At 62.3% G+C, this 113,308-nt stretch carries 104 protein-coding genes and 1 tRNA gene (1 of these 105 cut by a window edge); 44 read left to right on the top strand and 61 right to left on the bottom strand.

All coding sequences use genetic code 11. The features are described 5' to 3' along the window. Together JQ609_RS00525 and JQ609_RS00520 are read right to left on the bottom strand one after the other, a co-directional pair. On the bottom strand, window positions 1-560 hold the 5' portion of the coding sequence (locus JQ609_RS00525) for an ABC transporter permease (protein ID WP_212271645.1). Its footprint begins 358 nt before the window's first position; only the first 560 of its 918 coding nucleotides appear in the window; it begins with the start codon at window positions 558-560; its stop codon lies off the left edge, out of view. Between the two features lie 233 nt (window positions 561-793). Next, entirely contained in the window at window positions 794-1,681 is an 888-nt protein-coding gene (locus JQ609_RS00520; RefSeq protein ID WP_212271644.1) for a dihydrodipicolinate synthase family protein, read from the bottom strand. A 145-nt stretch (window positions 1,682-1,826) separates the two neighbouring features. On the opposite strand from JQ609_RS00520, the gene JQ609_RS00515 reads away from it, so the two are divergent. Further along, window positions 1,827-3,239, top strand: a complete 1,413-nt coding sequence (locus JQ609_RS00515; protein ID WP_212271643.1) for an FAD-binding oxidoreductase — start codon at window positions 1,827-1,829, stop codon at window positions 3,237-3,239. Between the two features lie 22 nt (window positions 3,240-3,261). After that, window positions 3,262-3,927, top strand: a complete 666-nt coding sequence (locus JQ609_RS00510) for a GntR family transcriptional regulator (protein ID WP_212271642.1) — start codon at window positions 3,262-3,264, stop codon at window positions 3,925-3,927. Between the two features lie 19 nt (window positions 3,928-3,946). Here the strand turns inward: JQ609_RS00510 and JQ609_RS00505 are convergent, their stop codons facing one another. Together JQ609_RS00505 and JQ609_RS00500 are read right to left on the bottom strand one after the other, a co-directional pair. After that, complete coding sequence (locus JQ609_RS00505) at window positions 3,947-5,359, bottom strand: amidase (RefSeq protein WP_212271641.1); 1,413 nt, start codon at window positions 5,357-5,359, stop codon at window positions 3,947-3,949. Window positions 5,360-5,362: 3 nt separating this feature from the next. After that, window positions 5,363-7,705, bottom strand: a complete 2,343-nt coding sequence (locus JQ609_RS00500) for a molybdopterin guanine dinucleotide-containing S/N-oxide reductase (RefSeq protein WP_212271640.1) — start codon at window positions 7,703-7,705, stop codon at window positions 5,363-5,365. Between the two features lie 312 nt (window positions 7,706-8,017). Between JQ609_RS00500 and JQ609_RS00495 the strand changes: the two genes are divergently transcribed. Further along, on the top strand, window positions 8,018-8,647 hold the full coding sequence (locus JQ609_RS00495) for a hypothetical protein (protein ID WP_212271639.1): 630 nt from the start codon (window positions 8,018-8,020) through the stop codon (window positions 8,645-8,647). 255 nt (window positions 8,648-8,902) lie between these two features. Here the strand turns inward: JQ609_RS00495 and JQ609_RS00490 are convergent, their stop codons facing one another. From JQ609_RS00490 to JQ609_RS00465, 6 genes are read right to left on the bottom strand one after another with little or no spacing between them, the layout of a single operon-like run. Then, on the bottom strand, window positions 8,903-9,781 hold the full coding sequence (locus tag JQ609_RS00490) for an amidohydrolase (RefSeq protein WP_212271638.1): 879 nt from the start codon (window positions 9,779-9,781) through the stop codon (window positions 8,903-8,905). Window positions 9,782-9,804: 23 nt separating this feature from the next. Next, window positions 9,805-10,185, bottom strand: coding sequence for a RidA family protein (locus tag JQ609_RS00485; RefSeq protein ID WP_212207779.1), 381 nt, complete (start codon window positions 10,183-10,185; stop codon window positions 9,805-9,807). 29 nt (window positions 10,186-10,214) lie between these two features. Beyond that, complete coding sequence (hpaH, locus tag JQ609_RS00480) at window positions 10,215-11,018, bottom strand: 2-oxo-hept-4-ene-1,7-dioate hydratase (RefSeq protein ID WP_212271637.1); 804 nt, start codon at window positions 11,016-11,018, stop codon at window positions 10,215-10,217. A 3-nt stretch (window positions 11,019-11,021) separates the two neighbouring features. Next, complete coding sequence (locus tag JQ609_RS00475) at window positions 11,022-11,882, bottom strand: fumarylacetoacetate hydrolase family protein (protein WP_212271636.1); 861 nt, start codon at window positions 11,880-11,882, stop codon at window positions 11,022-11,024. A gap of 10 nt (window positions 11,883-11,892) precedes the next feature. After that, window positions 11,893-12,510 (bottom strand): flavin reductase family protein, encoded by a 618-nt coding sequence (locus JQ609_RS00470; protein ID WP_212271635.1) that lies wholly within the window; start codon window positions 12,508-12,510, stop codon window positions 11,893-11,895. 24 nt (window positions 12,511-12,534) lie between these two features. Next, entirely contained in the window at window positions 12,535-13,512 is a 978-nt protein-coding gene (locus tag JQ609_RS00465; protein WP_212271634.1) for a tripartite tricarboxylate transporter substrate binding protein, read from the bottom strand. A gap of 166 nt (window positions 13,513-13,678) precedes the next feature. On the opposite strand from JQ609_RS00465, the gene JQ609_RS00460 reads away from it, so the two are divergent. Next, complete coding sequence (locus tag JQ609_RS00460) at window positions 13,679-14,479, top strand: IclR family transcriptional regulator (protein ID WP_212271633.1); 801 nt, start codon at window positions 13,679-13,681, stop codon at window positions 14,477-14,479. A 47-nt stretch (window positions 14,480-14,526) separates the two neighbouring features. On the opposite strand, the gene cbbX is transcribed toward JQ609_RS00460, so the two are convergent. The 7 genes from cbbX to JQ609_RS00425 all read right to left on the bottom strand — a co-directional run bounded on the left by cbbX (window position 14,527) and on the right by JQ609_RS00425 (window position 22,564). Continuing rightward, entirely contained in the window at window positions 14,527-15,405 is an 879-nt protein-coding gene (gene cbbX / locus JQ609_RS00455) for a CbbX protein (protein ID WP_212271632.1), read from the bottom strand. A 138-nt stretch (window positions 15,406-15,543) separates the two neighbouring features. Beyond that, on the bottom strand, window positions 15,544-15,963 hold the full coding sequence (locus JQ609_RS00450) for a ribulose bisphosphate carboxylase small subunit (protein WP_212271631.1): 420 nt from the start codon (window positions 15,961-15,963) through the stop codon (window positions 15,544-15,546). Window positions 15,964-15,974: 11 nt separating this feature from the next. Beyond that, complete coding sequence (locus tag JQ609_RS00445; protein WP_212271630.1) at window positions 15,975-17,435, bottom strand: form I ribulose bisphosphate carboxylase large subunit; 1,461 nt, start codon at window positions 17,433-17,435, stop codon at window positions 15,975-15,977. A gap of 55 nt (window positions 17,436-17,490) precedes the next feature. Then, entirely contained in the window at window positions 17,491-18,573 is a 1,083-nt protein-coding gene (gene fba, locus JQ609_RS00440) for a class II fructose-bisphosphate aldolase (RefSeq protein WP_212271629.1), read from the bottom strand. 34 nt (window positions 18,574-18,607) lie between these two features. Further along, window positions 18,608-20,638 carry a transketolase gene (tkt, locus tag JQ609_RS00435; RefSeq protein WP_212271628.1) on the bottom strand — a complete coding sequence of 677 codons (2,031 nt, stop codon included), beginning with the start codon at window positions 20,636-20,638 and terminating at the stop codon, window positions 18,608-18,610. Beyond that, window positions 20,635-21,510, bottom strand: a complete 876-nt coding sequence (locus JQ609_RS00430) for a phosphoribulokinase (protein ID WP_212263409.1) — start codon at window positions 21,508-21,510, stop codon at window positions 20,635-20,637. The genes tkt and JQ609_RS00430 overlap by 4 nt, the downstream gene beginning before the upstream one ends. Before the next feature lie 13 nt (window positions 21,511-21,523). Continuing rightward, window positions 21,524-22,564 carry a class 1 fructose-bisphosphatase gene (locus tag JQ609_RS00425; RefSeq protein WP_212271627.1) on the bottom strand — a complete coding sequence of 347 codons (1,041 nt, stop codon included), beginning with the start codon at window positions 22,562-22,564 and terminating at the stop codon, window positions 21,524-21,526. A gap of 148 nt (window positions 22,565-22,712) precedes the next feature. On the opposite strand from JQ609_RS00425, the gene JQ609_RS00420 reads away from it, so the two are divergent. Beyond that, a complete protein-coding gene (locus JQ609_RS00420) occupies window positions 22,713-23,684 on the top strand; it encodes a LysR substrate-binding domain-containing protein (RefSeq protein ID WP_212271626.1) in 972 nt (323 codons plus the stop codon). 64 nt (window positions 23,685-23,748) lie between these two features. After that, window positions 23,749-24,144: a YkvA family protein gene (locus JQ609_RS00415; RefSeq protein ID WP_212271625.1), complete on the top strand. Its 396-nt coding sequence runs from the start codon at window positions 23,749-23,751 to the stop codon at window positions 24,142-24,144. Between the two features lie 9 nt (window positions 24,145-24,153). On the opposite strand, the gene JQ609_RS00410 is transcribed toward JQ609_RS00415, so the two are convergent. Together JQ609_RS00410 and JQ609_RS00405 are read right to left on the bottom strand one after the other, a co-directional pair. Then, complete coding sequence (locus tag JQ609_RS00410) at window positions 24,154-26,592, bottom strand: TonB-dependent receptor (RefSeq protein WP_212271624.1); 2,439 nt, start codon at window positions 26,590-26,592, stop codon at window positions 24,154-24,156. Window positions 26,593-26,783: 191 nt separating this feature from the next. Beyond that, window positions 26,784-28,157 carry a histidine kinase gene (locus JQ609_RS00405; RefSeq protein WP_212271623.1) on the bottom strand — a complete coding sequence of 458 codons (1,374 nt, stop codon included), beginning with the start codon at window positions 28,155-28,157 and terminating at the stop codon, window positions 26,784-26,786. 205 nt (window positions 28,158-28,362) lie between these two features. Here JQ609_RS00405 and JQ609_RS00400 point away from each other — a divergent pair, with 205 nt between their 5' ends. Beyond that, on the top strand, window positions 28,363-28,983 hold the full coding sequence (locus JQ609_RS00400; protein WP_212207763.1) for a response regulator transcription factor: 621 nt from the start codon (window positions 28,363-28,365) through the stop codon (window positions 28,981-28,983). Window positions 28,984-29,017: 34 nt separating this feature from the next. After that, on the top strand, window positions 29,018-29,863 hold the full coding sequence (fghA, locus tag JQ609_RS00395; protein ID WP_212207762.1) for an S-formylglutathione hydrolase: 846 nt from the start codon (window positions 29,018-29,020) through the stop codon (window positions 29,861-29,863). Window positions 29,864-29,879: 16 nt separating this feature from the next. Here fghA and JQ609_RS00390 read toward each other — a convergent pair whose 3' ends face one another. Further along, window positions 29,880-30,392: a DUF3280 domain-containing protein gene (locus JQ609_RS00390; RefSeq protein ID WP_212271622.1), complete on the bottom strand. Its 513-nt coding sequence runs from the start codon at window positions 30,390-30,392 to the stop codon at window positions 29,880-29,882. A 150-nt stretch (window positions 30,393-30,542) separates the two neighbouring features. On the opposite strand from JQ609_RS00390, the gene JQ609_RS00385 reads away from it, so the two are divergent. From JQ609_RS00385 to JQ609_RS00365, 5 genes are read left to right on the top strand one after another with little or no spacing between them, the layout of a single operon-like run. Next, window positions 30,543-31,724, top strand: a complete 1,182-nt coding sequence (locus JQ609_RS00385) for an ABC transporter substrate-binding protein (RefSeq protein ID WP_212271621.1) — start codon at window positions 30,543-30,545, stop codon at window positions 31,722-31,724. A gap of 17 nt (window positions 31,725-31,741) precedes the next feature. Further along, on the top strand, window positions 31,742-32,713 hold the full coding sequence (locus tag JQ609_RS00380; protein WP_409411150.1) for a YVTN family beta-propeller repeat protein: 972 nt from the start codon (window positions 31,742-31,744) through the stop codon (window positions 32,711-32,713). Continuing rightward, window positions 32,710-33,531 (top strand): ABC transporter ATP-binding protein, encoded by an 822-nt coding sequence (locus JQ609_RS00375; RefSeq protein WP_212271619.1) that lies wholly within the window; start codon window positions 32,710-32,712, stop codon window positions 33,529-33,531. Before JQ609_RS00380 ends, JQ609_RS00375 begins: the two co-directional genes overlap by 4 nt. Continuing rightward, window positions 33,528-34,376 carry an ABC transporter permease gene (locus JQ609_RS00370; protein ID WP_212271618.1) on the top strand — a complete coding sequence of 283 codons (849 nt, stop codon included), beginning with the start codon at window positions 33,528-33,530 and terminating at the stop codon, window positions 34,374-34,376. The genes JQ609_RS00375 and JQ609_RS00370 overlap by 4 nt, the downstream gene beginning before the upstream one ends. Continuing rightward, window positions 34,373-34,987: a hypothetical protein gene (locus JQ609_RS00365; RefSeq protein WP_212271617.1), complete on the top strand. Its 615-nt coding sequence runs from the start codon at window positions 34,373-34,375 to the stop codon at window positions 34,985-34,987. Before JQ609_RS00370 ends, JQ609_RS00365 begins: the two co-directional genes overlap by 4 nt. A gap of 60 nt (window positions 34,988-35,047) precedes the next feature. Here JQ609_RS00365 and JQ609_RS00360 read toward each other — a convergent pair whose 3' ends face one another. Both JQ609_RS00360 and JQ609_RS00355 read right to left on the bottom strand, forming a co-directional pair. Beyond that, on the bottom strand, window positions 35,048-35,617 hold the full coding sequence (locus tag JQ609_RS00360; RefSeq protein WP_212271616.1) for a PQQ-dependent catabolism-associated CXXCW motif protein: 570 nt from the start codon (window positions 35,615-35,617) through the stop codon (window positions 35,048-35,050). Continuing rightward, window positions 35,614-36,498 carry a substrate-binding domain-containing protein gene (locus JQ609_RS00355; RefSeq protein ID WP_212271816.1) on the bottom strand — a complete coding sequence of 295 codons (885 nt, stop codon included), beginning with the start codon at window positions 36,496-36,498 and terminating at the stop codon, window positions 35,614-35,616. The genes JQ609_RS00360 and JQ609_RS00355 overlap by 4 nt, the downstream gene beginning before the upstream one ends. A 171-nt stretch (window positions 36,499-36,669) precedes the next feature. On the opposite strand from JQ609_RS00355, the gene JQ609_RS00350 reads away from it, so the two are divergent. Further along, the gene (locus JQ609_RS00350; protein WP_212271615.1) at window positions 36,670-37,596 is read left to right on the top strand and encodes a quinoprotein relay system zinc metallohydrolase 2; all 927 of its coding nucleotides are present in this window, start codon (window positions 36,670-36,672) and stop codon (window positions 37,594-37,596) included. Between the two features lie 58 nt (window positions 37,597-37,654). After that, a complete protein-coding gene (locus tag JQ609_RS00345) occupies window positions 37,655-38,503 on the top strand; it encodes a quinoprotein dehydrogenase-associated SoxYZ-like carrier (protein WP_212271614.1) in 849 nt (282 codons plus the stop codon). A gap of 38 nt (window positions 38,504-38,541) precedes the next feature. Here JQ609_RS00345 and JQ609_RS00340 read toward each other — a convergent pair whose 3' ends face one another. Continuing rightward, window positions 38,542-38,901, bottom strand: a complete 360-nt coding sequence (locus JQ609_RS00340) for a hypothetical protein (protein WP_212271613.1) — start codon at window positions 38,899-38,901, stop codon at window positions 38,542-38,544. 96 nt (window positions 38,902-38,997) lie between these two features. Here JQ609_RS00340 and JQ609_RS00335 point away from each other — a divergent pair, with 96 nt between their 5' ends. The 4 genes from JQ609_RS00335 to JQ609_RS00320 all read left to right on the top strand — a co-directional run bounded on the left by JQ609_RS00335 (window position 38,998) and on the right by JQ609_RS00320 (window position 41,884). Then, the gene (locus JQ609_RS00335) at window positions 38,998-39,960 is read left to right on the top strand and encodes an ABC transporter substrate-binding protein (RefSeq protein WP_409411155.1); all 963 of its coding nucleotides are present in this window, start codon (window positions 38,998-39,000) and stop codon (window positions 39,958-39,960) included. Between the two features lies 1 nt (window position 39,961). Further along, on the top strand, window positions 39,962-40,699 hold the full coding sequence (locus tag JQ609_RS00330; protein ID WP_212207822.1) for an ABC transporter permease subunit: 738 nt from the start codon (window positions 39,962-39,964) through the stop codon (window positions 40,697-40,699). Beyond that, on the top strand, window positions 40,689-41,417 hold the full coding sequence (locus tag JQ609_RS00325; protein WP_212271611.1) for an ABC transporter ATP-binding protein: 729 nt from the start codon (window positions 40,689-40,691) through the stop codon (window positions 41,415-41,417). Before JQ609_RS00330 ends, JQ609_RS00325 begins: the two co-directional genes overlap by 11 nt. Window positions 41,418-41,533: 116 nt before the next feature. After that, window positions 41,534-41,884 carry a hypothetical protein gene (locus JQ609_RS00320; protein WP_212207749.1) on the top strand — a complete coding sequence of 117 codons (351 nt, stop codon included), beginning with the start codon at window positions 41,534-41,536 and terminating at the stop codon, window positions 41,882-41,884. Between the two features lie 24 nt (window positions 41,885-41,908). Here JQ609_RS00320 and JQ609_RS00315 read toward each other — a convergent pair whose 3' ends face one another. The 3 genes from JQ609_RS00315 to pqqA form a co-directional block, all read right to left on the bottom strand. Beyond that, the gene (locus JQ609_RS00315; RefSeq protein ID WP_192736678.1) at window positions 41,909-42,145 is read right to left on the bottom strand and encodes a hypothetical protein; all 237 of its coding nucleotides are present in this window, start codon (window positions 42,143-42,145) and stop codon (window positions 41,909-41,911) included. 122 nt (window positions 42,146-42,267) lie between these two features. Continuing rightward, complete coding sequence (locus JQ609_RS00310; RefSeq protein WP_212271610.1) at window positions 42,268-43,134, bottom strand: hypothetical protein; 867 nt, start codon at window positions 43,132-43,134, stop codon at window positions 42,268-42,270. A 381-nt stretch (window positions 43,135-43,515) separates the two neighbouring features. Beyond that, window positions 43,516-43,596, bottom strand: coding sequence for a pyrroloquinoline quinone precursor peptide PqqA (pqqA, locus tag JQ609_RS00305; protein ID WP_192736930.1), 81 nt, complete (start codon window positions 43,594-43,596; stop codon window positions 43,516-43,518). A gap of 347 nt (window positions 43,597-43,943) precedes the next feature. Between pqqA and JQ609_RS00300 the strand changes: the two genes are divergently transcribed. Genes JQ609_RS00300 through JQ609_RS00290 form a run of 3 tightly spaced genes read left to right on the top strand, consistent with a single transcriptional unit; the run spans window position 43,944 to window position 45,957 of the window. Beyond that, window positions 43,944-44,714, top strand: coding sequence for a MotA/TolQ/ExbB proton channel family protein (locus JQ609_RS00300; protein WP_212271609.1), 771 nt, complete (start codon window positions 43,944-43,946; stop codon window positions 44,712-44,714). Then, window positions 44,711-45,343 (top strand): hypothetical protein, encoded by a 633-nt coding sequence (locus tag JQ609_RS00295; RefSeq protein ID WP_212271608.1) that lies wholly within the window; start codon window positions 44,711-44,713, stop codon window positions 45,341-45,343. The genes JQ609_RS00300 and JQ609_RS00295 overlap by 4 nt, the downstream gene beginning before the upstream one ends. Before the next feature lie 2 nt (window positions 45,344-45,345). Next, the gene (locus tag JQ609_RS00290) at window positions 45,346-45,957 is read left to right on the top strand and encodes a hypothetical protein (protein ID WP_212271607.1); all 612 of its coding nucleotides are present in this window, start codon (window positions 45,346-45,348) and stop codon (window positions 45,955-45,957) included. 40 nt (window positions 45,958-45,997) lie between these two features. Here JQ609_RS00290 and JQ609_RS00285 read toward each other — a convergent pair whose 3' ends face one another. Further along, window positions 45,998-46,330: a hypothetical protein gene (locus tag JQ609_RS00285; RefSeq protein WP_212271606.1), complete on the bottom strand. Its 333-nt coding sequence runs from the start codon at window positions 46,328-46,330 to the stop codon at window positions 45,998-46,000. 483 nt (window positions 46,331-46,813) lie between these two features. Beyond that, window positions 46,814-47,782, bottom strand: a complete 969-nt coding sequence (locus JQ609_RS00280) for a helix-turn-helix domain-containing protein (RefSeq protein ID WP_212207743.1) — start codon at window positions 47,780-47,782, stop codon at window positions 46,814-46,816. A 410-nt stretch (window positions 47,783-48,192) separates the two neighbouring features. Here JQ609_RS00280 and xoxF5 point away from each other — a divergent pair, with 410 nt between their 5' ends. From xoxF5 to JQ609_RS00255, 5 genes are all read left to right on the top strand, one after another. Continuing rightward, window positions 48,193-49,998 (top strand): lanthanide-dependent methanol dehydrogenase XoxF5, encoded by a 1,806-nt coding sequence (gene xoxF5, locus JQ609_RS00275; RefSeq protein ID WP_212207742.1) that lies wholly within the window; start codon window positions 48,193-48,195, stop codon window positions 49,996-49,998. Window positions 49,999-50,106: 108 nt separating this feature from the next. Beyond that, window positions 50,107-50,595, top strand: coding sequence for a c-type cytochrome, methanol metabolism-related (locus tag JQ609_RS00270; RefSeq protein ID WP_212207821.1), 489 nt, complete (start codon window positions 50,107-50,109; stop codon window positions 50,593-50,595). A 67-nt stretch (window positions 50,596-50,662) separates the two neighbouring features. Further along, window positions 50,663-51,772, top strand: a complete 1,110-nt coding sequence (locus JQ609_RS00265) for an S-(hydroxymethyl)glutathione dehydrogenase/class III alcohol dehydrogenase (RefSeq protein WP_212271605.1) — start codon at window positions 50,663-50,665, stop codon at window positions 51,770-51,772. Window positions 51,773-51,807: 35 nt separating this feature from the next. Further along, window positions 51,808-52,377 carry an S-(hydroxymethyl)glutathione synthase gene (gene gfa, locus JQ609_RS00260; RefSeq protein WP_212271604.1) on the top strand — a complete coding sequence of 190 codons (570 nt, stop codon included), beginning with the start codon at window positions 51,808-51,810 and terminating at the stop codon, window positions 52,375-52,377. Between the two features lie 375 nt (window positions 52,378-52,752). Continuing rightward, entirely contained in the window at window positions 52,753-57,588 is a 4,836-nt protein-coding gene (locus tag JQ609_RS00255) for an NAD-glutamate dehydrogenase (RefSeq protein ID WP_212271603.1), read from the top strand. Window positions 57,589-57,621: 33 nt separating this feature from the next. Here the strand turns inward: JQ609_RS00255 and JQ609_RS00250 are convergent, their stop codons facing one another. The 6 genes from JQ609_RS00250 to JQ609_RS00225 form a co-directional block, all read right to left on the bottom strand. Further along, the gene (locus JQ609_RS00250) at window positions 57,622-59,508 is read right to left on the bottom strand and encodes an ABC transporter ATP-binding protein (protein WP_212207738.1); all 1,887 of its coding nucleotides are present in this window, start codon (window positions 59,506-59,508) and stop codon (window positions 57,622-57,624) included. Between the two features lie 23 nt (window positions 59,509-59,531). Next, window positions 59,532-60,458 (bottom strand): glyoxylate/hydroxypyruvate reductase A, encoded by a 927-nt coding sequence (locus tag JQ609_RS00245; protein WP_212271602.1) that lies wholly within the window; start codon window positions 60,456-60,458, stop codon window positions 59,532-59,534. A 25-nt stretch (window positions 60,459-60,483) separates the two neighbouring features. Next, window positions 60,484-61,812: an FAD-binding oxidoreductase gene (locus JQ609_RS00240; protein ID WP_212271601.1), complete on the bottom strand. Its 1,329-nt coding sequence runs from the start codon at window positions 61,810-61,812 to the stop codon at window positions 60,484-60,486. A 145-nt stretch (window positions 61,813-61,957) separates the two neighbouring features. Then, window positions 61,958-62,833 carry an ABC transporter permease gene (locus JQ609_RS00235; RefSeq protein ID WP_212032686.1) on the bottom strand — a complete coding sequence of 292 codons (876 nt, stop codon included), beginning with the start codon at window positions 62,831-62,833 and terminating at the stop codon, window positions 61,958-61,960. A 3-nt stretch (window positions 62,834-62,836) separates the two neighbouring features. Next, window positions 62,837-63,787, bottom strand: a complete 951-nt coding sequence (locus tag JQ609_RS00230) for an ABC transporter permease (RefSeq protein ID WP_212207734.1) — start codon at window positions 63,785-63,787, stop codon at window positions 62,837-62,839. Window positions 63,788-63,813: 26 nt separating this feature from the next. Next, the gene (locus JQ609_RS00225) at window positions 63,814-65,511 is read right to left on the bottom strand and encodes a peptide ABC transporter substrate-binding protein (protein WP_212271600.1); all 1,698 of its coding nucleotides are present in this window, start codon (window positions 65,509-65,511) and stop codon (window positions 63,814-63,816) included. Window positions 65,512-65,749: 238 nt separating this feature from the next. On the opposite strand from JQ609_RS00225, the gene JQ609_RS00220 reads away from it, so the two are divergent. Further along, a complete protein-coding gene (locus tag JQ609_RS00220) occupies window positions 65,750-66,385 on the top strand; it encodes a helix-turn-helix domain-containing protein (protein ID WP_212271599.1) in 636 nt (211 codons plus the stop codon). 112 nt (window positions 66,386-66,497) lie between these two features. Here the strand turns inward: JQ609_RS00220 and JQ609_RS00215 are convergent, their stop codons facing one another. The 4 genes from JQ609_RS00215 to JQ609_RS00200 form a co-directional block, all read right to left on the bottom strand. After that, complete coding sequence (locus JQ609_RS00215; RefSeq protein WP_212207731.1) at window positions 66,498-67,922, bottom strand: TRAP transporter large permease subunit; 1,425 nt, start codon at window positions 67,920-67,922, stop codon at window positions 66,498-66,500. Beyond that, window positions 67,919-68,482: a TRAP transporter small permease subunit gene (locus tag JQ609_RS00210; protein WP_212271598.1), complete on the bottom strand. Its 564-nt coding sequence runs from the start codon at window positions 68,480-68,482 to the stop codon at window positions 67,919-67,921. Before JQ609_RS00210 ends, JQ609_RS00215 begins: the two co-directional genes overlap by 4 nt. Before the next feature lie 79 nt (window positions 68,483-68,561). Continuing rightward, window positions 68,562-69,668, bottom strand: coding sequence for a TRAP transporter substrate-binding protein (locus JQ609_RS00205; RefSeq protein ID WP_212207729.1), 1,107 nt, complete (start codon window positions 69,666-69,668; stop codon window positions 68,562-68,564). A gap of 415 nt (window positions 69,669-70,083) precedes the next feature. Beyond that, window positions 70,084-70,638 carry a hypothetical protein gene (locus tag JQ609_RS00200; RefSeq protein ID WP_212207728.1) on the bottom strand — a complete coding sequence of 185 codons (555 nt, stop codon included), beginning with the start codon at window positions 70,636-70,638 and terminating at the stop codon, window positions 70,084-70,086. Window positions 70,639-70,935: 297 nt separating this feature from the next. Between JQ609_RS00200 and JQ609_RS00195 the strand changes: the two genes are divergently transcribed. Together JQ609_RS00195 and JQ609_RS00190 are read left to right on the top strand one after the other, a co-directional pair. After that, window positions 70,936-73,704: a transglycosylase domain-containing protein gene (locus JQ609_RS00195; RefSeq protein ID WP_312014781.1), complete on the top strand. Its 2,769-nt coding sequence runs from the start codon at window positions 70,936-70,938 to the stop codon at window positions 73,702-73,704. Continuing rightward, a complete protein-coding gene (locus JQ609_RS00190; RefSeq protein WP_249127501.1) occupies window positions 73,701-74,726 on the top strand; it encodes a hypothetical protein in 1,026 nt (341 codons plus the stop codon). Before JQ609_RS00195 ends, JQ609_RS00190 begins: the two co-directional genes overlap by 4 nt. Before the next feature lie 197 nt (window positions 74,727-74,923). Here the strand turns inward: JQ609_RS00190 and JQ609_RS00185 are convergent. Then, window positions 74,924-74,998, bottom strand: a tRNA-Glu gene (locus JQ609_RS00185). A 460-nt stretch (window positions 74,999-75,458) separates the two neighbouring features. Here JQ609_RS00185 and JQ609_RS00180 point away from each other — a divergent pair. Genes JQ609_RS00180 through JQ609_RS00170 form a run of 3 tightly spaced genes read left to right on the top strand, consistent with a single transcriptional unit; the run spans window position 75,459 to window position 78,572 of the window. After that, complete coding sequence (locus JQ609_RS00180) at window positions 75,459-75,911, top strand: (2Fe-2S)-binding protein (protein ID WP_212207725.1); 453 nt, start codon at window positions 75,459-75,461, stop codon at window positions 75,909-75,911. A gap of 2 nt (window positions 75,912-75,913) precedes the next feature. After that, window positions 75,914-78,232: a molybdopterin cofactor-binding domain-containing protein gene (locus JQ609_RS00175; protein ID WP_212207724.1), complete on the top strand. Its 2,319-nt coding sequence runs from the start codon at window positions 75,914-75,916 to the stop codon at window positions 78,230-78,232. Between the two features lie 55 nt (window positions 78,233-78,287). Continuing rightward, entirely contained in the window at window positions 78,288-78,572 is a 285-nt protein-coding gene (locus JQ609_RS00170; RefSeq protein ID WP_249127498.1) for a hypothetical protein, read from the top strand. Between the two features lie 68 nt (window positions 78,573-78,640). Here the strand turns inward: JQ609_RS00170 and JQ609_RS00165 are convergent, their stop codons facing one another. The 3 genes from JQ609_RS00165 to JQ609_RS00155 all read right to left on the bottom strand — a co-directional run bounded on the left by JQ609_RS00165 (window position 78,641) and on the right by JQ609_RS00155 (window position 81,548). Continuing rightward, window positions 78,641-80,371 carry a methanol/ethanol family PQQ-dependent dehydrogenase gene (locus JQ609_RS00165; protein WP_212271596.1) on the bottom strand — a complete coding sequence of 577 codons (1,731 nt, stop codon included), beginning with the start codon at window positions 80,369-80,371 and terminating at the stop codon, window positions 78,641-78,643. 78 nt (window positions 80,372-80,449) lie between these two features. Continuing rightward, window positions 80,450-81,085 (bottom strand): ubiquinol-cytochrome c reductase iron-sulfur subunit, encoded by a 636-nt coding sequence (locus JQ609_RS00160; protein WP_212271595.1) that lies wholly within the window; start codon window positions 81,083-81,085, stop codon window positions 80,450-80,452. A gap of 127 nt (window positions 81,086-81,212) precedes the next feature. Continuing rightward, window positions 81,213-81,548, bottom strand: a complete 336-nt coding sequence (locus JQ609_RS00155) for a hypothetical protein (RefSeq protein ID WP_212271594.1) — start codon at window positions 81,546-81,548, stop codon at window positions 81,213-81,215. Window positions 81,549-81,562: 14 nt separating this feature from the next. On the opposite strand from JQ609_RS00155, the gene JQ609_RS00150 reads away from it, so the two are divergent. Both JQ609_RS00150 and rpoH read left to right on the top strand, forming a co-directional pair. After that, entirely contained in the window at window positions 81,563-82,579 is a 1,017-nt protein-coding gene (locus JQ609_RS00150) for an RluA family pseudouridine synthase (protein WP_249127496.1), read from the top strand. 214 nt (window positions 82,580-82,793) lie between these two features. Then, window positions 82,794-83,693, top strand: coding sequence for an RNA polymerase sigma factor RpoH (gene rpoH / locus JQ609_RS00145; RefSeq protein WP_212207720.1), 900 nt, complete (start codon window positions 82,794-82,796; stop codon window positions 83,691-83,693). A 386-nt stretch (window positions 83,694-84,079) separates the two neighbouring features. Here the strand turns inward: rpoH and JQ609_RS00140 are convergent, their stop codons facing one another. The 6 genes from JQ609_RS00140 to JQ609_RS00115 all read right to left on the bottom strand — a co-directional run bounded on the left by JQ609_RS00140 (window position 84,080) and on the right by JQ609_RS00115 (window position 88,495). Then, entirely contained in the window at window positions 84,080-84,340 is a 261-nt protein-coding gene (locus JQ609_RS00140; RefSeq protein ID WP_212271593.1) for a type II toxin-antitoxin system RelE/ParE family toxin, read from the bottom strand. Further along, window positions 84,337-84,606 carry a hypothetical protein gene (locus tag JQ609_RS00135; protein ID WP_212207718.1) on the bottom strand — a complete coding sequence of 90 codons (270 nt, stop codon included), beginning with the start codon at window positions 84,604-84,606 and terminating at the stop codon, window positions 84,337-84,339. Before JQ609_RS00135 ends, JQ609_RS00140 begins: the two co-directional genes overlap by 4 nt. A 59-nt stretch (window positions 84,607-84,665) precedes the next feature. Continuing rightward, a complete protein-coding gene (locus JQ609_RS00130) occupies window positions 84,666-85,289 on the bottom strand; it encodes a peptidoglycan recognition family protein (protein ID WP_212271592.1) in 624 nt (207 codons plus the stop codon). A gap of 39 nt (window positions 85,290-85,328) precedes the next feature. Then, a complete protein-coding gene (locus JQ609_RS00125; RefSeq protein ID WP_212271591.1) occupies window positions 85,329-86,546 on the bottom strand; it encodes a GGDEF domain-containing protein in 1,218 nt (405 codons plus the stop codon). An 803-nt stretch (window positions 86,547-87,349) separates the two neighbouring features. Beyond that, window positions 87,350-87,964 carry a LysE family translocator gene (locus JQ609_RS00120; protein ID WP_192736709.1) on the bottom strand — a complete coding sequence of 205 codons (615 nt, stop codon included), beginning with the start codon at window positions 87,962-87,964 and terminating at the stop codon, window positions 87,350-87,352. 135 nt (window positions 87,965-88,099) lie between these two features. Then, the gene (locus JQ609_RS00115) at window positions 88,100-88,495 is read right to left on the bottom strand and encodes a response regulator (RefSeq protein WP_212207715.1); all 396 of its coding nucleotides are present in this window, start codon (window positions 88,493-88,495) and stop codon (window positions 88,100-88,102) included. Window positions 88,496-88,642: 147 nt separating this feature from the next. Here JQ609_RS00115 and JQ609_RS00110 point away from each other — a divergent pair, with 147 nt between their 5' ends. Continuing rightward, entirely contained in the window at window positions 88,643-89,521 is an 879-nt protein-coding gene (locus JQ609_RS00110; RefSeq protein WP_212271590.1) for an SDR family oxidoreductase, read from the top strand. An 817-nt stretch (window positions 89,522-90,338) separates the two neighbouring features. On the opposite strand, the gene JQ609_RS00105 is transcribed toward JQ609_RS00110, so the two are convergent. Beyond that, a complete protein-coding gene (locus JQ609_RS00105; RefSeq protein WP_212271589.1) occupies window positions 90,339-91,145 on the bottom strand; it encodes a lytic transglycosylase domain-containing protein in 807 nt (268 codons plus the stop codon). A 222-nt stretch (window positions 91,146-91,367) separates the two neighbouring features. Further along, complete coding sequence (locus JQ609_RS00100) at window positions 91,368-92,183, bottom strand: lytic transglycosylase domain-containing protein (RefSeq protein WP_212207712.1); 816 nt, start codon at window positions 92,181-92,183, stop codon at window positions 91,368-91,370. A gap of 127 nt (window positions 92,184-92,310) precedes the next feature. On the opposite strand from JQ609_RS00100, the gene JQ609_RS00095 reads away from it, so the two are divergent. Together JQ609_RS00095 and JQ609_RS00090 are read left to right on the top strand one after the other, a co-directional pair. Beyond that, the gene (locus tag JQ609_RS00095) at window positions 92,311-93,252 is read left to right on the top strand and encodes an OmpA family protein (RefSeq protein WP_212271588.1); all 942 of its coding nucleotides are present in this window, start codon (window positions 92,311-92,313) and stop codon (window positions 93,250-93,252) included. A 151-nt stretch (window positions 93,253-93,403) separates the two neighbouring features. Next, window positions 93,404-96,013 carry an ATP-binding protein gene (locus JQ609_RS00090; RefSeq protein WP_212271587.1) on the top strand — a complete coding sequence of 870 codons (2,610 nt, stop codon included), beginning with the start codon at window positions 93,404-93,406 and terminating at the stop codon, window positions 96,011-96,013. Window positions 96,014-96,056: 43 nt separating this feature from the next. Here the strand turns inward: JQ609_RS00090 and JQ609_RS00085 are convergent, their stop codons facing one another. Further along, entirely contained in the window at window positions 96,057-96,347 is a 291-nt protein-coding gene (locus JQ609_RS00085; RefSeq protein WP_212271586.1) for a hypothetical protein, read from the bottom strand. A gap of 107 nt (window positions 96,348-96,454) precedes the next feature. Here JQ609_RS00085 and JQ609_RS00080 point away from each other — a divergent pair, with 107 nt between their 5' ends. Then, the gene (locus JQ609_RS00080; protein WP_212271585.1) at window positions 96,455-96,691 is read left to right on the top strand and encodes a hypothetical protein; all 237 of its coding nucleotides are present in this window, start codon (window positions 96,455-96,457) and stop codon (window positions 96,689-96,691) included. A gap of 320 nt (window positions 96,692-97,011) precedes the next feature. Here the strand turns inward: JQ609_RS00080 and rpoD are convergent, their stop codons facing one another. Next, on the bottom strand, window positions 97,012-99,141 hold the full coding sequence (gene rpoD, locus JQ609_RS00075; protein WP_212271584.1) for an RNA polymerase sigma factor RpoD: 2,130 nt from the start codon (window positions 99,139-99,141) through the stop codon (window positions 97,012-97,014). Window positions 99,142-99,392: 251 nt separating this feature from the next. Beyond that, window positions 99,393-101,423 carry a DNA primase gene (gene dnaG / locus JQ609_RS00070; RefSeq protein WP_212271583.1) on the bottom strand — a complete coding sequence of 677 codons (2,031 nt, stop codon included), beginning with the start codon at window positions 101,421-101,423 and terminating at the stop codon, window positions 99,393-99,395. 185 nt (window positions 101,424-101,608) lie between these two features. On the opposite strand from dnaG, the gene JQ609_RS00065 reads away from it, so the two are divergent. Continuing rightward, window positions 101,609-102,175 (top strand): chlorite dismutase family protein, encoded by a 567-nt coding sequence (locus JQ609_RS00065; RefSeq protein WP_212271582.1) that lies wholly within the window; start codon window positions 101,609-101,611, stop codon window positions 102,173-102,175. Window positions 102,176-102,333: 158 nt separating this feature from the next. Here JQ609_RS00065 and JQ609_RS00060 read toward each other — a convergent pair whose 3' ends face one another. The 3 genes from JQ609_RS00060 to JQ609_RS00050 form a co-directional block, all read right to left on the bottom strand. Next, window positions 102,334-102,744, bottom strand: a complete 411-nt coding sequence (locus JQ609_RS00060) for a gamma-glutamylcyclotransferase (RefSeq protein ID WP_212271581.1) — start codon at window positions 102,742-102,744, stop codon at window positions 102,334-102,336. Window positions 102,745-102,856: 112 nt separating this feature from the next. After that, window positions 102,857-103,669, bottom strand: coding sequence for a transglutaminase family protein (locus JQ609_RS00055; RefSeq protein ID WP_192736720.1), 813 nt, complete (start codon window positions 103,667-103,669; stop codon window positions 102,857-102,859). A 2-nt stretch (window positions 103,670-103,671) separates the two neighbouring features. After that, window positions 103,672-104,571: a transglutaminase family protein gene (locus JQ609_RS00050; RefSeq protein WP_212271580.1), complete on the bottom strand. Its 900-nt coding sequence runs from the start codon at window positions 104,569-104,571 to the stop codon at window positions 103,672-103,674. A 99-nt stretch (window positions 104,572-104,670) separates the two neighbouring features. On the opposite strand from JQ609_RS00050, the gene JQ609_RS00045 reads away from it, so the two are divergent. Next, a complete protein-coding gene (locus JQ609_RS00045) occupies window positions 104,671-105,474 on the top strand; it encodes an N-formylglutamate amidohydrolase (protein WP_212271579.1) in 804 nt (267 codons plus the stop codon). A gap of 422 nt (window positions 105,475-105,896) precedes the next feature. Here the strand turns inward: JQ609_RS00045 and JQ609_RS00040 are convergent, their stop codons facing one another. After that, on the bottom strand, window positions 105,897-106,514 hold the full coding sequence (locus tag JQ609_RS00040; protein WP_212207701.1) for a LysE family translocator: 618 nt from the start codon (window positions 106,512-106,514) through the stop codon (window positions 105,897-105,899). Window positions 106,515-106,703: 189 nt separating this feature from the next. On the opposite strand from JQ609_RS00040, the gene JQ609_RS00035 reads away from it, so the two are divergent. The 3 genes from JQ609_RS00035 (at window position 106,704) to JQ609_RS00025 (ending at window position 110,167) form a co-directional block, all read left to right on the top strand. After that, window positions 106,704-107,018: a helix-turn-helix transcriptional regulator gene (locus JQ609_RS00035; RefSeq protein WP_192736724.1), complete on the top strand. Its 315-nt coding sequence runs from the start codon at window positions 106,704-106,706 to the stop codon at window positions 107,016-107,018. 39 nt (window positions 107,019-107,057) lie between these two features. Beyond that, window positions 107,058-107,570, top strand: coding sequence for an SRPBCC family protein (locus tag JQ609_RS00030; protein ID WP_212271578.1), 513 nt, complete (start codon window positions 107,058-107,060; stop codon window positions 107,568-107,570). Between the two features lie 371 nt (window positions 107,571-107,941). After that, complete coding sequence (locus JQ609_RS00025) at window positions 107,942-110,167, top strand: ATP-binding protein (RefSeq protein ID WP_212271577.1); 2,226 nt, start codon at window positions 107,942-107,944, stop codon at window positions 110,165-110,167. A gap of 4 nt (window positions 110,168-110,171) precedes the next feature. On the opposite strand, the gene JQ609_RS00020 is transcribed toward JQ609_RS00025, so the two are convergent. The 4 genes from JQ609_RS00020 to JQ609_RS00005 form a co-directional block, all read right to left on the bottom strand. Further along, window positions 110,172-110,609, bottom strand: coding sequence for a hypothetical protein (locus tag JQ609_RS00020; RefSeq protein WP_212207697.1), 438 nt, complete (start codon window positions 110,607-110,609; stop codon window positions 110,172-110,174). 19 nt (window positions 110,610-110,628) lie between these two features. Continuing rightward, complete coding sequence (locus tag JQ609_RS00015; RefSeq protein WP_212271813.1) at window positions 110,629-110,982, bottom strand: nuclear transport factor 2 family protein; 354 nt, start codon at window positions 110,980-110,982, stop codon at window positions 110,629-110,631. 94 nt (window positions 110,983-111,076) lie between these two features. Continuing rightward, complete coding sequence (locus JQ609_RS00010; RefSeq protein WP_212207696.1) at window positions 111,077-111,547, bottom strand: MarR family winged helix-turn-helix transcriptional regulator; 471 nt, start codon at window positions 111,545-111,547, stop codon at window positions 111,077-111,079. Window positions 111,548-111,579: 32 nt separating this feature from the next. Then, the gene (locus tag JQ609_RS00005) at window positions 111,580-113,190 is read right to left on the bottom strand and encodes an acyl-CoA synthetase (RefSeq protein ID WP_212271576.1); all 1,611 of its coding nucleotides are present in this window, start codon (window positions 113,188-113,190) and stop codon (window positions 111,580-111,582) included. Window positions 113,191-113,308: the final 118 nt, after the last annotated feature.

Here is a 113,308-nt window from a genome sequence, read left to right as displayed (position 1 = left end):
AGGGCGGGGATTGCCGTAAAAGCGAGCACGATGCCCGGCATCACGAAGTGCTGCCAGGTTCCGGTGCCTGAGATCGGCAGGATGCCGAGATTGAGACCGAGCACGATCATCAGGATCAGTGCGAGCCAGAAGCTCGGGATCGCCTGCCCCACCATCGTGAACATGGTGACGCCGCGATCGAGCCAGGTATTCTCGCGGACCGCCGCCAGGATGCCGAGCGGGATCGAGATGATCAGAGCCAGGCTAAGGCCCACCAGGCCGAGCGTGAGCGTGATGGGCAGGCGCTTCGCGATCAGGTTGGAGACGCTGTCCTTGAAGAAATAGCTCTGGCCGAAATCGCCGACCATGGCGCGGCCGACCCAGGAGAAGAACTGGACGTAGAGCGGACGATCGAGACCGTAAGCCTTACGAATGATTTCGACGTCGGCCTGCGTCGCGGACGGGCCGGCGATTGAAATGGCAAGGTCACCGGACAGCCGCGTCAGCATGAATGCAAGCGTCATCACCGTGAGCGCGACCAGGAGGCCGAGACCGAGACGCCGGGCAATCAGAAACAGCATCGAGACGTCCAATACCGAAACGCAACGAGAGTGTTCAGGTCGGTGTCCCCTACCCGAAGCGACCGCACGGTGTCATCAAACAGACCCTCCATGCAAGAGCACGACTTGCCACATGCAAGAGCCGCGCCGCGGCCACGAGCAAGAGCCGCGCCGCGCGCAGGTTTCAGGGTGCGGCCTTGCCCGAGGCAGCTTAGGGCGTTGCGTACGTCACGTGAAACTTCGGCTTGAGACCTTCAGGCGACCTCCGGGCTCATCAGTGTCTCCAGCTTCGCCTTGAAAGCCGCGCCGTCAGCGCACTGGCGCAGCGGTGGACGCACCCGCAGCCAGCCGGCATCGCCGCTTTGCGCGGCGAGAATTGCCTTCAACGTCGAGGGGAACGACGGCCCGCTCGCCACGACGTCAATGGCGGCCTGCATGCGCGCTTCCGCCCCCGCGCCGTTGATCATGGCCTGAACCAGCCCAGGCACGACATTGCCCATCCCACAAATCGTTCCGGCACCGCCTTCTGCGATGGCGCGGGCGATATCGGCCTCGTTGCCGACCGTAATCGCAAGCTCGGGCGCGGCGGCACGAAACGCCTGGAATTGCCTGAAGTCGCCGCTTGAGTCCTTGAGACCGGCGACGATAACGCCGTAGCGCTTGCGCAGACTGGCCGCCACCGCGGCCGGCACGGCGACGCCGGACACTTGCGGGATGTGATAGAGCGTGGCGCGAAGGCGGTCGTCAGCCACGGCATCGAAAATCGCGGCGAACGAATCCTCGATTCCCTCCGGCGTGACGGCACGGTCGAAATAGGGCGGCAGGATCAGCACATGGTTCAATCCCAGGCCCAGCGCCGAACGCGCCAGTGCAATGCTGTCGGTGATGGCGGGAAAGCCGCCGCCAAGCCCGATGCGGGACGACGCCACGCCGGCCTTGAGCAACGCCTCGACGGTCGCGATCCGTTCAGCCACACCGAATGAGGTGCCCTCACCGGTGGTGCCGAACAGCACGACGCCATCGACGCCCTTTTTGAAAAGGTTGAGGGCGTGTCCCGCGAGCTTCGCATGATCCACGGCCCCACTGGCGGCCGTCAGCGGTGTGGGCGCAGCCGCCCAGAACCCGCGAATTGCTGCTGTCATGACCTCTCCCATGGCATTTGGACGCCCCAAATGGGCCTTCTTGACTTCTGTTGTACCTTACATACAAGAACACCTCAACTCAGTATTGAGCAGGCCGCGCTGCCAAAAACGCATGGACGCGCGACGGACCAACAAAGGCTCCGCCATGGATACGATGACGCGACCGGAAAGACCGCTGGAGCTGCTCGGCGCCTTGCAGCTCAAACTCGGCCCGCAGGCGGTGCTGACCGGCGCCGAAATTCCCGCCCGAAATTGCAACGACTGGAGCGCGAGCCTGCCGCAAACACCGATCGCGGTGGTTCGGCCGCTGGACGCGGCCGGCGTATCTGAAACCATCGCGACATGCCGCAAGGCGCAGCTGCCGTTCGTGCCGCAAGGCGGATTGACCGGCCTTTGCGGCGGTGCCGCACCGGAGCCAGGCTGGGTCGCCATTTCGATGGAGCGAATGGTCGGCATCGAAGAGATCGATCGCGCCAGCGCGACCATGACGGTGAAGGCCGGCACGCCGCTGGAGACGATTCAGAAAGCCGCAGATGAAGCCGGCTTGTTCTTTCCGCTGGATTTGGGATCACGCGGCTCCTGCGCGATCGGCGGCAATCTTTCCACCAATGCCGGCGGCAATCGCGTCATCCGTTACGGCATGACGCGCGAACTGGTGCTTGGCCTCGAAGTCGTGCTGCCGGACGGCACCATCGTCACCAACCTCAACAAGCTGCTGAAGAACAATGCCGGCTACGATCTGAAGCACCTCTTCATCGGCTCGGAAGGCACGCTCGGCATCATCACCCGCGTCGTATTGCGGCTGTTTCCGAAACCGCGCTCGACCATGGCGGCACTCTGCGCAGTTGCTGACTATGCTGCGGTGCTTGATCTGCTCGACGCGGCGCGTGGCGGGCTCGGCCCGCTTTTGTCCGCGTTCGAAGTGATGTGGCCGGACTATTGGGAGGTGATTACGGCACGGGCCGGCGTACGCTCGCCGGTCGGCACCGGTCATGGCCTCTATGTGCTGGTGGAGGCGCAAGGCACCGATGAGAGCATCGACGCGCCGCAGTTCGAAGCCTGGCTCGAAGGCCTGATGGCGCGCGAACTGCTGCTGGACGCCGCCGTCTCGCAATCGGTGGCGCAGACCAAGGCGTTCTGGGCGGTGCGCGACATCTGTTCGGAATTCGGCCAAGTGCTCGGCCCGCACATCTCCTACGATATCGGGCTTGCGGTGGCGCGGATGGATGAGTTCGTCGGCCGCTGCAAGATCGCGCTGGCCACCGGCATCGCCGGATGCGAAAGCGTCTATTACGGCCATATCGGCGACGGCAATTTGCATCTGGTGTCCTGGGTCGCAGGGCTGCCGGTCGAGCGCCTGCCAAAGGAGGCGATGGACGCGATCATCTACGGCCTGGTGCGCGACATGGGTGGCAGCGTCTCCGCCGAACACGGCATCGGCACGATGAAGAAAAAATGGCTCGGCCATGCGCGCAGCGAAGCGGAGATCGCGCTGATGCGCACGCTGAAGGCGGCGCTCGATCCCGATCATTTGCTTAATCCCGGAAAGGTGATCTGATCGGGCCGGAGGCACGAGGACCATGAAATCACTCAAGCTCGATGCACCGAAGTCGCTGTCGCAGCGGGTCATGCTGCGGCTGCGTCAGGCCATCATCGATGGTGAATTCGGACTGGGCGCGGTCATTTCCGAAGAGATGATCGCGCAATCGTTCGGCGTCAGTCGAACGCCGGTCCGCGAAGCGATGGGTCTGTTGCAATCGCAAGGGCTCGTGGTGATAAGGCCGCAGGTCGGCAGCTTTGTCTTTACCCCGAGCGCTGCCGACATCTCGGCGCTTTGCGCGTTCAGGATCATCATCGAGCCCAAGGCCGCCGAACTCGCCTATCGTCATGATCGTGCCGGCGCGGTCGCGGCGATGCGGACCGCGATCTCGGAGATGGAGCAGGCGCTGGTCGCCAAGGACAACGTCGCCTATGGGCGAGCCGATACCGCAATGCATGAGGCCTTCTTCGCGCATTGCGGCAATCGCTATCTTGTCGAGTCCTATCAACTGGTATCGGGACGCGTGGCTGCGCTGCGCACCAATTTGAGCGCGCCCGTCGACGTCCAGACACCGGCCTCCTTCGACGAGCACCGCAAGCTGCTCCACCTGTTCGAGCGCGGCGAGTTCGCGGCGTTCGAGGCGCTGATGACGTCGCACATCGCCAATTCAGGGTTGACCTACGCGCGGGCGCTGGAAGTCGCGTAGGCGCACCCGCCAGAGATTTTCAAGCGATCGGCGGACGCGCTGAAGCCCATGGACGCGCGGCCTCGAACGCCGCGGACATTTGCAGCACTCCGAGATCGTCGCAGCGCCGGCCGACGATCTGCAAGCCCACCGGCAGGCCTGATGCGGTGAACCCGCAGGGAAGCGACGCGGCCGGATTCTGCGCCAGGTTGAACGGATAGGAAAACTCCGCCCACGACATCCAGTCCCACTTATGTTGAGGCCAGTGGTCGGGCTGCAGCTGCGTGGCGGGGAATGCCGCAACGGATACCGCCGGTGTCAGGAGGAAATCCCAATCCTCGAAGAAATGGTGGATCTCCGCACAATAGGCGAGCTTTGCGACTTTCATTTTCAGATAGTCCGGCAGCGTGATGTGCTGTCCGGCCTCAAAGCATGCGACAAAGCCCGGATCCAGCTGGTCGCGGGATTCGGCGATGCGATCGGCGTAACGGCTGTAATGCGCCGGCCAGAAGAAGCGCGCGAGCTCCGGGCCTTTCGGTCCCCACGGCGTCTTGACCTGTTCGACGCGCCAGCCGAGCTCGGTTTCGAACACCTCCGCGGCCTTGCGCACCAGGTCAGCCACGTCAGGATCAACGCGGGCATGGCCGAGATCCGGACTGAATGCGATACGCGGCGCGCGCGGCCGGCTCGCGAGCTGTGCGGGATAGTCGGCCGGCGGCCCTTCAAGGCTCGACTGGTCGTCGGGATGGCGGCCGGCCATCACTTTCAGCATCAGCGCGGCGTCAGCGACCGTGCGCGTCAAAGGACCGAGATGCACGGTGTTGTCGCTCGGCGTCATCGGCGATTGCGGCACGCGCCCGTAGGTCGGCTTGATTCCGTAGACGCCGCAAAAATGCGCGGGCATGCGGATCGAGCCCGCGCCGTCGCTGCCTTGATGGAGCGGACCATAACCGGCGGCGGCACCAACACCCGCGCCGGAAGACGACGCGCCGGCGTTCAGGCCGAGCCTCCACGGATTATGGGTAACCCCAGTCAGCGGGCTGTGGCTGACGCCCTTCCAGCCGAATTCAGGCGTGGTGGTCTTGCCGAGGATGATGGCGCCCGCCTTGCGGAGGCGCGCGACCGCGACGTTATCGGCAGGCGCGACCTCGCCGCGAAACAAATAGGTCCCGCGTTCGAACGGCATGCCGCGCACCGGTTCGAGGTCCTTGATGGTGACGGGAATGCCGTGCAGCGGCCCAAGCGAATCTCCCTTGGCGAGCGCGCTGTCGGCGGCCGCCGCGGCGTCCATCGCCTCCGCCGCAGCCAGATGCGCGAACGCGTTCAGTTTGGGTTCAAGGGCTGCGATGCGCTCCAGCACCGTCGAGGTGATTTCGACGGAGGATAGTTTTTTGGCGCGGATCGCACCCGCCAGATCCGTTGCCGGCGTGAAACAGAGATCAACTTTATCCATGACCTAGCTTCCGCGCTTCGCTGTCACGGGCGGATCGTAGGCCTGGATCGGCGGCAGATTGCCGATGAAACGTTCGACCTCGGCGGTCGTCAGTTGCCCGGTGCAGCCCTGCGCCAGAGAGGACGTGCCGACGTCCCGCGTCAGGACGTTCGGATTGCCGTGCACGCAAAGCGGCGCTTCCTCATGGGGATCGGCGGGATCGTACCAGGCGCCGGTGGCCAGCTGGATCACGCCTTGGCGGATATCGTCGGTGACGCGTACGCCTGCGAGACAGGCCCCGCGCTCGTTGAACAGGCGAATGATGTCACCATCGGAAATCCCGCGCGCGGCGGCGTCGATCGGATTCATGCATGCGACCTCGCGTCCGCGTTGCTTCGACGCTGCGCTGTGGCCCCCGAAGTCGAGCTGGCTATGCAACCGCGTCGCCGGCTGGTTGGCGACCAGGATCAGCGGCGCCGACGGCGCCGGCACCTGCACCCGCTCGAGCCAGGCCGGATGACCCGGACAGTCCGTCTCGCCAAAGCCCGCGATGGTTTCCGAGAAAATCTCGAGCTTGCCGCTGGGTGTCGGCAGTCTTGCATTTTCCGGATCGTCGCGGAAACGGCGCAGCTGCCCGCCATCGTCAGGATGTTGCGGCATGATCAGGCCGTCGCTCTTCCAGAACTCGTCGAAACTCGGCGCCGCTAATCCGCGCTCTGCCAGCCCTTTCCGCGTCGGCTCGTACAGGTGCTCCAGCCATTGGCGGACGTTGCGGCCTTCGGTGAAGGCTTCGCGCTTGCCGAGGCGTTCGGCGAGATCGGAAAAGATGGCGTAATCGTCCCGCGCTTCACCATAAGGCGGCGCAATCTGCTGCATCGGCACCAGCAGGGGATCGTTGGCATTAGCGCCGATATCCTCGCGCTCCAGCGTCATGGTCGCGGGCAGCACGAAATCGGCATGCCGCGCCGTCGCGGTCCAGCCCAATTCATGCACCACCAACGTGTCGACCTGCGCGAAGGCCTTCCTCAGGCGATTGATGTCCTGATGGTGATGGAAGGGATTACCGCCGGCCCAGTAGACGAGCTTGATGTCGGGATAGGTCTTGGTCTTGCCGTTGTAGCGATAGGTGCCGCCGGGATTGAGCAGCATGTCGGCGATGCGGGCGACCGGAATGAATTCGGTGACGCCGTTACGCGCTTGCGAAAGTGTCGGCGTCGGCACGGCGTTGTAGCGTCGGCCGTAATAGGCGATGGCCCCGAGCGCGTAGGCATAGCCGCCGCCCGGCAGACCGATCTGCCCCAGCGCTGCGGCAAGAACGGCGCCCATCCAGACCGGCTGCTCGCCATGTTCGGCCCGTTGCAGCGAGTGCGAGACCACGATCAGCGCACGGCGGCCGTGAAGCTTGCGGGCGAGCGCAACGATGGTGTCGGCGGCGACGCCTGATATCGCCGCGGCCCATGCCGCATCCTTGGGCTGGCCGTCGGTCTCGCCCAGAACGTAACGCTCGAACACCGGCCAGCCGACCGTGAAGCGATCGAGGAAGGCCCGATCGTGCAGTCCCTCGGCAACCAGCGTATGCACCAGCGCCAGCATCAGGGCGACATCGGTGCCCGGGATGTTGCTGATCCATTGCGAGCGGGCTTCATCAGGCAAATCGCCGCGCAGCGGGCTGACATGGACGAACTGGCAGCCGCGCGCCGCGGCGCGCGCCATCGCGCCACGCTCGACATGCTTGCTGGTGCCGCCGCCGGCCACCATGCTGTTCTTCAGCGCCATGCCGCCAAAGGCGAGCACGACATCGCTGTGCTCGGCGATCTGTTCCCAGGAGACGTTGCGCTTGGTCAGATCCTCGTAGTCGCCAATGATGTGGGGCACCACGACGGTGGCGGCGCCGGAACTATATGAATTGACCGACTTGACGTAGCCGCCCATCGCGATGTTCAGGAAGCGATGGACCTGGCTCTGCGCATGGTGAAAGCGGCCCGCGCTCGACCAGCCGTAGGAGCCGCCGAACACCGCACCCGGACCATAATTGTCCCGCACGCGGGCGAGTTCGGCGCCAAGCAGATCCAGCGCGTCCTTCCAGGACATCGGGATAAATTCATCACGCCCGCGGCGCGCGTCCGGCCCGCGCTTCCCTTCGAGCCAGCCACGGCGCACCACCGGCTGCGCGACGCGCGCGCGGTGGCGCAAGGCGCCGGGAAAATTATCGATGATCTGGTTCGGATCGGGATCATCAGGGTGCGGCCGAACCTCGAGCTCGTCGCCCTGCCAGCGCGCCGAAAACACACCCCAATGGGACGAATGCGGGCGGAAAGATGCGTCGGTTGGGGAATCGGAAGGGGCGTTATCGGTCACATCGGTCATCAGAGTCTCTCATGCCCATTTGGTTCCGCGCTGGCGCAACCTTGCTGCCGACAGCATAAACCGATCGGGCACCATGAGTAATGCGTAATTCGAGAGAGAGACCTGCTCCAGCCGGCCTCGCTCCCAACCAAAATATCGAAAACAACCCCATGCAAAGAAAGGGCTGCACGGATGCCGCACCCCGCAAAAACATTTTTGACACGTCGGGCAAATCAGGGACACCAATCCATCATCGCCCCATTTGTAAGATCGCCCATGGCGCCGCCCATCGGGTTCCCGGCGCGATGACAGGCCAAAATCCCGACAATTCAAGTGGTACGGGAAATCTCCAAGGGACTTCACGAGGAGGTTCTCAACTCCATCTCCAGCGATGCACTGTTGAGCTGCGCGCGCCGGCTCGGTCTGGCGCAAGGAAAGACGCTTCTTCTCGAACACATGGACGAGATGTACTACGTCTATGACCTTGCCATTTATACGGCGCCGGCGGATCGTTCGCGAGCGATCGATCGTTACGCGAGGTCGGCCAAATGCGACGCGCAGTCCGACGAGCGGCTGATGCTGGAGGCGATGCGCGCATCGCAGTTTGCAATACTCCTGATCGAGCAACGTCACGACGTTGTGGGTCTGATCGCCACCGACATTCTCCGCAACTCCAAGGTATGGCTGCTCGACGTGGGGCTCGAGAGTTCGATGGACGAAGGCGAATTGATCGCTACCCGGTTGCTCACCCCCGGGCCGTTCTCGATGACCGCCGGCGTCAATGTTCCTTTCGAGATCGAAATGCTCGAACCGGTTTGTGCGCTATTGCCGCAGCGCATGGCCAATGGCAAACTGACCCGAACAGCCGACCACAGGCGTTTCGCTGAAGCCGTCTACAGCGTGGGGCTCGCGGATGGCGTCATGAATCGCCTGGCCTATCTTGATCTACCCGATCGCGCCTGACTCAGCGCGCCACGGAATAGCTCGCTCGCACAACGAAGCGCGGCTGATGCAATCCGCGCGCGCCCGATCTGGCCGGCAGCGTGCCCTGTGCCAAATCTGCAACGATTGTGACAGTGCAAAAATTCACCAAGCCGATCGCTCTTGCATCGAGGTTAAGTGCACTGTCACCGTAATGAACGGAAAACGAATCATTTTCAGACAGTTAGGAAGCGCGCTTTGACGTCACGGTGTACACGCGAAACCGGCGCTTCACGGTCAAGCCTTGTCGAACCCAAATAACCTCGCAGGATTGGTCACCAGAATTTTCTGCAGTTCCGCCTCATCAGGCGCATAGCGATAGAGCAGTTCCAGCAAATCCGCGTCGTTGGGGGGCTGGACGACCGAAACCGGATGCGGCCAATCGCTGGCCCATACGCAGCGGTCGGGCGCGGCCTCGATATAGGCGCGGGCGATCGGAATGACGTCGTCCCACGGCGGGCCGGCCTTCGAGGTCTTCTCGCCGAGCGAAAGCATCACCCAGAAATTGCCCTTCGAGAGCAGATCGAGCACCGCGCGCAAATTCGGATCGTCCTTGCCGCGCAGCGGATCGGGCCGCCCCATGTGATCGATCAGGACAGGCACGTTCAGCCCGCGGATCTTGTCGAGATTGCCGACGATGCCATCCTTCTCGGGCTGGAACTTGGCGTACCAACCGAGTTCGCGGATGCGCGCAATGGCGCGCTCGAAATCCTTGTCCGACAGCACCGCGCCGAGCTCTTTTCGGAAACTGAAGCGCGCCCCGCCGACGCCTGCGGCATCGAGCTTGGCAAGGTAGGCGTCATCGGCTTCGGCAAAGACCAGTGCGTTGGCGCAGGCGCGATAGTTCGGCCCCATCGCAGCCAGGCCATCGAGCACCACGGAATGATCGGCGCCATAGGTCGTGGTTTGCACGATGATGCCGCGCTCGATGCCGAGCGCCTTGTGGACGCGCAGCGCCGCCTCCCAGGTCGCTGACGGCATCTGGTAGGCCGCCCCTGCCCGGATCGGATATTTTTCCACCGGCCCCAGCACGTGAAACTGGCTGTCGATGCTCTTCGGCGGCGGCAGCCTCAAAGGACGGCGCGGGTTCGGATCGAACGGCAGATAGTCCGGCATGGTATGTCCTCTTCTCGGGCGCGTCAGCCGATCACGGCGGTGAAGTCGCATTGCACCAGCGCGCCGCCATCCATGTTCATCTGCAGCGCATGACGGGCGGGGCGCGAATGCTCGTCCGGAAACATCTTCAGCCACTCGGTGTTAACAGGCGCGCGCTGGGTGCGGTCCTGCAGCCACACCGTCATCTTGATGATGTCGTCGGTGGTGCCGCCGCCGGCTTCCACAATGGCCTTCATGTGGGCGAACATGTTGGCGCACTGCTCCTCGATGCGTTCGGGCATGACGCCGGCGGCGTCGCGACCGAGGATGACACCCGACATCAGGAGATTGCCGATCCGGCATGCATTCGGAATCGGGTTGGCATGCTTGAACTCGCCGATATAGATGCTCTTGCGTCGTGCCATTTGCACACCTCGTTTTGACAAATACTCGCTCAGACGAATTGGCAGGAGACCGATCCGAATGGACCGTAATCAGCGTGAAACGTATCGCCCTTGCTGATTTCGACCGGGCGCGTAAAGGATCCCGCCAACACCACTTCGCCTGCAGCCAGGTGCTCGTCATGGCGAGCCAGCCGGTTGGCGAGCCACGCTACGCCATTGGCCGGGTGGTTGAGGACGCCGGCCGCGATCCCGGTCTCCTCGATCTGCCCGTTGCGAAACAGCAATGCGCCGATCCAGCGCAGATCTGCGTCCAGCGGCCGGAACGGCCGGCCGCCGACCACCAGCGCCGCGTTCGCCGCATTGTCGGAGATCGTGTCCGTGACCTTGCGCGGCGCCTTTGTCTCAGGGTCTATCCGGTGCATGCGCGTTTCCAAAATTTCGAGCGCGGGCGTGACGTAGTCGGTGGCGTTGAGCACGTCGAACAGCGTGCAGTCTGGCCCCTTCAGCGGCGCCTTCAGGACGAACGCCAGTTCGACCTCGATGCGCGGGGCGTGAAAACAGTCGAACGGAATGGTGCCGGCGTCCGAATAGAACATGTCCGCGAACAGCACGCCGAAGTCAGGCTCGGAGATACCCACCGCGTTCTGCATCGCCTTCGACGTCAGACCGATCTTGTGGCCCTTGATGATGCGGCCGCGCGACAGCTGGACCTTGGTCCACGCCCGCTGGATCGCATAGGCATCCTCGATCGTCAGATCCGGATATTCCGACGTGAACGCAGGGATCAGCGACTTGCTGCGTTCGGCCTCGTCGAGACGCTGCGCCAGGCGGTCGATGGTTTGCTGGTCGAGCATGACTTAAGCTTCCGCGGCAACGACGTTGCGTAAGGTACCGATGCGGGAGGATTCCACCTCGACCACGTCGCCGGGCTTCAGCCAGCGGGGCGGGTCGAACCTCGCGCCCGCGCCGGTCGGGGTGCCGGTTGCGATCATGTCGCCCGGTTTCAGGGTCGCGAAGGTGGAAAGATAGGCGATCAGGAAATCGAACGGAAACATCAGCCGCTCGGTGGAATCGCTCTGCCGTACCTCGCCATTGACGCGGGTGACGATATCGTGCGGCCCGCGCGGATCGCATTCGTCTGATGTGACGATCCACGGCCCGACGCTGCCGGAGCGGTCGAAATTCTTGCCCTGCGTGACGTTGAACTTGCCGTGGTGCAGCCAGTCGCGCACGCTGCCTTCGTTGCACAGCGTCATGCCGAAGATGTGGTCGAAGGCCCGCTCGCGCGGGATGTGGCGCCCCGCCTTGCCGATCACGATGACGAGTTCGCCCTCGTAATCCAGTTGCTCGGATACTTTCGGCTTCTCGATCGGCTGGCCGGACCCGACCACCGAGGACGGGTTGCGAACGAACAGGCTGGGATATTTCGGCAGGTCGGAATTGTCTTTATATTCGGCGTTGCGATCCCGGTAGTTGACGCCGATGCACCACAGCTTCTCCGGAGCCGGGATCGGCGAGCGCAGGGTGAGATCGCCGAGCGCATGGTCAGGCGCTTGTCCGGCGATGGCGGCGCGCGCGGCCTCGAAGCCGTCGCCGGCGATCAAGGTCCGCAAATCGGGAAACTTGGTGCCGATCCGGCTGCTCAGATCGACGACACCGCCGTCGACGGCAGCGCCGAAGCACGGTCGTCCGTTGGCGTGATAGCTCAGAAGACGCATGTGGCTTCCCTCAGGATTCGGATTTCGAGGTCTGGAAAACTGGCTTCAGCGTGACGATCTCGCCGAGCCGCGCGTAGCGCGGACCGCCGATGCGGGCGATCGGATCCAGCGCCTCGGTCTCGATCTTGCCGTTCTGCAGCAGCCCGTCGCGGATGTGGAACGCCAGCACTTCGCCGACAATCAGCCGGCTGCGGGTCTCGCCGAACTCGAGGCATTGCCGAAAGCGGCACTCCATCGCGATCGGTGCTGCGGCGAGACGGGGCACCTTGATGCGCTCGCTCGGCAGCGTCTCGAGTTGCAGCTCCTCGACCTCGCTGACATCGGGCGGATGCTCGGTGGAACTCTCATGCACCGCAATCATCAGGCTCGAATCGGCGATGTGGACGACGTATTCCTCGTTGCCCAGGATGTTATGCGCCGTGTCCTTGTAGATTCCGGCCTTGCGGCCGACGCTGATCGCCAGCATCGGCGGCTTCGGCGAGACAAAGGTAAAGGCGCTGAACGGCGCAAGGTTGACGGTGCCGCCGCTCGATGCGCTGGTGACCCAGGCGATCGGGCGCGGCACCACGATGCCGGTGATCAGCCGGTAGGCCCTCTCGGCATCGAGATCTGACGGATCGATCCGCATCACGATTTCCTCAAAACAGTTCCCTCAATCGGTCTTGATATTCGCTTTGCGAACGATGGGAATCCATTTGGCGTCCTCGGCCTCGAGATAGCTCTTGAACGCCGCCGGCGTCATCGTGACGGCCTCGGCGCCGAGCGTATTGAACTTTTCGACGATCGCAGGATCCTTCAGGATCGTCGCCATCGTATCGTGGAGCTTGGTGATGATCTCGGCGGGCGTACCTGATGGTGCGAACAGGCCGGTAAAGGTCTGGCCGTCGAATTCCTTGTAACCGAGCTCGGCGAAGGTCGGCACGTCAGGTATCCACGAGGCGCGGTGGCTGCCGGTGACGGCAAGGGCGCGCACATTTCCATTCTTGATGAAGGGCAGTCCGACCGAAATCTGGTCAAAGGCAAACTGCACCTGGCCCCCGATCAGGTCGTTGATGGCGGGCGCGTTACCGCGGTAATGCGCCGTCACCCATTGGACTCCGAGCGTCGACTGCACGAGTTCGCTGAGCAAATGATTGGTGGTGCCGGTGCCGGGCGAGGCCATCGTCATCTTGCCGGGCTCGCGGCGGGCGAGATCGAAAAACTCCTTCAGATCCTTTGCCGCGACCGACGGATGCACCTCGAGCACCAATGGCGTCATCGAAATCGAGGTGATGGGCAGAAAATCCCGTTTCCAGTTATAGGCGTCGCGCTTGGCGATTTCGGGGGCGAACAATACCGGTCCGTTGGCGCCGACAAACAGGGTGTAGCCGTCGGGCGAGGCCTTCGCGAACGCCTCGCCGGCGATCAAGCCGCCGGCACCGGCCTTGTTTTCCACGATGAAGGGCTGCCCCAGCGCCGTTTGCAGCTTGTCGGCGATGATGCGCGCGGCTCCGTCGACATTGCCGCCGGCCGGATAAGGCACGATGAGTTTCACCGACCGTGCCGGCCATTGCTGGGCCGCGGCCGGAGCGCTCGACAGTGCCGTTGTCAATGCCGTGACCGCAATGCCAGCGATGGCGAACAATCTCATTGCATCCTCCCGAAAGCGAGCAGCTGGAGCAATCCGCTACTCTCGTTGTTGTGGTGCGAGCTGCAGCCCGTCCGCCGATACATTCATCCGATCTTGCCCCGCGGGCTTCCCTTGTCGATGGAATTGTGGTGTTTTTGTCCACATTATGGACATCGGATGAACCTAGATGACGGATGGTCGGCGGCGCGACAGACCGGAGCCCCAGCAGGGCGGGCAGGCGATCCGCCGCGCCTTGACCGTGTTGCGGATTCTGGCGGCCGGCCGGGAAACCGGCGTGCCGTTGTCAGAGGTCGTTCGGGCAACGTCCCTCACCCGTCCTACCGTGCACCGGATCGCGCAGGTGCTGATCGAGGAAGGCATCGTCGAGCGCAGCGCCCAGACCGGACGGTACGCAATCGGCCGCCAGGTGGCAGAATTGGCGCTGGCGCGGCAATCGCGCTCGCCGCTGCTGGTCGCGGCCGAGCCTTATCTGGCGCGGGCGTCCGCGCAGCTTGGCGATACCTTGTTCCTGACGGTGCGCACCGGGCTCGATACGCTGTGCGTGGCGCGCCGCATCGGCTCATATCCGATCCAGGTGCTGTCGATCGAGGTCGGCGCGCGGCGGCCGCTCGGGGTCTCCAGCGCCGGCGTGGCAATTCTTGCCGCCATGTCCGCACCGGAGGCGCGCGGGATCGTCCTCGCCAACGAGGCACGATTCATGGCCTATCGCACCGACCTGCCGACGGTACTGGGGCAAATACGGCTCGCGCGGCGCCGGGGCTACAATTTGCGCGACGTCGGCCTCGTGCAGGGAACGAAATCGCTCTCGGCCTGGATCAGGAGTCCCGACGGTCAGCCCGCGGCGGCGATTACCCTATCCGCGGTGAGAAACAGGCTGAGCCCGCGCCGTGCCGTCGAAGTGTCTGATGTCCTCATCGCCGCTGCACGAGAGATCGAGCGAACGATACCGCATGCGTCAGGCAGCTAACCGATGGGGCTTCGAAACGGAACAACAACGTAGCGCCGGACTCCGATCTAAGACTTGTCTTTCAGAAACACCCGGCTGGCGAGCACGTCCGACGCCTGCAACGACATCACGTCGTCGGCGTCCAGCATGCGGTCGAGATCGGCGACGAGACGATTGGCCTGGCGCAGCCGCATGCGGTCGAGCGCGTTCCGGATCGAGCGCGCGTTGGAGAACAGCGGCTGGGTCACGCGGGCCGCGATGTAACGAATGAACGCTTCCCGCGCTTCGTCGCTGAACTTGTAGTTCATGTCGTGCAGCATGAGCTCGGAGATGGCGAGCAGCTCATCATTGGAATAATCCGGAAAATCGATGTGATGGGCGATACGGGAGCGGAAGCCCGGATTGCTGGCGAAGAATTTTTCCATGCGGTCGCCATAGCCGGCGAGGATCACCACCAGATCCTCCCGCTGCGATTCCATCACCTGCAGCAATATCTCGATCGATTCCTGGCCGTAGTCGCGTTCATTGTCCGGCCGATTGAGATAATAGGCCTCATCGATGAACAGCACGCCGCCCATCGCCTTCTTCAGCACCTCCTTGGTCTTGGGCGCGGTGTGGCCGATATATTGTCCCACCAGCTCATCGCGGGTGACCGAAACGACATGGCCGCGGCGGACAAAACCAAGCCGGTGGAGTATGCCCGCGATCCGCAGCGCCACCGTGGTCTTGCCGGTGCCGGGATTGCCGGTGAACGACATGTGCAGCGTCGGCGTGTCCGTCGTGAGATTCATGCGCTTGCGGATACGTTCGATCAATAGCAGCGACGCGATCTCGCGAATGCGGGTCTTGACCGGCTTCAGCCCGATCAGCTCGCGGTCGAGCTGCGTCAGGATCTCCTCGATGCCGACGGCTTCGAGCTCTTCGCGGAGATTGACCCTGTCTGTCATTGGCGAGGCATCCAAATCCATCTGCGAACCTCAACGCTGGAGAAAAAAGCTCCGTCGCCGCTTTCGCAAACGACGGAGCAGAGGATCCGGCCGGGGTCGATGAGGGAGATCCGCCGGCCGGCAGGGTAAAAGGTGAACCTAACCGTAGCGACCGCCCTCGGGGCGATCGACCGCATAGGACTTCGTGGTGTAGCGGATGTTGCGCCCGGCCATCTCGTGCCGCTCGAGGCGGAAGCCGGGTTCGTCCTTTGGCCGGTTGACGATGAAGGACAGCCGCACCGATTCCCAGCCGTGGCTGTTATCGAACGCCGACAGGCGGATGTAGCTGTTGCCATACACCTTGCGGCATTGATCGAGCTCCATCATCACGCCGGCAGCGTCGCGGAGATCGAACATCGGCAATCCCCACATCTCCCAAAAACTGTTGCGGGGATGCGGGTCATCGGTGAATTCGATGTTCACCGCCCATCCCTTCTCCAGGCAATACTGGACCTGGCGGGAGATCTGCTCGTCGGTGAGGTCAGGCAGGAACGAGAAGCAGCCCTGGGTAATACGCATGGTTTCGCTCCTTACATTGCGACGCTGGGTGTGGGGACGTAGTCCGGCATGTCGGTCGATTCATAGTTGAAGGTGACATTCTTCCAGACCTCGAGCGCCGACTTCAGCGGCGTGCAGGTCTCTGCCGCCTTGGCCAGAATTTCCGGCCCTTCGCGCAGATAGTCGCGGCCCTCGTTGCGGGCGAGGATCATCGCTTCCAGCGCCACGCGGTTGGCGGTAGCACCAGCCTGAATGCCCATCGGGTGACCGATGGTGCCGCCGCCGAACTGCAGGATCACGTCTTCGCCGAGATGATCGAGCAATTGGTGCATCTGCCCGGCGTGAATGCCGCCGGATGCGACCGGCATCATCCGGTTGAGGCTGGCCCAGTTCTGGTCGAAGAACACGCCGTGCTCAAGCCGCACCGGATTGTAGTCCTCGCGGCAGATGTCGTAATAGCCGCGCGTGGTCGCCGGGTCGCCCTCGAGTTTTCCGACCACCGTGCCGGCATGGATATGATCGACGCCCGCCAGCCGCATCCATTTCGCGATGACGCGGAACGAGACGCCATGACTGCGCTGCCGCGTATAGGTCGAATGCCCTGCCCGATGCAGATGCAGGATCATGTCGTTGCGGCGCGCCCATTTCGCCATCGACTGGATCGCGGTGTAGCCGATGACAAGATCGATCATGATGATGACCGAGCCCAGCTCCTTGGCGAATTCGGCGCGTTCGTACATGTCCTCCATGGTTCCGGCGGTGACGTTGAGATAGGTGCCCTTGACCTCGCCGGACGCGGCCTGCGCCTTGTTGACCGCCTCCATGCAATAGAGGAAACGCTCGCGCCAATGCATGAACGGCTGCGAGTTGATGTTCTCGTCGTCCTTGGTGAAGTCGAGGCCGCCCTTCAGCGCCTCATAGACCACGCGGCCATAGTTGCGGCCGGACAGCCCAAGCTTCGGCTTCACCGTGGCCCCGAGCAGCGGGCGTCCGAACTTGTCCATGCGCTCGCGCTCGACCACGATGCCGGTCGCGGGGCCCTGGAATGTCTTCACATAGGCCACCGGCAGCCGCATGTCTTCGAGCCGCAACGCCTTTAGCGGCTTGAAGCCGAACACGTTGCCGATGATCGACGCCGACAGGTTGGCGATCGATCCGTTCTCGAACAGATCGAGATCGTAGGCGATGTAGGCGAAATATTGCCCCGGTGAATTCGGCACCGGATCGACGCGGTAGCATTTCGCGCGGTATTTTTCCGCCGCCGTGAGCCGGTCGGTCCACACCACGGTCCAGGTCGCGGTCGAGGATTCGCCGGCCACCGCCGCCGCGGCCTCGATCGGATCGACACCATCCTGCGGCGTGACCCGGAACAGCGCGATGATGTCGGTGTCCTTTGGCACATAGTCGGGCTCCCAATAGCCCATCTTCTTGTATTCCATGACGCCGGACCTGTAGCGTTCCTTGCCGCGAATGGTCATCGAGTGCTGGTTCATCTTGGTTTCCTCTTGTTGCGTGCGGCGGCTGGTCGGGAGCGGAGGGATCAAAAGGTCAGGCGGCATGGGTCATCTCCCCGATGCGTGGATCGAGCGCGCCGGAGCGATAGCGCCTCGCCATCTCGGCCAATGGAACGACCTTGATCTTCGCGGCGTGGCCGGCGGTGCCGAACTGTTCGAACCGCTCGCGGCAAAGGTCGCGCAGCGCGTCCATCGCCGGCTTGAGAAATTTGCGCGGATCGAATTCGCTGCGGCTTTGAGTCGCGACCTTGCGGAACGCCGCGGCCATCGCCAGCCGGCAGTCGGTGTCGATATTGACCTTGCGGACGCCATGCTTGATGCCGCGGACGATCTCCTCGACCGGCACGCCCCAGGTCTGCGGCATCTCGCCGCCGAACTGGTTGAACATGTCCTGCAGCGGCTGCGGCACCGAGGAGGAACCGTGCATCACCAGATGCGTGTTCGGCAGCCGGCGATGAATCTCCTCGACCACCCGCATCGCAAGGATGTCGCCGTCCGGCTTGCGCGAAAACTTGTAGGCGCCGTGCGAGGTGCCCATCGCGATCGCCAGCGCATCGACCTTGGTGGCGCGGACGAAATCGACCGCCTGGTCCGGATCAGTCAGCAGCTGGTCGTGGCTGACCTCACCCTCGACGCCGTGGCCGTCCTCCTGTTCGCCGCCGCCATGTTCCAGCGAGCCGAGCACCCCCAGTTCACCCTCGACCGAGGCGCCGATCCAGTGCGCCATGTCGACGACGCGGCGGGTGATGTCGACGTTGTAGTCGTAATCCGCCGCGGTCTTGGCGTCGGCCTTGAGCGAACCGTCCATCATGACCGAGGTGAAGCCATGCTTGATCGCGGTGGCGCAGGTTGCTTCCTCGTTGCCGTGGTCCTGATGCAGGCAGAGCGGGATCTGCGGATGCATCTCCTCCAGCGCGTCGATCATCTTCGAAAGCATGATGTCGTTGGCGTAGGAGCGCGCGCCGCGCGAGGCCTGGATGATGACCGGCGCATCGACGGCAGCCGCCGCCTCCATGATCGCAAGGCCCTGTTCCATGTTGTTGATGTTGAACGCCGGCACGCCGTAGTCGCGCTCGGCGGCATGATCCAGCAATTGCCTCAGTGTGATCCTGGCCATCGGCCCCTCCGTGTCGTTGTTGGTTTGCAGGCGGTCATGTGTCGCTAGCCGCCATCCTCGCCCGCGCGATGCAGCGCAGGGCCGCCTTCGCCGCCTCGTCCGCGGTGATACCGAATTCGCGGTAGAGCGTTTCGGCCGGTGCGGAAGCGCCAAAGCCGGTCATGCCGACGAATTCGCCGTCATCGCCGAGCCAGCGCGCCCAGTCGCCTTCGACCGCGGCTTCGACGCCGATCCGCGGCACGCGGCCGAGCACCGCGGTTCGATATTCGCGGGATTGCTGGCGAAACAATTCGAAGCACGGCGCCGAAACCACGGCCGCGCGGACGTTGACGCTCGCCAGCAATTCGGCCGCGTGCATGGCGATCGATACTTCCGAGCCGGTCGCGATCAGGGTGACGTCGCGGCCTTCCTCCGGATCGATCACGACGTAAGCGCCGAACCCGACCAGATTCTGCTCACCGGCTTCGCGGAACGTCGGCATCGCCTGCCGCGACAGGCACAGCAGCGACGGGCTATTTTGGGCGCGCAACGCGCAATCCCAGGCTTCTGCGGTCTCAATGGCATCGCCGGGGCGAAACACCAGCAGGTTGGGGATCGCCCGCAGCGATGCCAGATGCTCGACCGGCTGGTGAGTGGGGCCATCTTCGCCCAGTCCGATCGAGTCGTGCGTCATCACATGGATGACGCGGATACCCATCAATGCCGCCAGCCTGATCGCGGGACGGCTGTAGTCGGCGAAGCTGAGGAACGTGCCGCCATAGGGAATGAAGCCGCCATGCAACGCGATGCCGTTCATCGCCGCCGCCATCGCGTGCTCGCGGACGCCGTAGTGAATGTAGCTGCCGTTGAGGCAATCGGCCTGCACGGACCCGTGCGTTTTGGCGCGCGTCAGGTTGGAATGGGTGAGATCGGCGGAGCCGCCGAGCAGATTCGGCAACGCCTCGGCGATTGCGTCGATCACCAGCTGCGAGGCCTGCCGGCTCGCGATATCAGGCCGCTCGGCGGCGAAGCGATCCCGCAACAGCGCCATCGCGTCGACATAGCTGCACGGCAGGTTGCGATTGAGGGCATCGTGAAACGGCGAGCGCGTCGCGGCACAGCGTTTTGTGCGTTCGATCCAGCTGCGGCGCGCCGCATGCCCGCGTGCGCCGGCGTTTCGCCATTGCGCAAGGATGGAATCGGGAACGTGGAACGGCGGATGCGGCCAGTTCAGCGCATCGCGGGTCTTTGCGACCTCATCGGTGCCGAGCGGCGCGCCATGGGCTTTCTCGCTGCCCTGGCGGTTCGGCGCCCCGAAACCGATCAGCGTGCGGCAGGCGATCAGCGACGGCCGGTCGCTGGTGCGGGCCCGTTCGATCGCAGCGGCGATGGCCTCGGGGTCGTGGCCGTCGATCCGGCAGGCCGACCATCCGGAGGCCTTGAACCGCGCGAGCTGGTCATCAGAGCACGACAGCGAGGTCGCGCCATCGATCGAAATCTCGTTGTCGTCGAACAGCACGATCAGGCGATTGAGCCTGAGATGGCCGGCCAGCGAGATCGCCTCGTGGCTGAGGCCTTCCATCAGGCAGCCGTCGCCGGCAATCACATACGTGAAGTGATCGACGTAGTCGTCGCCGAAGCGCGCATTCATCAGTCGTTCGGCGAGCGCCATGCCAACGGCGGTGGCGATGCCCTGCCCAAGCGGCCCGGTAGTGGTCTCGACACCAGGGGTATGGCCATATTCGGGATGTCCCGGCGTTTTCGATCCCCATTGCCGGAAGGCCCTGAGTTCATCCGATGTCACGCCCTCGTACCCTGTCAGGTGCAACAGCGCGTACAGCAGCATTGAGCCGTGACCGGCGGACAGCACAAAGCGATCGCGGTCGGGCCACGCCGGGTCGGCCGGATCGAATTTAAGGAATCGCGAAAACAGAACGGTGGCGACGTCGGCCATACCCATCGGCATGCCGGGATGGCCGGATTTCGCCTGCTCGACCGCATCGATCGCCAGAAAGCGAATCGCGTTGGCCATTTCCGCGTGCGAAGCATCCGGACGGGTAGCAATACGGGACAGGGGAGCGTTCATGTCGTGCGCCTCTTGCGTTCCATCAGTTGCAGAATCAGCGGGGTGAGAATGAGCTGCATCGCCAGATCGAGTTTCGCGCCATGGATCACGATCGAATTGGCGCGCGACATGAAGCTGTGCGGGATCATCGACAGCAGATACGGAAAATCGATACCGCGCGGATTCCTCAGGCGGATCACCACCATCGATTCGTCCGGCGTCGGAATCCACCGCGCGATGAACGGGTTCGACGTATCGACCGTCGGCACGCGCTGGAAATTGATGTCGGTCTCGGCGAACTGCGGACAGATGTAGTTCACGTAGTCGGGCATGCGCCGCAGGATGGTGTCGGTCACCGCCTCCGCGGTATAGCCGCGGGCGCTGCGGTCGCGGTGCAGCTTCTGAATCCATTCCAGGTTGATGACAGGCACGACGCCGATCTTGAGATCGGCATGCTGTGCGACGTTGACCTTGTCGGTGACGACGGCGCCGTGCAGCCCTTCGTAGAACAACAAGTCGGAATTTTCGGGCAAGCGGCGCCAGTCGGTGAACGTGCCCGGTTCGGCGCCGTACAGCTTCGCCTCTTCGTCGTCGTGGATGTAGTGCCGGGTGGTTCCGGTACCGGATTCGCCATAGTCCCGGAACACCCGTTCCAGTTCCACAAACAGGTTGGTTTCCGGGCTGAAATGGCTGAAGTGCTTGTTGCCGCGCTCGGCTTCCTCAAGCATTTTCGTGCGCATCTCGAAGCGATTGTAGCGGTGGAAGGCGTCGCCCTCGATGTAGGCCGCAACGACCTTTTCGCGGCGGAAGATCTGCTCGAACGTCTTCTTCACCGACGTCGTGCCGGCGCCCGACGAACCCGTGATCGATATGATGGGATGAGCCCGCGACATCACGATTGTCCCGTCAGAGGAAGAGGCCGCGCCGCGCAAACAGCGGTGCGTCGCTATTGTCGAACATCGGTTCGATCCTGTCGTGAATGGCCGTCACGTCGCGCACGTGGTGCACGGATCCCATGATCAGCGGCACCCGCTGATGCGGGGTTTTCGCAGCCAGTTCCAGAATTCGCCGGCGCCCGGTCGACGCCGCGCCTCCCGCCCATTCCATGATCAGCGCCATTGGATGGGCTTCGTACAGCAGGCGAAGCCGCCCTTCCCGATAGCTCGGGCGGGCATCTGCCGGATAAAGGAACACGCCGCCGCGCACCAGGATGCGAAGCGCCTCCGCAACCAGCGAACCAATCCAGCGCATGTTGAAATCCACCTCGCCGCCGCCGCTGGTGCCGGAGAGGCACTCATCGATATAGGTGCGGACCGGCCCGTGCCAGTGGCGGTGATTGGACGCGTTGATGGCGAACTCCGGCATATTGCGTGCGATCTGCACACCCTGCCGGGTCTGCACGAATTCCTGCGCGTGGCGGTCGAGCATGAAGACATCGACGCGCGCGTTGAGCGCGAGGACGAGCGTGGTCTGCGGACCGTAGACGATGAAACCGGCGGCGCACTGCGCCGTGCCGGGCTCGAAGAAGGTCGAAAGCAGGTCATTGCCCCTGGGGCGAATCGAAAAGATGGTGCCGACCGAGATATTGTTGTCGAGGTTGGCCGATCCATCGAGCGGGTCGATCGCAACACAGAACGGCGCCGAGGGACGCAGGGTTTCCGGCAGCGCCGCTTCCTCGGACAGAACCGCCGCCACCGGGGTGCCGCGCAAGGCGCGCCGTATCATTTCATCGGCGGCGACGTCGATATCCTTTTGCTGATCGCCGTCAGGATTGATTCCACCGCTCTGCCCGGTGATGCCTGCGAACGGCCCATCCGCGATCAACCCGGCAAGCTCGATGGAAGCGGCAGCAATCGCCTTGATCACGTCGGCAAGCGCAGCGCCATGCAGCGGCGTCTGCAACGCGGACAGATCGAGATGTGAACGCAGCGTCACGCGCTCGTCCATGGCCGTCTCCCATGTGCCCTCTTTCGGGGGCTCTCGAAGCGTCTCGCCGGTTTGGCAATCCGCGACGTCAGGGAAACGCAGTTTGCCGAATTAGTAAAATTTTGTTATCTTTGGTCTGAGCAAAGTTTTTATTATAAAGGGTGCGGCAATGGCAGGCCGGTTATTGCGGGAAGTGACGATCCGCCAGTTGCGTGCACTGGCCGCTGTTCAAAAAAGCCGATCGGTCACATCAGCGGCCAAACAGCTCCATCTCACCCAGCCCGCGGTCACGCTGCAGCTTCGCAATTTGCAGGCACTCGCCGGGCTGCCGCTGATCCAGCGCACCGGCGACGGCATGCTGCTGACGGATGCCGGGCGCGAAGTGCTGGCGCTGACTGAGCGGATCGAGGCGGCGATATCAGATTGCGAAACCACGATGGCGATGATGGCGGGGAAGACCGCCGGCCGCATCTCGATCGGCGCCGTCAGCACCGCGAAATATTTCGTGCCGTTCATGATTTCAGGCTTTTCGAAACGGCATCCGGACGTCGAAGTCACGCTCTCGATCGGAAACCGGCAGGAGATCGGCACGGCGCTACGCGGTTACGATCTCGACTTTGCGATCATGGGCCGCCCGCCGGCCGACATCGACATGAACGTTCACCTGATCGGCGATCACCCCCATGTCATCATCGCGCCGACCGGACATCGGCTGGCGCGAAAATCCCGCATCGCGCCGGGCGAGCTCGCCGGCGAAACCTTCCTGACGCGCGAGCCTGGATCCGGAACGCGCGGTCTGATGGAGCAGCTGTTCGAATCCGCCGGCATTCGCCCCAGGATCGGCCTTGCCATGAGCAGCAACGAGACCATCAAGCAGGCCGTGATCGCAGGTTTGGGCATTGCATTCATTTCCGCGCACACGGTGGCGACCGAACTCGACGAGCGGCGATTGACCACGCTCGACGTGGACGGCCTTCCCGTGATCCGGCAATGGTACGCGCTCTCCCGCAAGGACAAGGTCTTGCTGCCGCCGGCGCAGGCAATGCTCGATTTCCTCAGCACCAGGGGCAAGCAGTTTCTGCCGCGCACCAATGGCCGCCTGCGTCTCACCCGGTCATCCATCCGCAAGAAACGCGGCTGAAATGCCACGCAAGTTCTGATCACGCTGCTACCTTGACCGGCAATCCGGTACTCTGGAAGGCTCCATGCTCTCTCGTATCAAAACTCGTATCACAACCTGGGCGAAGGCTCTGAAACGCGACGCTCACGCGATCTATCTCGCATCCCGCGATCCGCGCGTGCCGTGGTACGCGAAGGCGCTCGCCATCGCCGTTGCCGGATATGCGCTGTCGCCGATCGACCTCATTCCGGACTTCATCCCCATCATCGGTTATCTCGACGAGTTGATCCTGCTGCCTTTGGGCATCTGGCTCGTGGTGACGCTGATTCCCCATGAGATCATGGTCGAATGCCGCGCCAAGGCGAACGTGGCCGCGCAGCGTCCGATCAGCCGGGCCGGAATGGCTGTTATCATCCTGTTGTGGATTGCAGGCGCAGTGATGCTGGGATGGATCGGCTTTTCCTGGTGGAATCGACCGTGAAGGTTCGCTTCAGAAGGTCGCCTTCAGGCCTGCGTAGAAGGCGCGCGGCCGCGCCGGGCTGAGCGAACGCGCATCGGTGAAGGGCGCACCGCCATTGGCGAAGTTGGGGATGTCGCCCATGTCGAAGAAGGTCCCGTAAGTCGCATAGCGGTTATCGAAGATGTTATCCACGCGCCCATAGATCTGGAGCGTCTTGTTGATCTGATACGAGGTGTGCAGGTTGAAAACCGCATAGGCCGGCAGTCTCGTCGCCTGATTGGATTCGTCACCGGCAAAATACTGGTTGTCGACGAACAGCGCATCGCCCCCGACCTTGAAGGCATCCGTGATCGCGTAGTCGATGCCGAACTTGATCCGGTTGCGGGGGATCGCCGGAATTCGATTGCCCGGCAGAATCTGGACATTGCCGTTGTCATCGGCGAACGGGCTGTTGGAGCCGACCTGCAGCGCGTCGAGGAAGCGCGCATCCACGAGGGCATAGCTGGCATAGAGTTGCAGTGTCTTCGACGTCAGATTGACCTGGGCCTCGATGCCCTGGCGCCGCGTCCGACCTACGTTCTGGAAATAGCCAAATCCCTGCAGCTCGGGGCTCGGAATTGCGAGGATGTCGTCGGCATTGGTCGCCCGGAACGCACCAACTTTCCAACTCAAGGTTCCGATATTCAGCTCCGACGTTCCGCGGAAGCCTGCCTCGAGGGTGCGGGACACGACTTGCTTCAGCGGCGGATCGGCGATGAGGAATGCGGCAATGAGACAGGGGCGCAAGGGGTCGGCGCACGCAAGCTCCAGCGGGGTCGGTGCACGATTGGCCTCGGAATACCCCGCATAGGCAGTCAAGGCGGGTGTGATCTTGTAGGTGCCGCCGATCATCGGATTGAAGCGGGTAAACGTATGCTCGCCATTGAGCGCCGTACCGATCTGATCCTCCAGCTTGATATGCGCATGGTTGAACCGGCCGCCGCCCGTGATCGAAAATCGATCGGTCACGTCGAACGTGTCGGACGCGTAGAGCCCGGTGTAGCGGTTGGTGGCGCGAAGCGAAACCGGGCCGATCGAGATCGGCTCGCCGGAGGGTCCGAGATAGATGCCACTGCCGTTGACGACGTAGTTTGAACCGATGGTGCCGAGTTCCGCGCTGGCCCCGAAGCGGGTGACACCGGAGTCGATACTGGCGCCGACCATGAACTGGTTGTTGTGCCCGAACAGCTGGTCGGTGTTGGTTGCCTGCAGGGTTGCCCCGGTCGTGACCGAACGGGTTGTGGTCCGGTCGATCTGTCCCAGCACGGCGTTGTCGGGGAAGGGATTGGCGAGCTGGACGCCGTTGAGGCCATTTGCCGGGACGTCGTCGTCGTTAAAGCAAAGCAGGCCCGGATCGGCCGCGCAGCGCTCCGTCTCGGTCGGATTGCCGTCCACCGTCTTTTGCCTGAAAGCGCGGACACGGGCCGAGCCTTCGATCGTCCAGGTCGGCGTGGCCTCGACCTTTCCGGTCAAATTGGCATAGGCAACCTGATTGGATGTCGTCTGCGGCGTGGTGTAGGTGGCGCCCCAGTAATTCTGCAGCAATTCAGCCGGCACCGTCGCCGCCGCGCCGAAATTGTTCTTGGCCAGGCCCACGTTGAGGTGAAACTCACTGCTATCGGTGCGGTAGCCGACATCGCCATAGAACCGGCGAATGGCCGACTCCGAAAAATTGCGAAAGCCGTTATCACGCACGCCTTCGAGCGCGCCATAGACGGAAAAATTGTCGATCTGCTTGCCATACTGCGCCGAACTCTGGATGCGTCCGAACGAACCGCCCATCATGTTGATTTCGGCGCCACGATAGTTGAAGCCATCCTTCATCTGGACGTTGACGGCGCCGCCCAGCGCATTGAGACCGAAGGCGGGATTGTTGGTGACGACGGTGACCGACCTGATCGCGGCCGTCGGCATCAAGTCCCAGTTGACGGTGTCGCCGAACGCTTCGTTGATCCGCACGCCATTCTGGTAAACCGCCAGGCCCTGAGGCGTACCGGCGACCGGAGATGCGACGAAACCTCGAAATTGGATGTCGGGCATAAACGGATTTCCGGTCGTATCACTGATGATGATACCGGGCACCTGCTGCTGTAATGCGTCCGCGATGTTCAGCGAGCCGGTGCGCGCGATCTGTCCGGCCCCCACCGCGTTGACGCTTGCCGCCACCTTGTCGACATCCATTCCGGAACCGGCGGTCGGCGTGGGCGCGGTCGGATAGACGAAAACCCTGCGGACGTTCCTGCTCGCCCGGGGCGCATTTCTGCTGCGGGCGGGCCTGGCAGCTGTCCCCGGAGAAACCACCTCGATGGCGGGCAAGACCTCGGTCGCACCGGCCGCGTCCTGGGCTTGGGCGCAGTCACTCCCGGGAACCAGACACAGTGATATTGTCCCGATAAACAGGAATCGCGCGCCCATTTTACTTCGTCCCATCCCATTCCGGCTGCATTGGTGTCTGCCGGTACGCCGCTGATGATCTTACGGGCGTCAAAAAAGTTGCGCACCATTCAAAACGTCCCGAACGGGTTCGGGAAAAATTCCCGAATTAGAGCGCTTTCCAGCGAAGTGGACACCGGTTCGCGTCAAGAAAACGCGTCAAAAAAGAATCTAGAGCCCAACGGGCTCTATCGCCCCACGTCCCGGGGAACCAAGGCTTCTACCGTTACGCCGCTGTCCCCGGAGGCAATCGTAAGCGAGCCGCCCAGCGCCAAAATGCGCTCGCGCATGCCGGTTAACCCGAAGCCCAGCTTGTGATCGGGCCCCAATCCGTTGCCATTGTCACGAACCCGCACCAGCGCGCCGCCGCGGCCGGTACGCGCAAGCCCCACAGGCAGTTCAGCCGGTTGAACGCTTACCTCGATGCTGGTGGCGCCGGCGTGGCGAAACACATTGGTCAGGGCTTCCTGGATGGTGCGGTAGATCGTCAGATCAGCCGTCTCGCCGGTGTCGCCCAACGAGGGCGAGATCGCCGTTTCGATAGCGACTTCGGGGTGAGACTCGCCCCACAGGCGCAGCAGCGCGCCGAGCGCCTCGCGAAGGCCGAGTTCCGTCAGTCCTACGGGGCGCAATTTTTCAAGAACCCGGCGATTGGACGCCTGCAAGGCATTCAGCTGTTCCAGTATGGCACTGCCGTGCCTTCGCGTGGCCTCCGCGCTCGGATCCCCCGCATCCGCAATCCGCGTCAGGGCGCTGGCGTGCACCCGCAAAGCGAAGAGATAGGGGCCAAATTCATCGTGCAGTTCGCGGGCAATTTCCTTGCGCTCGACATCCTGCAGCGAGACGACGCGCTCGGCCAGGCGCCGCTTGTCTTCAACCGCATCGCCCAGAGTGGCCGCAAGGTGATTCAACTTGTCGCAAATGGCAACGAGTTCCGGCGGCCCGTCCGGTTTCACGCGCGTGTCGTAGCCGCCGGCCTCGATCTTCGCCATCGCACTCGAAAGCGTCTGGATCGGCGTCAGCGCCCGGCCAACGACCCTGCTGGTAATGAGGAATAGAACGATCGCAATCGCGGCGCCGATCAGGAGCTGAGTGAATATCCCGTCCCAGATTTCGGCCATCTCGTCGTTGGGATGCGACGTGATCAGCAGCGTGTCCGGTTTTGCCTTGATCGAGATCGGCACGTTCACCGTGGTCTGTTCGGGGTGAACAAGCCGGACAAACCATGCCGGCGGCGAGCGTGCATCGGGATTGTCGTCCGGCTTGTCCGCGATCCCGGATCTTGCGACGGCTTCGCTCTGTCGGGTGATGCTGACGTGACGCAGCTTGTTGAGGTCGTGAACAATCTGGTTCAGTCGCGCCTCGGGATCCGGCGCCTCGTTCAATCCCGCAACGATCGTGTCGATGAACTCGCGCGCCAACCGTATGACGCTTTGATCTTCGGCCTGCACCCGGGGGCCGGCCTCGAGCACAAGCCGCGCAACGTTGATGGCCAGACCAAGCGTGAGGACGAGCGCGAGCAACAGGTTGATCCGGGCACGTAACGAAAGCTTTTGCCACATATCATTTGTCCAGGAGTGAAATCGCCTTTGCCTGAGAGCGAACTCGTCTTCAATTCATCATCGAGCAGAGCGTTGACAGATAAAACCGGCGTCTATCTAATCGAAGCGTATAGCAACATCGCCCGGGTTGCATGACCATCGACGGCAGGTGTTCACCTGATGCGGTGCACAACGGGATTGACGCGGCTATTCGGGACCAATGCCAATGCGCGTTCTGATCGTTGATGACCATCGCATCGTAGCTTCAGGCTGTCGTGCCTTGTTCGCGGACGAGCCGGAGATCGATGTCGTGGAAGCCTCCGACGCGGAGAGCGGCGAGCGCGTGTTCGGCGAACGGCATCCCGATATCTGCGTGCTCGACATCAACCTTCCGACGGTGTCCGGTTTCGAGTTGGCGCGACGCCTGCTAGGGCGCGATGCGTCGGCGCGCATCATCATGTTCAGCATGAACGATGACCCGGTATTCGCCGCGCGCGCCATCGACGTCGGCGCCAAGGGTTTTGTCTCCAAGACCGGGGATCCCCAGGACCTTGTTGATGCCATCCGCGAGGTAGCAAAGGGCGGGGTCTATTTGCCGCCGGCGATTGCGCAAAGCATTGCATTCGCCGGACCATCGTACGCAAGGAGCCCGCTTTCAAAACTCACGGCGCGCGAGATGGAGATACTGCGCCTGCTCAGTGCAGGAAAATGCCTGTCCGAAATCGCGTGGCTGGTCCATTCCTCCTACAAGACCGTCGCCAATACATCCTCGATCATGCGTCACAAACTGGGCGTGCGCACATCCGCCGAACTGGTGCGGTTGGCCATCGACAACGGCGTGGCCTAAAGGCGGCGCGACGCGGCACGGCAATGGTGAGCTCATGACTATTCAAACGGTTTCGCTGAACAAATCGCATGGCGGTACGCAAGGCGTTTACAAGCACGCCAGCGCCGAGACCGGCACCGACATGACATTTTCGGTCTATGTCCCTCCCCATCAGGATGGCGCGAAGCTGCCGGTGGTCTGGTATCTGTCGGGACTGACCTGCACCCACGCCAACGTCACGGAAAAAGGCGAGTTCCGCAGTGCCTGCGCTGAACTCGGACTGGTGTTCGTCGCGCCGGACACCAGCCCGCGCGGCGACAAGGTGCCCGGCGATCCTGCCGGCGCCTATGATTTCGGGCTCGGCGCCGGCTTTTATGTCGACGCAACACAGGCGCCGTTCGCGCGTAACTACCGGATGTGGAGTTATGTCACGGAAGAATTGCCGAAACTGGTCGCCGCGAATTTCCCCGTCGATGCCGGGCGGCAATCCATCTTCGGTCATTCCATGGGCGGCCACGGCGCCCTGACCGTCGCACTGCGCCATCCCGACCGGTACCGCGCCGCCAGCGCCTTTGCGCCGATCGTCGCCCCCTCACAGGTACCGTGGGGCATCAAGGCGCTCGGAGGCTATCTCGGCAGCGACAGGCAGGCCTGGCGCAGACATGATGCGGTTGCGTTGATCGAGGACGGCGACAGATTCTCCGATCTACTGGTGGATTATGGCGACGCAGATTCGTTTCTGGCCGAGCAGCTTCGCCCCGAATTGCTGAAAAGCGCCTGCGAGAAGGCGAACATTCCGCTCACGCTGCGCCGCCAGGGTGGTTACGACCACAGTTATTTCTTCATCTCCAGCTTCATGGGCGATCATCTGCGCTGGCACGCCGCGCGCCTGAAAGCCTGAGATTTTGCGCAGTCCATTAGGGCTGGGGCTTGCCATAATTGGGCGCCAGCAGCCGGTTGCGCACGAGATAGCTGGTCGCCCGCGTCCAGGATTCATCGGTGTTGCCGCGAAAATCGGCATTCATCGCGGTGATGAGCTGTCCGGTGCGGGCGTCGCGCACGAAGATGGTGAGGTTGAGAATAAGTGTCGAGATCTTCTTCATTACACCCGTGATGACGAGATCCGCGCCGATGCGCTGCGCATACTGGACGTCGCAACCGCCGCATGCCTGCAGATTGCTGCCCTCAGCCGCAGCTTTCACCGGCGAGATGTCCAGAAGTTCGAACTTGCTGGATTCCGTCAACTGCCGGCGCACCAGGTCGCTGATGCGGATCAGTCGATCATGCTCGTCGGCCTGAGGCCCCCTCATCTCGCCTTCGAGACTGGTATCCAGCAGCTCGAAATCGAAAATCGCGAGCTTCGGCGGATCGGCGCGCGCCGGCACCGACACCAGCAGCATCAGCGCGGCAAAGACAACGTGCGCTCTCATGATCGTGATCCCTCACATCGACGGTCGAACAACGACGAAATGCGGACTTGCAAGCTAGAACAATTCAGTCAAGTTTCAAGTCGAGTGTGCTTACGGGACAAGTATCCCTCCATCGTCGTCAAGTCGAGGAGGAGAATTCAGGGAGCGTCCATGATCCGATGGTTGATCGGCGCAATCGGACTAAGCTTCGTGGCCAGTTCCGCGCTCGCGGCCGACCCGATCGACATCCGCGTCGGCTATCTCGGTCAGGCCGGCATCAAATCGAAACTGTCCCTTGTCGAGCAACCGTCAGAAAATAACGGCATCGCCGGTGCGCGGCTGGCGATCGAGGACAACAACACCACCGGCAAATTCCTCAATCAGCGTTTCTTCCTGGAAGAAATGCGATTGAAGGAAGGCGAGGATGTCGCCAAGGCGGCGGCGGCTCTCGCCGACCGCAACGGCATCATCATCGCCGATCTGCCCGCCGACGCGCTGTTAAAGGCGGCCGATGCACTGCGCGATCGCAAAACCGTGCTGTTGAACAGTGGTGCGATCGACGACCGGCTGCGCGAGCAGGATTGCCGCGCCAATGTGATCCATGTGGCCCCGACCCGCTCGATGCTCGCTGACGCGCTGGCGCAGTATCTAGTGTGGAAGCAGTGGAAGCGCTGGCTGCTGGTGGTCGGCTCACATGAAGCCGACAAACTTTACGCCGATGCGCTGCGGCGCGCGGCGACCCGCTTTGGCGCCAAGATCGTTCAGGAAAAGGTCTTCGAGGATACCGGCGGCGCGCGGCGCACCGACAGCGGTGTAACCCTGATCCAGCGTCAAATGCCGGTGTTTACGCAAGGAGCGCCGGCCTATGACGTCCTCGTCGCCGCGGACGAAAGCGAAGTGTTCGCCTCCTATCTGCCCTACCGGACCTGGGACCCGCGGCCGATCGCCGGCTCGGCAGGCCTTGTGCCGACGAGTTGGGACGCGGCGCACGACCAGTGGGGTGCGATCCAGATCCAGAACCGTTTCGTCAAATTGAATTCGCGGCGCATGACGGCGCGGGACATGCAAGCCTGGACCGCAGGGCGCATGATCGGCGAAGCCACATCGCGCACCAACTCCGGCGACCCGAAAGTGGTGTTCGACTTTCTCAAGCGGCCGGACTTTTCGGTCGCGGCCTTCAAGGGACAGCGGCTGACACTGCGGGACTGGAACCTGCAGCTACGCCAGCCGATCCTGCTGGTCGACGGCCGCATGGTCGTCTCGGTTTCGCCGCAGGAGGGTTTCTTGCATCAATACTCCGAACTCGACACACTCGGCCTCGACCGGCCCGAAACCAAATGCAAACTGAACTGAAAACGGAGGAATGGCGGATGTGGCGTCGGTGTCTGCTTTCCGGAATGGCGGTGTGGCTCGCGGCCACCAGCCCCGCTTTCGCCTTCATCGCCTATGTATCGAATGAGAAAAGCAACACCGTATCGGTGATCGATACCGACAAATGGGCGGTCACCCATACCATCAAGGTCGGTCAGCGCCCGCGCGGTATCGAATTCACGAAGAACGGCAAATTCGTGCTGGTCGCGGTCGGCGATGACGACAAGATTGACGTGATCGATACCGCGACCCATCAGGTGGTGGACAGCCTGCCCTCCGGTCCCGATCCGGAGCTGTTCACCCAGGATGCCGCCGGCAAACTCCTCTATGTCGCCAACGAGAACGACAACACGGTGACCATCATCGATCTCGAGAAGCGCGTCCGCCTCGGTGACATCCAGGTCGGCGTCGAGCCCGAAGGCATGGCCCTCAGCCCCGACGGCAAGATCCTGATCAATACTTCAGAGACCACCAACATGGCGCATTTCATCGACACCGCGACGCGCGAGATCGTCGCCAATGTGCTGGTCGATGCCCGGCCGCGCTATGCCGAGTTCAAGCGCGACAGCTCCGAACTGTGGGTATCGTCGGAGATCGGCGGCACCGTTTCCATCCTCGACCCCGCCAAGCGCACCATCACCGGCAAGATCGAGTTCAACATTCCCGGCCTGCGGCGCGAGGCGATCCAGCCGGTCGGCATCGCGATCACCAAGGACGGCAAGACCGGCTTCGTTGCGCTCGGCCCCGCCAACCGCGTTGCCGTCGTCGACGCCACCACGCACAAGGTCACGAAATATCTTCTGGTCGGTCAACGGGTCTGGCACATGGCCTTCACCCCGGACGAAAAATATCTGCTGGTGACCAACGGCGTATCCAACGACGTCTCTGTCATCGACGTGTCAGCGCAGAAAGTGATCAAGACAATCCAGGTCGGCGAGCTGCCCTGGGGGATTACGTTTGCTCAGCCATGACAGCGATCGACGCACACAGTACAGGACCCGCATCGCCGGACCCGCGTCCCCGGGGCAATCCTGCGCCTACGCCCGCATTGTCGATCGAAGGCATCAGCCATTCCTACGGCACAAGGCGCGCCTTGATCGACGTCAGCTTCGCGGTTGCGCCGGCAAGCTTCACGGCGCTGCTTGGCCTCAATGGCGCCGGCAAGAGCACGTTGTTCGCGCTGATCACGCGGCTGTTCGGAACCCAGGCTGGACGCATCGGCATTTTCGGCCACGACATCAGCCTTGCGCCAGGCGAAGCGCTGCGGCTGCTCGGCGTGGTGTTCCAGTCACGCACGCTCGATCTCGATCTCTCGGTGACGCAAAACCTGCTCTATCACGCCGCCCTGCATGGCATCGGCAAGCGCGAGGCACGCCTGCGCAGCGACGAAGTGCTGACGCGTATCGGGCTTGCCGACCGCGCCGGCAGCAAGGTACGCGACCTCTCGGGCGGCCAGATGCGGCGGCTGGAAATCGCGCGCGCCTTGCTGCATCGCCCGCGCCTGCTGCTGCTTGACGAAGCGACCGTCGGGCTCGACGTCAAAGCCCGTGCCGACATCCTCGGCCACGTCCGGCAGCTCGTGACCGAGCAGGATATCGGCGTGCTGTGGGCCACCCATCTGTTCGACGAGATCGTGCCCGGCGACGATCTCGTGGTCCTGCATCAGGGCCGGGTTCTTGCGCATGGCCCGGTCGAGAATATCATCGCCGACGCCGGAGCCCGTGACATCAATTCCGCATTCATGCGCCTGACCGGCGCTGCGGTGGATCCCGGGAGCCCCGCGCCATGAGCTCCACGACCGTCAGCCGACACCACGGCGGCTTCTCGCTCGCGCAATATGTCACCTGCCTGAACGGCATCGTGTGGCGCGAGGCGCTGCGCTTCGTGCACCAGCGCGAACGTTTTGTCTCGGCGCTGGTCAGGCCGCTGGTGTGGCTGTTCATCTTCGCCGCCGGCTTTCGCCAGGTGCTCGGCATCTCCATCATCCCGCCATATGAAACCTACATTCTCTATGAGGTCTATATCGCGCCGGGATTGATGGCGATGATCCAGCTCTTCAACGGCATGCAGTCGTCGCTCTCGATGGTCTACGATCGCGAGATGGGCAATATGCGCACCCTGCTGGTGAGCCCTCTGCCGCGCTGGTATTTGCTGTTCTGCAAGCTCGTTGCGGGAACCGCGGTCTCGCTGCTCCAGGTCTACGCCTTCCTGTTGATCGCGTGGTTCTGGGATATCGCGCCGCCGCCAATCGGCTATCTCACGGTGCTGCCGGCGCTGATCGTTTCGGGCTTGATGCTCGGCGCACTCGGCATGCTGATCTCCTCCGGCATCAAGCAGCTCGAGAATTTTGCCGGCGTGATGAACTTTGTGATTTTCCCGATGTTCTTTGCTTCATCGGCGCTCTATCCGCTGTGGCGGGTGCAGGAGGGAAGCCCCTTGCTCTACTATGTCTGCCTGTTCAATCCGTTTACGCACGCCGTCGAACTGATACGCTTTGCGCTGTATGGACAGATGAACTGGACTTCACTGGCCGTCGTCGTTTGCTGCACAACGGCTTTCATGATCGGTGCGATATGCGCCTATGATCCATCGCGCGGCCTGGTTCGCCGCGGGCCCGCCGGAGGCGAAGCATGAGATGGCAGATCGCAATCGGGACGCTCTTCCTTGTCGCAGCATCGACCGAGGCCGGCTTTGCCGCCGATCCGCGCTATCCGGACTGGCCGTGCACCCAGGCCAAGGTCCCGGAAATCTCGCTCACCGCGGTGTGGGCCGGTCCGCCGCTCGACGACATCAAGGACAAATGGAGGGACGATGCCAAGGTAAGCCCGCTGGTGTCGAGGCTGGCCGCAAGACGGACTTCCCTCGACGAGGCCCAGAAGCTGATCTCGGAATTCCTTGGCAGCCCGGCCACCGACAAGGCCACGGCAGGCAAGCTCTTGTTCGCCGGCCTGTTCGACAGCCTCAACGCGCAGCGCGCATCGGTCATGAACGGGTTGGAGCGGATCACCCGCAAGCAGCGCGAGGCCGCGGACAAGATCCGGTCCGATGTGTCCGCATTGCATGCCCTGCAGGGTGCGTCCGCGCCCGATCAAGCCAAGATCGACGACCTCAGCAATCAAATGGTCTGGCAAACCCGGATCTTTGAAGACCGGCAGCGGGTGGTCAAATTCGTCTGCGAGGTGCCCACCGCGATCGACCAGCGACTGTTCGCGCTCGGCCGCATGATCCAGCAGGAAATCGAGTAGCGAATGGGTGGCCGATTCTACTTTGCATGGGGTTGTTTTTGCAATTTTGTCGCAAGCCCCTCATCTGCTCCCATTCTCATCCGTTCTGGGCTCAGGCTGTGATTCAACGACTGGCAGGTTGGCGTTCTCCCATCCTTCGGTTCCGTCCGGGTACCAGGCCACATTGGGATAGCCGTAGGACAGGACCCGTTTCGCAGCGTTCCACGACATCCAGCAATTTTCCTGACAGTAGATCACCAGCAGCGCGGCCTTGTTGCCATGAGACACCCGCTCGAGCCCGCGCCGCAGATAGGCCTCGGTTGGCTCTGCCAGTTTGCCGTACCCCGTATCGGGCAACCAGATGCTGCCGGGGATGTTGAGCCGCGGCTTGTCACGCCAGACCGTGCCGGCGGGAAGATTTGGCGGCTTCGGCGCACGCGGCAGCACATCGATAAAAACACCGCCGCCGGCGCGCCAAATCGCTTCGGCCTCTGCCGTCGTAAGGACGCGTACGCCGGCGAGGGACGCAGGAACAGCCGCGCGATAATTATCCGTGCGGTAGCCGTCCGGCTCCGGCACATTCTGCTGCGCGAGAACGTTGGCTGCGAGGGCAAGGGTCGCAACGACCACGCACGCCAGCCTTCGTATCACGGCGACTTTTTCGCCGTCTCCGCGCCGATCGGCCGGTCATTCTCGTCGAGCAAGGGAACGCCGAAGTCGAGCAGTATCCTGTTGATGGCCGGCTGGTTCTCCTGGATCAGACGATTGAGCATCCGCTTCCAGTTCTGGTCGGCCGGCCGGACGCCCATGCCGATGCGATAGACGAGCCGAGGTCCCGTGGTTTCCTTGACGAGCGGCGTGACATGAAGCGGCGGGTTCGCCTTCCCGGCATAATAACCGGCGAGCGGTCCCCACAGAATGGCGGCGTCGATCTTCCCCGACGTCAGATCCCTGATCATGACTTCCGCCGATGAATCGATCCGCGTATCGACCATCAGCGGATAGGACTTGGCTTCGGCCATCAGACCATTGGCGGTCATGTTGGTGGCGGGCGGCGTGCCGGCAACGATGCCGATATGCTTGCCTTTCAGACGCGCGTCCGCCAGCGTCGCGACCTCGTCAAGGCCGCTGCCCTGCCTGACCACCAGCGCGTAAGCGGTCCGGTAGTAGGGATTGGTGCCCTGCACCAGGTCGTCGCCTTGCGGATAGCCCATGATGACGTCGCAACGATGAGCGGCAAGCGTCATCCGGACAAAGCCAGCCGCTTGCGGATAGTAAGCATAGTCCAGCTTTTTCTGCAGCTTTTCGGCGAACAGCTCGCCGAGCTTGTTTTCGATCCCCTCCCCCCTGTCGTTCGAGAACGGCAAATTGCGCGGATCAGCGCACACCCTCAGCACCTTGGGATCGATGAGCTCGATGGACAGGTCGGTGCTGTCGTTGGTCTGGGCTCCGGCGATGTCGCGACCGGCGAATATTGCTGTGATCGCCAGGAGCGAGACCAGCAAGCGGCGGCGTTGTCCCCAATCTGTCATCATGCATTCCCTTCTTGATCGAACGCCCGCTATCCATCAATTGCTCAGCGTGCCAGAGCGTGCAACAGGAATATCCCCGTGCTGGATTTGCGTTGCATGCTGCGACGCAAAACCAACTCGACGGAACCCCAGGCGATCGAAATCGCTTCCGGACGAGACTGAGGCAGAAACATGACTCATGGCGTTTCGATTCTTGCCTTACTCGTGGTTTTCGCGACGTCCACCCTAGCGCAAGCCCAGCAGCAAGAATTGCCTGTGAGCGAAGTCGCTCCCGGAATATTTGTGCACCAGGGCCAGACCGCGCTGATGACGGGCGAGAACGACGGCGCGACCGCGAACATAGGATTCATCATCGGGGAGAGCGCGGTGGCGGTGATCGACACCGGGGGAAGCGTTCGCGAGGGTCAGCGGCTGCTCACGGCGATCCGTGCACGAACCGGTAAACCGATCCGCTATGTCATCTACACACACGGCCATCCTGATCATGTTTTTGGCGGCGCCGCGTTCGCAGGCGATGGAACCGAGTTCGTCGGTCATCGGAACCTGCCGCGCGCGCTGGCGGCGCGGGGAGCATTCTATCTCGATGCATTTCGCCGGATCATGGGTGCGCAGTCCCTGGATGGGGTGCGCATGATACCGCCCACGCTCCTCGTCGACGGCACCGTCAAGCTCGATCTCGGGGCGCGGATTTTGACCTTGAAGTCGTGGCCGGCCGCGCACAGCGACAACGACGTCACCGTGCTCGACGAGCGGACCAAAACCCTGTTCGCCGGCGACCTGCTGTTCATTGGCCACATTCCGGTGCTGGACGGCAGTATTCGCGGATGGCTCGCCGTGATCGACGAACTCGGCGCGCTTTCCGCGCAACGCGTGATTCCCGGTCACGGACCTGTGAGCGAATGGCCGGGCGCCCTCGCCGACCAACGCCGCTACCTGGAAACGCTGGCGGCGGATGTTCGCAAGCTGGTCGCCCGTGGCGCTCCGATCACGGTCGCCGCCGACACCGCCGCGGCCAGCGAACGACCGCGATGGCAACTGTTCGACGACTACAATGCACGCAATGCAACAACTGCATTTTCGGAAATTGAATGGGAATAGCCTGCCCGATGACGTATACTGGCGGCGCTACGTTCCATCCCAGCGAAGGGGTGCCGCCATGCCCGGACGTCGTTTTCACCTGCTCTGCATCGCCAGCCTCCTGAGCGTCATGCTCGTCGACGCGCGCGTTGCGCCTGCGGCCAACGATCCGTGGCCCGGACTGGTCCAGGACATCTTCAACAATCGCCCGATGAACGACGGCGCAGACGTGATCGCCATCGAGATGCCGTACCGCGCCGAGGATGCGGCGATCGTTCCCGTCACCCTGCGCACCAAGCTCCCGCCTGGCGACAGCCGCCGCGTCGTGAGGATCACGCTGGTGATCGACCAGAATCCGGCGCCGATGGCGGCAAAGTTCGAACTGGGACCGGACGCCAATGTGACGGAAATCTCGACGCGTGTGCGCGTCAACAACTACACCGATGTTCATGCCGTGGCCGAACTGAGCGACGGCAAGCTCTATATGACGAAGACCTACGTGAAGGCCTCCGGCGGCTGCTCCGCACCGGCCACCAAAGTCGCCGACGAAGCCAAGGGCCGCCTGGGACAGATGCGATACCGGCAGTTCGCGCGTGCCGGTGAAGGACCTGCTAGTCAAGGGCTTGGCCAGGGTCCCGCCAGCGCCACCCGCGAGGCGCAGATCATGATCGGTCATCCCAGCCATTCCGGCCTGCAGATGGATCAGGTGACCCAGCTCTACATCCCGGCCTTCTTCGTCGACCAGTTGCGGCTGTGGCAGGACGATAGTCTGGTGCTGGCGATGGAAGGCGGCATCTCGATTTCGGAAGACCCCAATATCCGCTTTACCTATGTTTCGAATGGCGCCAAGCGGTTCCGGGCCGAAGCCAGGGATACCGAAGGCCACGTCTTCCAGAAGGAATGGAAGGTCGACGATTCAGGCACTTGACGCGACGCGGCGATCCCGCCAGCACATCGCGACCACGTCTAGAAACATCGCACCTCCGCTTCGGCCTGTGCGCGCCTGAGATCATTGAGCGCGCTCGCCGCCTGCTCTGAAGTGCGGAACTGCCCGCCCAGATTGCCCCGGTGCTGCGCCATGCTGAGGACGGTTTCCGCCGAGACATAGCGCTCGTAAGGGATGATCGATGCGATGATATCGATCGAGCAGGAGCATTGTTCGATCGCCTGCCGCGTCTCGCCATTCGCCTTGAGACAACCAAAGACGTATTCGGCGCGCGCCGAGGTCGGATAGTCGTTGATGTCTGCGGCCCGCCCCATCGTTGCCATCGCCGTCAACGCTGACAACGCGGCGACAATACGTCGTACCGATCCGACAGCTGCCATGATCTTCCTCCCGCTACGAAGCGTGGAAGCTATGCTATGACAGTCCTCAAGAAAAGATGCGCGCGGAAACGGCTCACCATGACAATTTGCATTCGCATGCTGCTGGCTGCGGTTATTTTGGCCTTTGCGCAGGTCGGTGCATGCTACAGCGCTGAGACCGTGCGGGTTGCGGTGCAAAAAACCGGAACATTCGCCTGGGAACTTGCCGTGATCCGCGCCCATGGTCTCGACAAGCAGGCCAACCTCTCGGTGGGGGTTGTCGAACTCGCGAGCCCGGAGGCAGGCAAGATCGCGCTACGCGCCGGCAACGCCGATATCATCGTCTCCGACTGGTTGTGGGTATCGCGCGAACGTACACTTGGCGCCAAGCTGACATTCTATCCCTATTCAAGCGCGCTCGGCGCCGTCATGGTGCCGGCCGCGTCGCCGATCCAGACCTTGGCCGACCTCAAGGGCCGCAAGCTCGCCGTTGCCGGCGGCCCGATCGACAAGAACTGGCTGCTGTTGCAAGCGTGGCTGAAACAGGGCGGCATCGACCTGAAGTCGGAGGCGACCATCGCTTACGGCGCGCCGCCGCTGCTGACGGCAAAGACGCTCAGCGGGGAAATGGACGCCACCATGAACTACTGGAATTTCTGCGCCGTGCTGGAAGCGAAAGGCTTCCGCCGCGTCGCCGGCGTCGAGGATCTGCTGCCGAAGCTTGGCGCCACGGGCCGCACCGCGATGATCGGCTACGTCTTCGACGAAGCATGGGCAAACGCCAACCAGGACAAAGTGGCCCGCTTTATCGCCATGACCCGCATGGCGAAGGAGATCCTGTCGACCTCGGATGCCGAATGGGAGACAATTGCGCCGCTGACCGGCGCCGGCGATGCCGCAACGCTCCGCGTCTATCGCGATCGCTATCGGGAGGGAATTCCACGTCGCCCGATTGCCGACGAGGAGGCCGACGCGCGCACCCTCTATCGCGTATTGGCAGACATCGGTGGCCGCGAACTCGTCGGGGCTGCGCCAGAGCTTGCTTCCGGCACATTCTATCACGCGATTCCGGGAGACTGAGGTGCCGCGTCTGCTGTCATTCGCCGTGTTCTTCGCGACCTGGTGGATCGCCTCGTTGCTCGCCGGCGACGCGAAGCTGCCGCCTCCGCCCACCGTCCTCGCGGCCATGCTTGCGGAAGCGAAGTCGGGTGACTTGTTCCTCAATCTCGGCGTGACATTGGCGCGCGTGGCGCTCGCCTTCACTCTGGCGATGTCGCTGGGTTCCGCCATCGGCTACCTGATGGGCCGAGTGCGGCTTGCCGACCGGCTGGGCGACCCCTGGCTGATCCTGCTGCTCAATCTACCCGCGCTCGTGGTCATCGTGCTCGCCTATATCTGGGCCGGATTGACGGAAATCGCCGCCATTGCGGCAATTGCCATCAACAAGCTGCCGACCGCCGTCGTGACGTTACGCGAGGGCGCGCGGGCACTCGACGCGGCGCTCGACGAAATGGCGACAGTATTTGCATTGCCGCGCTCAAGGACGTTCCGGCACGTCATATTGCCGCAACTGGCGCCCTATATCGCGGCCGCTGCGCGATCGGGCCTTTCTCTGGTCTGGAAGATCGTCCTAGTTGCGGAACTGCTTGGACGCCCGAACGGCGTTGGCTTCGAGATTGGCGTGGCGTTCCAATTGTTCGACATCCCGCTTTTGCTCGCCTACTCACTGAGCTTCGCGGCGGTCGTGCTCGTCATCGAAACCGTGTTGGTGCAGCCATTTGAGGCCCGGCTATCCCGGTGGCGCCCCCGTGCGGCTTGACGTCGATATAGCCAGCAAGAAGTTCAGGAACGCGGCGGGCGAACAGCACGACGTGATCGCCGGCGTGGCCTTTGCGCTCGATGCCGGAGAGGTCGGCGTTTTGGTCGGTCCATCCGGCTGCGGCAAGAGTACCATGCTGAGGATTCTCGCCGGCCTCGACCACGACTTTCAGGGACGCGTGGTGCGTCCGGCCGGCGCGCGCATCGGCATCGTATTCCAGGAACCGCGGCTGCTGCCGTGGCGATCGGTCGAGGAAAACGTGCGGCTTGTCGCACCCCTGGCCGACGAAACGAAGCTTTCGGCGCTGTTCGAAATTCTGGAGCTGAACGAGCATCGCAAGCATTTTCCCGGCGAATTATCGCTCGGCCTTGCCCGGCGCGTCGCGCTCGCGCGCGCGTTCGCCATCGAGCCGGATTTCCTCATTCTCGACGAGCCGCTGGCCTCGCTCGATGGCGCCCTCGCCGCGCGCCTGCGCGATCAGATTGCCATGCTGGTCGACGGCCGTTCCGTGATGACGCTGCTGGTGACCCATGACGTGGACGATGCGGCCCGCCTCGGCGACCGCTTGTTTCTGCTGTCGCCGCGCCCGGCCCGGGTTGTCGCCGATCTGCCCATCCGCACGCCGCGTCGCGCGCGGGGCGACGCCGAGATCGCGGCGATCAAGTCGGACATCATGCAGCGGATCAACGGCGGTCTCACCGGGCGGGATGCCTCATAGTTGCTCGATGTGATTCAGCGAGATTGAAAAGCACCAAAAACTTTCGAGACGGCGAAAAACCGGAAACGTCTGATAAGGTAGGAAGCGCTTGAGGCTTGCCGCGGGAGGATCTCATAATGCGATGGATACTGGCCTTGGTCGTGCTGTTGTTGGCGGGCGCCGGCGAACTCGCCGCGCAGAGCAAGGGCAAGGGCATCCGGCTCTGGAACCTGACCACCTCGACAATATCGGGTTTCCAGCTGTCGCCGGTCGGGAAAGACACTTGGGGACCTAACCTGACCCTGAACGACAAGGACAAGGAGGTCGACCACGACGAACGCCTTCGCATCACGGGCGTGGAGCCGGGACAATACGATGCCAAGGTAAGTTATCCCGACGCGCGGCAGTGCCTTGTGAGGGACATCGAGATCAAGGCGGATGCCGTATTTTCGATTGCCGACAAGGATCTAAAGGACTGCAACAAGTAGCCCTTGCGGCCTGACAGGATGGCTTCAGCCTGCGGGCGTCACTTCGCCCTTGTCCGCCCGGTCGTTGTGGTGCGGATATTCGCAGCGCCACTTGACCGCGGTCCATTTCGGATGCTCGCCGACCCATTGCGCGATATAGGGTTGCGCAGCCATGACGCATTGCCGCGGAGAAACATCCGATGAAAACACCAGATGCCGCTCTTCGCAGGTGGCCGGCGACAGCACGGCACACACGGTCAGTACCAGGTCGATCGCATTCATGCCTGAGATCCCAGAGCTAGTGCGTTGAATAGATAACACAAACAGCTACGTATCAGGCAGAGCAAAGTTTCACCACACCGTGAAAATCCGGTTCCCGGCGACCTCGAGTCAGCCGCACAGGCTCAAAAGTTAACGCCGAAAATCAGCCGCGCGTGATGGCGTTCGAAGTTGACGAGATCGAGCGCCGCATTCGATCCGGCCGGACGCCCCCATGCCTGAATGCTCCAGGCCGCGGTCAATCGTGAGCGCGGCGACAATTGAAAATAGGCGGTGGGCCCGACAAACAGCGCCTGGCTTTCGAATTCCTTCAACCCGATCCCTTCATACTGCCTGAGGTAGCGGGCTTCGCCGCCGAGAAAGAAGCCCGGACGTGTTTGCACCATCAAGGCGAGCGCAGCGCCGATGGTTGATTCCTGGTCCGCGGCTCCGGTGCCGACAACGCGCGTCCATTCCGGCTGGTAGATCAGATTGAGTGCAGCGACGGCGACGTTCGGAATTACTTCGCGGTCGAACGCCAGCGCTATCCCCGCCCCATAACTTCGCACCGCCGCCGCCGTGGTCTCGTCAATGCGACTGCCGTGGCCTTCTACCGCGACGGTAAAGCCAAAGGGCGCCGCGTCTCGATCGAGAAACCGGTAGCGCAGGTCCAAGGAGACGCCTTCCCACGACAATTGGCGCCGATCCTCCAGGCCTGGAACGCCGCGGATGTAATGGGACGCAAAGCTGGTTCCCAACTCCACCCGAACATTTTGGGCAGGCACGAACTCCAATTCGAATTCCTGCCCGATCGCGCGATACTTTCCGCCATTCTTGGAAAATCGTCCGGTGGTCTCGCTCTGCAGCTCGCGCTCGCCGACAGTGCCGATATCCGTGCCGATCATGAAGCCGAACAGATGCTCGGTATCAATGCCCTCCGCGCAAACGGCACCCGGAAGCAGCACGGCGAGACAGACGAATACCGCCCGGCAGGTGTTCGAACGAATTGGCATCCACGAGCCACAGGAATGAAAACGACGGGAATGAACGAGGCGTCACTGCCGGCACCCTAGCATGGCGCAGATGGCGGCGGCCAAGGAATCGAAAGGCGTAATCCCAGAATTCCGGATCATGGCACCCGGTGCCGGCGCGAGGGCGCCCCCGTCAGGGAAGATCAAATGGCAAGCTTCTTCTGCAGGAAGCCTGACGCAAGCCGATCAATGCAAAGGGAGCTGGGTGCTGCGTAATTTCGCGAGGCGATGTTCTGAGATACTGAACCGGACTAATTCTCGCGCCGGACTAAATCTCGAGCCGGACCAGATCTTGAACCGGACGCCTGCCACGGCTCGAGCAACAGAATGCAGCCAGAGCCGGGCAGATCGTTTCGGTGCAGTCTATTTGCGCGATGCGCAGGCGTACATGTTGATTTCCATGCCCACCGACACTTCGACAATTTTCGGAGTCTTCCAAGTCATTCGGGGTCCTCCCAACTAGTTTGGCGCGACGTTCACGCCGGAGCAGAACCTAGGGCGGCCCCGGACGCAGCGCAAGTACGGAACATCGACGCACAACGCGGGAGTGCCGCACCTGGCGCCAATATTTCCCTCTCGGACAAAGTCACTTCGCTCCTAGGCAAATACGGAACACCGGCTCGCTACGCGACATGAGCGCAATAGCGCACGGGCCGTGAAAGACCTCGTGCCCAACGGAAGCTTGAACACCACTTGACGAATTCGGTTTGCCTGCCCATGCGACATGTGGAAGGCTGGTGTTCTCTTGGGTCGAGGTTCTTGGGTCCAGGTTCTTGGGTCGAGGTGTCCGGATGCCAACGGCGAGTGGCGATCTTGATTCTTTTGGTGACCGCGGGCCTCTGTTGCGATGGCTGGTCTTCACCGGGCTGTGGATTTTTGCGTTCTTTCTGTTGTGGCGCTTCGGCCTCATTCGGCAGATGATCGCTGGCGATCGCACCTATCTCTCGCCGATCATCGCGCTGCTCTATGTTGCGACGTCGCTGCATTGCCTGTGGCGCACGATCGTGATTGCGCGCGAGGGCGATGCGGCGCGCCGCACCGGCGCGTTGATCGCATCTGGATCGGGTCGCCTTGATCTTGACGGCGACGCCGTCGTCGTCGAAGGCGCCGGCCTGCTTCCAACCGGCCTGGTCGCGGCCCACATTCGTGACCTTGCCGTCAAGGCACGCCTGCAGGGATCCCGCAAGCTCGATCAGACGCTGCTGCTGCGCGGACTGGCCAGCCGGCTACGCGGCTCCAACCAGTTTGGCGCCTTCGCCAGTGACACGCTGATGAAGCTGGGCCTGCTCGGCACGATCATCGGATTCATCATGATGCTGGCGCCAATTGCGGGGTTAGATCCCAGCGACCGCAGCACGGTCAGGTCTTCGATGAATTTGATGAGCGACGGCATGGCGGTCGCCATGTACACGACGCTCGCCGGTCTCGTCGGTTCCATCCTCGTCAGGATCCAGTACTACATGCTCGACGACGCGACCGCGAAGCTGTTTGCATTCGCCGTCGGGCTGACGGAAGTCCGCGTGGTTTCGATCCTGGAGAACAGGCCTGAGGCCGCGGAATGATCGACGAATATGACCTCATGCCGCAGGAGGAACCATTCGATCCGTTCGCGGTCATGCTGTTCAAGGCGCTGCAGGTCCTTGCCTTCCTGTTCTTCGTCGCATTGCTGGCCATCGCGCCCGAGGCAAAGGATGGCAAGATCGACAGCAAGGCGGAATTCCTCGTCACGATGGCCTGGCCCGACCAGCATCCTGATGACTTCGACATGTTCGTTCAGGACCCGCTTGGCAATATGGTCTGGTATCGGCGGCGCGAGGCTGGATTCATGCTGCTCGACCGCGACGATCGTGGCGGCGCCAACGATTTCATTCTGGTCAACGGCCGCAAGGTCCTGTCGCCGATCCGCCAGGAGACGGTCAGCATCCGCGGCATCGTCGCCGGCGAATACACCGTGAATATCTATCATTTTATCGCGATGGGCCGCGAACCCGTGCCGGTCTCGGTGAAGGTCGAGAAGCTCAATCCAACGGTTCAGGTCGTCCACTACGACAAGATGATGATGCAAAGCGCGGGCACCGAACGCACCGCCGTCCGCTTTTCGATCGACGCCAGCGGCAGCATCGTCGATGTCAACCATCACGAGAAATCGCTGCTGCAGACGCTGCGCAACCGGCTCAGCAAGAGTGGCTGACCATGGAATTGCAGAAGGAAATCCTGGGTCTGTCGATCGCCTACGCGCTGCTGGCGGCGTTATTGCTGATCTTTGTGCTGCGCGCCCGCGTATCCTGGCAGCTCAAGGCAGCGGCCGTGCTTGTCACCAGCGTCTACTACTGCGTGGCGTTCTTCCGCATCGAAGGCTTGGCCGGCTGGTCGGCGCCCGCACCGCTGCCGTCGCAGTTCCAGTTGTTGTGGGCGCGGGTTGTCGAGCCGAACCCGCTCGATCGCGATCCCGGTGCGGTGCATATCTGGGTCGAGGAACTCGATGCCGCCAATCTTCCGAACGGTCAGCCGCGGGCCCATCGCCTGCCCTATTCCGCGGCACTCGCGCACAAGGTAACCGCGGCGCGCGACGAGATCATGAAAGGCCATCCGCAGGGCGGACGCGCGGCCGATTATGGATCCGGCAATGGGCGACCCGCGCCGGAAGGTCCCGCCGATGTCTCGATGCTTCGCCCGACGGCTGCACCGGGCGGCGATCCGATGAGCGGCGGTCCGCTCGATCTATCGTTCCTGACCGGTGAAGCCGGCAATATCGAATTCGCACCGCTGCCCGCTCCGATTCTTCCACCGAAGGACGGGCCCTGAAGGCTGTTCAATGCGGCGCATGTTTCAGCCGTCGGCGCGTTTAGCAGTCCTCATCGGCTTTCGCGGTCTGGCCGTCAGTCTTGGCGCCTTGGGCCTCCTGCGCGGCCGTCGGCTGACCTTGCATCTGCTTTTGTGTGTCCTGCGAAGACGCTGCAACATCGTCGGTTGCACGATTCATCGTGCTGGTTGCCGCGTGTTCCCTGGTGTCGGAAGCCTTGCCGGTGGTCTGGCCACTGCCAACCGATGCGGGTCCGGAACCCGCGTCCTTCAGATTTGCAGCGCGACCGGTGGTGTCGCACGGGCCTGCCATTGCGGTGCTGATGCTCAAAACAGCGATCGAGCAAGCCGCGAGAATGAGTCGTTTCGTGTTCATCTGATCCTCCTTGGACCTGCCGCGCGCCCCGGCACGTCAGGACGGAGGAGCAACCGGTTCGAAGGCCACGGGTTCCGGGTGGCGGGTCGAATCTCGCTATTGTTTAATCGGGCGCACCTCATGTTCCGATCAGTGCCAACAAATTGCGAGGCGATTTCACATGCGACCATTGATCTGCGGAACGCTCGCGATCTTTCTCGCCGTCTGCCCAGGGCCAGCGGCCGACGCCCAGGACAATTCGCGACTCGGGCAGCCGACATCGGATTCAGCAAACCCGCCTGCGCACTGACCGGCAAGGAGCGTCTCGGCAGGAAATGGATGGATGAGCAGCGGATCGACAATTGCAATGTGCCGATCGACAAGCGTGGGTCGCAGCCACGGCCAAGCGTCTGCCCGCATGTTCCGATGGGTTGATCAAGCGCTCACACGCCGCCGTCTGGACGTGGCAGAACACGTGACCGATGCGGGGTTAAGCGAGGGCGCCTAGGAAGCGTCTGGAGCCGGGCTGCTGTGCTGCGCCTTTTGGATCGAAGACGGAACAATGCCGAAATACCTGCGGAAGACCCGGCTGAAGTGGGAAGAACTCGAAAAGCCCCATGAAAATGCAACATCCGTGACGGTCTTGCCGCCGTGCGTCTCCAGTTCGTGGCGGCAGTTCTGCAACCGTGCCTGCCAGATATAGTCGCTGACGGTCATGCCCCGGTCGCTGAACAGCATGTGCAGATAACGCTTGGTGCAGCCCAGCGCCGCGGAAATCTGATCGATGCACAGATCAGGATCGCGCAGATGTTCGCGGATGAAGGCCTGGGCGCGAATATACATCGCCTCGGGGCCGCCGCGATCGAAACTCGCGTCCGCCTCGCGCAGCGGCAACAGCAACAGATCGATCAGCGAATCGGCGACGACGACCGCGTTGTTCGGTGACAGTCTCGCAGCCTGGTCAAATGCGGCATGAACGAAGTCATAGGCAATGCGGCCGGTGCCGGTGCGCGCCGAGAGCTTGCACGCCGACATCCGCGCTGTATGGAAGCCGCGCTCCTGCAGCAGCGCCTTCGGCACAATGACGACTTCATGCCGCGTCAGCGCCGGACTGACGATCGTATGCGGACAGGATACATCGTAGGCAAGACAATCGCCGGGCATCAGCTCGATGCGCCGGCCCTCCTGCTCGAAATAGGAAACGCCGTGCGTCTGAAACAATATCTTGACGTAGGGATGCTCGCTGGCTTTTGAACGGGACACGGTGTGCGCGATGCGATGCTGGCTGACCTCGATCTGACAGAGCTTCAGCTTTGAGACCGTCGTGTAATTGACACGCGCTTCGAGCGACGAAGCCTTCAACGGATCTATGTCAAATTGGCCACAAAGATCCGTCAGTGCATCCGACCAGCACTGGATCTGCTTCTTCGGCGACAATCCCGAAGTGGTAAGCGAGTGGACCGTATCAACCATTTCCAGCCACCGATTCGAGAAACGTAACTGTTGCCGCGGAAGACTCGGTCACGGTGAAGTTTGATTTACCTCAATTTAGAACGGTCGTTGTTGCCTAAGCAACGTATGTCCCGGCATCCACTTGACAATCCTCCGACTTAGTTTCTGCGCCGTCAAGGGGAAGGTTCGCCTCGATCGTGCGACATCCGTCGTAGTGCGCCGCACAGTGGCTGCCCAAACCGCTGCCTTATGTGTGGCAACCCCCACAGCGATTCGGCAGGAAAACAGAAATCTCGCCAAGGTTCGCTTTGGAGCAAATGCCCTTCCCTCTTGGGCAAGTTTCCCATTCCCGAACGGGATAAAGATACGGGACAAAATCGAAAAAGTGGGCCGCCTCGGCGGTACCTGGGCTTCATCAGTGGGAGGACGCAATGCGCAGACTGCTAGTTGCAACTTGTCTTGGTTCCATGGCGGCGTTCGCCGTGGGCAGCGCCGTAGCCAACGAGGAATTGATCAAAATGTCGCAGAACCCGAAGGATTGGGTGATGCCGGCAGGCGACTACGCCAATACGCGCTACTCGAAACTCAACCAGATCACGGCGGCCAATGTCGGCAAGCTCCAGGTCGCCTGGACCTTCTCGACCGGCGTGCTGCGTGGCCACGAAGGCGGACCGCTCATCATCGGCAACATGATGTATGTCCACACGCCGTTCCCAAACAAGGTCTATGCCCTTGACCTATCCAAGGACCAACAGATCGTCTGGAAGTACGAGCCGAAGCAGGATCCGAACGTCATTCCGGTGATGTGCTGCGACACCGTCAACCGTGGCGTGGCCTATGGCGACGGCAAGATCTTCCTGCACCAGGCCGACACCACGCTGGTCGCTCTCGATGCCAAGACCGGCAAGGTTGAGTGGTCGGTAAAGAACGGCGATCCCGGCAAGGGCGCTACCGGCACTTCCGCACCCCTCGTCATCAAGGACAAGGTCCTGATTGGCATTTCCGGCGGCGAGTTCGGCGTGCAGTGTCACGTCACCGCCTACGACATCAAGTCAGGCAAGCAGGTGTGGCGGGCGTACTCCGAAGGGCCGGACGATCAGCTCCTGGTCGACCCCGAGAAGACGACCGATCTCGGCAAGCCGATCGGCAAGGATTCCAGCATCAAGACCTGGCAGGGCGACCAGTGGAAGATCGGTGGCGGCTGCACATGGGGCTGGCTGTCCTATGACCCCGCGCTCAACATGGTCTACTACGGCTCGGGAAATCCCTCGACCTGGAACCCGAAGCAGCGCCCGGGCGACAACAAGTGGTCGATGACCATTTTTGCCCGCAATGCCGACACCGGGATGGCCCGCTGGGTCTATCAGATGACGCCCCATGACGAATGGGACTATGACGGCGTCAACGAAATGATCCTGAGCGATCAGCAGATCAATGGCACGGAGCGCAAGCTTCTCACCCATTTCGACCGCAACGGGCTCGCCTATACGATGGACCGGGTCAACGGTGAGTTGCTGGTAGCCGAAAAGTACGACCCGAAGGTCAACTGGACCACCGGCGTCGACATGAACAAGAGCTCGCCGACCTACGGCCGTCCCAAGGTCGTCGCCCAATATTCGACAGAACAGACCGGCGAGGACAAGAATACCAAGGGCATCTGCCCGGCCGCGCTCGGCACCAAGGACGAGCAGCCGGCAGCCTACTCGCCGGATACCCAGCTGTTCTATGTGCCGACCAACCACGTCTGCATGGACTATGAGCCGTTCAAGGTGAGCTACACCGCAGGCCAGCCCTATGTCGGGGCGACGCTTTCGATGTACCCGCCCCCCGGCGAATCCCACATGGGCAACTTCATTGCCTGGGACAACAAGACCGGCAAGATCGTGTGGTCGAACAAGGAGCAGTTCTCGGTGTGGTCCGGTGCGCTCGCCACCGCCGGCGGCGTGGTGTTCTACGGAACGCTCGAAGGCTACCTCAAGGCAGTCGATGCCAAGACGGGCAAGGAACTCTACAAGTTCAGGACCCCGTCCGGCATCATCGGCAACGTCACGACCTATGAGCAGGGCGGCCGGCAGTATATCGCAGTTCTGTCCGGCGTCGGTGGTTGGGCGGGCATCGGCCTTGCGGCCGGTCTGACCGATCCGACCGCTGGTCTCGGCGCGGTCGGCGGCTACGCCGCGCTGAGCAACTACACGGCGCTCGGCGGATCACTGACCGTATTCGCCCTGCCGCAGTAAGCCGAACCATCTACGTTCCGGCGCATGGACTGGCTCCATGCGCCGGAGCACTTCCCAACGAATTCCGAGGACAATCTCTTGCGTAAAATCTGGTTTGTGGGCGCCGCAATGATCTTCGCGGTATCTGGCGGAATTACCCTCGCTGCAGACGCGGTCGATCCGACTGCCGTCAAGTCCGAGGACGGAAAGTACTTCGACAAGGAAGGCACTCCGACCTTCAAGGTCGCCCCTGACGGCACGGTGGATTGGTACACCTACTCCGGATACCGCCGCTATCACTCGGAATGCCATGTCTGCCATGGCCCCGACGGGATGGGATCGACCTACGCCCCAGCCCTCACCGATTCGGTCAAGACCATGAGCTACGGAGACTTCGTCGGCGTTGTCGCGAGCGGCCGCAAGAACGTGAGTTCGTCGCAGGAGAACGTGATGCCGGCGCTCGGCGATAATCCGAACGTCGCCTGCTACATGGACGACCTCTACATCTATCTGCGCGCCCGCGCCAATGACGCGGTCGGGCGCGTGCGTCCTGCCAAGAAAGAAGACAAGCCTGACGCCTACACCGAGGCGGAGAATTCCTGCATGGGCAGGAAATGATCATCCGGAGTGAGCGCGGGGGACAGGTGTCCTTGCAGCGCCCTCAAGACGAAAAGTGGAGTTGAGAATGAAGACGCGCGCAGCTGTGGCTTTCGAAGCAAAAAAGCCGCTCGAAATCGTCGAGGTCGACCTCGACGGGCCGAAGGCTGGTGAGGTCCTTGTCGAAATCAAGGCGACCGGGATTTGCCACACCGACGCCTATACGCTTGACGGTTTCGACAGCGAGGGAATCTTTCCGTCGATCCTCGGCCATGAGGGCGCCGGCATCGTTCGCGAGGTCGGCGCGGGGGTCACGTCACTGAAGCCGGGCGACCATGTGATCCCGCTTTACACGCCCGAATGCCGCCAGTGCAAAAGCTGTTTGAGCGGCAAGACCAACCTCTGCACCTCGATACGCGCCACCCAGGGCAAGGGCGTGATGCCCGACGGCACGTCGCGGTTCAGCTACAACGGCAAGCCCGTCTTCCACTACATGGGCTGCTCGACGTTTTCGAACTTTACCGTGCTGCCGGAAATTGCGCTGGCAAAGATCCGCGAAGACGCCCCGTTCGACAAGAGTTGCTACATCGGCTGCGGTGTGACGACCGGGGTCGGCGCGGTGGTCAACACCGCCAAGGTCACGCCGGGCGCCAATGTGGTGGTGTTCGGACTTGGCGGAATCGGGCTCAACGTGATTCAGGGGGCCAAAATGGTCGGCGCCGACAAGATCATCGGAGTCGACATCAACGACAGCAAGGAAGCATGGGGTCGCCGCTTCGGCATGACCCATTTCGTCAACCCGACCAAGGTCGGCGGCGATATCGTTGCGCATCTCGTTACGCTTACCGACGGCGGCGCCGACTACACCTTCGACTGCACCGGCAACACGACAGTGATGCGCCAGGCGCTCGAGGCGTGCCATCGCGGCTGGGGCGTCTCTGTCGTGATCGGGGTGGCGGAATCCGGCAAGGAAATCGCGACCCGGCCGTTCCAGCTGGTGACCGGCCGGGTGTGGAAAGGCACTGCGTTCGGCGGCGCGCGCGGCCGTACCGATGTCCCGAAGATCGTTGACTGGTACATGAACGGAAAGATCGAGATCGACCCGATGATCACCCACGTCCTCACGCTGGAAGAGATCAACAAGGGCTTCGATCTGATGCACGAGGGCAAGTCGATCCGCTCGGTCGTCGTTTTCTAAAGCCAAAGAACGTCAAACATAAGGAGGATAGGCCCATGACTGTTCACATCCACCCATCGGTCGACAGCGGCGTCAAGAAGGGATCGGGCAGCTTTGCCGGCGGCACCCTTGTCTGCAAGTGCTCGGACAAGGCGGTCAAGGTCGGCATCAAGGGCGATGTCGCCCACAACCACGCCTGCGGCTGCACCAAATGCTGGAAGCCGGCAGGGGCAACCTTCTCGGTGGTGGCGGTCGTGCCGCGCGAGAATGTGTCGGTGCTGGAAAACGGCGACAAGCTGCAAATCGTCGATGCGTCGGCGGCGATCCAACGCCACGCCTGCAAGGCCTGCGGCACGCATATGTACGGCCGGATCGAGAACAAGGGACATCCGTTCTACGGCCTCGACTTCATCCACCCCGAACTATTCCAGGAAGCCGGTTCGGCGGCACCAGGGTTTGCCGCGTTTGTATCGTCCGTGATCGAAGCCGGCGTTGCTCCGTCGGACATGGCGGGGATCAGAGCCCGCCTCACGGAGCTCGGGCTCGAGCCCTATGATTGCCTGTCGCCGCCGCTGATGGATGCGATCGCTACCCACGTGGCGAAATCGAAAGCCAAAGCGGCCTGACCCTTGCCATCGTCTACGACCGCCGGTGAGCTTACTGCCACCGGCGGGGCCTCGATCAACCGCCGGCGGAGCCTCGATCAACCGCGCAAGATTCGGCCTCGCCGATCAGCAAGGCTGCGCGAATTCGCCGCGGCGGGTGACTTTTCCCGACCTCCGATAACCTACCTGCCAGTAAGTCAAGCCCTCTCGAAGCCGGCTGAAACGCATACTGAAGATGCGTTTCTCGAGATTTGATGGCATAATCATCAAGGGCTGCTGAGGCTCCGAGACCGAGGATTGTGCGTACACGATCAATCCCGGCCAAAGCGATGCGCCCAAAGAGATGCACTCCAGAATCCAGCGAACGATCGCGGCTGCGGTCAGACGGCGAGAGAAATGGAGGACCTTATGGCGTCGTGGCGTGACGACAAGGCCCGGGCGACCCTGATCCGCGAAGCTGCGGGTAACGTGCAGCCAGGCAAGGCGCCCCGATCCTTTGCCGAGCATCTGTTCGGCCATACCAATCTCGAGGACCTCGCCAACTACGATGCGGCCTCCCTGGCCTTCCTGGCGGAACAGGCCTGGGAGCATGTGCAGCAACGCACGACGGGCCGTGCCGACATCCGTGTCGTCAATCCGATGATGCCCGACGGGCGCGAGATTTCCGTGCTCGAAGTTCTCAACGACAACATGCCCTTCCTGTTCGATTCCACCATGGCGGAGCTCGCCGAGCGGGGCATCGAGGTCACGCTGGTCGCCCACCCGATCATCGCCGTGGAGCGCAACGACCAAGGCAAGCTGGAGCATTTCCACGGCGAAGCGCTGCCCGAGGGAGCAAAGGGCGAACGCGAAAGCCTGATTCATTTCCACATCGCGCGCCTGGACGCCGATGCCGACCGCCAGAAACTGATCGAGGGCCTGACCAGGACGCTCAACGACGTGCGCGCCTGCGTCGGCGACTGGCGGGCCATGCGCGCCCGGGTCGAGCAGGCGATCATGACCTTCCGCTCCAATCCGCCGCCGCTGCCGATCGACGAGGTCGCCGAAGCCAACCAGTTCCTGCAATGGCTGTGCGCCGACAATTTCACCTTCCTGGGCTTGCGCGAATATCGATTCTCGCCCGACGCCGATGCGCCGGACGACATCAGCACCGGCGAAGGCCTCGGCATCCTGCGTGATCCCGATGTGAAGGTTCTTCGCCGCGGCGCCGAAATGGTGGTCATGACGCCGGAAATCCGCGAATTCATGCGCGAGCCGACCGTTCTGATGGTGGTCAAGGCGAATGTGAACAGCCGTGTTCATCGGCGTGTCCGCATGGATTATGTCGGCATCAAGCTCTATGCGTCCGACGGGCGGCTCGAGGGCGAGTTGCGCCTCGTCGGCCTGTTCACCTCGGGTGCCTATACCCGCTCGGCGCGGCAGATCCCCTATGTCCGCCACAAGGTCGAACAGGTGCTGCAGCGCGCCGGCTTCGACCCAGCCAGTCACTCAGGCAAGGCGGTCCTGCATATCCTCGAAGATTATCCACGCGACGAGCTCTTCCAGCTCGATGCCAAAACGCTCTACAATTTCGTCATGGAAGTCCTGACGCTCTATGAGCGTCCCCGCGTGCGGGCGCTGGCACGGGCCGACAAGTTCGACCGTTTCGTCTCCATCCTCGTCTTCATCCCGCGCGAGAAATATGACACCGATGTGCGCACGCGCGTCGGGGACTTCCTGGCGCAGGTCTACAAGGGGCGCTTGGCGGCCTCGTACGCTTCCTTCCCCGAGGGATCGCTTGCGCGCGTCCACTACATCATCGGGCGCTATGACGGCAAAACGCCTGTCGTCGAGCGCGCTGCGCTGGAAGCCGAGATCAGCACCATCGCCGCGACCTGGGGCGACAAGCTGAAGGCGGCGCTCGCCGCCTCCACCGACGGCATGCGAGCGCGCATGCTCGCCAACCGTTACGCCCAGGCCTTCACTGGCGGCTACACCGAGGCCTTCGGCACCTCGCAGGCGATTGCCGATATCGCCACCATCGAAAAGCTCACCCCGGCGCGACCGGTGGCGATTTCGGCCCACCATATCGAGGGCGAAGACGATCCAACGCGCTTCGGTCTCAAGGTCTTCTCGCTTGGCGCGCCCCTGTCGCTGTCGTACCGGGTGCCGGTGATCGAACATCACGGCCTGCGCGTCGTCAACGAGCGCACCTATCAGATCGTGCCTCGCGCCATGCCGGCGCCGGCGCCGGTATGGCTGCACGACATGACGATCGAGGCCAACGACGGCAAGCCGATCGTGATCAGCTCGGAATTCGGCCATCGTCTGGAAGCCTCGATCATGGCGGTGGTCGGCGATCGGGCCGAATCCGACGGATACAACGCCCTCATCCTGCGTACGGCCCTGAGCTGGCGCGAGGTTTCGACCATCCGCGCGCTCTCCCGCTACCTGCACCAGATCCGCGCGCCGTTCAGCCAGGACTACATGTGGGAGACCTTGCGCAGGAACACCGCGATCACCGCCAGCATGGTCGCGCTGTTCCAGGCCCGCCTCGATCCGCGCCTCGCCGCCACCGACGCCGAGCGCTCGGCACGTGAGGCGACCCTCCTCACCGAGATCGAGGAGCAGCTCAAATCCGTCGCTTCGCTCGACGAAGACCGCATCCTGCGCCGCTTCACCAATCTGGTGCAGGCAGCCATCCGCACCAATCTGTGGCAGATCGGCCAGGACGGACATCCGCGTCCGGTAATCTCGTTCAAGTTCGACGCGCGCAAGATCGAGGACCTGCCGGCCCCGCGGCCGCTCTACGAGATCTTCGTCTATTCGCCGCGTGTCGAAGGTATTCATCTGCGCTTCGGCAAGGTCGCGCGCGGCGGGTTGCGCTGGTCTGACCGGCCGCAAGACTTCCGCACCGAGATCCTCGGCCTGGTCAAGGCCCAGCAGGTCAAGAACGCCGTGATCGTGCCGGTCGGCGCCAAGGGCGGCTTCGTGCCCAAGCGCCTGCCGCCGCCCTCCAATCGCGACGCCTTCATGGCCGAAGGCACCGAAGCCTATCGCATCTTCATTCGCTCCATGCTCGAACTCACCGACAATCTCGACGGTGACGACATCGTGTCGCCCGACTCCACCGTGCGGCATGACGGCGACGACCCCTACCTCGTCGTCGCCGCTGACAAGGGCACCGCCACCTTTTCCGACATCGCCAACGCGATCTCGACCGAGAAGAACCATTGGCTCGGCGACGCCTTCGCCTCCGGCGGCAGCCAGGGCTATGACCACAAGAAGATGGGGATCACGGCGCGCGGCGCCTGGGAGGCGGTGAAGCGCCACTTCCGCGAGCTCGGCACCGACATTCAGACCATGCCGTTCACCGCCGCCGGCGTGGGCGACATGTCCGGCGATGTGTTCGGCAATGGTATGCTGCTGTCGCCGGCGACCAGGCTGGTCGCGGCTTTCGATCACCGCGACATCTTCATCGATCCCTCGCCCGACCCGGCCGTCAGCCACGCCGAACGCCTGCGCATGTTCAACCTGCCGCGGTCGAGCTGGCAGGATTACAACAAGGGGCTGATCTCGCAAGGCGGCGGCGTGTTCTCGCGCTCTCTCAAGGCCATTGCGCTCGCCCCGGAAGTCCGCAGCCTGCTTGATCTCGACAAGCCGCAAGCCACGCCGTTCGAGGTGATGACGGCGATTCTGAAAGCGCGCGTCGACCTGCTCTGGTTTGGCGGCATCGGCAGCTATATCCGCGCGTCGGGGGAAAGTGACGATCAGGTCGGCGATCGCGCCAACGATCCGATCCGCGTCACCGGCGCCGATATCCGTGCCCGGGTGATCGGCGAGGGCGCCAACCTTGGCGTGACCCAGCGCGGCCGCATCGAAGCTGCGCAGAAAGGCGTCAGGCTCAACACCGACGCGATCGACAATTCGGCCGGCGTGAACACCTCCGACGTCGAGGTCAATATCAAGATCGCACTGGCGCGCCCCGAGCGCGAGGGACACCTCAGTGCGGCTGACCGCAACAGCCTGCTGGCCGCGATGACCGACGAGGTCGGCGCCCTGGTGCTACGTAACAATTATCTGCAGACGCTGGCGCTTTCGCTGGCCGAACGCAAGGGCCTGGCAGAGATCGGATTCCTCACGCGCCTGATGCAGTCGCTCGAGCAGCGCGGCCTTCTCAGCCGCGCTGTGGAATTCCTGCCCGACGACGCGGCGATCGCCGAACGCGCCCGGCGCGGCCAATCCCTGACTCGGCCGGAACTTGCCGTGCTGCTTGCCTACGCCAAGCTGACGCTTTACGACGATCTGCTCGCCGCCAGCGTGCCTGACGATCCGTATCTTGCCCGCGAATTGTCTCAGTACTTCCCGCGCGAGGTTAAGGACAAATTCCCCGCTGCAGTGGAACAGCATCGCCTTCGGCGGGAGATTATCGCCACCAGTCTCGCCAATGCCGTCATCAATCGCGGCGGCCCGGCGTGTGTCGTGCGCCTGATCGACGAGACGGACGCCGAGGCGTCGACCATTGTCATGGCCTTCGTGGCGGTGAATGAATCCTACGGTCTGAAGCGGCTGAACGACGCGATCGATGCGCTCGATACCCGCATCGACGGGCAATTGCAACTTACCCTCTACGCCGCGATTCAGGATCTCCTGCTCTCCCGGATGGTCTGGTATGTGCGCAACGTCGATTTCAAGGCCGGTCTGGACCCGGTCATCGCGCGCTTCGGCCCGAGCATCCGCGAGATCGTCGCTGGGCTCGACAAGACCCTTCCGGAGGACTTGCTGGCCGGGCGCGGCAAGCGACGGCAAGACCTGATCGATGCCGGCGTCCCAACCGACGTCGCAGGCGAGTTCGCCGATCTCGACGCCTTGGTCTCGGCACCGGATATCGTGACTGTAGCGGAGCGCACCAGCCGGACCATCGGCGACGCCGCCGCTACCTTCTTCGCCGCCGAGGCTAATTTCCGTCTCGATCGCCTTATCGCCGCGGCACGCAGCGTCCCGGCCAACGATAACTACGAACGTCTCGCCATTGATCGCGCCATTGACCAGATCGCAGCCGCCGAAAGAAGGCTGGCTGCGGACATGCTGGCAACCGGCCAATGCGGCCAGGAGGCCGCCGGGAGCTGGCTGGCGGCTCATCCTGAAGCGACGCGCATTCGCCGCTCGGTCGAGGAGATTGTGGCCAGCGGCCTGACGCTCGCGAAGCTGACGGTGGCGGCGAACTTGCTCGGAGATATGGTGAAGGGCTGAGCAGGCGCGCTCACACGCGATTCGGGATACCGGTTAGCCCGACCATTCTTCGTCCCAAACCTGGACGACGTGGCCCGGTGTGACCTCGCGGTACTGGCGGACCGGAGGCTGGTAGTCGGGCGCGCGCACGGGACTTTTGATTTCGTCGTTGGATACACCGCGCTTCTCGGCGCGGCGCGCAGGATCAGGGATCGGTACGGCCGCCATCAGCTTCCTGGTATAGGGATGCTGCGGATTCCCGAACACCGCCGCGCGGGGCCCGATCTCGACAATTTCGCCGAGATACATGACAGCGACACGATGGCTCATCCGCTCGACCACCGCGATGTCATGGGAGATGAAGAGATAGGCCAGGCCCATACTCGCCTGAAGGTCGAGCATCAGATTCACCACCTGCGCCTTGACCGAGACGTCGAGCGCCGAGACCGCCTCGTCGGCAATGATCAGCCTGGGCCCGAGCGCCAACGCGCGGGCGATGCAGATGCGCTGGCGTTGCCCGCCGGAGAACTCGTGCGGAAAGCGCGACGCCATATCCGCCGTCAGTCCGACGCGAACCAATAGATCGGCAACCTTGTCGCGCGCTTGAGACGAAGAAGCCAGTCCATGGGCATAGAGCGGCGCGGCGACCGCCGAGCCGACCGACATGCGCGGATTGAGGCTCGCGAACGGATCCTGGAAGACGATCTGCATGCGCTTGCGCAACGCTCGCAGAGCCCAGGCGCCCATGCCGAGGACATCCTCACCGTCGACCAGCACGGAGCCGCTGTCCGGCTCGACCAGCTTGAGGATGGACCGTCCCGTCGTCGACTTGCCGCAGCCGGACTCGCCGACAAGCGCCAGTGTTTCGCCGGCGTGCACGCTGAAGGATATGTTCTCCACCGCATGGACGCGGCCCGAGACCTTGCCGAACAGGCCGGAGCGGATCGGAAACCGCGTGGTCAGGTTGGCGACGTCGAGCACCGGCCGCTCTGATGCGGCGACCGTATCGGGCGTCTCCGTCGGTTCATCCGACGTTCCTGTTACCTTGTCGACGATCGGAAATCGCATCGGCCGCGCCCGCCCTTCCATGGAGCCGAGACGCGGCACAGCGGAGAGAAGCGCGCGGGTATAAGGATGCGAAGGCGCGGCGAAGATCCGTGCGGTGCTGTCGGCTTCCACCGCCTGGCCGTCATACATCACCACGGTGCGGTCCGCGATCTCGGCCACCACTCCCATGTCATGCGTGATGAAGAGGATCGACATATCCTCTTCTTCCTGCAGAACCTTGAGGAGTTCGAGGATCTGCGCCTGGATCGTGACGTCGAGCGCGGTGGTCGGCTCGTCGGCGATGAGCAGCTTCGGCCTGCAGGCCAGCGCCATGGCGATCATCACGCGCTGGCGCATGCCCCCGGAGAAGCGATGGGGATGTTCATGGAAACGCGACTTCGCCGCCGGGATGCGGACCCTCTCGAGCAGGCGAACGGTCTCGGCCTCGGCCGCCGCGCGCGACATGCCCCGATGGTAGATCAGCGCTTCGGCGATCTGGAAGCCGATGGTCAGCACCGGATTGAGGCTGGTCATCGGTTCCTGGAAGATCATGGCAACTTCGTTGCCGCGCACATCCTGCATGGTCTGTTCGGGCAGCGTCAGGAGATCGCGACCCGCGAGCTTGATGCTGCCCACGATGCGGCCGCTCTCCTGCGGAATGAGCCGCATGATGGAGAGCGCGGTGACGCTCTTGCCCGAGCCAGATTCCCCGACGATCGCCACAGTCTCCTTCGCGGCAACGTCGAACGACACGTTCCGGACGACGGGAATCCATTGCCCGTCGCGGATGAACGAGGTGGTCAGACCCGCGATCGACAGCACCGGCGAACCCGCTGCCTGGGCCGGCTTCACGCCGGTGGCGAGATGGTCAAGTCCGCTTGGGCCAATACTCATCCTGAAGCTTTCAATGCACGGTTTCAGTAGCCGCGGTCACGATCGACACGCCCCGGCAAGATTTCACCGCGGCGGTGGCGACCGATGGTATCGAGCACGAATTCGACCGCCGTTTCCGGCGTCGTCATGCTTGCGATATGTGGTGTGAGCAGGATGCGCGGATGGTTCCAGAACGGGTGGCCTGCCGGCAGCGGTTCCTGTTCGGCGACGTCAAGAACGGCTGACGACAACAGGCCGCGCTCCAGCGCCGCAATCAGGTCTGCCTCGACCAGATGCCCGCCCCGCCCGACATTGACGAGTTGAGCACCGTGCGGCAGTGCCTCGAACAGACTCATATTCAGGATGCCGCGGGTTTCATCGGTCAGCGGCAGCAGGCAGAGAAGGATGTCGGTCTGCGCCAAAAAATCCAGCAATGTCTCCCGGCCCGCATAACAAGTGACACCCTCTATGGTGCGTGGGGAGCGGTTCCACCCCGCGAGCGGAAAGCCGAATAGTTTGAGCCGTTCAAGCACCGCCTGACCGAGCAGGCCGAGGCCCATCACGCTAACACGCCGTTTCGCCGCCGGCGTGATCCGGATCTCGCGCCAGATCTGCTGACGCTGCTGGGCGATGAGGTGCACGAGATCGCGATGCAGCGCGAGCACGGCCATGGTGGCATATTCAACCATGCCTTCCGCAATGCCGGGCTCCAGCATGCGGATGAGCGGAACATGAGGCGGGAGCTGCGAGAAATCGAATTGATCGACCCCTGCCCCGACCGAGAAGACGAGTTCGAGATTGCGGAAGGTTGTGGCGATGTTTTCCGGCGGGCTCCATACCGCGAGATAGCGTACCTCTGCCGGATCGCCGATATCGGGCCAGAGCCGGAACGGCAGCTCCGGGGCGCGCGCCGCAAAATGGCGGGCCCATTCGAGGCCGCGGGTTGCATTCGCCTTGTAGAGGAATGTCATGGCGAGCTGCCCCGATCCGGCACCGCTAGAAGAGGCTGACCGGCGCCAGCGGCCGGCCGTCGATCAGGCGCATATGGCTGTAGGCCGCCGGATCGACCAGCGGCGTTTCGCCCGTGACGAGGTCGGCAGCGAGCTTGCCGGCTGCCGGGCCAATGCCGAAGCCATGGCCGCTGAAGCCGGTCGCGAGGAAAAACCCTGGCATCGCAGCGACAGGTGAAATCACCGGAATGGTGTCGGGCGTCGTATCGATAGTGCCTCCCCAGGCCTCCGCGACTTCGATGCCTTTCAACTCGGGATTTGACTTGATCAGCGCCGCGAGCGCCGAAGTGACCAGCGACATATCGGGCGCGGGATCGCGCACCCGCTCGGTCTCGAACGGCGAAGGCTTGTCGAGACTCCAGCTGGTGCCGCGCATGATCTGGTCGAAAAACGACTTTCCGAACGACAGCTTCAACCCCTTGCGGCGCTGCTTGTAGGTCGGCCAGAAGGTTTTGGCATAGCGAAACAGATCCGGCGACACTTCCACCGTGCCGCGGCCGCGCAGCGCCAGCGTGAAGCCGCCATCGAGGCGGCGGCGAATGCAATAAAAGTCGGTGCCGAGCGCGCCCATCGTGATTTCCGGCGCCGGCGTGGTACGGCACGCGGTGGCGTTGACGAGGCCGATCGGCAGCTCAATGCCGTGGCGCCGGCAGAACAGCGACGACCAGGCCCCACCCGCCAGCAGCACGGACTGCGTGCGAATGGCCCCCCTCTCGGTGACGACCGCGCTTACCTGTCCGCCTTGGGTTTCGAGCCCGCGCGCGGCGCAGCCCTGATGAATCGTTACACCGTGCTTGCGCGCGGCGGCCGCGAGCGCCGGCACGGCCATCGAAGGCTCGGCGCGCCCGTCACTCGGCGTGTGCAAACCACCGACCCAAATGTCGGCATTGCCGGGCACGCGCTCGGCGACCTCGGCCGCCGACAAGACGGTTGAATGAACCTGCTGTTCGCGGGCGATCTCGGCCCATTTCTCCCACGCGGCCAGTTCCTGCGGGTTCTTGGTCAGGAACAAGACACCGGTACGCCGAAAGCCGGCATCGACGCCGGCGTCGTTCTGCATGTCCTCCCACAGCCGCAGCGCCTCGCGGGCCAGCGGAATCTCGGCGCGGGCACGGCCCTGCTGGCGGCACCAGCCCCAGTTGCGGCTCGACTGCTCGGCGCCGACATGCCCCTTCTCGATCAGCGCGACGGAGTGTCCTTTCTTCGCCAGGTGATAGGCCGCCGAAACGCCGATGACGCCACCGCCGATGACGACGACATCGGCTTGCGCCGGCAAGCGTTCGTCGCTTGTGATGCGGCTGAGTGGCGGGGACATGAGACTCTCCTGACAGTAAAGTTGATCGAAGGCAGAGCCTTTTCCGTTCCGATTGTATCGGAGCGGGGCTCTAGGCTTTTGTTCTGACGCGTTTTCTTCACGCGAACCGGTATCCACTTCGCTGGAAAACGCTCTGGTTGGCGCTTCATGGGATGTTCATGCGCGGGTCGAGCGCGTCGCGCAGTCCGTCGCCGAGGAAGTTGAAGCTTGTCACGGCAAGTGTGATGGCAATGCCCGGCGCGATCGCAAGCCAGGGCGCACTCGTCATGTAGATCTGCGCATTGTTGAGCATGTTGCCCCAGCTCGCGGCCGGCGGCTGAATACCGAATCCGAGGTAGCTGACATAGGATTCGAGGAGGATCGCCTTGGCGACATTGAGCGTCGCCGCAACCACGATCGGCGCCATGGCATTTGGCACGAGTTCGCGGAACATGATCCGCAGGTTCGACGAACCGAAGGCCACGGCGGCGATCGCGAACTCACGTTCGCGAAGCGAACGGACCTGCGCTTCCACAACGCGCGCGACGCTCATCCACGCGGTGGCCGCGATCAGCAAGGTGGTGGTCATCAGACCCGGCTCGGTGAGCGCCGCGAGCGCCAGCAGCAGAAAGATCGCCGGGAAGCACAGCACGGCATCGACGAACCGCATCAGCACGGCGCCGATGACGCCGCCATAGAAGCCCGCGAAAGCGCCGACCAGGATGCCGACCGCCATGGCGATGGTCATGGCGACGATGCCGATGGAGAGCGACACGCGCCCTCCCATCATCAGCCGCGCCAGCACGTCCCGGCCGAGTTCGTCGGTGCCAAGGATGTGCGCTCCCGACAATGGCGGCGCGAACCGCTTCATGATGTCGATATAGGTGTCGTCGAACGGCAAAAGATAAGGGCCGAACGCCGAACCCAGCACGAGGATGACGATAGTCACGGCACCCGCCAAGGCCAGCCGGTGACGGCGGAAGCGTTGCCAGGCGGCCTGGCCGGGAGCAAGTTGGACGGTCTGCAGGGCTGCGGTGCTCATCGCCTATCCCACCCGGATCCGAGGATCGACGACGGCATAAAGGATGTCGGCGAGAAGCGAGCCGATCAGCACCATCATGGCCGAGAACATCAGGATGCCCATCACGACCGGATAATCGCGATAGCCGATCGAATCGAGGAACAGCCGGCCCATGCCAGGCCAAGTGAAGACGGTCTCGGTGACCAGCGCGCCGCCGAGCAATGTTGGAAACTGAAGACCCGCAACTGTTATCATCGGCAGCAGGGCGTTGCGCAAGGCATGCACCGTCAGGATGCGCCACTCCGGCATCCCCTTGGCGCGCGCCGTGCGGATGTAATCCTGGTTGATGACCTCGAGCATGGAGGAGCGCATGAAGCGTCCCCAGATGGCGGTCTCGACGAGCGCCAGCACGACGGCCGGTGCGATCAGATGATGCAGGAGATCGAGAAAAGAGCCGTCACCGATCGTATGCCGGTTGCCGGACGGCAACCAGCCGAGCTTCACCGAAAACAGATAGATCGTGACGAGCCCGAACCAGAACGTCGGAATGGAAAGCGCGATCATGGCGCCGACAGTTGCCAGCGAATCAAACAAGGAATAGCGGCGCACGGCGCCAAGCACCCCGATCCAGCAGCCGAGCAGAACCGCGATGAGGGTCGCGGTCGCCATCAGTTCGAGCGTGGCACCGAGATGCGAGCCGATGACGGACAGCACCGCCTCGCCGTCCCGATAGGAGCGACCCCAGTCGCCCCTGACCATGCGACCGAACCAGTCGAGATACTGGATCGGCAGCGGACGATCGAGACCCAGTTGCCTGGTGACGCGATCGAGGTCCTCCTGCGTCATTTGCGCCGAGGCGGCGAATTGCGAGAGCGGGCCGCCAGGCGCCAGATGGAGGATCGCAAAGCCGAGCGCCGAGACGATCACCAGCAACATGATCGCCTGCATCAGGCGATTGGCGACGTAACGGGCCATTCAGGCAATCCCCCGGATCAAACGCGTCAGGTCCAGTACCATTCGCGGATGTTCCAGCAGTTGGACGAGGCGTTGATGTTGTGCCGGAAGCCCTGCAATCCTTCCTTGACGCCCTCGGTGATGGTGCCCTGGAACAGCGGCAGCACCGCGAGGTCGTTGCGGATCAGCTTCTGAAGGTCGCCATAGATCGCCTTGCGCCTTGCAAGATCGAACTGCTTGGCGCCCTCGGCGAGCAGCCGGTCGGCTTCCGGGCTTTGGTATTGATAGGTGTTGAAGCCGCGTCCGCCTTTGGCCGGGATGGCGCCCGAGCCGAAGCGCGGCGTCACGTCCGGATCGCTGCCCAGCATGAAGTTCACCGACACCAGGACCGAGTTGAACTTCGACTGCTGCCAGAACTCGCCCCAGATGACCGCAGCCGGCATGTTGTTCACGCGCATCGCAGCGCCGATCGCGCGCCAGTCCTGAATCAGCAGCTGCTGGGTTTGCTCGCGCACGGCGTTGCCGGACGTGGTCGAATTGGTGAATTCGAGCTTGGCGCCGCCCTTCTCGCGGATGCCGCCTGCGCCGCGGACCCATCCCGCCGCATCGAGCAGCGCGTTGGCCTTCGCCGGATCGTAGCTGTGCTGCGGCAGGCCCTGCTGGAACGACCAGGCCTGTTGCGGCACAAAACTCTCGGTCTGCGTCGGCAGGCCGTAATTGAGCGCGTCGATGATCGCCTTCTTGTTGATCGCGAGATATAGCGCCTCGCGCACCGTGCGATCGGTGAATGGACCGAAATCCAGGTTCGGCGCGACATGCTCCACCGAGGCCGTCGACGACACGAAAATCTTGCGGCCACGCAGCGTTTTCGCCTCTTGCACGAAGTTCGGCAGGATTCCCTGCAAGCCGGTGTAGTCGACCTGGCCGGTGCGGAACTGGGTGTACAGGACGGTCAGGTCCGGGATGTATTTGAAAACGACGCGCTCCAGATAAGGCCCCTTGCCGTGGTAGCCGGTATGGGCGTGCAACAGGATATGGTCGCCAGGCACGCGCTCGCCCCAACGGAACGGTCCGGTCCCGACCGGTGCATTGTGGAACGGCGAGCTGTTCGGATCCGAGACCTTCTCCAGGATGTGTTTGGGCACCATGCAGGTCAGCGACAGGATCGACATATAGGGCGAATACGGCGCCTCCATGCGCCAATGAACCTCGTCGGGCGCGACGACCTTGATGTCCTTGACCAGGTTATGGCCGACGCGGTTGCGCGCGCGGAAATCCGTGTTGTTGATCAGCTCAAGGGAGAACTTGACGTCATCGGCCGTAAACGCCGTGCCATCATGCCACTTGGCGTTACTGCGCAGCTTGATCTTCCAGATCAGACCGTCGGCCGACAGCCCGCCGTTCTCGATGGTGGGGACTTCGCGGGCCAGGTCAGGAACGAAGTTTCCATCAGGATCGATGAACCACAACGGCGAGAAGACTTGCCACCAAACGCCCTGATCGACCTCGATACCGGGCATCAGGGGATGAAAGACGGTCGGCTCCTGCGACAGGGCCGCGATCACCTGCCCGCGTGGCTTGGCGGGCGGATTGCCCGGACGTTCGGTCTGGGCAAAGGCGGAGGCGGTGGCACTCAGCCCCGCCGCAGCGCCCGCGCCAAGCAGCATGAACTGCCGGCGGTTCGGTATGCCGAAGGCCGAGTTGCCCAATGCGGGAATGTCGAATTTGCCCGTTTCGTCCGCCATGACCGTCTCCGTTTTCGCGCGCGGTACCGATCCCCCGTGCCCGATCTCGAAAACCCGGCAACGCAGAGGTTAGCTGAGCTTTAGTACGTCTAATTATTTGCATCCAAATTTCATCATAGCTAAATAAACGAGTCAATCACATTGATGGTATGGTCCGATTGTTCGATGAAACTGATCGCCGCTTGTTCCGGTGGGTCAGAAACGGTTGGGGCTTTGAGACGATGTACGGGAGAGCAACATGGCTGGCCGCGGCGGCGTGAGCGTTCCGAAGAACGCCCAGGCGATCGAAAGCGACGACGCGGTCGATCAGCGGCGGCTTGGCGAGACGGTGCGGCTGCTGCGCCAGCGCGCAGGCTTCTCGATTCAGGACGTCGCCAAACGTACCGGCCTGTCCACCGGCATGATCAGCCAGCTCGAACGCGCGCTCGCCATGCCGTCCGTGCGCACCTTGCGTCTTCTCAGCATCGCTCTCGACGTGCCGATCTCCTATTTCTTCGGAGCAACCGACGCCGGCGAACCGCAGCGCTACATCGTGCGGAAGAATGACCGTCGGCTGCTTCGGCTCACCGCCAGCGGCGTCGTCAAGGAAGCGCTCACCCCTGCCGAGAAGGGTGAACTCGAACTTTATGAACTCACGCTCAACCCTGGCGGCTCGTCGGGCACCGACTTCTTCCAGCACACCGGTGAAAAGGCGGGCTACATATTGTCGGGCAGCCTGCGTCTGTGGCTCGACCACGAAGCCCATGTCCTGGAGGCCGGCGACAGCTTCCGCTTCCCGAGCATCGTGCCGCACATGTTCGACAATCCGACGCAGCAGGTAGCGCGCGTCATCTGGGTAACGACACTGCGCCGAACCGATCCGCCTGCCGGTTGAAGTGCGGTGCGGCCGCGTACGCCGCGTGGTCCTCAACACTCACGCGATTCTGCGCAAATTACGCAAACCCAGCGTCGTGCGCGTAGCAAGCTGCTGATGCGGCCTGTGCCGGCTATTTCTTTTTTGGCGTCAGCCAGTCGTCGTCTTCCAGGGACGGTGCCAGCTTCTGCTGTTCCAGGATTTTCCTGTGCTCCTCGGGGATGACCTGACTGCGCGATGCCTCGTGCAGCCTCTGCGGGAACCAGGTCGCAATGCCGGGGAAGGCGATCATCAGTCCAACGCAGATCACCTGCAGGATCATGAACTGGAACATGCCGGCGTAAATCGTCGCGAGACTCCAGCCCTTGACCACCTGCTTGAGATAGTACGCCGACATGGCGACCGGCGGCGACAGGAAGGCGGTCTGCAGCACCACCGCAACCAATGCTCCGAACCATATGAGGTCGATGCCCATGCCCTTCACGACGGGGTAGAAGATCGGCAGGAACACCAGGATGATGGCTGGCCACTCGAACGGCCAACCCAGCAGGAAAATGAGAAACAGCACGACAATCAGCATGAGGCCGGTCGGCAACTGGAGGCCGAGCATCGTCTCGGTGATCCAGTTCGCCGAGCCGAGGCGGGCGAACACCGCACCAAAAATGTTCGACGTGACCGCCAGTAGCAGCACCATGCTCGACGTCGCCATCGTCGAGATCAGCGCTCGCTGCAGTCCGCCGAGCGAGAACCTGCGATATGCGATCGCCAGGGTCAGCGCGCCGACGCTGCCGATACCGGCGGCCTCCGTCGGCGTCGCAAGCCCCCCGATGATCGAGCCGAGCGTCGCCGTGATGAGCCCGAGCAGGGGCAGCGTGCCGACGATCACCTCGCGCGCAATGTACCCCGCCGAGTAGATCCGCTCATCCATTGGCACCGGCGGCCCGAGTTTGGGGTTCAGGAAGGCGCGGCCCATCAGATAGACGATGTAGAGGCCGGCCAGCAGGAAGCCCGGCCCGAAGGCTGCAGCATAGAGATCGGCGACCGACACCCCGAGCACCGGCCCCATCACGATCAGCATTACCGACGGGGGAATGAGAATGCCGAGCGTGCCACCCGCAGTGATGGTGCCCGCCGAAAGCTTGGCGTCATAACCCGCCTTCATCATGATCGGCGAGGCCATGATGCCAAGAACGGTGACGGCGGCTCCGACGATGCCCGTCGCCATCGCGAACACGGTCGAGGTCAGGATGACGACGAGGAAGAGTGCGCCGCGCACCGGCGCAAGCAGCATGCGGAACGCCGTGAAAAGGCGCTCCATGAGCCCTGCTTGCTCGGTGATGAAGCCCATGAAGATGAACAGCGGCACGGCGGCCAGGAGCTCCTCCTTCATCAGGCCGATGGTCTGGAAGTAGGCAAGGTCGAAGACCGTCGCGCCCATGCCCACGTAGCCGAACGCAAAGGCGAGAAAAAGCAGCGTGAACGAGATCGGCACGCCGATGAAGATCGCTCCGAGCAGCACCAGAAGCATGATGAGGCCGATGAGCGCTTCTGCGGTCATATCTCGACCTTCTCCTTGTGCTCGAGCTCGACGCCGGTGCGCAACATGTAGATGCTCTTGATCAACTCGGACACGCCCTGGATCAGCAGCAAGATGCAGGCGAGCGGCACGACGAACTTGAACGGCCACAGCACCGGCCGCCACGGTGTCTGGTCCGACGTCTCGTTGATCTGCCAGGAGTAATGAAACTCGTTCCAGCTGATCAGCAACAGCATGATCAGGCTCGGGAAGAAGAATACGATATAGGAGATCGTGTCGATCAGGCCCTTCCTGCGGGTGGAGAACTTCTCCCAGAAAAAGTCGGTGCGGATATGAGCGCCCTTGTGCAGCGCGTAAGCGGCGCCGAGCATGAACAGCGATCCATAGAGCATGTAGGTTGCGTCGTAGGCCCATACGGTCGGCGCGTTGAACAGGTAACGCGCTCCAACCTCGTAGGCGACGGCCAGAACCAGCGGTACCGCCAGCCACGAGAAGATCGTACCGGTCCGATCCGTGAAGCCGTCAATGATCCGGATCATGGTCAGCAGCGCCGGCGACTGCCTGTCTGTTGCCTCAGCCATCCCTCCCCCTACGGTTCGCGCCTTGCGGCGCGATGCAGGCAATGGAGGGCGGCCAAACCGGCCGCCCTCGGACGAGGTCCTATTTCTCGACCGGGAAGTAGTAGTTCGCCATGAAGGAGTATGGCGGGAAATAGGACCGCTTGTACGGCACCACAGCGCTGGCATAGGTCTTCTGCGAGTCGTGCACCTTCTTGAAGAACGGGTTCCTGGCGCCCTCGGCCGCCGCGATCTCGTCCCACTTCTTGATGAAGGCCAGCAGGATCTCGGTCGGCGTGCGCAGGATCTGTACGCCGTGCTTCTGCTGCATCTCAATCAGCGCATCGGCGTTCTGGCGCTGCCACTTGGTCCACCAGACGAGAAATGCCTCGTTGGCAGCCGACTTGATGATTTCCTGGTGCTGCGGGCTGAGCTCCTTCCACACATCGCCGTTGATCACGATTTCGCCGACCGTCACGTTCTCGTGCAGGCCGGGCGAATAGTGATACTTCCAGACGTTGTGGAAGCCGAGCTGCATGTCCTCGATGCCGCCGACCCATTCCGCGCAATCGATCACGCCGCGCTGTGCGGAGGGAATGATCTCGCCGCCCGGCATGTTGACCACACTGAAGCCGAGCGCCTGCCAGACTTCGCCGGCCATGCCGGTCTGGCGGCATTTCATTCCCTTCATGTCCTCGATCGTCTGGATCGGCTTCTTGAACCAGCCGAAAGCCTGCGGCCCTGCAGGCAGGATGGGGAACACGACGACGTTGAGCTTGAGCTCCTTCTGATAGAACTCGTTGTAAAGATCGAGGCCACCGCCGTGATAGAACCAGCCCATCACGTCCATGTAGTCCATGCCGAAGGTGCCGCCGGGACCGCCGGTGAACAGAATCGCGGTCTTGTTCTTGCCGGTCCAGTAGCCGGCCCACGCATGCGATCCGTCGAGCACCTTCTTGTGGGTCGCGTCGAGCACCTCGAACGCCGGCACAACCTGGCCGGCGGGCATCGTCTCGATCTTCAGCGCGCCCGCGGACAGCTTGTTCACCCGCTCGGCGAAGTAGGTGAAGTTATCATAGAGCGTGAGCGATGCCGGCCATGAGGCCTGCATCTTCAGCGTCTTTGTCTGCGCCATGACTGCAGTAGTGGATCCGACAAACGCCGATGCCATCAGGGCAGCGACGAGCGATCCCAGAAACAAGCGTTTCATGAGCCCTCTCCTCCCTTTGACGACGTGACCTTGGCGATCGTTTTCTTGGTTTTTCTTGCCGCGCTTGGTCTCGAAACCAAGTCTGCCACCATCTCGTCAATTTGTCATCTTGCTTTCTGGCCGCAGCAAGCGCCGGCAGTCTGCTGCAGCGTGGGCGCGCTTTTGCGCAGGGGCGCGCCCGACGGATCCACCGCTGCCTGTTGCACCGCGGTCGATCTTTCTTACCGATATCAGCACGCGGAGCGTGTGGTAAAAGCCCGGCCTGCTCCGGGTTTGGGCAGCAACTTCCAAAGCGTTTCAGAACGGCTGCCCAAACCTGCCCTCAAGGCTATGAAAACCGAGCCTCGCCGCCAAGACTGCAAACTGGCGTCCAGTAGCCGTCGCTACGACCGCAAATCACTTCGAGCGAAAAAATTCACTCATCCAATTTCTTGCTCAGTTCAGGATCGAGCTTGTTCCGGTCGACAGACTGATAGAACGTGATGGGTCTGCATTTTCCCTCGAAATCTGCCAGCACAATGGCCGTCCATGGATTCGTGGTCTCGCCCGAATTGTCGCGGAGGTCCGGCATGACCTTGCGGGCAGCGATCACATACCAAGCTCGACCAGTCGTTGCGGCCTTCGCAGCCGCAGCGAACTCGTCCAATATTCCGCGCAGATTCTTGCGCATTTCTTCTTCAGTGTCCCCGCGGAGGTATTTTCGAGACGACTTTCCCGCCTCTCCGTACTCATGATGAATGTTCAACTGCAGTCGGGCATCGTCCACTTCGATCTTGGTCACCCGTATCGCCGCGCCGCCTTCGCGAAGATAGTCTCGCACCCGGACATCGCAGGCCAAAAATCTGTCGGCGGGCGGCTGAGCGACGCTCGCTGCAGGGTTCTTTTTTCGAGGAGCGGCATCCGCAGGCGTCGTGGCGATGGCGGTGCTGAAGAGCGCCGCGGCAAGCACGACTGGAAGAGGGGTACTCATGACTGCGCTGCCAATATGGTATTTTTAGAACGCACCGGCCGCAGCGTTGGTTCCGCGGGCCCGGCCAAGTCGGAGCGGTGCTGAAGGTTCGGAAAAGCGGGCGGCGGCACCTCGGGAACTTTTTCCTCAACACAGCCTTGTTTATAGTATCGTTCTACAAGAACGGGACCTTACGGAGGCGGCTTTTTCGACCGTCGGCAGGTCATGGACTCGATTCTCATCAAGATCTTCGCCACGGCGCTGGCCTTCAGCCAGGTCACTACCCGGCCGGATGGGGTCAAGACGGAATTCGATGCGGTGCGCGACCGCTTCGAGGTGGCGCAGCTTTTGAATGCCGGCTGCGACCACATGCGCAAGGCTTTCGACATCGAGGACATCAACCTCGACGATCTGATTGCCACTGCCATGGATGACAAGGAGGCACTGAGCAGCGAGATCAAGGCGCTTAAAGGACTGAACCTGGCCGACCTCCACGTGACCTACAGGGAGTTCTGCAAAGTCGAAAAAGTGGAAGGATCGCCGGTCGATCTTGGCCAGGTCATCGCTTTCTACAACGGCGCGGTCAAGGATCTGCCCGACGCCGTGCAGCTCAAGCACCTCAGGCTTCCTGGCACCAGCGTAGTCCTCGACAACAAGCGCGAGCGCCTTGCCGAGATTTACGAGCCGAACAACCGCCGCGTCTGGGTCAAGCTTGCGGATATCCCAGAGGAGGTGCGCAACGCATTCATCGCCGCCGAGGACAAGCGTTTTTTCCAACACGCGGGCATTGACGAGCGCGGGCTGGTCCGCGCCTTCATCGGCAACTTCACGCATCCGGGCCGGCCGCAGGGCGGCTCGACCATCACGCAGCAGGTCGCCAAGAATCTGCTGGTGGGCAACGACATCACTTACGAAAGAAAACTGCGCGAAATGATCGTTGCCTCGCGGATGGAGCGCGCCCTGACCAAGGCGGAAATCCTCGAGCTCTATCTCAACTCGATTTATCTCGGTCGCGGAGCCTGGGGCATCGAGATGGCGGCGCGCAGCTATTTCGGTAAACCAGCCAAGGCGCTCTCCGCCGTCGAGGGCGCGCTACTCGCCGGGCTCGCCAAGGGACCGAACTACTTCAATCCTGACCGCCACCCTGAGCGCGCGCGCGAGCGGCTTGCCTACGTGCTGGGCCGCATGCAGAACGACGCCATGATCGACGCCGCCGCGGCGCAAGCAGTATTGCCGCAGCTTGTCGAGTACCGGCCGGCGCGACGGGACTTCGGCTTTCACTTCGTCGATCACGTCGCCCGCGAGGCAAAGGTGGTCGCGGGCCTCGATACTCTCACCAGTTCCTCCTACACGGTGCGCTCGACCGTCAACTCGGCCTTGCAGCGCACAGTCGAAGCAACATTGCAGGAGGGCCTCGCGCGGTACGAGCTGAACACCAATCGGTACAAATTTGAGGGACCCGAGGCGAACATTTCCAATGCTGTCCGTCTAAGTGCGGCTGACCTGAGGGCCACGGAACCGGCCTGGCTCGTGGCGTTGAAGACGACGCGGCTACCTCTCTATGACGTTCACTGGGAATCGGCGGTCGTCCTGGAGAATACGCGTGGCAAAAGCAGCCATGCGATCAACGTCGGCCTGACCGATGGAAGCATCCTGCCGCTGAACACCTGGAGCGCCGCGATCCGGCGCAGTCTCAAGCCGTACGACGTGATCTACGTGCAGGTGCGCAAAGCCAATGGTAAGCAAGCGGCGCGTGCCGATTTGCGCATTCGACCGAACGTGCAGGGAGCGGCGCTCGTACTCGAGAACGAAACCGGTCGCATTCTCGCGATGGCGGGCGGCTTTTCCTATCCGGCAAGCCAGCTCAACCGCGTCGTCCAGAGCCTGCGGCAACCCGGCTCCACCTTCAAGCCGCTGACCTACCTCGCCGCCCTTCGGAAGGGGTTGCAGCCCAACACGCTGGTGATGGACGAACCTCTGACGCTGGCACCGATCGGGGCGACGGCCTCCGGCCAGCGCGGTTTCTGGTCGCCGAAGAACTATGACGGCGGCGCTTCGGGCGCCATTACACTGCGGCGTGCGCTGGAAAACTCCCGGAATCTCGCTACCGCGCAACTGCTCGCGACCGGTCTCGACGACAGCGCCGAGCGAGGCCTCGACCAGGTCTGCTTGCTCGCGATGGAAGCGCAGCTCTACAAGGAATGCCTGCGCTACTACCCGTTCGTGCTCGGTGCCCAGACTGTGCGGCTCATCGACCTTGCGGCGTTCTATGCGGCGATCGCCAACGAAGGCGCACGACCCCAGCCCCATGCGATCGAAACGATCGAACAGGACGGCCGCCCAATCTACCGGCACGATCCGCATGCGGTGTCCTGGATCGGCTTCGCCGACCGCGCATCGTTTTACCAGTTGAAATCAATGCTTCAGGGCGTGCTCGCGCGCGGAACTGCGCGCGTAGTGAAGCATCTCTCGCCCTATGTCGGCGGCAAGACCGGTACCACTGATAATTCGGCCGATGCCTGGTTCGTCGGTTTCACAAATGACGTCACCATCGCCATCTGGGTCGGCTACGACAATGGCGAGGGCGGGCGTCGCACCCTTGGGCGCGGCCAGACCGGAGGGAAAGTGGCGCTGCCGATGTTCGAGCCGATCGCGCAGGCAGCCTGGGAGTTGCACGCTCCCAGGACGGCGTTGAACGGCCCTTCGCGCGAAGCCATGCGTCAGCTCGTTGCTCTGTCGATCGATTCCCATACCGGCGATCCCGCACCGGCCGGCTCCGGGCGCGCTTTCACCGAGTACCTCAAGAGGGATCCGTCGGGCAGAATCGATGATACGCAATTTCGGATCGTCTCGCGTGCAGAAAGCTACGCCCATCGTGGCGGTCATGACGGAGACGAGGGGCCATTCCAGCCGTGGTCCTACGATAACCGCCTTTACGGCGATAACCGGCTGCCCTTTCAATTCCCGAACTGGCGTCTTGGTCCGCGCGAATATCCCTCCTGGCGCGGAAATCCCGATGACGAGGACCGCCTCCCGCGACCGCCGCTCCGAGTCGATCCCGATTATTTCTGGCGGCGGCTGAATTGAGCATTGACGCCATGAGACTGCACCGTGCCGCTGCCCTCATCGCCGCCTGCGTCGCCACATGCACGGGCGCGGCCGCGCAGGAATTCCGGCTGGAGGACGTGCCCGCAGCCGCCAGCGTTCCGATTGCACAGATCAAACCTCGCACAGTCATCTTCGCTGACCAGCGCAACGACAAGCTCGCCGATTCCTCGACGGGACTCATTCCTTTCGACGATTGGGCCCGCTCACGTCCGGTGCAGCGGCGCTTCCTCTCGCTCTTCCCGAGCTTCGTTGAGCCCACGCTCAATCAGCAAACGAAGCTGACGCTCTCAGTCTACCAGGCAGAGGCGCGGTTTCGCCTTCCAAGACCGGCAGCGGCATTGGATCTGTCGCGGTATGCGAATGTCGCGTTCCTCGAGCAGATCGATCCGGCGGTCAAGCACCGGCCGATCACGGCGGGCGATGCTGTTCCCAACAAGGACACGGGCGTCGCCGCGCACAACCGTCCGCCGAATCGCCGCTGGTGCGAGGACACGAAAGCGATCTGCGTGCAGTCCCGCTACATGTTCGAAGGGAAAATTCCGGCGGGCATTCAGCTTGCCAACAAGCTGCGCGAGGAGAGCAAAAAGCCCATTCCGGATTTCATCGAGTTCCAGAGTGAGATCGGGTTGGTCACGCAGCCGCACCTTGCCGAGTTGCCGAGCCTGACAGGGCTCGACTCCACAGTCACCGGCGGGCTCGAGCAGAACATCTTTTGGGTCAACCAGGTCATCCAGTTCGGCAAGCTGCTTGCGATTCTGCAACAACATCCGACTGAGCGGGACGCCGCCATCGCGACGGTCTACATCCTGATTGTGGTCAGGAACGACGTGCTGAACAAGCAAAGGGAATACAGCAAGACCCCCGTTCTGCGAAACCTCGTGCCCGCGCAACTGCTCATGGGCAACAGCTCCTTCAACAGCGGCGATTCGCTGAGCGCCGGCCTGCCGAAATACGCCAGAAGCCGCATCAAGGCGATCGCCGACATGATGGAGCGGGAATGAGCAGATCGTGTGCGGCGCCGAATGGACGCCGGTAGATTGACAAATCGCGTTTGCAGTCGAAGGCCTCTAAGATGGCAAACAGCCACCGCGCCAGGGGCAAGACTCCTGCGCACCATCGCTTGCAAGATCAGTCGATCGAGGGGCTGGCACGCTCGATCGGGACTCCCATCGCAAATTTCGCGAAGGATCGTGCAATTTGGCGCTCCCTAGGGGAATCGAACCCCTGTTTCAGCCTTGAGAGGGCCGCGTCCTAACCGCTAGACGAAGGGAGCGTACGGCAGAGGGAATAGCCGTGAAATCGGCCCGCCGCAAGATGGCTGTGGGGCGGATGGGCTCATAACGACACCGCAAAAGCCAGCATCGAGGCCCGAAAACGGCGGAATCCCTGACCATCTGCCGGGCGAACTAGACCTTGTCTGTTGCCCGGCTTCCACTGTGGCGTGAAAACCCGGCAACTTCCCGGCAGCCCTGCTTCTGACAAACGGCACATCCCAAACACCTGTCTGTGAAGTCACCGCGGCGTTAACGTCTGATAGCATCACCGTATTCTTGATGCCGAGGCCGGCCAGGCCAAATCGCGAAAGGACATCCGCAAACCGCAAACTGCCTTGGGAAAACTGCCTTGGAATATTGCCTGGGCAGGGAAACCCGCGCGGCGATCCGAGCGAATGGAAATGTGTTCCGGCTCGTGCCGCAAACAGATCAACAGCTTAAAAAGAGCGAGGGACAGCCATGATCAAGGTAAAGATAAACGGCCAGGAACAAAATTGGGATGGCGATCCGGATCTTCCGTTACTCTGGTTTCTCCGTGACGAGGTGGGACTGACAGGGACCAAATATGGCTGCGGCCAGGCCCTGTGCGGCTCGTGCACCGTCATCATCGACAAGCAGGCCGTGCGCGCCTGCATCACCTCGGTTTCCGATGTGGTCGGCCGCGACGTCACCACCATCGAGGGCCTGCACCCCACCGGCGATCACCCGGTGCAGAAGGCCTGGCGCCAGCTCAATGTCCCGCAATGCGGCTATTGCCAGACCGGCCAGATCATGCAGGGCGCCGCGCTGTTGATGGACAATCCAAAGCCTTCCCATGACCAGATCCGCGAAGCGATGGCGGGCAACATCTGCCGCTGCGGCGCTTATCAGCGCATCGAGAACGCCGTGCGTCTGGCGTCGACGGGGGTGTGATCATGAATATTCTCACCAATCCCAAAAAACTCCGTGGCTTTGAGCGGCATCTCAAGGTCGAGAACGTCTCCCGCCGCAGCATCCTGAAAGGCCTTGGCATCGCCGGCGGCTTCGCGCTCGCGGCGCCCGTGATGTCGCGCCCGGCTTTCGCCGCCTACGAGACCGGCGCAGGGGCGATGCCGCACGGCACCGTGGTCGATCCACGCGTGTTCGTCTCGATCGCGCCCGATGGCATCGTCACCATCATCGGCCACCGCGCCGAGATGGGAACCGGCGTGCGGACCAGCCTGCCGCTGATCGTCGCCGAAGAGATGGAAGCCGACTGGTCGCGCGTCCGGGTCCAGCAGGCGCCCGGCAACGAGGCCAAATACGGCAACCAGGATACCGACGGCTCGCGCAGCACGCGGCATTATCTGATGCCGATGCGCCAGATCGGCGCCTCGGCGCGCTCGATGCTGGAGGCCGCCGCCGCCAAGCGCTGGGGCGTGCCGGCGACCGAGGTGAAGGCCCGCAATCACGAGGTGGTCCACGCTGCGAGCGGACGCAAGCTTGGCTTTGGCGAGCTTGCCGCCGATGCCGCCAAGGAATCGGTGCCTGGCATCGAAGGCTTGAAACTGAAGGACCCGAAGGATTTCCGCTATCTCGGCAAGGGCCAGATCGGCATCGTCGACCTCAAGGACATCACCACCGGTAAGGCGCAGTACGGCGCCGATATTCGGCTGCCGGGCATGAAATACGCCGTCATCGCCCGCCCGCCGGTGACCGGCGGCAAGCTGAAGTCGTTCGACGCGGCGGACGCGATGAAGGTCTCCGGGGTCGAGAAGGTATTGGAGGTCAAGGGCTGGCCGTGGCCATCCAAATTCCAGCCGCTCGGCGGCGTTGCCGTGATCGCCCGCAACACCGGGGCGGCGATCAAGGGGCGCGACGCGCTGAAGATCGTCTGGGATGACGGCGCCAACGGCAAATACGACTCCGTCGCCTACCGGGCTTCGCTCGAGGAGGCCGCGCGAAAACCGGGGCTGGTGGTGCGCAAGGAAGGCGACGCCGAGGCGGCGTTGAAGAGCGCCGACAAGGTGATAACCGGCGAGTATTATTTGCCGCATCTGGCGCATGTCAGCATGGAGCCGCCGGTCGCGGTCGCCGACGTCAAAGGCGACAGGTGCGAGATCTGGGCGCCGGTGCAGAGTGCCGGCGGCACGCGCGAAGACGTCGCCAAGACGCTCGGCATCCCCGAAGCCAACGTGACCGTGAACGTTACGCTGCTCGGCGGCGGGTTCGGGCGCAAATCGAAATGCGATTTCGCGATCGAGGCGGCGCTGCTGTCGAAGGAACTCGGTGCACCCGTGAAGGTGCAATGGACGCGGGAGGACGATGTTCGTCACGGCTTCCTGCACACCGTTTCGCTGGAACGCATCGAGGCCGGGCTCGACAAGAACGGCAAGGTGATCGCGTGGCGGCACCGCAGCGTCGCCCCGACGATCGCTTCGACCTTCGCGGCCGGTGCGAAGCATGCGGCGCCGTTCGAACTCGGCATGGGACTGATCGACAATCCGTTCGAGATCGCCAACCTGCAATGCGAGAATCCGGAGGCCGCGGCGCATACAAGGATCGGCTGGTTCCGTGCGGTGTCGAACATCCCGCGCGCCTTCGCAGTCCAGTCCATGGTCGCCGAAATCGCTGCTGCGACCAAGCGCGACCCAAAGGACATGCTGCTGGAGCTGATCGGATCGCCGCGGCTCGTCAACCTGTCGTCGGTGAAGGACCCCTGGAACTATGGCGAGCCCTACGGCAGCTATCCGATCGACACCGCGCGCTTGCGCAAGGTGGTGGAGCTGGTCGCGGACAAGGGCGGCTGGGGACGGTCCGTGCCGAAGGGCCACGGGCTCGGCATCGCCGTGCACCGCAGTTTCGTCAGCTACATCGCGACCATCGTCGAGGTCGCCATTGACGACAAGGGCAAGCTCACAGTGCCGAGGGTCGATACCGCGATCGATTGCGGAACCTATGTCAATCCGGAGCGCATCGAATCCCAGATCGAGGGCGCGGCGATCATGGGATTGAGCCTTGCCAAATATGGCGAGATCACTTTCAAGGACGGCAAGGTGCAACAGGGCAATTTCGACGATTTCCCTGTGATCCGCCTGGACGAGTCACCGCTGGTGACCCACGTCTATATCGTGCCGCCGGGGCCCGATACGCCGCCCAGCGGCGTCGGCGAACCCGGCGTGCCGCCGTTCGCGCCGGCCCTGATCAACGCGATCTTCGCCGCCACCGGCAAGCGCATCCGCAGCCTGCCGATCGGCAAGCAACTGGAGGCGTGACAAGGAACGTTAAGGGGCCGAGGCCGTTTTCATCGATCTGACAGGAGCCAGGTCGATGAAAAGGTCGATGAAAGTCACGATGGTGAAGTTGGGGACGCTCGCGGCAGCCTTGCTGGCGAGCGTCCTTGTTTTTGACGTGCAGGCTGCGAGCGCCCAGACCAACACGGCGCCGGACGCAACGGCAACGCGGCCGGCGAAGACGCCGTCAGGCCAGACTTCGATTCCAAGCAGTGGGCCGGCCGCCACGACGACGCAAACCACCGGCGAAGCCAGCCGGGATCCGACCATCAAGCAGATGAACGAAACCGAAAAGTCGAAGGTCGATTCCAAAGGCAAATGACTTGAAATAAAAAGCGGCGGGGTTGAACCCGCCGCTTTCTACGCCACCCCCGTCGAACTGTTCGGCCCTTACTTCTTGACGGCGAACACCCAGACGACGCCGCCTTGCGGCACGTTGTTCTCGACACCCACATTGTTCTGGGTCGCGAGCGCGTCCTGGATGCGTTGCGCGTCCACGCCCCAGCCGGATTGCACGGCGATATATTGCGTGCCGTCGACCTCATAGGCGATCGGCATGCCCACGATGCCGGAGTTGGTCTTCTGCTCCCACAGCAACTCGCCCGTCTTGGCGTGGTAGGCACGGAACATCCGGTCGTTGGTGCCGCCAACGAAAACGAGATCTCCCGCCGTCGCGGTCACCGAGCCGAACAGTTGCGATTTGGGAAAGTTCTGCTGCCAGACCTTTTTCCCGGTGGCCGGATCCCACGCCTGCAGTTCGCCAAAATGATCGGCGCCGGGGCGAACCTTGAGGCCGATGTCCTCGGGCTTGGTGCCGAGCCAAAGCTGGCCCGCAACCAGCGGCACTTTCTCGCCGGTAAAGCCGCCGCAGAAATTCTCGTTGGCGGGCACGTAGACCAGGCCGGTCTTCTGGCTATAGGCCGCCGACGGCCAATCCTTGCCGCCCCACAGTGACGGGCAGAACTCGACCCGCTTGCCAATCACCGGCTTGTGCGCGGGATCGACGATCGGCCTGCCGGTCTCCGGCTCGATTCCCTTCCAGACGTCGGTGTGAACAAAGGGCCAGCCGCTGACGTAGTTGATCTTGTCCGCCTTGCGCTCGAGCACCCAGAAGATCGCGTTGCGGCCCGGATGAATCAGGCTCTTGATGGTGCGGCCGTCCTTTTGCAGGTCGACCAGCATCGGCGCCTCGACCTCGTCCCAGTCCCATGAATCGTTCTGATGGTACTGGAAGTATGTCTTTATCCTTCCGTTCTCGGGGGCGAGCGCGAGCACCGAGGTTGAGTAGAGATTGTCGCCGGGATGCGTATTGCCCGGCCAGGGTGCGGCATTGCCGGTGCCCCAATAGATGGTTTTGGTCTCGATGTCGTAGTTGCCGGTCATCCAGGCCGGCGCCCCGCCCGATTTCCAGTCGTCACCGCTCCAGGTTTCATGACCGGGTTCGCCGGGACCCGGAATCGTAAAGGTGCGCCACAGTTCCTTGCCGTTCTCGGCATCATAAGCGACAACATATCCGCGCACGCCGAACTCACCGCCGGAACCGCCGACGATCACCTTGCCGTCGACGATCAGCGGCATCAGCGTCAGGTACTGACCCTTCTTGTAGTCCTGAACCTTGGTGTCCCAGAGCACCTTGCCGGTCTTGGCGTCGAGCGCGACGACGTGATCGTCGGTTGTCGCAAGGTACAATTTGTCCTGCCACAACCCGACGCCGCGGTTGGTCGGATGCAATTGAAAGAGATCGTCAGGAAGCTGGCGCTTGTATCGCCAGTACTCGTCACCGGTCTTGGCGTTGAGCGCGATCACCTGCCCCGCCGGGGTCGCGACGAACATCACGCCGTTGTTGACGATCGGCGGCGCCTCATGGCCCTCGACCACACCGGTCGAGAAGGTCCATACCGGCGTGAGGTCCTTGACGTTCGAAGTGTTGATCTGGTCGAGCGGGCTGTAGCCCTGCCCGTCATAGGTCCGGCGATACAGCATCCAGTTGCCGGGTTCGGGCTTTTCGAGGCGGGCCGACGTCACCGGGCTGTACTTCTCGATCGGCCCCGCGCCGGCGGCGGCTGAGACAAGGCACGTGAATGCGACAGAGCTCGACAATAACCAATGCTTCGTGGTCATGAGACGCAACCTCCCTGTTTTGTTTTTTTTCATTCATTCCATGGTCGTGCGAATGCCCGATGCGGCTTCATCTTCGAGTCAGGTACCTACCTTTCCAATGAATGTTGCGGTGACGGTGAGCGCACCGTCAGAGATCGCTAGCGGAAGCGCCGCCAGGCGTCGCGGCGCTGGCCCGAACAGGACTTTTGCGCTTTCCCGCGGATCATATTCGGAGTTGTGGCAGGCACATTTGAACACGAGCTTGTCGCCCGACGCCTGTTTCACCCAGCCGGTGACGGGGCATCCCGTGTGCGAACAGATCAACGAATAGGCGACGATGCCGTCGGCGCTGCGTGATCGCGTGTCATCATCCAGTTCGGCTGGATCGAGCCTGACCACCAAAAGCTCGTTCAACCGCGAGCCCTTGCGGATCACGGCGGTCTTGGGATCCTTTGGCCACGCGCGCACGGGAGGCCCGCCAAGCTTCAAATCCTCGGGCTTGATGGCCTCACCGGCGTGGTCGCCTTCAGAGAACACCAGCGTGTCAGCTTTTTGCGGCCGCAGATTGCTGCCGGGCTGATCATCCTCCGCAACGGAGGGCTCTGGAGCAGCAAGACAGGCGCAAGTCGCAAGCGCCGTCAGCAGCATCGCACGCCGCGTTGAATCGGAAACCGCAGCATCGTGTTCAACGATGGTGTCGAGGGGAACCGCGGCGCTGGGGTTGGATTCCGACATGGCGCAAGCTGAGCGTGTAACTCAGCCAAAAAAATGGCGAGCGTCCAACTTGCCGGCGTTGCTGCTACGCGAAAAATCACCTTGCATTCTTAAGTTGAATTCGACGAGCGGCCGTTGATCGCTCCGCTCAGGGCTCGCTCACGAATTTCAGCTGCCCTACGGGTTTCAGCGTCTTTGCATCAAATGTGCGGATTTCGGTTACGCCGCCGATATCGAGGGTCACGACAAGCCGGTCGCCGGCGACGCCGGTGGACACGATACGGGCGCCTTTCGGCAAGCTCGCCGTGGTATCTGATATCGCTGAGGGGCTTCCCTCGCTGCGATAAAGACGATAGCCGATGGCGGTCAGGACGATGGCGACGGCGAGCGCCGAGGTCAGGCCTGCGATCAGCATCATCCGCCGCACCCGTGCAAACAGCGCGGCCTGCTCGGGGGTCGGTTCGGGCACAACGGTATCGGTCATACAAAGGCTCTTCTTTGGAACACGTCACGTCTTCGAATAACGGCGAGAGGCTGGAGGTCACGGTCGGCGGCGACGAGGGATCGCCCCGGCTCGACCGCGTGCTCGCGGTGCTTCGCCCGGAACTGTCGCGGTCACGCCTGAAGGCGTTGATCCTCGCCGGTTCCGTCACCGCCAAGGGCACCCCCATTCGCGACCCCGCTTATCATGTTGCCAAGGGCGATACGATCACAATCGACGTCCCGGAGGCCACCCCGCCCGAGCCAAAGGGCGAGGATATCGCGCTCGATATCGTCTTCGAGGATGAGGACATTATCGTCATCGACAAGCCTAAGGGCCTGGTCGTGCATCCCGCTGCCGGCCACGAAACCGGCACGCTGGTGAATGCGCTGATTGCCCATTGCGGCGCAAGCCTTTCCGGCATCGGCGGTGTCCGCCGCCCGGGCATCGTGCACCGGCTCGACAAGGACACGACAGGGTTAATGGTCGTCGCCAAAAACGACCGGGCTCACCAATCACTGACCGCCCAGTTCGCCGACCATGGCCGCACCGGACCGATGCAGCGCGGCTATCTGGCTTTTATCTGGGGTGTGCCGAACCGCCAGCGCGGCACGGTCAACGCGCCGATCGACCGGCATCCCTTTGCCCGCGAGAAAATGGCGGTGCGCGACAGCGGCCGTGAAGCAGTTACTCATTGGGAGCTGCAGGCGGCCTTCAATGGTCGGGACGGCAAACCTGTCGCCTCGCTCCTGGCCTGCCAGCTCGAGACCGGGCGGACCCATCAGATCCGGGTGCATCTTTCCCATATCGGCCATCCCCTGATGGGCGATGCGGTCTATGGCCCGCACTTCAAGACCAAGGCCGGCCAGCTCGGGCCCGGAGGTCGGGCGGCCCTGGCCGCCCTCGACCGGCAGGCCCTACATGCCTACCTGCTTGCCTTGGAACACCCAAGGACAGCGGAATTTTTGCACTGGGAAGCGGCTTTGCCGGAGGATTTGCTTCTCCTGCGACAGACGCTGGAAGCGGCCGTATGACGCAGGCCCTTCAGAAAAATGTTGTTATGACAATAGGTTATGGCTGCCACACGGGGACGTGACGTCAGCATTCCTTCCCTATTTGTTCGTTTTCGGCTATGTTGCACCTGCGCTGAATATCCAGCGCGGAACATCGCAGCCTGGTCGGCTTTAACACAGCGATCACCTGCCGGGCCCGCCGCTATCGGGGGCCTGAACCACTGGAGGGCGCTCAATGGCCCGTACAGCTACGTTGCCGGTTCTCAATGGAGAATCCGGCCTTTCTAGATACCTCGCCGAGATCCGCAAATTTCCGATGCTGGAACCCCAGCAGGAATACATGTTCGCCAAGCGTTGGCGCGAACATGACGATCGCGACGCGGCACACCACCTTGTCACCAGCCATCTCCGGCTCGTCGCCAAGATCGCCATGGGCTATCGCGGCTACGGCCTGCCTATTTCCGAGGTCGTCTCGGAAGGCAATGTCGGCCTGATGCAGGCGGTCAAGCGGTTCGAACCCGAAAAGGGCTTCCGACTCGCTACCTACGCCATGTGGTGGATCAAGGCGTCAATACAAGAGTACATTCTGCGTTCCTGGTCGCTCGTGAAAATGGGCACCACCGCGAACCAGAAGAAGCTGTTCTTCAACCTGCGCAAGGCGAAGAGCAAGATCTCCGCGCTGGACGAGGGCGATCTCCGCCCCGATCAGGTGGCGATCATTGCCAAGCGCCTCGGCGTGACGAATCAGGACGTGATCGACATGAACCGCCGCCTCGGTGGCGACGCGTCGCTCAACGCTCCGATCCGCGACGACGGTGAAGCCGGCGAATGGCAGGACTGGCTGGTCGATAACTCGCCCAACCAGGAAGCCATCATGGCTGAACACGAGGAGTTCGATCATCGCCGCCAGGCGCTGAACGGCGCCATCGGTGTGCTCAACCCGCGCGAACGCCGCATCTTCGAGGCGCGGCGTCTGGCGGAAGAGCCGATGACGCTGGAAGACCTCGCCGCCGAATTCGGCGTGTCGCGCGAGCGCGTGCGGCAGATCGAGGTCCGCGCTTTCGAGAAGGTGCAGTCGGCCGTCAAGGGCACGATCGCCAAGCAGGAAGCCGCCGTGCTCGAAGCCGCGCACTAATTTCGCGGTCAAGGCAATGAACGACGAAAGCCGGCGGCAACGCCGGCTTTTTGTTGTTTGGTAGTTCAACGTTCGCGGTGTCGTCCTCCGCGAAAGCGGGGGACCCAGTACGCCGCGGCGGTCATGATATGTCGCGCGATAATCGCGGCCTCTGGAATACTGGATCGGCCGGTCATAGGCGGAGCGGAAGCGACGCCGTTCTTCGAACGGCTATGCCGGACGATGACAGCAGAGTTCAATAACACGTCCGCAAATAATCCGGGATGCTGGTCGACTGGTTCAGCCTGCTCCAGTCATTGGGATCACCACCAATCAGCGCGGCCGCCCGGCCTGATCAGCCGCATCTTCCAATGGATGGCGAAGCCGGTTTGAGGAGCGCAAGCATTTCAATCTCGTGCTTCCCGAGCGTGAAATACCCGCAGCATGACCAAGCGTTTTACATAGGCTGCACCGAGACCCTGCAACACGATCTGGCGATATTCTTCTCTGCCCGCAATCGGTCGCCCAAGCTTTGGGTGTTCCGATAGAACTTGCACCTTGTCGACGATCTCGCGAGCCACGATTGCGGCGAACGCAGGATGCTCGATCAAGAATTCAGCAAAGCGGTCGAGATCGGCGAGGGCGGCGTCCGACCATTCCAACCTCATCGATTGCGCCAGCTCCGGAACGCTGGCGTACCCCAAGTCTGAAGCCACTGTACGACGTCATCGTTCGATACAACTGAATCTTGTGTCTCAAACGCTTGCCAGCGACGATCCAGCTCCGCCACCTCGTCGACATCGGCCTCGACGGGGCTGACGGCAAGCGTCGCCAGTTCGGCAACCAGCTCGGGCACGGTTACACCCCGCTCCGCTGCCCGCCTCTTCAGCGCCGTCGCAGTGCTATCATCGATTTCGATCGTCTCGGTTTTCATGCCTAATATGATAGCCCAAATCGCGCTCTTGATCCATACTTCGCTGGCTGCCAAAATCCCTACTCGCCCCACTCCCGCGCCAGCTTTGCAAGCTCGCAGCCTTCGCAATACCGGGCGTCCTTGAAGTCGATCCAGTTATGCGCATAGACCTGCGTCAGCGGGATGCCGTAACGCGCGCGCAGCACCTTGACCAGGATGCGCCACGCCGCCACCTGCGCCTCGGTGGGGCCGCGCGTCACGTCGGGAAAATTGCCGGCGAATTCCACGCCGACCGAATTGTTGCCGACCACCTGACGAAAGGTCGGGCGGTTGTCGATGTATTTGTTGTCGTTGCGATTGCCGCCGTCGCCATGGGTCGGCACCAGATTTTCCGGCACCGCCCAGTACACGGTGCCGTCGGTTTCGACCCAGACCATGACGCCTCGCCGCGTCGGATTTTTGGACTGCGCCTGTGCCCCGCCACGGGCCGAGCCGGCCGGGCCTTCGGTCTGGTGCACGATGATGTTGCGCCAGGGATGCGCCTTTGCAAGGTCGCCCCATGGCGCCAGCCAGACCATCTTCAATCCCGGAATCTCGGGCGTGCCGGACGATCGCGCGATGGTGGCGAGGTCAGGCGTTTGGGCGGATGCGGGAAGAGCGAGCGCGATGGCGCAGAGCGCAATCGCAAGGCGGCGGAGATTCATACGCTAGGGATCCAATGACGATCCCTTGAGTAACATGCTTCAGGCGCGCTTGCGCAAGCTCGCATCCGCCAGCACGGATATTTCGATCCCGGGCGCCAGCGGCGGCGCGGGCTCGTAGGTCGCAAAGCAGTTTCGGCCACCCTTCTTGGCGTCGTAGAGCGCGTGGTCGGCGGCCGCGATCAGACGGTCGGGGAACGCCCCCATCTCCCGGGTCCATTGTGCGACGCCGATCGAGACCGAGATCGGAATATCCTTGCCCATGCATTGTTCGGCATCGGCGCGGCATACTTCCAGCACCCGGCGCGCGATCATCGCGCCCTCGCGCAAGGTCGAGGACGGCAGCACGATGCAGAACTCGTCGCCGCCCGACCGCGCCAGCATGTCGCCGGGGCGCAGGCGGGTTTGCGCCATCAGGGTGAAATGCTGCAGGCAGGCGTCGCCGGCGGCATGACCGTAGGTGTCGTTGATGCCCTTGAATCCGTCGAGGTCGATCACCAGCAACGCGAACGGCTGGTTGCTGCGCTCCGAGCGCGCGCATTCCTCAGTCAGGCGCTGCACCAAATGGCGGCGGTTGCCGACGCCGGTGAGGTCGTCGAGCAACGCCAGATCGGCGACTTCATTGCGCAGATGGTCCATCGCCATCAGCAGGAAGCCGAAATTCAGCGCCATCGACAGAAATACCATAACCAAAATCACGCCCGACTGCACCGGGCTGAAATGCATGTAGTTGACGTTGCCGACGATGCCGCCGACCAGCCGGATGCCGTAAATGGCGATGATGAGGCTGGCGACGATGGCCGCCAGCCGCGCGCCCGGATTGACGCGGCCCTGCTGCGGGGTCAGCAGCAGTTTGACGCTCAGCGCCAGCGGAAGAACCTGGGCGATGGTGAAGATGGTGATGCGCGCCGGCGCGCTGTCATAGGCGAAGACGAAAAAGGAAAGGCCGGCGAAGCTCAGCCCCAGGACCAGCCAGGTGGCGCGCCACGACACTGGTTTCTCGAAGAATTTCTGAACGCCCATCGCGGCAAGGCAGAGGGCTGCGATCATCGCGGTGCCGGCGATCAGCAGCGGCCAGAGTGCGTCGGTCACGACGCGCAGCATGGCGACGGCCGCGCCTGTGGCAGCCATGAAGGAAGAGGCGGTCCAGTACCGCGCCGCATAGAAGGACGGATAGCTGCGGATCACGTAGGCCCAGATCAGGCCCAGCGCGAGAAAATTGATGACGAACACCGTCCACAGCGTCGGAACGCTCAGCATCGCGTGCCCGGGACGTCTGCGGCCCCGTCTCCCCTGTTAGATCGCCCCAGTAAATCGCTCAAGGCTTTCACCTCCGCGGGCGTTTCCCCGATCGACAATCCCCGTTGTCTTACGGACAAGGTGCGCCCTGCTCGCTTAACGGACTCTCACCGTCGCCGGGTAATCAATACCGTGGTTTTAAATTGATGAAGAGCGCGCGCGTTGGGGCATCGTTAAGCATGATGCGCGCGGCGCGATCGGCGCTACCGAATGGCATTTCGGCGGAAAAGCACGTCAAAATGCATAACAGCTGTGGATAACGTGATGACGGCGACGTGACAGCACGCGGCATCGCACCGCGAATCTGTTGCAATTGATCTTGAGGATGTTGCGAGGTTGGCCCTCCGCCAAGCATGCCTCGGAGTCGCGTTTCAATCCATTAAAACCTTGAGAGGATTTACTATGGCTAAGAAAGCGAAGAAGGCGAAAAAGGCGAAGAAGGCGAAGAAGGCCAAGTCGAAGAAGTGAATTTTGGCCCGGGTGGGGCGCTCAGTTCCGCCCGGGCTTCCACCTTCGAGACTTCACTTTCAAGGCTTCACTTTCAAAACTTCACTTTCAAGGCTTCCACCTTCAAGCCTCTACGTACGTTCAAGGCTTCCACTTTCAAGCCTCCCAATTGCAAAACCATCGATTTCGAAAGCAGCGGGCTTCGGGCCCGCTTTTTATTTCCGGGGTCATCGTCCGGCTTGACCGGGCGATCCAGTACACACCGACAGACCCTGAGTACTGGATGCCCCGGTCAAGCCGGGGCATGACGAAAACATCTATCTCTCCGCGAACGCCAGCTTCGCGCCCAGCGCGGCAAATCCCGCCGCAAAGCTGCGGCGCAGCCAGGCCATCACCCTGGGCCGGGTGATGACGCGGTCGCGGACGCCGGCCGCGAACAGGCCGTAGATCGCGAACACCGCAAACGTCATCGCCATGAAGACCCCGCTCAATTCCAGCATCCGCGCCAAAGGATAGGCCTCGTCTACCGCGATGAACTGCGGCAGGAAGGCGAGGAAAAAGATCGAGAGCTTTGGGTTGAGGATGTTGATCAGCACCGCCGTGACGATCACCCGCCGGCTCGATCGGCCCGGCGCCGGCCGGGCGTCGATCGCAAGCGCGCCGGTTTCGCGCAGCGCCTGCCAGGCCATAAAGAGCAGATAGACCACGCCGCACCATTTCAACACCGCGAACGCCAAAGCGCTGGTATGCAGCACGGCGGCAAGCCCGAGCATCGCCGCCAGCATCTGCGGCAGGATGCCGAGCGTGCAGCCGAAGGCTGCGGCGATCGAGGCGCGGCCGCCTTGCGTCAGCGCCACCGCCAGCGTGTAGAGCACGCCGGTGCCGGGCGATGCGACCACGATCAGCGTGGTGAGCAGGAAGGACCATGTCATCAATCAGACCCCATTGGCTGCGAAATGCGGCGCCGATCGGCCATATCATGGCGCGGCCGGTTGCGAAAGCAGCGCATCCGCCAAGACGTGGATGGCCGGGTCAAGCCCGGCCATGACAGATGATGGGGGCGGCCACTACGCCTCGCCCATCCGGCTCCAGGCGATCGACATCCTTTCCGCCTCGCGGATCACGTCGAGCGGCGCCCAGGGCTTCGCCCAGAATCGGGCGCCATCCGGCAGCTTCTGCCGCAGCGGTTTGCCCGAGGTGACGATCACATCGATGTCCGGATTGAATCGTTTGGCGACATGCGCGAGCTCCACGCCGTTCTTGTGGCCGGCGAGCTGGACGTCGGTCATCATCAGGACGAGGCTCGCCCCCGCCTCCTCCAGCACCAGTTCGGCGGCCTCCGCGCTTTCGCACTCGATCACGTCCATGTCGCTTTCTTCCAGCAACAGGCAGATCATTTCCCGCTGCATCGGATCGTCTTCGACAACGAGTGCGGTCGCCCGGAAGGGTTTTGATTGTCCCATAATTCGCCTCCCTGAATGGGTATTCATCAACCTGACGGGGGTTAAAGCGGAATATCGCTTTATGTTCGGTTCCAATTTGCGAAAGATGCGGGAACCCGCATTGCTGCGCGGCCTGTCTGTTTTCTCATCTGTTGGAGCCACCCTCGCATGACTGCCATCAATGGATCGGCCGCCGCCGTAACCGGCGCGGCCAGCGGCATCGGCCGCGCTTTGGCGCTTGAACTGGCCGCGCGCGGCTGCGACCTGGCGCTCGCCGATCGCGACGAGGCCGGGCTGCAGCAGGTCGCCGCCGAGATCGCCAAGACCGAGATCGCCAAGGCCGGGATCACCAAGGCGAACCAATGCAAGGTCTCGACGCACCGCGTCGATGTCGGCGAGCCCGGGCAGATCGCGGAATTCGCTGAAGCGGCCAGCGCCGCGCATCCCAGGCTGAACATCGTGATCAACAATGCCGGCGTCGCATTGCTCGGCCAGTTCAGCGAGATCGAACAGGCGCAGATGGACTGGCTGTTCAACATCAATTTCTGGGGCACGGTGCACGGCACGCGCGCATTCCTGCCGATTTTGGCAAAACAGCGCGAGGCGCATATCGTCAATCTCTCCTCGATCTTCGGCATCATCGCACCGCCCGGCCAGACCGCCTATTGCGCGGCGAAGTTCGCCGTGCGCGGTTTTTCGGAAAGCCTGCGGCATGAGCTCGCGATGGCGAACAGTTCAGTGCGATTGTCTGTGGTGCATCCCGGCGGCGTCGCCACCAACATCGCGCGCAACTCCCGCACCGGCACCGGCGTCACCGATAATGCCCGCCGCGCGCAATCGATCGACCGCTTCGATGCGGTGGCAAAGACGACGCCTCCGGCGGCGGCGCAGCGCATCATCCTCGGCATCGAGAAAAACCAGCCGCGGATTCTGATCGGCAACGATGCGTGGTACATGGATCTCCTGCAGCGCTTCCGCCCGGCGACGTATTGGCCGGTGCTGGCCAAGCGGCTGGAAAAGGCGATGAGCGCGGGGAAGGTTTCGTAGCTCGCCACACATTCGGTGTCGTCCCGGCCTTGAGCCGGGACCCATACGCCGCGGCAGTCGTTGTTTGCAGAAGGTCACTAACGCCGGCGATCTAACCGATGGGCCGCGGCGTATGGGTCCCGGGTCAAGCCCGGGACGACGTGGATAGGTTTGTCGCAAAACACACCCTCACCTTCTCGCGTCGCACAGCGACCGAGGTTTTCAAATTCGTTCCGCCCTCTCAAAATCCAGAGGGCGCAGGGAATGCCGGATGCGCGCTGCACCCGCGGTCTCGTGTGCGATTGTGCACAAAGAATGCTGCACACGAGCATACAGGGCAGCGGAGAGCATCCGACATTCCCTGCGCAATGGCTTTACGGCTTATAACGCGCTCTCCCCGGTGAGACGGCCTCTATTGCCACCGTCGCCCCTCGGAAGCGTTAGCTCCCGAAAGACTTGACGCCGTTACGGGCGTCAGGACCACACGCTTTCGCCGTACGCTTCAGCCGCGACCGTCAATCGCAACCTCAGCGTCCACCGCATCCCCGCCCCTCGTCATGACGACGGCCGACGTCCCTCGGAATGGGACGGGATGGCTGAGAATGTGCAGGTGATTTGGGTCGAAGGAAAGCCGAATATTTTCGATTTTCGGAAATTTTGTACTTGACACGATTTCCGAAAAGCGGAAGTGAATTGTCCGTCGGGTTGATTTGCACCCTAGCCGCCATTGCGAGCGGATCGTAGGGTGGGTTAGCGCAGCGTAACCCACCGCGTGGGGGCGAAGATGGTGGGTTACGGCTTCGCCTAACCCACCCTACGCAGTAGCGATTGCCGCGACCTACCGCCCCGCCAGCTGATCCGCAAAAAACCCGATCGTCTTGCGATAGATCGTGGCTCTGTTCCATTCGCGCATCGCCTCGAAGTTCGGCGTGCCTTCGCTGTAGGGCGCGCCGGGTTTGAAGCCGGAGACGTGCAGCAGATTGGCGGTCGAGGCGAGCACGTCGGGGACGCTGTGGCGCAGATCGACGTGGCCGTTGCCGTCGAAATCGACGCCGTATTTGATGTAGGACGACGGCAAAAATTGCGTCTGGCCGATCTCGCCGGCGAAGGCGCCGACCATGTCGCGCAGCGGCAGGTCGCCGCGCTGCACGATCTTCAGCGCAGCGATCAGTTCGCCCTGGAACAGTTCGGTGCGCCGGCAATCATGCGCCATGGTCGCGAGGGTGCGGACGACCGGCATCTTGCCGACGTCGCCCTTGCCGAAATCGGATTCCAGCCCCCAGATCGCGACAAGGATCTCCGGCGGCACACCGTACTGCTTCTCGATCCGCGACAGCAGCGAGGCGTGCTTCAGCAGCATCTGCCGTCCCATCTTGATCCGCCCGGGCCCGACGCGGGTCGAGACATATTGCTCGAAGGTCTTGTTGAAGGTGCCGCGCTGGCGGCGGTCGAAGGCCAGCACCGCGGGATCCTGCGTCACGCCTGCGAGCGCCTGCGAAATCACACCCTGCGAAACGCCGGCGGCAGCGGCCTCCTGCGATATCGCCGCCACGAAGGTGTTGAAATCGCCGCCGCAGCGGGCGGCGTGAGCGGGGCCGGCGGCAATGACGGCGCCGAACAAAACGGCCAGACAAAACTTGAGCATGCGAATCCCTTGTAGCGTCGAGGTTGTGCCGATCATGCCATGAGATGAGGGTGCGGAGCTAATTTTCGTCGTCCCGGCGAAGGCCGGGACCCATACGCCGCGGCCATCGTTGTTAGCAAAGGAAGATAACGATCAGCGTGCAAACCAATTACCGCCGGTGGCTATGGGTCCCGGGTCAAGCCCGGGACGACAGCTTTATTTGTGGTTCACACTACACCACCCCTACTCACTCCCCCCGTCGATCTGCCGGCCCATCAGCGCAATCGCCTTCTGATAAACCCCCGCGGCGTTCCAGGCCTGGATGGCGGCGAAGTTGGGTTCGCCTGGCTGGTAGCCGGCGCCGGCGCGCCAGCCATGGGCTTTGAGGAAATTCGCCGCCGAGGTCAGCGCGTTGGCGGAGTTCTCGAGATTGCCGGTGCCGTAGGCCAAAATGGCTTTTGGCATGAACTGGGTCTGGCCGACTTCGCCGTGCATGGAGCCGCGCTGGTTCGGCGACAGCACGCCGCGATCGATCAATTGCAGCGCCGCGTAAAGGTGCTCGGTGAAGTAGGCGGTGCGTCGGCAGTCGTAGGCCAGCGTCGTGATCGAGGAGAGCATGTTCTGGTTGCCGCGCACGGCGCCAAAACCGGTCTCCATGCCCCAGATCGCGAGCAGCGGTCCCGGCGGCACGCCGTAACGCTGCTGAATGGAAGAAAACAGCGCGGCCTGCGAATTCTTCAATTGACGCCCCTTGGCGACGATCGCGTTGGCGCCGCGCTTGGCGAGGAATTGATCGAGCGTCAGCTGAAAGCTGCGCTGGCCGCGATCGGCGTTGATGGTCGCCTGCGCGTAATTCGTCGCCATCATGGCCTGGACGGTCGCGGCGCTGATGCCCTTGGCGCGGGCCTCGCCGGCGAACGACTGCTTCCAGGCCTCGAAGCCGGCGGCGGAGTTGCCGCATTGCGCGGCATTGGCTTGCGAGAAGGATGCCAGGAAAACGGCAAGAAAAACGGCCAGAACAAGGGAGCAGAAGGCAAAGGCATGGCGAAAGAAGTACATGGGAAACCATCTTTGGTGTGGGCGCCGGAATATCAGGCCTGCTTCTAGCACGTCTGCCGCCGCGCTTCGAGCGTTGCGGCAGGGCCGCCTGGCCGGTATCTTTCCCAAAAATGCAGAGATTTTCCGGATGGCCCTTCCCCACGAGATCATCAAGCCGCTCCTCGTTCTGCTCACCTTGTCGCTCGCGCCGGCCGCGGCCCTGGCGCAGACCCGCGATGTCGCGGGCTCGAAGGATTTCCCCGGCATCGGCCGTTTCGCCGGCAGCGTGATATCGGGACACCAGGTGAAGAATTTCGATGTCGCGCGCATGCAGGCCGCCCCCTTCAAGGACGGCAAGCCATCGGATACGCCGCGCCTCGAAGGTCGCATCACCCGCATCGCCTATCGCTCTGCTCCCGGCCCATCGATCGTCGAGGTATCGCGGAATTTCGAGACCCAACTGACAAAGGCCGGATTCGAGACGCTGCTGAGCTGCGACACCGAAGCCTGCGGCGGCATTCCCTTCACCGAGGCGATCGAGGCGCTGCCGATCCCGCAGATGTGGGTGGACGGCTTCAACTATCGCTACCATGCGGCGCACAAGCGCGAGAACGGACGCGAGACCTATGCCAGCGTCATCGTCAGCGAGAACAACCGCGATATCTACGCGCAGCTCACGATCGCCGAGACAGGCGCGATCGAGAACAAGATGGTGGATGCCACTGTCATGGAGAAGGGCCTGCGCGAAACCGGCCGCGTCGCGCTCTATGGCATCTACTTCGACACCGACAAGGCGATCATCCGGCCCGAGAGCCGCCCCACCCTCGAACAGATCGCAAAACTGCTGGCCTCGCAGGTCGCGCTCAGCGTCTTCATCGTCGGCCACACCGACAGCCAGGGCCCCTACACCTACAACCTCGACCTGTCGCGACGCCGCGCCGAAGCGATCGCCGAAGAACTGGTGAAGAACTATCATATCGGCGCGCCGCGGCTGCGCACGGCGGGTGTCGCGCATTTGTCGCCGGTGGGGTCGAATGCGAGTGAGGCGGGGCGGGCGTTGAATAGAAGGGTGGAGTTGGTGGCGCCGTGAAGGGACGAGCGTCGACCCAACGGATGCGATTGATCCTGTGTTCGCCAGCCACTTTACAAGTGACATCGGGTTTAGGGAACACCATACTGCCTACGCGTACTAGTTGAGTCTAGTGCAGCAAGGCCAAAAAGGCTTATGGAAACAATGATCGATGAGCAAACCCTTTCAAAAGCCAGCCCTTTGGATTCGTACGTTTGAACAGGTAAGACCAGAAGATGCTGATAAGGCTGCGCGTCTCCAAACATCTTTCGTGATTTTCCGCGAACGCACCGCCGCGGTCCTCGAAAAGATTGCGCAGTCACTTCCCAATTTGACAGTCCACGACATAACTCACATCGACGCGTTGTGGGAAGTCTCCGACCTCGTTGCGGGCCCTACCTATCCTTTAAACCCGATGGAGGTATTCGTGTTGGGTGGAGCGATGCTCCTTCACGATGCTGCGCTTTGCTTCGATGCGTTTGAAGACGGGCTAGAAGGCATCAGAAAGACTGTGCACTGGAGCGACGCTTTTGCCCTAGAACAAGAAAGAAACAAAGAACGAGATACGCGACAGCCGACGTCGGCGCTCGAAACTGCCGCCGACTTTAGCGTGGTGAGGCTGTTGCATGCCGATCAAGCATCCAACCTAGTTGATCGCGCGTGGACCGACCCCGATACGTCTAATCAGATATTTTTGATCGACGACATCGAGCTAAGGAAGCGCTTTGGTTCGATCATTGGGCAAATTGCTGCGAGCCATAACTGGAACATCGAAGATGTACAATCGCGCTTGCCGAACCAGATCAACGCACCAGGCGATTGGCCAGGCGATTGGCGCATTGATCCAATCAAGCTCGCATGTATTTTGCGCTGTGCTGATGCGGCGCACATAGACAATCGAAGAGCTCCGGATTACCTACATGCATTGACGCGACGCGAGGGAATTTCCCTTAAGCATTGGAAAGCGCAAAATTGGCTCGCACGCGCCGACCTAGATCAATCCGATCGCTCCGGCACCACCCTGGCATTCACGTCCAATCGCGACTTTCAGGCAGGCGATGCGGAGGCATGGTGGATTGCCTACGATGCCATCCGACTCGTCGACAAGGAGATTCGTCAATCCAACGCCCTGTTAGGATCCAGACATCAACGTGAGATATCTCCTGAATTCCGTATTCAGAACGTTGCGGGCGTATCCTCTCCAGAAGCGATGGGAACATTTTTGCGAACGCAGGGATGGAAGCCTTGGCACGCAGAACTTCACGTTGGTAATATCGAGCGCCTTGTTAAAAATCTAGGAGGACAGAACCTCTATGGGGGCGAGGATAAAGCCGAGCACTTCGCCATCGTTTTACGCGAACTGCTTCAGAACGCGCGAGATGCTATCGCTGCTCGCAAAAAATTAGATCAGGGATATGCCGGAAGAGTAAGAGTTCGCCTTGTTGACCAGGATCAGTCCCCAGCGATTTTGGAGGTCATAGACGATGGGATAGGAATGTCCCAACGGGTGCTGTCTGGACCACTTCTCGACTTCCGAAGCTCATTCTGGAAATCCGACTTGCTAAACGAGGAATTTCCCGGTCTCCGATCATCTGGATTTGGTTCAGTTGGTCGTTATGGAATCGGTTTCTATTCGATATTTATGATCGCTGATTCGGTCAAAGTTTCGAGTCATCGTTGGGACAGAGGTTTGGACACTGTTGCGTCAATAAGTTTTCCGAAAGGTCTGACCTTACGGCCTATTTTTTCGACTGGAGCGAACAGTGAATTCAATAGCTCGATTTCCACAATTGTAACTTGCACGCTAAAATCCATAAATGATGGACGTCCAAGTGAATGGATTTTCAAGCGTTCCCCCAAACAAGAATTACACGTGCCCTTTGTCGATTTTGTTAGCCGGCTAGTATTGGGATTGGATATTCCGGTCGACGTTAGTGTAAATAACGGCGATTGGATAAGAGCTCACGAACCAGTAGAGGAAATTGTTAAATCCGACGACGCGAAGTTTAACTGGTTGAACAACGTCACTCTCGCGAAATACTTGCCGGCGGCTGGTTTTGATGCGGAGGAAGTATCCAAGCGACTACGGCCTCTTTATGTGGACGGAGCCCTGGTTGGACTTGCAGCTCTGAGTCTTGAGCTAACAAACGCGCCCTTCTTGACTGGTGGTTTAGCTGCAGTCGGCGGATTCTTAGCAGGCGGATATAAAAACCCCAACGGGCAGCAAAGTTACATCGGATATCTTGATCAATTTCCGAATTCTGCAAAAAGGGAGCCAGGAATCCGCGTTGCACCTCAGTCGATTTTACACCAATGGATCGTTGATCAACTCGAATTGCTCGGCAAACGGGCTGACGAGCCATCGCGAAGGCTTGCCCTAACAAATCACCTCTGCGACTTCGATTTTGACCCTACTCCATATATGCTAGCGCTTTTTTTTAAGGGGCAGCAGCGGTTCACATTGTCTATCGATCAGATATTTGAATTTTTGAAGTCGGAACCTATTGCCTTATTTAAGTGGGGCATAATGGATCATGTCGATATGTACGTACAGCAGAACGCGTACGAGAATTACATGACATTTAGGCCAGTTGGAAATAGCCCCTTCTTGTCGCTCGAACTCGAGGGTTCTGTTCCAAAAAATCCAAATAGCTTTATTGGCTGCTTATACAGGTACGCTTCAAGAGGTGGGAGGTCCCTAAAATTTGAAACTCGTCCGACGACGATCCATAGTATCTCGGGTTCAACGGATGTGGTTATTGTGACCTTGACGATGCCTTGACCCGCCGACCTCTACACGGTGGGAAATAGCGCCGTAAGAAGCGTCATCTTCCGAAACCTATCAATAAATCTCCGTCAGCAGATAAAAATGCCCGTCGATCTTCTTCACGATAGCCGACTTCTCCGCTAGCGGCCACAAGACCGCGCATATCGGCGTGCCCGGGCTTAGCTTGCCGGCCCTCAAAAGCCGACAGGCTGAGCGTGTCGGCGCCGGAGGCAGGTTTGGTGTCAGCCGTTTGATCGGGGAGCACGGCATCGACGGTGACGGTGGAACACGGTGCAAAATGGGCGAATTTTTGCAGACTCCGCTCAGCTTTCGCAGCCTGCCTGCTCAAGCCCTATGTTTGAGCATGATCTTTTTCGGAAACCGCTTCACACTTTTCCGGATAATGCTCTCGGCGATTTTCTTTGACAGCGGCGCGCTTATCGACCAAAAGCCCGCATGCCCAAAAAGCCCGGGACCAATCCCAAAGGCGAGTTTGCCTTCTTCAATGTCGTCTATGAAGACGACTCGCAGCGCTCCAACCGGCGCGTTCCTGCCGAATTGCTCGGCGGGCTCGACGGCGACGAGCCGGCACGTGCGTTCATCCTCGAGCAGGACCGCGAGATCGCCGAGAAATCCGGCCGCACGCCGCTGGAGATCAAGAGCATCAGCCGGGTTGGGGCGAAGAAGAAGTAGCTAGCGCGGCAGACTCGGTTCACCTCTCCCGCTTGCGGGGGAGGTCGGATCGCATCGAAGATGCGATCCGGGTGGGGGCTCTCTCCTCAGAAGAGTGTGGCTCGCGGAGACACCCCCACCCCGCCCTCCCCCGCAAGCGCCGCAAGCGGGAGAGGGAGCGCACCGGCGGCGTGGAGGCAGTTTGACCCGGTTCATCGCGCTCATCGCGGCGGCAGCTTAATGCAGGCCAGACCAAGCAAAAACGGCGGGCTTTCGCCCGCCGCTTTGTTTCGATGGATTGCCGGATCAAGCCCGGCAATGACAGTCAATACTGACTGAAATCAGTTGTCGAGGAACGACCTGAGCTTGCGGCTGCGTGACGGATGCTTCAGCTTGCGCAGCGCCTTGGCTTCGATCTGACGGATACGTTCGCGCGTAACCGAGAACTGCTGGCCTACTTCTTCCAGCGTATGGTCGGTGTTCATGCCGATGCCGAAGCGCATGCGGAGCACGCGTTCTTCGCGCGGGGTCAGCGAGGCCAGCACGCGGGTGGTGGTTTCGCGCAGGTTGGACTGGATCGCGGCGTCGATGGGGAGGATCGCGTTCTTGTCCTCGATGAAATCGCCGAGATGCGAATCTTCCTCGTCACCGACGGGGGTTTCGAGCGAGAGCGGCTCTTTGGCGATCTTGAGAACTTTTCGAACTTTCTCCAGCGGCATGCCGAGCTTTTCGGCGAGCTCTTCCGGGGTCGGTTCGCGGCCGATCTCGTTCAGCATCTGCCTGGAGGTGCGCACGATCTTGTTGATGGTCTCGATCATGTGCACGGGAATGCGGATGGTGCGCGCCTGGTCGGCGATCGAGCGCGTGATCGCCTGCCGGATCCACCATGTCGCATAGGTCGAGAACTTGTAGCCGCGGCGGTATTCGAACTTATCGACCGCCTTCATCAGGCCGATATTGCCTTCCTGGATCAGGTCGAGGAACTGCAGGCCGCGGTTGGTGTATTTCTTGGCGATCGAAATCACGAGACGCAGATTCGCCTCGACCATTTCCTTCTTGGCCTGGCGGGCTTCGCGCTCGCCCTTCTGCACGCCGTGCACGATCTTGCGGAATTCGCCGATCTCGAGCCCGGTCAATGCCGCCAGCGACTGGATCTCGTGGCGCAGGTCCTTGATGCGGTCCTTTTCGTGATGGACGAAATTCTTCCAGCCTTTGGCCGAGAGTTTCGAGACACGGTTGAGCCAGCGCGGATCGAGCTCCGAGCCCTGGTAGTTGCGCAAGAAGTCTTCGCGCGCGACGCCGTGGCTGTCGCCGAGGCGCAGCAGGCGGCCTTCGAACGAGACCAGGCGCTTGTTGATGTCGTAGAGCTGCTCGACCAGTGAATCGATACGGGCCTGGTTGAGCCGCAGCGACTTCACCTCGACGATGATTTCGTCCTTCAGCTTCTTGTATTTGCGCTCCTGCGAGGGCGACAGCGTCTCGCTCTGCAGCTGGTTGGCGATGTCCTGTTCCTGCAGGCGCCGCAGCTTCTTGTACTCGGAGGCGATCTTGTCGAAGGTTTCGACCACCTTCGGCTTCAGCTCGGCCTCGATGGCGGCGAGCGACATCTGGTTTTCGAACTCGTCGTCGTCCATGTCGCCTTCGGCGGCGGCTTCAGCCGGATCCTTTTCCTCGGTGTCGCCACCGGGTGCGGATGCAGGGGCGGCGCGGAACGGCGTCGCCGACGGCGGGGCGGCCGGCGGCGCGACATGGGCAGGCGCGCCATTGCCGTTGGCAGCAGCGACCGGCTGGCCGTCGGGGCCGACGGGCGCCGCCAGCATCGTCGGGTTCATGTTGTTCTTGGCGTCGGGGCCGGCATAGGTGGCTTCGAGATCGATGATATCGCGAAGGAAGATCTTTCCTTCGTTGAGTTCGTCGCGCCAGATGATGATGGCCTGGAACGTCAGCGGGCTTTCGCAGAGGCCCGCGATCATCGCCTCGCGGCCGGCCTCGATGCGCTTTGCGATCGCGATTTCGCCCTCGCGCGACAGCAGCTCGACCGTGCCCATCTCGCGCAGATACATGCGGACGGGATCGTCGGTACGCTCGCCGGGCTCGGATTTCTTGACCTCGGTGACGGCCTTCTGTGTGACCTCGACAAGCTCGTTGTCGGTCTCGTCGTCGGCCTCTTCCTTCTCGTCTTCGGAGTCAGCCTCTTCGGCTTCGGACACGTTGATGCCCATGTCCGACAGCATCGACATGATGTCTTCGATCTGTTCGGGCGAGGTGGTGTCGGAAGGCAGGACTTCGTTGAGCTGATCGAAGGTCACGAAGCCGCGCTTCTTGGCCTGCTTGATCATCTTCTTGACGGCGGCATCCGACAGATCGAGCAACGGCGACGGGGCGTCCGGCGAGTCCTTCTCGGGGGCGTCCGCTGCCTTGTCGTCTTTTTCCTTGTCTTTAACCTGCAGCGTCTTTGCCTTGGTGGCCATTCATCAAGCTCCCGAAACACGCTCATGCAGGATGCGGCCGCCGCACCTGCAATACGAAAAGTAAGTCACGACGCGGAAAGGGCGGCGCAGACTGTCGCCACCCCGAATCCCCGTTTCGCCGGTTATGTCTACTAGCCGTAAGGCTCTTAAGCTTCGCTTAACCCTGTTTTTGCAGCCAAACCATGGGTTTGGCGAGTCTTTTAACGGCTCCGGCACGAGCCGTCCGCATCATTTTTTCATCTGACGCTTAATCAGACGCTTTGCCGGAACCGGCCTGAAAGCTCGCCAAAACCCTCAATCAGGGCCTCGGTGCCGTCCAGCGACTCCAAACGGGCGCTGACGTCCTTTAACCACGCCAGATTGGCCTCGCTGGACTCCTCGCCCAGAGCCAGCTCGGCATCTTTCTTTTCCCTAAGTAAGGCGTGTGTTTTCTGATGCAAGGCAACGAGTTGCTGCCAGGTCGAAAGAACATCCTCGCGGGCGGCCCCGATTTGCACGCCCCACACCGCCCCAGTCGTGATCGCGCCGCCAACCCTTTGAAGAACTTGCGAAAATCCGCGCGCTTCGAGATCGGCGCGCATTTTCTCGGCCTGTTCTTCGACATCGGGGGAATGGTGATGGTCGCCGGCAAAGGCCGCAATAATACCGGCGCGGAGCTTGTTGGCCTCCGGATGGGCCAGTTCCAGGGCCGCCACCTCCTCCAGATGGTCGTGCAGCAGCCAGGGGTGGTTGATCAGGGACTGCAAAATCAGCGCTTCCCGGCGGGACATCGCGCTGCGCTGGCCGCGCATGATCGGGCTGTTGGCGAGCTGGGGGCTCGCCGCCTGGTAGGGGCCGCGGTTGATGGTCTGGCTGGCGGAGCCCGCCTGCCCGCGGCCGCCATAGGGCGCCGCCCGGCCCGCCGGGCCCGGGGTGAAGCTGCGGGCGGCAAAACGGCGGCCTGATTCGCCGGGTCTTCCTCCGAAATTGCCGCCGCCGAAATTGCCGCGGCCGTAGCCGCCGCGGCCGCCTTCGGGCGCAAAGGTGTTGCGAAGCCGCTCGGAGAGATCCTGGCGATAATAGCGCCGCACCACTTCGTCGCGGATGCCGTTCGAAAGTTCGCCGATCCGCGCTTCCAGCGCCGCGCGCCGCTCCGGCGTTGCAAAGGTGCCGCCTTCGATCTCGCGCGACCACACGATATCGGCGAGACCACGCGCCGCCGAAATCACTTCCTCGATCGCGGCGCGGCCGCCGGAGCGCGCGAGGTCGTCAGGGTCCTGTCCCTCGGGCAGCAGCGCAAAGCGCAGACTCTTTCCGGGTTTTAAATGCGGCAGCGCGAGATCAGCCGCGCGCCACGCCGCTTTCTTGCCGGCCTTGTCGCCGTCAAAGCAAAGGATCGGCTCGTCCACCATCTTCCACAGCAGCATCAGCTGGTTTTCGGTCAGCGCGGTGCCGAGCGGCGCGACGCTGGCTTTGAAGCCTGACGTGACCATCGCGATGACGTCGACATAGCCTTCGACCACGATCAAGGGCGCGCCGTCATGCGTGGCCTGCCGCGCGGTGGCGAGGTTGTAGAGATTGTCGCCCTTGTGAAACAGCGGGGTTTCCGGCGAATTCATGTATTTGGCGGGGACGTCCTTTTCCAGCGCCCGGCCGCCGAAGGCGATGACGCGGTTGCGCACATCGGTGATGGGAAACATCACGCGGTCGCGGAATTTGTCGTACGGCACCGGGATGTCTTCGCCGCCGTTCAATAGCCCCGCCTCGACCATGTCCTCGGTCGGGATGCCCTGCGCGCCGAGATACTCTTTCAGCGCAAAGCGATCGCCGGGCGCGTAACCAATGCGAAACTGCAGCTGCGTCGCCGGCGAGATCGCGCGGTCGGCAAGATAGCCGCGCGCCTTGGCGCCGCCCCGCGAAGCCAGCGTGTCGGCGAAGAATTTGGCGGCGAGCTCCATCACGTCATACAGCGTCTTGCGGCGCTGCTCGTGCCTTGCCGCATCCGGCGTCACCGCAGGGAGCGCCATGCCGGCCATCGAGGCGAGGCGTTCGACAGCCTCGGGAAAGGAAAGTCCTTCGGTCTGAACCAGAAAGTCGAAAATATTGCCGTTCTTGCCGGACGAGAAGTCGAACCAGGCCTGCTTCTGATCGTTGACGAAGAACGAAGGTGTTTTCTCCTGTTGGAAGGGCGACAGCCCCTTCCACTCCCTTCCTGCCTTCTTCAGCTTGACGCGCCGGCCCACGACTTCAGAAACCAGAAGCCGGGCACGCACTTCGTCGAGGAATTGGGGCGTAAAGCGCATGGGTGAATTGGGGCCTTGATTCGCTGGGCCGGATTCTAGCAGTTGGCCAACCGGCCATGGATACAGGGCGGGCGGCGGGAAATACGAAACGTATTGGGCTTCTCGCCGCTATTCACAGGCCCCGCCATCCCGGATGGCCCGGATGACATCTTGAACCCGGCCCGGTTCCACGCTTCCATAGGCCCATGTTCACGACCTTCAGAGGCGGGCAAAGCGGGGCCTGGCAGGTGGTGTCGCAGGCCGCGGTCAAGGGCGCCGAGCTGTTGCTGACGCCGGCGGTGTCGGTCGTCCATTCTGCCTCGATCGCGCTGCCGATCCTGCCCTCGCAGACCTCCTGGCGGCTCGCCGGGGTCGCCAGCCATGTGCGCTATACCGAGCGCGCCGAGAAGGACAAGCTGGTGGCGGTGCAGGCCGGGCTTGGCCGTCCCGAAGCGACCTGTGCGGCGCTGATCCCGATCAAGAAGAGCGCCGCGTGGTGGGACCTGACCCAGGAAGAGCGGCGCCGGATTTTCGAGGACAAGTCGCAGCACATCGCGGCCAGCCTGAAATACCTGCCCGCCATCGCCCGCCAGCTCTACCACTGCCGCGATCTCGGCGAGCCCTTCGATTTCCTGACCTGGTTCGAATACGACCCGGCGAATTCCGCGCTGTTCGAGGAACTGGTTGCGATGCTGCGCGCGACCGAGGAATGGAGTTACGTCGAGCGCGAGATTGACGTGCGGCTGGAGCAGGAGCCGCTGGGGGCGGGTTAGAGGCTGAACCTTCGCACGTTCCCGCGTCATCCCCGGGATGAACGCAATTGCGTTCACCCGTAGGTGCGCGCTCTTGCGCGCCTCGAAGGATGAGAAGCGCCCGTGGCCCATCCTTCGAGGCTCGCCCAGCGGTGCAAGTGCACCGCAAGGCTCGCACCTCAGGATGACGAGCGCGTTTCCAGAAACTTCCCCGACGCGATGCGCGGCAGGCCGGTGACCGGCCAGTTGTAGACGTAGGTCCACGCCTCGCTCGCGCTGCCGTCATGAAGCGTGACGTTCAGCATCTGCCGCACATATTCGGTCGGCGCCTGAAAGCCCGGACCGCAGGCCTCATACATGTCGAACTCGCCGAGCAACGCATCGCGGTCGCGCAGGCGATACAATTCACCGGACACGGTGTCGGCAGGATCGTCCGACAGCACCAGCCCCGGATAATGCTTGATGGGATAGAGCCGGCCGCGACACGTGGCCTCGCCGATGAAATCGGCGCTGCGCGACAAGAGCTTCGCCATCGGATGGTCGAAGCCGCGCATCAGGGTGCCGTAGACGAACAGACGATCTGAAATCATGGCGGTGTCTATACCCGTCATTGCGAGCGAAGCGAAGCAATCCATCTCGCCGCGCAAAGAAAGAATGGATTGCGTCGTCGCTTCGCTCCTCGCAATGACGAAGGAGACAGCCTCAAGCCACCACCACCTCGTCGCTGACGACGACGAACTTCACGAGGTCCATCCGGCCAAAACTCGTGGTCAGTGCGACGTCGGCGGCGTCGCGGCCGGTGCCCATCAGGATGCGGCCGATCCGCGGGTGATTGTGCCGCGCGTCGAAGGTGTACCACTGGCCGGACAGATAGACCTGAAACCAGCCGGAGAAATCCATCGGCGCGGGATCCCTGGGGATGCCGATATCGCCCATGTAACCCGTGCAGTAGCGCGCCGGGATGTTCATGCAGCGGCAGAACGTCAGCGCCAGATGGGCAAAATCGCGACAGACGCCGGCGCCCTGCTCGTAGACGTCATGCGCCGACTTCATGTGATGCGCGTGCTGGTAGCCGAACGTCACGTGGTTATGGACGAACTCGACGATCGCCTGCACCCGCGCCCAGCCCTCCGGCGTATTGCCGAACAGCGACCAGGCAACGTCGGTAAGCTTGTCGGTTTCGCAATAGCGGCTCGGCATCAGATATTGCAGCACCTCGTCCGGCAACTGGTCGATCGGGATCTGCTGCGCGGTCGGCATGACAATATCGGGCAGGCCGGAATCGCGCACCAGCGCGCTGCCGCGCAGGGTCACGCCGCCGGCGGGCGCCACCAGCCGTCCGCAGACATTGCCGAAGATGTCTCGATAAAAACCGATCGGCACGTCAGGCTCGGCGACAATGCTTTCCGTGCCGACAATGTCGGAAAAGCGCGACGGGTGGATCGAGAGCATGATCACCATCGGCGTCGGCTGCACGGCAGCATAGGCAATCTCGAAGCCGACCTTGATCTCCATGATCAGACCTTTTCCGCCTGCGCTTCGTCAATGACGGAGACGACGTTGATATTGACCTCCATGCCGACGAAGGCATCCGCCGAGCCGAGATAGGCGCCGTGCAGCGGAATGGCCTGGCGCGGATCGCGCGCCACCGCGACGCGAATGAGGTCGCGGGTGCCGATGATGCCATTGGTCGGATCGAACTCGATCCAGCCCGCGCTCGGCAGATAGACCTGCACCCAGGCATGGGTCGAACCGCCGCCGACATAGCCGTGTGCACGGTCGCCGGGAATGAAGAGATAGCCGGAGACGAAACGCGCGGCGATGCCGAGCCGCCGCAGCGCCTCGATCATGAACAGCGCATAGTCGCGGCAGGTGCCCGATCCGGTCTGCAGCGTATCGAGCGGGTGCTGCGTGCCCTGCTCGTAGCGCTTGCGATAGGTGAAGGCGTCACGGATGCCATGGGTCATGCCGCTGAGGATATTGAACGTCGGCGTCGGCCCTTCGGCGTCGAGAAATCTGCGCGCCCATGCCGACAGCTCGCCATTCGGGTCGCCATATTGCGGCGTGATGAACTGCACAAGATCGGGAAACTCCTCCTCGTCGTACAGGAACGGATAGAAATAGGCGGGATCATCAGCGGTCAGCGCGAACTCTTCGGCCGGGTTGTGCTCGACGGTGGCCGTGGAGGTGAACGACAGCGTCTCGGCCCGCTCATCAAAGGTTGCGATCGCAACGCTGTTGCCGAACACGTCATGGATCCAGCGCAACTGCATCGGCCGCGGCTCGATCGCGAGGTTGCCGGACAGCACGCGCAGATCATGGCCGTCGCGCGGACGCAGCATGATGCGGTGTTCGCCGAACGCCACCGGGTGCGTGTAGCGATATACGGTCTTGTGATGAATCGTGAGTAACGGCATCGTCAAACAATCATCGTGATTCTGGGCCCGCTAATCTATACAAAAACCTGCTCATTTGTAGGCCGACATGCCGCTTCGATAGGCAATGCGTAAGGAAAAATGGTTTTGAACGACGTCGGCGACACATCATTACTCTTGGGATCTCAGGATGTTCCCCCAGTCCGCGAATATAATGCCGAGGGACGCTCGCCGTTTCTGCTCACTTGTGACCATTACGGCCGCTTGATCCCCCGCGTGCTCGGCGATCTCGGATTGCCGGAGAGCGAACTGGTGCGGCACATCGCATGGGACATCGGCATCGCAGGGGTCGCCGAGATGCTGTCAAAACATCTCGGCGCGCATCTGATCGCGCAGCGCTATTCGCGGCTGGTGATCGACTGCAACCGCCCGCCTGATGTCGCAAGCTCGATCCCGCTGATCAGCGAAACCACGACGATCCCCGGCAATGAAGGTATCGCGCGAGAAGCCGCGGAACTGCGCCGAACGCAGATCTTCGATCCCTATCACCGCCGTATCGGCGCGATCATCGACGCGCGCCGAGAGCGGAAGATGCCGACGATATTGATCTCACTGCACAGCTTCACGCCGGTCTATGCCGGCATCGCGCGTCCCTGGCACATCGGCACGCTCTATCAGCGCGACAAGCTATTGCCGCCGCTGCTGCTGCAATTGCTGCGCGCGGAGTCTGATCTGGTGGTCGGCGACAACGAACCCTACGCGGTCAGCGACCAGACCGACTACACCATTCCCGTTCACGCCGAGGCGCGCGGCCTGATGAACACCGGCATCGAGATTCGCCAGGACCTGATTTCGGATCAGGCCGGCGAGAAAGCGTGGGCCGACCGGCTGGCGCGCATTCTTGGTGAGGTCGAGACGATTTTTCGGTCGCGGCAGGTGATTTAGATTTCAGTCGCCACACCTAAGCTGCGTTCCCTCTCCCCCTGCGCGGTCGAGACGCCGCAGTTCAAACGGATTACCGCCGCGCACCCAATGGCCTCATGGTTCGAGACGCGCGCAAGAGCGCGCTCCTCACCATGAGGGTCTAATATCCTTCAGACCTCATCCTGAGAGGCTGACCGAAAAAGGAGCCAGCAATTTCGGGCGCTTCCTAGCTGCCTGCAAATGATTCGCTTTCTCGTCATGGCCGGGCTTGTCCCGGCCATCCACGTCTTTCTTGCTTAAGTGAAACTAAGACGTGGATGCCCGGCACAAGGCCGGGCATGAAGAGTTTCACTACAAAGTCCTTCTTCGTTGGCGACATTTTGAGTCAGACTCTGAGGAGGCCGCACCGCGGCCGTCTCGAAGGATGAAGCCACCGAGGCGTGCTATTTTGCCCTTGTCAGCGCCAGCCAGATGCCGCCGCCGATCATGAAGCCGCCTGAGATCCGCGACACCAGCCGTGTGCGCTCCGCCGAGAAGAAAAGCCGGGCCCGGCCGGCAAGCAGCGCATAGACCGCGTCGGTCATGGCGGCGGTCACCATGAACGTCGCGCCGAGCAGCGCCACTTGCGGGAAGTGGTCCTGCTTCATGTCCATGAACTGCGGGATGAAGGCGCCGAAGAACACCAGCACCTTGGGATTCGAGAGCAGCACCAGAAAGCCCTGCAGGAAGAAGCCGCCGCGCGGCGGCGGTGGCGGTTCGTCTGATTTGATGCCCACCACCGGCTCACGAACCAGCTTGATGCCGAGCCAGATCAGATAGGCCGCACCAGCGAAACGCACCCAGTCGAACCAGTAGCCCATCGTCGCCATCAGCGAGGTCAGGCCGACCGCGACGATGCCGATCACGATGGCAAGGCCGACCTGGGCGCCGGCGACATTGATCAGCGCCGCGCGGGTGCCGTGGCGCAGGCCGTTGGCGATGATGAGCGTGACCACCGGACCCGGCAGCAACGCCAGCGCGATGCAGGCAGCGACGAAAGCGAGATAGACCTGGAGGGACATGGTGGAACTCGGGATGGGAGGGAGCTTACGCCATTTATGCACGTGAGCGGGGGAGATGGAAGCGGTGCATTCTTCCTTCTCCCCTTGTGGGAGAAGGTAAGAAAAGCAGCCTCACCGTCCTTCCATCGCATTACCAACGCGCCTAGCAGACCTTGACATGCAACCATTTGGTTGCCTATTATCCCCGCCATGGATGAAGTCTTCCGAGCGCTGGCCGATGCCTCGCGACGCGCGCTGCTGGACAGGCTTCATGCCAGGAACGGACAGACATTGGGCGAACTATGCGACGGCCTCGCCATGACGCGGCAGGCCGTGACCAAGCACCTTGGAATCCTCGAAGCGGCCAACCTCGTCACCACGTTAAGGCATGGCCGCGAGAAGCTGCACTATTTGAACCCTGTTCCGATCCATCAGATCGGTGAACGCTGGATCAAAAAATTCGAGCGCGGCAAGCTCACCGCGCTCAGCGAATTGAAACGGCAATTGGAGAAGCGTGATGAGTAAGGTGGAATTCGTCGCCCGCCTCGGCATAGAGGGCGCGTCATGAACATCGACAAATTCAAACCCGCGATCGTCTACACGATCTACATCGCCTCGACCCCCGAGAAGGTTTGGCAGGCGCTGACGACGGCGGAGTTCAGCAGAAAATATTTCTTCGGCCATGCCGTCGAAGTCGATCTGAAGGTCGGCGGCGCCTACATCGTGCGTACGCCTGATGGCGCGCTGCATATCAGCGGCGAGGTGATCGAATGCGATCCACCGAGGCGGCTGACCGTCACCTTCAACGTCAACTGGCCGGCGCTGATCGAAAAGCTTGGGCCGACGCTGGTGACGTACGAGATCGAACAAGCGGGCGAGGCGGTGAAGTTGACAATGCTGCAATCGCACGACCGCGTCATCAGCGACGATATCCTCTCCGGCGGCCGCCAGGGCTGGCCGGCGATCCTCTCCAGCCTCAAGAGCGTGCTGGAGACGGGTCAGCCGCTCGCGATCAAGATGGCGCCGCCGCAGCGCATGCTGGACGCGCTGAAGGCGATGGGGATCGGGACGCCTTGATGTCGTCCCGGCCTTGAGCCGGGACCCCATACTCCGCGGCGTTCGTTGTCGAGGAAGGTATCTAACACCTGGGCTCTCACCGATGGGCCGCGGCGTTTGGGTCCCGGCTCAAGGCCGGGACGACGGTGGAGTTGACGCCAGCCCTGTTAACCGCAGCACGTTCCTTCCCTTGTCACCCGCCCTGATTGCGATAGCCGACCAGAGTCTGTAGGGTCGCTCCGAGGGACTCCAATAGAAGCCATTTGAAAACTGCCGGCCCGGTTTTTCGCAAGGGGCATTTGCCATCCCCGGCGGACGGAGCGGCACACGATTGCCGCACATTATTAGTTAAAAATGAAACTGTCTGATTCGAGCTCGAAAATTACCGACCGATGAGCCTGCGCACCCGGCTACTGATACTCGTTATCGCGGCCATGCTGGTGCCGGCCATCCTCGTGGGACTGCGCTTCGCCCAAAATCGCGCCAGCGAAATCAACGCGGCGCTCGCCAATTTGTCGGCAACGGCCGACGATATTTCCAGGGATCTGGACGAGAAAATTCAGGGCACGGCGCAGCTTCACTACGGTCTGGCCCGCGCCCGCGACCTCGACACGTCAGACAAGGCGGCCTGTTCGGCCTTCCTCTCCGCGGTGCGCGAGGAATACCCGCAGTTCACCGGCATCCTGACCATCACACCTGACGGCGCCCTGTTCTGCGACTCGCTGCGGACCAACCGCACCCTCGACTTGCGGGATCGTGCCTATTTCAAACAGGCCCTGACCGCGCACGGTATCGTCACGCTGGAGCCGGTGTTCGGCCGGCTGACCGGGACCTCCGTGCTGCAGATCGCGTACCCCACCCGCTCGGAATCCGGCGATCTGAAATTCATCCTGCTCGCATCGTTCAACTTGCGCAAATTCGCCGAGTACGACAAGCGCCTGCTGAACGGCAAGGATGTGCTGCTGGTTGACAGGAAAGGCACCGTCCTGGTCGCCCCGCAGGGAAAGGGGTGGACCACGCCCGCCGGCGCATCGATCGCAAACTCGGACCTGTTCCGGTTTGCGGCCGCAGCAAATCACGAACCCTTCCACGAGATGCAAGACGCTGAGGGCCGGACGCATGTATGGGCCGTCGCCCGCTCGCCTTCGATCCGGGACGCCGGCCTCTATATCATGGTGGGGCTGCGCAAGGACGGCCTGGTTGCCGCCGCCAACCGCCGCGTCTACGAGGATCTGGCGATGCTAGCGGTGGCCTCGCTGCTGCTGCTCGCAGGCGTCTGGCTGCTGGCGACATTGGGCGTCGGCCGTCAAGTCGGACGGCTCGCCGGGATGGCGCGGCGGCTCGGCCTTGGCGATTTGAGCGCGCGGATTCCCGAGCCACACCCAGGCGGCGAACTGGGCGGGCTGATGACGCTGCTCAACGGCACCGCCGAGTCGCTCGAGCGGCAGCGCGCCGCCATCGACGAGCTCAATCAAAAGCTCAGTCAATCCCAGAAGATGGAGGCGATGGGTCAACTCACCGGCGGCGTCGCGCACGATTTCAACAATCTCTTGACCGTCATCCTGGGCAACGCGGAATACCTCGCCGAGAAGCTGGCCGCGAACCGGGAACTGCACACCATCGCCGACAGCATCGCCACCGCCGCCGAGCGCGGCTCGGACCTCACAAGGAGCCTGCTCGCCTTCGCACGCAAGCAGCCACTGACGCCGCAGGACATCGACATCGGCCAGAAAATTCTCGGCATGGAACAATTGTTGCGGCGGACCCTGGGCGAACATATCGAATGCGAATTCCTGCTCGATCGGGACTTGTGGCGCGCCAGCGTCGATCCCGGTCAGTTGGCGTCCGCGCTGCTCAATCTGGTGCTCAACGCGCGCGATGCGATGCCGCAGGGCGGCAGGCTGACGGTCGAGGTCCGCAACATCGCGCTCGATGAATCCGACCTCGACGTCAATGGCGAGGCGCGGCCCGGCGATTACGTCGAGGTGGCCGTGACCGATACCGGCAGCGGTATGATTGCCGAAGTGGCCAGCCGCGCCTTCGAACCGTTCTTTACCACCAAGGAGGTGGGCAAAGGCACCGGCCTCGGCCTCAGCATGGTCTATGGGTTTGCAAAACAATCCGGCGGCGCGATGCAAATACGCTCCGAGCCGGGACGCGGCACCGCCGTCAGGCTTTTCTTCCCCCGCATCAATGCCCCGCACAGAGGCGTCGCGCCGCCCGCTGACCAGCTCGCCGCACATGCCGGCACCGAGACCATTCTCGTTGTCGAGGACAATGATCTGGTCCGCGCGTATGTTGAGAAGGAGCTGAAGGAGCTTGGTTATCGCGTCATCGTGACACGCAATGGCCGCGAGGCGCTGGAGGTATTGCGCCAACGCAGCGAGATCGATCTGCTGTTTACGGATGTGGTGATGCCCGGCGGCATGTTCGGACCAGAGCTTGCCAGGGAAGCATCGCGGCTGCGGCCAGAACTCAAGGTGCTTTTCACTTCCGGCCACACCGAACATCCGGTCCAGCCGCTCGACAGCCTCGACAGCGAAGCGAAAATTTTGAACAAGCCGTACCGGCGAAACGACCTGGCGCTGATGCTGCGGCGTGCGTTGAAGGGGAGTTGAGCGGCTAGGAGGACAGCAGCAGGAAGACCACGACTAGATTTGCCACGAACAGGATCGCGTCGATGACAAATATCCGGAGCATCGGGCCCTTCAACACCGGCCAGTACGCCACCCCGACGCGTCCCCCGCGCATCAGGACCGGAAGGTTATAGGCGAACTGACTGAAGTGGCACGCGGCAAAGAACAGGAATAACGCAAGCTGCGCGTCAGCGGCCCCAAAGAAGGGCGGCCGGGCCAAGAGATACAGCGACAGCAGGCCGATTGGCAGATTGATTCCGCCCAGGAACGCCACGCTGGCCGACAAGGTCGGCGCGATCGGATTTCCGCGCTCCTCCCGGGGCACCAGTATTTTCAGCGTATTGCTCTGGGCAATGCTGAACTGGATGAAGGCGCCGCCGAACCAGAGTGTGTTGAGCAGCAGGACGAAATCCGAAAATCGCATCGTTACTTTCCGTACATGGCTATTTTCCGTAGAAGGCCTCGCTGCGCACCACACGGCCGGCAGCGTCGAAGTCCATGAACTCGCTGGCGCGCGTGTCGCCCAGTTGCCACCAGACCGTCAGGCGCGCGATGGTGTCGTCGAAGCTCCAGCTCAGGATTTTCAGATCGGCGCTCTCGATGTGTCCGTAAGCCTTGCGCCAGTAGGCGCGAATGTTCTCAAGGCCCGCGACCACAGGAGAATCCGTCAGTTTGAGGGCCAAGGGGGAACGCATCTCCGCGTCGTCGGCAAAGTGCGAGACGACAGCGTCGATATCAACCTTGCACCAGCTTGCGCACCACGCCTCGACAAAGCGTCCGGCGGCGGCCCGGTCCATCGTCTGTTTGCTCAAGCTCCCGCACCTCCTCGGCATCACTGCAGAGAAAGTTGTCACGGCACGATCTTCAAGTCAACGATATTGACCTTAGAAATCAATTGCTGTCGGCGATAGCCCCCATGACGGCCATCCACGCGGCAGCGCCACGCGGGCCGACACGATCGAACGCCTCGCTCACGACCTTGCGCTCGTAGTCCGATGCCCGTTGTTCCGTGCGTTTACCTGCTTCCGTCAGCCGCAGCAATTTGGAGCGATGCTGCTCGGGCGACCGCCTCGAGGTCAGCATCTTGCGCTCCAGCAGCAGGCTGAGCGGCCGGTTCAGGGCTTGTTTGGATATGCCGAGAATTTCAATCAGCGAGCCGATCGACACGTCGGGCTGCCTGGCAACCACGTAGAGAATGCGGTGGTGCGGGCGCGACAGGCCAAGGGTCGCAAGATACTGATCGGCGGAAAGCGTCATCCCGCGCCAGCCGTAATACATCAGCTCCAGCGCCGCGTCCAAATCGTGGAGTTTCTTGAGCGAGGCGCGGTGCAAGCCCGCGGCGTGAGGCACAGTTTTTTGCATTTTCCTACCGCATAGATTTGCTTGAGGAGAGGTTACCCGAGCGCCCGCAATTCGCGTCGAAGCACCTTGCCGGTCGCGGTCATCGGAAGGCTTTCCGCGAACTGCACGAAGCGCGGATATTCGTGGGCGGCGAGTTGCACTTTCACGAATTCCTGGATCTCGCGCGCCAGCGCGTCACTGGGCGTAAAGCCCGGACGCAGCACGATCCAGGCCTTGATCGATTCGGTTCGGATCGGATCGGGAATACCGACGACCGCCGACATCGCCACCGCCGGGTGCTTCATCAATGTGTGCTCGATCTCCGACGGACCGACGCGATAGCCGGCCGTGGTGATGACGTCGTCCTCGCGGCTGACATACCAGAAGTAACCGTCCTCATCCTGCACGCCGAGATCGCCGGTCAGCAAAAACTCGCCGGCATACTTCTTCGCCGTCGCTTCCGGATTGCGCCAATATTCGATCATGGTGCACGGACAAGGCTGGCGAACGCCGATGACGCCGCGGGTACCACGCGGCAGCTCCTCGCCCTGGTCGTTGACGATGCGCACGTCAAAACCGGGCGTCGCCCGGCCCATCGAACCCGGCCGGATCGGAAACAGTTTGGAATTGCTGCCGATGACGAGATTGCATTCGGTCTGGCCGAACACTTCATGCGCATCGACGCCGAAAGTAGCGCGCACCCAGTCGAGCAGTTCGCCGCCCAGCGACTCGCCGCCGGTGAAGATGCTGCGAAGCTTTACGCCCGCGTTCTTCACGCCGGCCTGCCGCATCAGTTTCAGCGCCGTCGGCGGCAGGAACACGTTGCGGATGCCGTGCTCGGCCATGACCGCCATCGCCGCCTGCGGCTCGAATTTGCGCGCGCGGTGCCCGACCAGCGGCACGCCGTGATACCAGAAGGCAAACAGTCCGTTGATCAGCCCGCCGATCCAGGCCCAGTCCGCCGGCGTCCACATCAGGTCGCCGGGTTTTGGAATGAAGTCGTGGCACATCTCGACATTGGGCAGATGGCCAAGCACGACGCGGTGCGCATGCAGCGCGCCCTTGGGATTTCCCGTGGTGCCCGAGGTGTAGATGATCAGGCCGGGATCGTCGGCCGACGTATCGACGGTCGTAAAATCCGGTGATGCGGCTTTCAACGAAGACCAGAACGGCTTGGTACCCGCGGGCGCGCGATCGCCGATCACATAGATGGTCTTCAGCTCGGGCAGGCGGTCGCGGATCTTTGCGAGCTTGTCCCAGCCGGCCTCGTCGGTGATGACAGCTTTGGCCTCGGAATTACCGAGACGAAACTCCAGCGCGTCCTCGCCGAACAGCGCGAACAGGGGAATCGAGATCAGGCCGGAGCGAAACGCCGCCAGATGCGCGATCGGCAATTCCAGCGATTGCGACAGAAACACCGCGACGCGGTCGCCGCGCACGAGGCCATCGGCCTCAAGTACATTGGCGAAGCGCCGCGACAGGTCCGCAACCTCGTCGAACGAGGTCTTGGTGGCGGTGCCGTCCTCGTCGATATAGATCAGCGCGAGGCGGCCAGAGCCGTCGGCATGACGGTCGCAGCACGCGGTCGCGATGCTGAACCGCGCCGGGATGTCCCAGCGGAAGTTGCGGTACAGGGTTTCGTAGTCGGAGGCTTCGGTGAGCATGGCGGAGAGGCCCTCGAATTCTTGCGTCGTCCCGGCCTTGAGCCGGGACCCATATGTGGACGGCCCCCGTGCCACAAGAGTTTTTTGACGGTCTGATCGGATCGCTTGCATCCATATG

Origin of the sequence: Bradyrhizobium sp. AUGA SZCCT0169 (assembly GCF_018130085.1) — a bacterium.
In the GTDB taxonomy this organism is placed as follows: Bacteria; Pseudomonadota; Alphaproteobacteria; order Rhizobiales; family Xanthobacteraceae; genus Bradyrhizobium.
Note: the sequence above shows the minus strand (reverse complement) of the source record. Positions and strands in the feature narration are given on the sequence as shown.

What these genes read in the sequence shown, in the direction of transcription:
- JQ609_RS00115 (WP_212207715.1), bottom strand. Translation starts at nt 88,495, where the DNA reads ATGGGACAATCAAAACCCTTCCGGGCGACCGCACTCGTTGTCGAAGAC.
- xoxF5 (WP_212207742.1), top strand. Translation starts at nt 48,193, where the DNA reads ATGCGCAGACTGCTAGTTGCAACTTGTCTTGGTTCCATGGCGGCGTTC.
- JQ609_RS00230 (WP_212207734.1), bottom strand. Translation starts at nt 63,787, where the DNA reads ATGGCCCGTTACGTCGCCAATCGCCTGATGCAGGCGATCATGTTGCTG.
- JQ609_RS00080 (WP_212271585.1), top strand. Translation starts at nt 96,455, where the DNA reads ATGCCCAAAAAGCCCGGGACCAATCCCAAAGGCGAGTTTGCCTTCTTC.
- JQ609_RS00180 (WP_212207725.1), top strand. Translation starts at nt 75,459, where the DNA reads ATGATCAAGGTAAAGATAAACGGCCAGGAACAAAATTGGGATGGCGAT.
- JQ609_RS00240 (WP_212271601.1), bottom strand. Translation starts at nt 61,812, where the DNA reads ATGTCCCCGCCACTCAGCCGCATCACAAGCGACGAACGCTTGCCGGCG.
- JQ609_RS00515 (WP_212271643.1), top strand. Translation starts at nt 1,827, where the DNA reads ATGGATACGATGACGCGACCGGAAAGACCGCTGGAGCTGCTCGGCGCC.
- JQ609_RS00520 (WP_212271644.1), bottom strand. Translation starts at nt 1,681, where the DNA reads ATGACAGCAGCAATTCGCGGGTTCTGGGCGGCTGCGCCCACACCGCTG.
- JQ609_RS00165 (WP_212271596.1), bottom strand. Translation starts at nt 80,371, where the DNA reads ATGACCACGAAGCATTGGTTATTGTCGAGCTCTGTCGCATTCACGTGC.
- JQ609_RS00155 (WP_212271594.1), bottom strand. Translation starts at nt 81,548, where the DNA reads ATGACCGATACCGTTGTGCCCGAACCGACCCCCGAGCAGGCCGCGCTG.
- JQ609_RS00100 (WP_212207712.1), bottom strand. Translation starts at nt 92,183, where the DNA reads ATGTACTTCTTTCGCCATGCCTTTGCCTTCTGCTCCCTTGTTCTGGCC.
- JQ609_RS00250 (WP_212207738.1), bottom strand. Translation starts at nt 59,508, where the DNA reads ATGAGTATTGGCCCAAGCGGACTTGACCATCTCGCCACCGGCGTGAAG.
- JQ609_RS00065 (WP_212271582.1), top strand. Translation starts at nt 101,609, where the DNA reads ATGTTCACGACCTTCAGAGGCGGGCAAAGCGGGGCCTGGCAGGTGGTG.
- JQ609_RS00340 (WP_212271613.1), bottom strand. Translation starts at nt 38,901, where the DNA reads ATGGCAGCTGTCGGATCGGTACGACGTATTGTCGCCGCGTTGTCAGCG.
- JQ609_RS00505 (WP_212271641.1), bottom strand. Translation starts at nt 5,359, where the DNA reads ATGGATAAAGTTGATCTCTGTTTCACGCCGGCAACGGATCTGGCGGGT.
- JQ609_RS00280 (WP_212207743.1), bottom strand. Translation starts at nt 47,782, where the DNA reads ATGGTTGATACGGTCCACTCGCTTACCACTTCGGGATTGTCGCCGAAG.
- JQ609_RS00265 (WP_212271605.1), top strand. Translation starts at nt 50,663, where the DNA reads ATGAAGACGCGCGCAGCTGTGGCTTTCGAAGCAAAAAAGCCGCTCGAA.
- JQ609_RS00270 (WP_212207821.1), top strand. Translation starts at nt 50,107, where the DNA reads ATGATCTTCGCGGTATCTGGCGGAATTACCCTCGCTGCAGACGCGGTC.
- JQ609_RS00005 (WP_212271576.1), bottom strand. Translation starts at nt 113,190, where the DNA reads ATGCTCACCGAAGCCTCCGACTACGAAACCCTGTACCGCAACTTCCGC.
- JQ609_RS00375 (WP_212271619.1), top strand. Translation starts at nt 32,710, where the DNA reads ATGACAGCGATCGACGCACACAGTACAGGACCCGCATCGCCGGACCCG.
- cbbX (WP_212271632.1), bottom strand. Translation starts at nt 15,405, where the DNA reads ATGACAGACAGGGTCAATCTCCGCGAAGAGCTCGAAGCCGTCGGCATC.
- JQ609_RS00500 (WP_212271640.1), bottom strand. Translation starts at nt 7,705, where the DNA reads ATGACCGATGTGACCGATAACGCCCCTTCCGATTCCCCAACCGACGCA.
- JQ609_RS00295 (WP_212271608.1), top strand. Translation starts at nt 44,711, where the DNA reads ATGATCGACGAATATGACCTCATGCCGCAGGAGGAACCATTCGATCCG.
- JQ609_RS00310 (WP_212271610.1), bottom strand. Translation starts at nt 43,134, where the DNA reads ATGCCAATTCGTTCGAACACCTGCCGGGCGGTATTCGTCTGTCTCGCC.
- JQ609_RS00095 (WP_212271588.1), top strand. Translation starts at nt 92,311, where the DNA reads ATGGCCCTTCCCCACGAGATCATCAAGCCGCTCCTCGTTCTGCTCACC.
- JQ609_RS00015 (WP_212271813.1), bottom strand. Translation starts at nt 110,982, where the DNA reads ATGGACCGGGCCGCCGCCGGACGCTTTGTCGAGGCGTGGTGCGCAAGC.
- JQ609_RS00105 (WP_212271589.1), bottom strand. Translation starts at nt 91,145, where the DNA reads ATGCTCAAGTTTTGTCTGGCCGTTTTGTTCGGCGCCGTCATTGCCGCC.
- JQ609_RS00245 (WP_212271602.1), bottom strand. Translation starts at nt 60,458, where the DNA reads ATGACATTCCTCTACAAGGCGAATGCAACCCGCGGCCTCGAATGGGCC.
- JQ609_RS00175 (WP_212207724.1), top strand. Translation starts at nt 75,914, where the DNA reads ATGAATATTCTCACCAATCCCAAAAAACTCCGTGGCTTTGAGCGGCAT.
- JQ609_RS00120 (WP_192736709.1), bottom strand. Translation starts at nt 87,964, where the DNA reads ATGACATGGTCCTTCCTGCTCACCACGCTGATCGTGGTCGCATCGCCC.
- JQ609_RS00365 (WP_212271617.1), top strand. Translation starts at nt 34,373, where the DNA reads ATGAGATGGCAGATCGCAATCGGGACGCTCTTCCTTGTCGCAGCATCG.
- JQ609_RS00215 (WP_212207731.1), bottom strand. Translation starts at nt 67,922, where the DNA reads ATGACCGCAGAAGCGCTCATCGGCCTCATCATGCTTCTGGTGCTGCTC.
- rpoH (WP_212207720.1), top strand. Translation starts at nt 82,794, where the DNA reads ATGGCCCGTACAGCTACGTTGCCGGTTCTCAATGGAGAATCCGGCCTT.
- rpoD (WP_212271584.1), bottom strand. Translation starts at nt 99,141, where the DNA reads ATGGCCACCAAGGCAAAGACGCTGCAGGTTAAAGACAAGGAAAAAGAC.
- JQ609_RS00300 (WP_212271609.1), top strand. Translation starts at nt 43,944, where the DNA reads ATGCCAACGGCGAGTGGCGATCTTGATTCTTTTGGTGACCGCGGGCCT.
- JQ609_RS00445 (WP_212271630.1), bottom strand. Translation starts at nt 17,435, where the DNA reads ATGAACCAGCACTCGATGACCATTCGCGGCAAGGAACGCTACAGGTCC.
- JQ609_RS00170 (WP_249127498.1), top strand. Translation starts at nt 78,288, where the DNA reads ATGAAAAGGTCGATGAAAGTCACGATGGTGAAGTTGGGGACGCTCGCG.
- JQ609_RS00355 (WP_212271816.1), bottom strand. Translation starts at nt 36,498, where the DNA reads ATGACAGATTGGGGACAACGCCGCCGCTTGCTGGTCTCGCTCCTGGCG.
- JQ609_RS00160 (WP_212271595.1), bottom strand. Translation starts at nt 81,085, where the DNA reads ATGTCGGAATCCAACCCCAGCGCCGCGGTTCCCCTCGACACCATCGTT.
- JQ609_RS00110 (WP_212271590.1), top strand. Translation starts at nt 88,643, where the DNA reads ATGACTGCCATCAATGGATCGGCCGCCGCCGTAACCGGCGCGGCCAGC.
- JQ609_RS00490 (WP_212271638.1), bottom strand. Translation starts at nt 9,781, where the DNA reads ATGCCGGACTATCTGCCGTTCGATCCGAACCCGCGCCGTCCTTTGAGG.
- JQ609_RS00320 (WP_212207749.1), top strand. Translation starts at nt 41,534, where the DNA reads ATGCGATGGATACTGGCCTTGGTCGTGCTGTTGTTGGCGGGCGCCGGC.
- JQ609_RS00390 (WP_212271622.1), bottom strand. Translation starts at nt 30,392, where the DNA reads ATGAGAGCGCACGTTGTCTTTGCCGCGCTGATGCTGCTGGTGTCGGTG.
- JQ609_RS00130 (WP_212271592.1), bottom strand. Translation starts at nt 85,289, where the DNA reads ATGAATCTCCGCCGCCTTGCGATTGCGCTCTGCGCCATCGCGCTCGCT.
- JQ609_RS00345 (WP_212271614.1), top strand. Translation starts at nt 37,655, where the DNA reads ATGCCCGGACGTCGTTTTCACCTGCTCTGCATCGCCAGCCTCCTGAGC.
- hpaH (WP_212271637.1), bottom strand. Translation starts at nt 11,018, where the DNA reads ATGCTCGACCAGCAAACCATCGACCGCCTGGCGCAGCGTCTCGACGAG.
- JQ609_RS00255 (WP_212271603.1), top strand. Translation starts at nt 52,753, where the DNA reads ATGGAGGACCTTATGGCGTCGTGGCGTGACGACAAGGCCCGGGCGACC.
- JQ609_RS00475 (WP_212271636.1), bottom strand. Translation starts at nt 11,882, where the DNA reads ATGCGTCTTCTGAGCTATCACGCCAACGGACGACCGTGCTTCGGCGCT.
- JQ609_RS00420 (WP_212271626.1), top strand. Translation starts at nt 22,713, where the DNA reads ATGGCAGGCCGGTTATTGCGGGAAGTGACGATCCGCCAGTTGCGTGCA.
- fghA (WP_212207762.1), top strand. Translation starts at nt 29,018, where the DNA reads ATGACTATTCAAACGGTTTCGCTGAACAAATCGCATGGCGGTACGCAA.
- JQ609_RS00045 (WP_212271579.1), top strand. Translation starts at nt 104,671, where the DNA reads ATGGTTTTGAACGACGTCGGCGACACATCATTACTCTTGGGATCTCAG.
- JQ609_RS00200 (WP_212207728.1), bottom strand. Translation starts at nt 70,638, where the DNA reads ATGAGTACCCCTCTTCCAGTCGTGCTTGCCGCGGCGCTCTTCAGCACC.
- JQ609_RS00285 (WP_212271606.1), bottom strand. Translation starts at nt 46,330, where the DNA reads ATGAACACGAAACGACTCATTCTCGCGGCTTGCTCGATCGCTGTTTTG.
- JQ609_RS00020 (WP_212207697.1), bottom strand. Translation starts at nt 110,609, where the DNA reads ATGCGATTTTCGGATTTCGTCCTGCTGCTCAACACACTCTGGTTCGGC.
- JQ609_RS00370 (WP_212271618.1), top strand. Translation starts at nt 33,528, where the DNA reads ATGAGCTCCACGACCGTCAGCCGACACCACGGCGGCTTCTCGCTCGCG.
- dnaG (WP_212271583.1), bottom strand. Translation starts at nt 101,423, where the DNA reads ATGCGCTTTACGCCCCAATTCCTCGACGAAGTGCGTGCCCGGCTTCTG.
- JQ609_RS00335 (WP_409411155.1), top strand. Translation starts at nt 38,998, where the DNA reads ATGCTGCTGGCTGCGGTTATTTTGGCCTTTGCGCAGGTCGGTGCATGC.
- gfa (WP_212271604.1), top strand. Translation starts at nt 51,808, where the DNA reads ATGACTGTTCACATCCACCCATCGGTCGACAGCGGCGTCAAGAAGGGA.
- JQ609_RS00405 (WP_212271623.1), bottom strand. Translation starts at nt 28,157, where the DNA reads ATGTGGCAAAAGCTTTCGTTACGTGCCCGGATCAACCTGTTGCTCGCG.
- JQ609_RS00050 (WP_212271580.1), bottom strand. Translation starts at nt 104,571, where the DNA reads ATGCCGTTACTCACGATTCATCACAAGACCGTATATCGCTACACGCAC.
- tkt (WP_212271628.1), bottom strand. Translation starts at nt 20,638, where the DNA reads ATGAACGCTCCCCTGTCCCGTATTGCTACCCGTCCGGATGCTTCGCAC.
- JQ609_RS00010 (WP_212207696.1), bottom strand. Translation starts at nt 111,547, where the DNA reads ATGCAAAAAACTGTGCCTCACGCCGCGGGCTTGCACCGCGCCTCGCTC.
- JQ609_RS00460 (WP_212271633.1), top strand. Translation starts at nt 13,679, where the DNA reads ATGACGGATGGTCGGCGGCGCGACAGACCGGAGCCCCAGCAGGGCGGG.
- JQ609_RS00235 (WP_212032686.1), bottom strand. Translation starts at nt 62,833, where the DNA reads ATGAGCACCGCAGCCCTGCAGACCGTCCAACTTGCTCCCGGCCAGGCC.
- JQ609_RS00060 (WP_212271581.1), bottom strand. Translation starts at nt 102,744, where the DNA reads ATGATTTCAGATCGTCTGTTCGTCTACGGCACCCTGATGCGCGGCTTC.
- JQ609_RS00510 (WP_212271642.1), top strand. Translation starts at nt 3,262, where the DNA reads ATGAAATCACTCAAGCTCGATGCACCGAAGTCGCTGTCGCAGCGGGTC.
- JQ609_RS00380 (WP_409411150.1), top strand. Translation starts at nt 31,742, where the DNA reads ATGTGGCGTCGGTGTCTGCTTTCCGGAATGGCGGTGTGGCTCGCGGCC.
- JQ609_RS00205 (WP_212207729.1), bottom strand. Translation starts at nt 69,668, where the DNA reads ATGAAACGCTTGTTTCTGGGATCGCTCGTCGCTGCCCTGATGGCATCG.
- JQ609_RS00465 (WP_212271634.1), bottom strand. Translation starts at nt 13,512, where the DNA reads ATGAGATTGTTCGCCATCGCTGGCATTGCGGTCACGGCATTGACAACG.
- JQ609_RS00385 (WP_212271621.1), top strand. Translation starts at nt 30,543, where the DNA reads ATGATCCGATGGTTGATCGGCGCAATCGGACTAAGCTTCGTGGCCAGT.
- JQ609_RS00450 (WP_212271631.1), bottom strand. Translation starts at nt 15,963, where the DNA reads ATGCGTATTACCCAGGGCTGCTTCTCGTTCCTGCCTGACCTCACCGAC.
- JQ609_RS00410 (WP_212271624.1), bottom strand. Translation starts at nt 26,592, where the DNA reads ATGGGACGAAGTAAAATGGGCGCGCGATTCCTGTTTATCGGGACAATA.
- JQ609_RS00425 (WP_212271627.1), bottom strand. Translation starts at nt 22,564, where the DNA reads ATGGACGAGCGCGTGACGCTGCGTTCACATCTCGATCTGTCCGCGTTG.
- JQ609_RS00430 (WP_212263409.1), bottom strand. Translation starts at nt 21,510, where the DNA reads ATGTCGCGGGCTCATCCCATCATATCGATCACGGGTTCGTCGGGCGCC.
- JQ609_RS00470 (WP_212271635.1), bottom strand. Translation starts at nt 12,510, where the DNA reads ATGCGGATCGATCCGTCAGATCTCGATGCCGAGAGGGCCTACCGGCTG.
- JQ609_RS00030 (WP_212271578.1), top strand. Translation starts at nt 107,058, where the DNA reads ATGAACATCGACAAATTCAAACCCGCGATCGTCTACACGATCTACATC.
- JQ609_RS00025 (WP_212271577.1), top strand. Translation starts at nt 107,942, where the DNA reads ATGAGCCTGCGCACCCGGCTACTGATACTCGTTATCGCGGCCATGCTG.
- fba (WP_212271629.1), bottom strand. Translation starts at nt 18,573, where the DNA reads ATGGCCAGGATCACACTGAGGCAATTGCTGGATCATGCCGCCGAGCGC.
- JQ609_RS00400 (WP_212207763.1), top strand. Translation starts at nt 28,363, where the DNA reads ATGCGCGTTCTGATCGTTGATGACCATCGCATCGTAGCTTCAGGCTGT.
- JQ609_RS00290 (WP_212271607.1), top strand. Translation starts at nt 45,346, where the DNA reads ATGGAATTGCAGAAGGAAATCCTGGGTCTGTCGATCGCCTACGCGCTG.
- JQ609_RS00225 (WP_212271600.1), bottom strand. Translation starts at nt 65,511, where the DNA reads ATGGCGGACGAAACGGGCAAATTCGACATTCCCGCATTGGGCAACTCG.
- pqqA (WP_192736930.1), bottom strand. Translation starts at nt 43,596, where the DNA reads ATGACTTGGAAGACTCCGAAAATTGTCGAAGTGTCGGTGGGCATGGAA.
- JQ609_RS00485 (WP_212207779.1), bottom strand. Translation starts at nt 10,185, where the DNA reads ATGGCACGACGCAAGAGCATCTATATCGGCGAGTTCAAGCATGCCAAC.
- JQ609_RS00125 (WP_212271591.1), bottom strand. Translation starts at nt 86,546, where the DNA reads ATGCTGAGCGTTCCGACGCTGTGGACGGTGTTCGTCATCAATTTTCTC.
- JQ609_RS00210 (WP_212271598.1), bottom strand. Translation starts at nt 68,482, where the DNA reads ATGGCTGAGGCAACAGACAGGCAGTCGCCGGCGCTGCTGACCATGATC.
- JQ609_RS00140 (WP_212271593.1), bottom strand. Translation starts at nt 84,340, where the DNA reads ATGAGGTTGGAATGGTCGGACGCCGCCCTCGCCGATCTCGACCGCTTT.
- JQ609_RS00040 (WP_212207701.1), bottom strand. Translation starts at nt 106,514, where the DNA reads ATGTCCCTCCAGGTCTATCTCGCTTTCGTCGCTGCCTGCATCGCGCTG.
- JQ609_RS00090 (WP_212271587.1), top strand. Translation starts at nt 93,404, where the DNA reads ATGAGCAAACCCTTTCAAAAGCCAGCCCTTTGGATTCGTACGTTTGAA.
- JQ609_RS00135 (WP_212207718.1), bottom strand. Translation starts at nt 84,606, where the DNA reads ATGAAAACCGAGACGATCGAAATCGATGATAGCACTGCGACGGCGCTG.
- JQ609_RS00035 (WP_192736724.1), top strand. Translation starts at nt 106,704, where the DNA reads ATGGATGAAGTCTTCCGAGCGCTGGCCGATGCCTCGCGACGCGCGCTG.
- JQ609_RS00315 (WP_192736678.1), bottom strand. Translation starts at nt 42,145, where the DNA reads ATGAATGCGATCGACCTGGTACTGACCGTGTGTGCCGTGCTGTCGCCG.
- JQ609_RS00350 (WP_212271615.1), top strand. Translation starts at nt 36,670, where the DNA reads ATGACTCATGGCGTTTCGATTCTTGCCTTACTCGTGGTTTTCGCGACG.
- JQ609_RS00415 (WP_212271625.1), top strand. Translation starts at nt 23,749, where the DNA reads ATGCTCTCTCGTATCAAAACTCGTATCACAACCTGGGCGAAGGCTCTG.
- JQ609_RS00055 (WP_192736720.1), bottom strand. Translation starts at nt 103,669, where the DNA reads ATGGAGATCAAGGTCGGCTTCGAGATTGCCTATGCTGCCGTGCAGCCG.
- JQ609_RS00220 (WP_212271599.1), top strand. Translation starts at nt 65,750, where the DNA reads ATGGCTGGCCGCGGCGGCGTGAGCGTTCCGAAGAACGCCCAGGCGATC.